Here is a 115,343-nt window from a genome sequence, read left to right as displayed (position 1 = left end):
GTGGTCTGGGCCCGGCTGGGTGGCAGCGACGGTCCCGTGCGCGGTTTTCTGGTGGAAAAGGGCATGCCCGGGTTCTCGGCCCCCCTGCACAAGAAGAAGTTCAGCCTGTGTGCTTCCATTACATCAGAGTTGGTCTTTGACCATGTGAAGCTGCCCAAGGAAAACATCCTGCCGGGTGTGAGCGGGCTCAAGGGCCCTCTCTCCTGCCTGAACCAGGCTCGCTACGGCATCGCCTGGGGAGTGATCGGCGCCGCCCAGGCCTGCTACGACGAAGCGTTGCAGTACCAGAAGGAGCGCCGTCAGTTCGGCCGCCCGCTGGCCAGTTTCCAGCTTCAGCAGGCCAAGCTGGCGGAAATGATGACCGACATCACGGCCGCCCAGGGTCTGGCCCTGCAACTGGCCCAGCTCAAGGACAGCGGCCGGATCACCGCCGCGCAGATCTCGCTGGCCAAGCGCAACAACGTCTTCATGGCCCTGCGCACCGCGCGCGCCGCACGCACCATGCTGGGTGCCAACGGCATCAGTCTGGAGTACCAGTGCGGGCGTCACATGCTGAACCTGGAAAGTGTTTACACCTACGAGGGCACCCACGACATCCACACTCTCGTGCTGGGTCAGGCCGCGACCGGCATTGCCGCCTATTCGAACTATTCGGAGTAAACGCCCCGGGCGGCGTGCGGTTTTTCGCGAGTCGGGCATTCTGCCAGGTGAATGATCTTCAAGCGGGCGCAGCATGGCTGCGCCCGCCTTGCTCTCCCGCGAGCAAGGAGCAGCGAGGGCCAGCGGGCAATTCTCCCCGGGGAATGGTAGAGTGCCGGGCTTTCGCGCAACCCGGAGATGCCGGGGCGCCCAGGAACAGCCAGGAAAGACTTCTTCTCATCATGAGCATTCGCAACATCGCCATCATCGCGCACGTCGACCATGGCAAGACCACCCTCGTGGACCAGATCCTGCGCCAGTGCAAGGTCTTTCGTGACAACCAGACCGTGCAGACCTGCATCCTCGATTCCGGCGACCTGGAACGCGAGCGTGGCATCACCATCACGGCCAAGAACATTTCCGTGATGTGGAACGGCACCCGGATCAACATCATCGACACCCCGGGTCACGCCGACTTCGGCGGCGAGGTGGAGCGCGTGCTCAAGATGGCCGACGGTGTGCTGCTGCTGGTGGACGCCTTCGAAGGCACCATGCCCCAGACCCGTTTCGTGCTGCAGAAGGCTCTGCAGCTCAAGTTGAAGCCGCTTGTGGTGATCAACAAGGTCGACCGCGATACCGCCCGCCCGCTGGAAGTGGTGGACGAAGTCTTCGAACTCTTCGTGGACCTGAACGCCACCGATGAGCAGCTCGACTTTCCCGTGCTCTTCGCCGCCGGCCGCGACGGCTGGGCCGTGAAGAACCTCAAGGACGAACGCAGCTCACTGGCTCCCCTGCTGGAAGCGATTCTGGAACACATTCCCGAGCCGGTCTTCGTGGAGGGGCCGCTCCAGATGCTGGTGACCAGTCTGGATTACAGCGAGTATGTGGGCCGCATCGGCATCGGGCGCATCTTCCGTGGACGCATCCGCGAAAAGGACCAGGTGGTGCTGGTCAAGCGCGACGGAAAACTGGTGAACACCGAAGTGCGCCAGCTCTTCATCTTCCGCGACCTGGGCCGCACCCAGACCGATGTGGTGGAGACCGGCGACATCTGTGCCGTGGTGGGCATGACCGGTGTGGACATTGGCGACACCATCGCCGACCGCAGCTGCCCCGAGCCCCTGCCGATCGTGGCCATGGACGAGCCCACGATCACCATGAACTTCATGGTCAACGACAGCCCGTTCTTCGGCCAGGAAGGCAAACTGGTCACCAGCCGCCAGGTGCGCGAGCGCCTGCTCAAGGAATGCGAGAAGGACATGGCCCTGCGTGTCGAGGACGGCGCCAGCGCCGACACCTTCAAGGTCAGCGGGCGTGGCATTCTGCACCTCTCGATCCTGATGGAAACCATGCGCCGCGAAGGCTACGAATTCATGGTCGGCCAGCCCCGCGTGATCTATCGCGAGATCGACGGTCGCAAGGCCGAGCCGGTGGAAGTGCTGCAGGTGGAAGTGCTGACCGAGCACGCCGGCAAGGTCATCGAGTACGTGGGCACGCGCCGCGGCGAGATGACCAACATGGAGCAGGGCGCGACCCACACCCGTCTGGAATTCCACATGCCCAGCCGCGGCCTGATCGGATTCCGCAACCGCATGCTGCGTGCCACCTCCGGCGAAGTGGTGATCAATCACCGCTTCCTGCAGTACGAGTTCTTCAAGGGCAGCATTCCCGAGCGTCTCACGGGCAGCATCGTTTCCATGGCCAACGGACCTGCCATTCCCTTCGCGCTGGACGCGTTGCAGGATCGCGGCAAGTTCTTCATCGAGCCCGGTGACGTGGTCTACGCCGGCCAGGTGCTGGGCGAGAACGCCAAGGAAGGCGACATGGTGGTGAACGTGCAGAAGGCCAAGAAGCTCACCAACATGCGTGCCTCGGGCACCGACCGCAGCATGCGCATCGCCCCCGCGATCAAGATGAGTCTGGAAGAGTCCATCGAGTATCTCAACGGCGATGAGTACCTGGAAGTGACCCCCAACAACATCCGCATCCGCAAGGCCTACCTGAACGAGCACGAGCGCAAGCGGGCCGCCAAGGAAGCCTGAGCCGGAGGCCCTGTGTTGCATCTCAACGGCACCCGCCATGTGGTCTGGGACTGGAACGGCACGCTGCTGGACGACGCCTGGCTGATCCGTGACTCGCTGAACGCATTGCTCGCTCAGCGAGGTCTGCCCACCCTGAGCCCGGAGGAACACGCCTCCGGGTTTGGCTTTCCCCTCAAGGCGTATTACACGAGCGTTGGTTTCGACTTCGAGCGCGAGAGTTTCGAGGGCGTGAGCCATCAGTTCAAGGAGCACTACGAGGCGCGCCGGCAGAGCGTGGCCCTGCGCGAGGGCGCCGTGGAGCTTTTGCGCGAGTTCCATGCGCGCGGCCTGCAGCAGTCCCTGCTGAGCGCCTACAACCAGACTCTGCTGCGCAACTTCGTGGCCGATCGAAAGCTGGAGCAATGGTTCCAGACCGTCACCGGCACCAGCAACCACACCGCCGAAGGCAAGATCGAGCTGGGTCGGGGCTGGCTGGCCGAGAGCGCGCTGGACCCCGCCAGCGTGCTGATGATTGGCGACACGCTGCATGATGTGGAAGTGGCGCAGGCCATGGGCGTGCGCATCGTGCTGATCGCCAGCGGTCACCAGAGCCGCGAGCGCCTGGAAGCCAGCGGCTTTCCGGTGTTTGACACCTTCGACGCCATGTTCAAGCCCGACGGGAACAACTCTTCACGGAGTTGAAGCCCGGGGCGCCCTCCCGCCCCCCCGTCTGGACTCGCAATCACATTCACCCGAATGCTGCTCCCCATGGCGGATCCGGTTCCAGAAACATTCTCCGGGGCCGAGGGCTACAATCGCCTTCACGCAAACGGGACCACAGCCCCCGACAACACAGGTACTTGCCAATGCCCCTGGTCCAGATGATGCTGGTGCTGCTGCTCTGGCTTCCCATGACGCCGTCCACGGTTCGCGCCGCGGAGGAACGCCATACCCGCGTGGAACTGGTCTGCGGCCAGAAATCCATCCAGCCCGGCGACGTGTTCACGGTTGCTCTGCGCATGTCCATGGACAAGGGCTGGCACACCTACTGGCGCAATCCGGGCGACTCGGGCCTGCCCACGGAACTGGAATGGGACCTTCCCGAGGGGTTTGTCGCGGGTGAGCTCCAATGGCCGGTGCCCGAAGAGATCGGGTCCGAGGAGAGCCTCAGCTATGGCTATGAGAACGAAGTTCTCCTGCTGTGCGACCTGCATGCACCGGATTCGCTGATTCCCGGGGACAAGGTGACCCTGAAGGCGACAGCAACCTGGCTGGAGTGTCAGGAAGCCTGCCTGCCTCAGGAAACCGGGCTCAGCCTGAGGCTGAAGGTGCGCGATGAGGCTCCGCGGTCCAACAAGCGCTGGGCGAAGGCCATTGCGGCTGCGGCGCAGACCGTGCCCCTCCCGGCGACCGGTTGGACCCTGACCGCTCAGCAGACGGAGCAGGGCTATCGCATCGAGGGCGTCGCCCGGGATGGATCACGCCTGCCCGAGCGCCTGCGTTTTCTGCCTGGCGACGGCGGCATCATTGATCATGGAGCCGCACAGACGCTGACGCTGACCCCGGGCGGATTCACCCTCGACCTGCGCCGTTCCGTGTACGCCACGGAAGCTCCCGACCGGCTGCAGGGCATTCTGGTGGCAGGCGATTCCCGCGAGGATTCGTCCGCCGCACACGGCATGTCGATTGACCTTGAGCTGACACATACACATTGAAGGAGACACCGCGATGACTTCCGTTTTCAGACCGCTCTGGTTGGCCTGCACCGTGCTGATGTTCAGCCAGCCCCTGCTGGCCGCCGACGCCCCCGTGGGCGGGTCGGCGCTGGCGGCCACCGCGGCCGTTGGAGCTGCCCCGGGTCAGCCCGCCCCCGCCTTCACCCTGATGGACATCGAGGGCAAGAGTCACAGCCTGGCCGATTACAAGGGCAAGACCGTGGTGCTGGAGTGGTACAACCCCGACTGTCCCTTCGTGAAGAAGCACTACGACAGCAAGAACATGCAGGAGCTGCAGAAGGAGATGGCTGCCAAGGACGTGCAGTGGCTGCTGATCAATTCCTCCGCCGTGGGCAAGCAGGGCAACTGTGATCCCGCACGGGCCAGGGAACTGATCAAGGAGAACGGCATCTCGGCTTCCTCCTTTCTGCTGGATCACGATGGCAAGGTGGGCCACGCCTACGGCGCCAAGACCACCCCGCACATGTTCGTGATTGACAAGGAGGGCACGCTGGTTTACAACGGCGCCATCGACGACAATCCTTCGGCGAAACCCGAAGACGCCAGAACCGCGCACAATCTGGTTCGCGCCGCGGTCAACGAGGTGCTGGCCGGCAGCGCCGTCACCAAGGCCGCCACCCAGCCCTACGGCTGTGGAGTGAAGTACGCCGACAAGAAGTAGTCGCGCAGCACGCAGACATCAAACGCCCCGCCGGGAAGTTTCCGGGCGGGGCGTTTCTGCATCTTCTGGATGTGTGACAGCCAGCGCTTGCGTTCGTGCATGGCTTCATGGATACTCCCTGCCGGCCACGTGCAAGGCTCAGGATCCTGAGCGCCACAACGATGCAGGGAACGTGAGACTCGCCTACCTTGGTGATCGATCTGGAGCCACACGCCCTTCCACCAAATGGCCCCCTGTCCCTGCACAACGCACGTACGATGACACCATTCCAGTCCGGAGCAAAAGACATGTCCTCCATCCCGCCCATTGAGTCCTTGATTGCCCAGCTTCGCGACGTTGGCATCGAACTTCCGCCAGGGCCCGTTCATGCGGATCGCTATGGCGACTCGGCCGAACTTTCCGATGAACTGCTGGCCCTCATCAAATCCGGCCGGAAACGGGCAGGAACTGGATTGCTCTGGGCCTACGAGCACGATGGGGACAAGATCGCCCGGCTCGGCGACATCGAAATCGTGATTGACCACGAGAACAGACCTGCTCTGGTCACACGCATCGTCAGTTCCGAGATCATTCCATTCAACGAAGTGACTTCCGAGTACGCCGCCATCGAGGGAGAAGGGGACGGCTCTCTGGACTACTGGCGCCGGGGACACTGGAACTTCTTTTCACGAGAATGCGAGCGCATCGGAAAGCAGCCCAGTGAGACAATGCTGGTCATCTGCTGCGTGTTCGAGGTCCTGCATGTGCTTCCCGTACCTGGAAAGGACTGAACCCGCAGACAGGAGACACAGCGGGGATGGGTCACCAGCAGCGGAGACGCATGTGATCCACGCTCAGAGTGGCTCGGCGAGGGAATTTAAAGACCAAGTGGGTATGACCGGGGGAAACAACCTGACTGGTGCTGGTGAAGCGCTCTGACTACAGCCCCAGCACCAGCCTGAGGACTCGGTCCACACGGGCCATTTCCACGTCTGACAGGCGGGTCAAGGGACCCTGCCCGATGCGTGTACGATCCACCGTGCGGGGTTGTTGCACCAGAATGACACTGGGTTTCAGCAGACGGTCACGTGCCTCGAGGCGCACGAACAGACTCAGCTCTTCTGCGGCGGAAAAGTCAACCAGTGAACTGAGTGGAAGCACGGCAAGGGTCGGACACAGGGAGTTCAGCAGTGCATCGTCCTGAATGACCAATGCGGGGCGAATCCTGCCAATCTGATTGCCGCGTGTCGGGTTGAAGTTGGCGATCCAGATCTCGCCTCTGCGGATCATTTCCACCAAGGGTCGGATGAGGAATCCGCCTCCCGGCGCATGATCTCGCTCAGCCCATCATCAATGGCATCCTCGCTCAGCGTCACGGCTTCCGCCCGGAGCTCAGGCCTGGCATATACTGCATTCGTTTCCGCGACGAGGCATGCCATCTGGCGTTGTCGCTCCCGGTTGTCCAGGTACTCCAGGATTGCCTCGCGAGCGATCTGTGAGCGATTGCATTGCTGATGGCGAGCCTCCGCGTCCAGGCGGGACTCGACGGACTCGGGCAGTCTCAGGCTGAGCAGCATGGTGGAGTGCTTTCATTCTGTCATCGAAATTGATGACGCATTGTAATCAACTCCGATGACATGCTCAAGCCAGGAGAATCCCCGTCAGATGTCCTCCGCAACCAGGCGCTCCAGCTCCTCCAGCGTGCTGGCCATCCGGGCGCGCAGCTCGGGGGGCCCCAGGATCTCGCACTCGTCGCAGTAGGGCAGCAGCAACTTCATCACCCAGTTGCCGTTGCTCTCGCCCATGGACATCCGCAGCTGGCCGTCCACCTCCTCCAGCCCCTTCCAGTTGTCCTCGCGCGCGATGCGTTCGAGAGTGCCGCCGAGGCGAATCGTCACCTCCATGTGAGCGCCCTGGAGCCAGGAATGCCCCGGAGTCATCACCTGTTCCGGATCGAAGCCATCGGGCACGCTGAAGGTCTCGTCCAGCACGGTCAGTTCGCTGATCCGGTCCAGCCGGAAGGTGCGCTGCTCGCCGCTGGCATGGTCGTGTCCGGTGAGATACCAGACTCCGTTGCGGCAGACACAGTGCCAGGGGTCCACCCGGCGGCTGCGGTGGCTGTTGCTGTTCACCGAGTAGTACTGGATCTCCAGACTGCGGTGCTCCTCGGTGGCCGAGAGCACCTGGGGCACCAGGTCCTCATCCGCGGACAGCCCCACCTGGTAGCGGATGCGTTTGCTGATCTCCTCGAGATCCCCTCCGCCACCGCCCGACAGCTCGTCTCGCAGATGGCGCAGCGCGCTTTCCATGCCGGGCAGGTAGCGCTTGAGCCCCAGCGCCTGCAGATGGTCCCAGCCGCTCAGCAGGGCCGCCATCTCGGGCTGGGAGAAACGCAGGCGGTGCTCGAACAGACCACCGGTGAAGACCTGGATCGTGTCGTGATCCAGGTAGATGTCCACCAGGTCGCCTTCGCCCCAGTTGCCGTAGGACAGCGCGGAAATCATCCGGATGTCGGCCAGCAGTTCTTTCAGTTCCAGGCCCAGTTCCTTGCAGACCAGATCCACCTTCTGGCCCTGGCGGCGGCTCAGGTAGGGGATCAGGTTCATCAGGCGACTCAGGGAATGGGTGGCGGCCATCAGTGTGATCCTCCGTCGGAGTACAGGGCGCGGGCCCGTTGCAGTTTCTCGCGCAACAGCTGACGCATGGAGGGCGGGCCCACCAGGCGGGCGCGGGCACCCCAACTGAGCAGCCACTCGAGAAACGCTCCCGGTCTGGCCACGTCCAGTTGCACGCGCAGGGAATCTTCTTCATGGAACACGGCCTGGCGGCCCAGCCGGCGTCTCACCAGACGGCTGAGGCCCTTCTCGAACACCACCTCCACAGTCTGGCCCTCGCCAAGCCCCAGCTCCCAACTGTCATCCCGGGACCACCCTTCCAGATCCACCTCGGCGCGGCGCTCGAAGGGTGTGCTGCCGGGCCGGAACTCGCTCATCCGTGACACGCGAAACTCGCGTGCGGCCTGGCGCCATTCGCACCAGGCCAGACAGTACCAGTGGCCGTGGTTGAACTTGAGTCCGTAGGGGTGGATCGTGCGCGTGCGCTCTTCTCCGTTTGCGCTGCGATAGCGCACCTCGCAGGACACACCGTCCACCACCGCCTTGCCCAGGGCTTCCAGCAGGTCGCGGTCCTCGCGCAGGGCGCTGTAGGCCAGAATGCGCACCCGCTCGCTGAGTCGGGCTCCCGGCTCCCGTTCGGCCTTCAGTTTTTCCAGCGCGCTGCGGGCCATCTCGCGGAAGGGCCAGTTGGTTTCGGCCTCGAGCTGCTGGGCCAGCCAGGCCAACGCGCGCACTTCTTCCTCACTGAGGTCCAGCGGCCGAGCGAACAATTCGCGCCGGTCCAGGCGATACACGTACTGCAGGTTGCCGGTGGCATCCTCGCCTTCGAGCACCTCCATCCGGATCAGCACGCCCATCTCTTCCAGCAGCTTGCGGTCACGCTGGAACTTCTTGCGCGCGGCGTCACCCTCGCCGTAGTCGGGGATGTCGCGAATCAGCTGATCCAGCGTGCGTCCGTAGCGGTGGTTGAGCAGGCAGGCCACCATCGAGAGCTGTCGTTCCTGGGCCTTCATCGGAGCTCCATATCAATTGAAAAGGCCGCGCGTCCGGCGCAGGTAGAAGAAAATGGCCAGCAGCTGCTTCTTGCTCATCTGGCGAAAGCGCTGCTCCTCGCCCCGATAGACGCTGGAAATGCTCTGCACCAGCTCCTTCTTCGTGGCGGGCACCCATGGGTTGACTGAAAACATGATCCCTCCTGATCCTTCTCCTTCGACATAGCCCAAAGGTGATCGGGGGGTGGGACAAAATAGAACATGTTCGACGCATGGCAGAATTCCCGCGCGGCGTGGAAACTTCCATTCACGGGGACGATAACTCAGCGGTCATGTTGTGCCATGCCCGAGATCGAGGACAAATCATGCCCGAGGAAAAACCCACACGGTTGTCAGGGGACGCCTGCCAGAAGTTCACGTCTCCACTGTCCTTCCTGGCGGCTCTTGGCATTCTGTCCGGGTTGCTGTTTCTGGGCGAAACTCTGGAAGCCATGCTGGCGACACCGGGAACCACACATGCCAGTCTGATGATCTGCCTGCTCTGTACCGGGGGGGTGGCGCTGGCCATGGCTCCCGTGCTGTGGTTCTTCGTCCATCGCCCCTTGCAAGCCCGGCAGAACCGCATCGGGCGAATGGAAAAGGAGCTCGAGCTGATTCTGCGAGGTACCGGAGTCGGTGTCTGGGACTGGAACGTGCAGACCGGAGGCCTGCGGATCAACGCCCGTTGGGCGAGCATTCTGGGTTACCGCCCGGAAGAGCTGGAACCGGTCTCGATCCAGACCTGGATGCGTCTGGCCAACCCGGAGGATCTGGACGCCTCCAATCGCCAACTGGCCGAGGTGTTCGCGGGAGAGCGGGAAGAGTACTGCCTGGAGGCCCGGATGCGCCACCGGGATGGCTCGGAAGTCTGGGTGCTGGATCAGGGTCGTGTCACCGAACGGGATTCCGGGGGCAGGGTCCTGAGAATGATGGGCACCCATCTGGACATCACCGAGCGCAAGCGCCAGGAAGCGGCCCTGCTGGAACTGAACAAGCGGTTGGCTCATGAGCAGCAGGTGTTTTCCGAGGGGCCGGTGGTTGCCTACACCATGCGCATTGCCAAGGACTGGCCCGTGAAACGGGTCAGCCCCAACGTGCTGGCCATCACGGGTTACCCGGCAGAGGACTTCATAGAAGGCAAGGTGCTGTACGAGCAACTGATCCATCCGGATGACCGGGTGCGGGTCCTCGGCGAGGTGGATTCTGCCCTCCAGAGTGGTTCCGTGATCTTTGACCATCAACCCTATCGCCTGAAGCACAGCAACGGCGAGTGGCGCTGGATCATGGCTCACTCCACCATCGTCAGGGACTTGGACGGACAAGCGACTCTCATGAAGGGCTACATCACGGATGTCACCGAGATGAAACAGAGAGAGCAGGCACGCCTGGCTCTGGAACGACAGATGCAGCAGGCCCAGCGCATGGAGAGTCTGGGCATGCTTGCCGGAGGCGTGGCTCACGATTTCAACAATCTGCTGATGACCATTCTGGGCAATGTGGAACTGGGGCGCGACGATGCCGCCCCCAGCAGCGACCTGGCCTTCGGCCTGGACGAAATCGAAACGGCGGCGCGTCAGGCGGCCGAGCTGTCCAACAAGATGCTGGCGTATACGGGAATGGGACACTACGAAATCGGCCCCGTGGACCTGAACGCGATCATTCGCGATTGCCTTCCGCTGGCCAACCACAATCCCGCGAATACAAGCATCCACGTGGTGCTGGACCCGGATCTCCCGCGCCTGAATGGCGACGGATCGCAACTGGCACAGATGGTGACGGGGTTGCTGACCAATGCCGTCGAAGCCCTGGGCCCACAAGGGGGCACTCTGCGGGTGCAGACCTCATGCGTGTACTGCACGGCCGCCGACCTTCAGGCGACCGTGGTCGGGCAATCCGGGATCCAGGAATATGAACTGGCCGAGGGAAACTGGCTGGAGCTGACGGTCAGTGACACGGGCTGTGGAATGGATGACAGTATCCGCGAGCGCATCTTCGAACCATTCTTCAGCACCAAGTTCACCGGCAGAGGCCTTGGCATGGCCGCCATTCTGGGCATCCTGCGCGGACACCGGAGCACGATCGCCGTCACCAGCACGCCCGGTCAGGGCACGACGGTTCGTGTGCTGCTTCCATTGGAAGGTGTCAGGAACATGTCACGTTCGAACCTGCCCACGGCCGTTGATCCGAGTACGAGCAGCCGCAATCCCGCGCTTCTCGTCGTGGACGACGAACAGTCCGTGCGACGGATGATCAGCCGCATGCTCGAACGTCTTGGATGCCGGGTGACTCTGGCCGCTTCCGGTCCCGAAGCGCTTCGGATTCTCGACGGCGGCTCGGTGTTCGATCTGGTGATTCTGGATCTGACCATGCCGGACATGGATGGGATCGAGCTGCTGGGGGAAATGCGCAAGCGGGATCCCGACCAGAAGCTCCTGTTGAGCAGCGGCTATGATTGCCGTGATCTGTGGCTCGAAAACGAGGGGCTGGCGGATGTGCCCTTCATTCAGAAACCATTCGGCAGCGAGGCCCTGCGTCAGATGCTGAACAACCTGCTGTCCATGGAGCACACGCTCACTGAAAAGGCTGACGCGCCTTGAGAGCCTGATCCAGCTGACGGATCTGCTCCGCCGAGAATCCGCAGGAATCGAGCCGCAGCCAGCGCCCATCCTTGAGCCGCAGACGGTGCGAGCCCAGCAAGCGACCCGGCAGGTCCTGGCTGAATCCCGCACTGGCATCCAGCAGCTCCAGAGCCAACCTGCGCTCCCTGAGCGTGCCCGGCGCATTCACCAGATAGTCCGATTCCAGCCAGAGCGCCATGCGTTGGACGCGTGCACGCAGCCCGATGGAGATCAGGACCGAATACCCGGCGAAGACCGGGATGATCCAGCGAATCCAGCCGGCGGGATCCATTCCGGGAAGCAGCCAGAGGGCGGGCAGGAGCAGAATCAGCCCACCGCCTTCGCGCCAGAGACGCGAAAAGAACAGGCGCGCGGGTGAAGGAGTCAATCGCAGGCGGGAGGAGTTCCGGGGCATGGGCTTCTCCGGGGCGGGAGAATCGATCAGAGCTGGTTGTGCTTCTGGATGCGGTTGACGATCTGCTCGCGGGAGACCAGGCCCATGGTCTGGTCGACCGGGCGACCGTCCTTGAAGTAGATCATGGTGGGAATGCTGCGCACATTGAAGCGCATCATCAGTTCGCGGTTGGCGTCCACATCCACCTTGGCGACGCGCACGTTCAGGCTGGAGTCGTCGGCGATCTTTTCAAGCACCGGAGTCAGGGCATTGCAGGGCGCACACCAGGTGGCCCAGAAATCCACGAGCACCAGCCCCTGGGATACTTCCTGATCGAAATTGTTGCGATCCAGCGACTTCAGACTCATCAGCGGCCTCCTGGCGGGAGTATGGAAAGGCATGGGCAGCCTTTCAGGGACTGCAGGTTCGCGCCATGCAGCGGACCTGACTCGGCAAATTTTCGGTTTCGCACTGCGGTATGGATTCCGGGCACGGGAAGGCCCAATTTGGTTGAGAGCCAGCAAGAGGTCAAGGACAGAACCAGCGGAAATCCTGCGTACACGAAATCCGCCGGGAGAATCGGGGAAACGCGCGAACATGTCACACCTGATGCAGGATTCCCGCGAACGTTTCGGCGACCGGGTCGAGGTCTATCGGCGCCATCGCCCCGGCTGGCCAGCCATGCTGGCCGGGCTGCTGCGGGAGCAGGGTGTCCTGCGCGAACTGTCCGTGGTGGCCGACATCGGCTCGGGCACGGGCCTTTCCTGCCGACCGTTTCTGCTTGCGGGCCACGAGGTCAGGGCCGTGGAGCCCAACGCGGGCATGCGTCACGCGGCCGAATCGCTGCTGGGATCACGCCCCAGCTTCCGCAGCCTGCCGGGCAGCGCCGAAGCGACGGGTCTGGCGGATCACAGCGTCGATCTTGTGGTGGCCGGCCAGGCCTTTCACTGGTTCGATCTCGAAGCCAGCCGAAAGGAGTTCCAGCGCATCCTCAAGCCCCCCGCGCCCGTCCTGCTGATGTGGAATCTGCGTGACACCACGAGCACTCCCTTCGACCGCGACTACGAGCTGTTCCTGGAGCACTGGGGAATCGACTATGGCGCGGTCAGGGAACACCATCCGACGGATGACGTGCTGCGGGACTTCATGGGTCGCCAACGCATCCTGCGCTATCGCCTGCCCAATCCCCAGGCCCTGAACCGCGAGGGTCTCAAGGGCCGCCTGGCTTCCGCCTCCTACCTGCCCGGTCCGGGCCATCCTCAGCACGCCTCCATGCAGGACGCGGCGGGCCAGCTCTTCGATGCCCACCAGCAGTCCGGGCTGGTCACGCTGTCCCAGCACTGCGAGCTGTTTCTGGGCTTCCTCTCCCGCTGAGGCCTGATTCTTTCCGCGAGCCCTGGAGCCGCGTCATTTCAGCAGCAGCACCTTGCCGGTCCTGCACTGCCCATTTCCACGCAGTGCCACCAGATAGAGGCCGCTGGCCATGCCAGCCGACTCCAGCACGATCTCGTGCAGGCCCGCGGCTTGCCAGCCGGAAACCAGCGACCGCACACGGCGCCCCTGCAGAGTGAAGACGGACAGTTCCACCTCGGCGGGCGCACCCAGCGTGTAGGACAGAAGCGTGCTCGGATTGAAGGGGTTGGGGCGCGCGGGATGCAGCAGGAACCCGCTGGGCCGCATCGGAGGCCCACCCGGGCGAGATTCCACGGGGACCACATACTCCAGATCGCCGGCGTGCGGGCCGCCCGTGTATCCAATGTCATTGCGCACGGTTCCCTGCCCGGGCCACAGGGCAATTCCAGGGTATTCCGGGTCCACCGCATCATTGAACACCGGAGCCGGGTTGCCACCGTCGATGCAGACGGAGGTCTCGTTCAGGACGGGGATCCCCAGTTCCGGATCGAAATCGGGATCGGCTCCCACATAGTTGTCGCCCTCCGGAAATCCCGGGGGCACCAGATTGTACAGCCAGGTCTGGGTCAGTGTGCCTTCGCATTCTGCGGGCACGTCGACCGTGTTGTCCCAGAACAGGTTGTTGTTCATGTCCAGGGTCATTTCGGTGATGCCATGAATCAGATGGCGCAACCCGCGGCTGCCGGTCACGGTCGAGTTCTCGATGCGCAGTCGCGGGGCCCACTCGAAGTGGTCCTGCGAGGGTTCCACATGTATCACGGCCTGCCGACTCAGATGGCGCTGGTTGGCGGGCAGCAGGTTGTCCACGGCCACCAGATCCTGCACCAGCAGGTTCCGGAAGTGAAAGTCGCGGTGGATCACATGAGCGGGAGAGTACTTCACCTGGACCGCAGCCCGCTCCACGGATCTGAAGACGGCATTGGTGACCCGGATGGAATCCCCGTACAGCTCGAGCCCGCAATCGTCCACATCCTCAACCCAGATGCTGTCTGCAAACAGATGCAATGCCCCGGAAAGGCTCAGACTGGATCCAAGCCCATGCGGCACCAACTCGGAGTCCACGATTCTCTCGGGATTGTGATTGGGTTGCCGGCTGTTCAGCACCACGATGTTGCGGGCCGTCAACGAGGTGCTGCCGGACGCGGAAAAGTCCCGGCCGTGGTTGCTGTACAGCAACAGATCCGGATTGTCGCCGGGGTCCAGGTCGTCGACCCGGTTGTTCTCGCAGCGGATGTTGGATACGCTGAGGACGTCACCACTGGCATTGCACATGGCGCCCTGCAGAGCCCTCCCGCCGTATCCCTGGGCAGCTGGAATGATGGCCCGGTTGTCATGGATCCAGGCCCCGTCGATGTCATAGCCACTCAGATTGAGCAGGCGGCAGGTCGAATTGGACAGGCTGTCCCCTGACACATTGCCGTACAGCTGGATGTCACTGACACGGCTGCCGAGCACGCTGGTTGCGTGAAAGAATCCGTACGAGTTCCCGGTCGCGCGACAATCGTGAATGCTCAACCCTGCGCAATCGAACTCACGCACCGAGCAGAAGGCGTTGGCCGTCCCGACCTGGGAGTTGTCGTACAACTCCACATCACGCATCATGCAGGATACGTCCGATGTGATCGACGCGAAACTGCCGGTGGTCGTGCTGCGACATCCGTGGATGAGCAAACCGTCAAGTTCGATCCGGGTGCGCGCGGAACCCACACGCAGTCCAAGCGACGTTGTCAGGCCCGACAGCTCGATGTTGCGGACAATGGCGACAGAGCTGTCCACGTCATAATGATTCGCGTACAGATTGAACAAACAGCCCGACACGCCAGGGTCAGCGGCCATCCGGATGTTGGAGAACACCTGGCCATGGGTACGGACAACCGACGAATGCAGACTCAGGAACCCATTCTCTCCGTTGAGAGCCTGCAGATCGTTGACATACACCGAGTCCATGCGAAACGCGCTCAGTTGCATCGGACCCACCGGAGAGCTTCCGCCATCGAAGCGCACTCCGTCAATGATCACTCGCGATCCCGTGCAGATGAGTTTCATTGCATATGTGACATAGGTGGGCGGCTCGTCCAGGGCCCAGTCCGTACAGACAATGTTCCTGAGGCTCAGGTTGCCGTTGAAACTTGCCGAGGTACAATTCTCACCGAAGTAAAGCACGGGCGCATCACGGAGTGCCCGATTCTCCCGGAAGACCACATCACGGATTTCCAGATCGACGGAGCTGCTGGATTGCACCGCTCCTCCTCGGAAGCAGTACGCACCGGCGCCCGTCTCCTGCCCCATCCCGTGTTGCAGAGTCATTCCGCACAGCGTGAAGGAGCTGTCCACACAGACGATGTCCAGAATGGTCCCCAGGTATTCACCGTCCAGAATGGTCTCGGCAATGTCCGCGCTGTCGCCCGTGAATGGATAGTTGGAGCAAAGGGTGAGGCTGTGGGTCGGACTGGTGAATCGACCGTAGTAGATACCTCGCGCCACCAGAATCGTGTCACCGGGGAGGGAGACATTCAAGGCCCACTGAAGGTTGTTGTAGCGCTGGGGCACGTGGATGATCCTGCCCCAGGCGGGCAGAGCCACCATCAGCAGGGCGATGAGAAGTCGGTACGGCATGGCTGAGTCTCCCGACCGGATGCTATTGGGACGAACCCACGACCTGCCGAGTATGGCGAAAGGCGCGCTTGCCCGAGCGGACATTCGTCATGCCCGGGAAAATCCTGAAGGATGTTGATGAAGCTGGGGTGGCCCTTGCCGGTGCAAGGGGGGGGGCAACAGAAAGGCCAGGCCCCCGTCGTCGGGAACTCCAATTCCGGCGGATGGACCCGGTCGCGACAGGGCGTGCTTTGGCCTGCGCTCAATCATCCACATGATTCAGCCCCTGTCTTTCAAGCCGCTCGAGGCCCTCCTTCATCGCTTGAATCCTGGCGGGCGAGTGCCCCTGCCACTCACTGAGCTCGCCCACGATGCGCAGTGGATCACGGGAACGGTATGACTTGGTCGGGTTGCCGCGGAACTTCCTGTCGGTCAGATTGGGGTCCTCTTCGATCGGGCCGGTGGGTTCCACAATGTAGATCCGGCCGGGTCCCTCACCCTTCGCCAGTTCTGCCCCCCAGATGGCGGCTTCCAGGGTCCGGGCCAGATACACATGGTTCGCTGTCCTGGCTTCACGCCCGAAGTTCGCCAGATGGCCCGGCGCGAGCAGCTCGCCCGGCTTCAGCACAGCCCGGGTGCCGTGGTACAGAAGCCACTCCGTGACTTCACCCAGGACCTTCAGCGGCTCTTCGGAACAGGAGGACATGGCTGGATGTCCCGGTGACTCATGGCCCGGAATTTCTGAGACATGCATGACCCGACCCTGGGGCATGACGGTGTAGACTCTGGCCGGCCCATCGCCCGGGGCGATCTCCGCTTCCCAGATGGCTTCGTCCAGGTTGGAGGTCAGAAAAACGTAGGCCGTAGACCCGTTCTGGCCACCACCATCGCGTGTGTCGCCGGGTTTGATCAGGTCGCCCATCTTGCGTTCAATTCGTGTGCCATGGTAGAATTGAGATACTGGCGGATGTGCTGTCATCTGTCGCATTCCAGGATTTCAGGCGGTTGGTTCAGGGTTCAACCCACGTATGAAACGGTGCGGGCCGGCGTTCTGCGTGTGTCGAGGCTCAGCCTTGCCCCTCGGCGGATCGCCAGTCGAAAATCTGTGTGAGTGTGCCGTCATCCTCCTGGCGCTGCAAGCCCTGTGTCAGGCCGGCCTTGAGCAACACTCGATGGGAGGCGGTATTCTCCGGTGCCGTGGTGGCAATCAGGTGCCGGATTCCAAACTCCCTGGCACAGAACCGGATCAGGCCAACAACAACCTCTGTGGCGATGCCGCGCCCCCAGTGCGAGCGGCGATAGGCGTACTTCACCTCCGGTTCCGGCTGCCCACCGGGGTGAACAAGTCCACAGAAGCCGATCACTCCCAGCGCCCCCTTCTCTTCCACGGCGAACATGCCGTAGCCCCGCGCTTCATAGTTGGCGCGAGTGACACCGAGCCACCGCACGCACTCGTCATGCGCAATGGGCTTGCCGTCGTCAACCCACTTCATGGCCTCCGGGTCACCATACACGGCCAGAAGTGGCTCCAGATCGGAGTCTCGCCAGCGCCGTACACGCAGGCGCTCCGTTTCGAAGACTGTGTCTGACAAGGTGCCAGCCTCCTTGGTATGGGGTCATGTCCGGCATCAGCGGCCGTGCGAGGCGCCGTCGTTGCATGCCGATGTCAGTCAGAGCAAGCCTGCACGCTGCAGCCTCGCCAGAAGCTTCGAACGAGAGAGTGTCGCCGATTGATTCCGCAACGGCTCAATGGTTGCCGTGCCCTGGTCCGCTATGCGTCCTCGTAGGCCTTCTCCAGTTCCGCGATATCCAGCTTCACCATCTTCATCATCGCGTCCATCACCGCCTGTACCTTGTCCGGGTTCCCGTCGCCGATGAGCTCCATGAAACGACTCGGCACGATCTGCCAGGTGATGCCGAACTGATCGGTGATCCAGCCACACTGCATCGGAGTTGCACCGGCGTTGACGAGCGCGTTCCAGTACCTGTCAACTTCCGCCTGGTCCGCACAGTTGACGAAAAGCGAGAACCCGGCGGAGAACTTGAAGTACGGGCCGCCGTTGTATCCCATGAAGACCTGGCCGCCGACAACGAATTCGGCGGAAGTGATTGGACCGTCCTTGCCGGTCCGGGCGACGTTCCTGATCTCTGAGTCCGGGAATGTGGTGGTGTAGAAAGCGATGGCCGATTCGAGTTGGTCGTCGAACATCAGGAAGGGTGTCACTTTGGACATCTGCGTGTCTCCTTTTTCTAGCATGCGTCCACAAGGAATCGCTACAGGGCCCCCGCGCCTGCAGTCCGCCGGGGTTCGATGATCAGGGTTCCATCGCGCACGGCAATCGATTGCAATTGATCGATCACGTCCATGGATTCGGGATCTTCGTATACATCATCCGCCAGATTCCTGGCACGCACGGCGCTCACGAAGGCATCGGGCAAGGCTTTGCCGCCGATTTCCAGCGAATCCGCGAAGACCAACAGACGCCCCGCCGCCAACCCAATGCGGAAGACCACGGATCCGTTGAGGTAGCGGCCTTCGAACATGCCGCCAAGGCTGTCCAGTGGAATACTGGCCAGTCCCTTGATGCGATCGCCATCAATGGACACGTAGACCTTGCCTGACAGTTCCTTCCAGTCGGGATGCCGATTGATCAGAATGTTGATCTCCCGTGCGGTAAGTACCAGCGGAGGAACCGCCAGATGATGGTCGAGGGCATCGCTGAACTGTGCCACTTCTTCCAGAACGGCCGCAGCCTCACTGTCCGTCACGCTCACGGTGGGCATCTGCATCGGAATCGGGAATGTGTACTCGTCACTCATCCCGGAGATGAACCCCATGATGCCCCGGTAGAAGAAGAAACCGCCGATGACCGCGAGCACCACGACGGACAGACAGCCAAGGCCCGCGACCCTCCAGCACCCTTGAAAATCCGATGACCTGGAATTCTGGCGTGACGCTCTGTCCTGCAGATCTGGCTCAGTCATTGGGCTGCGGGTCCTTTTCTGACTCTGTCACTGCAAACTGCAAGTGTCTTCCGTTGACGCATGATGATCGATGTCTCACGCGGCTCGTTCGAGGGCCAGCCGGATTCCCAGCCCCACGAACACCGCACCCGCGAGCCTTTGCATCATCGTTGCCGCATTGGACGAGCGTCTGAATCGAGCGGAGGTGCGCGCGGTCAACACGGCGATCACAAGACACCAGCCTGTGCCCGTCAGCACGAAGGTCGCTCCAAGAATCAGAAAGGAGAGCGCTCTGTGTGCACTGTCGGGTTCGATGAACTGGGGCAGGAAGGCCAGAAAGAACAGCGCCACTTTCGGATTGAGTACGTTCGTCAGAATGCCTCGGCCAAACGCCGACTGCAGAGGCATTCCCGCTTGTGTCGCGATCTCCGTGGGCCGGGAATCCCTGCGCGGGAGCAGAAGTTTCAGCCCAAGCACCACCAGGTATGCCGCACCCAGCAGTTTGACGATGCCGAAGGCCATGGCTGATGTCGCCAGCACCGCGCTCAAGCCCAGTGTCGCCGCCAGCACATGCAGGGCGCCGCCCACTCCCACGCCCAGTGCCGAGGCGACGCCCTCTCGCACGCCTCCGGCCATGCTGCGCCCGGCGATGTAGAGCGTGTCCTGCCCGGGAGTCAGATTCAGCAGGATGCCCGTGGCCACGAAGATCCAATAGTCATGGATGCCGAACATCGCCCTCCCTTTCCAGCGGAATGACGCCAGACTGCTGGCGTGAATAGTGCTGATCCAATGCTGTGAGATCAGCTCGGACCGTGCGACGCGTCAGGATTCCGGGTCGAGCCCGAAGACGCGCAGTTCCTGTTCGCAGCGGCAGGCCCTGGCGAGGCGCGCGGCCCAGACGATCGCCTCCTCACGCGTGGGCAGCTCGAGTACCGTGAAGCCCCCGTCGAGCGAAGGCGCCCAAGGGTAGCCGCCCTCGGCCACCGCGCCGTCCGCCGCCACCCGCACGGGCGCCACACCTTCGTCAATGCCGCCCGCAAAGACGTAGACGCCTGCCGCCTTCGCCTCGTCAATCACGGCGCGCGCATCGCGGCCCACCGCTTCGAACTCATCGCTGGGCACGACCATGGCCGCGCTGGGGAAGGAGATCAGGTATTTGGCCATGGTGTTGTTCCTCCAGAGGCTGGAAATCTGACTTGCTGTGTGCGGTCCGTTGTTCTGTGTACGATACTGCAGCGGCGGGCCCTGCTCTCCTCCCACCATGCCGGACGGGCGCACGCCAGGGGTCGCCGAAGCTCCTGCGGCTACTGCCTGACCAGCCACTTCACACGATCCGTGGAGAAGGCGAAGTGGAGCATCGCGGCAAGGCCGTAGCCCAGCGAGAGATTCTCATGGCCCAGAAATCGCAAAGCCATCATGGCGAATCCGAACACGGTGGTCTCGATGAACAGGCGCATCACCCCCGTGACGGGCACCGGCCCGTCCTTGCCTCTCGCGGGGTCCCCGGGAACCGTGAATGTGCCCCATACCAAGGCCACGCCCAGCGGAATGCCGACCATCAAGGCGTACCGCCACATGCCAGCCCCATATTCCCGCCCCCAGTATCCAAACACAGCAAGAGCCCCCAGTTCCAGGGCAACGCGCAGGATTCCATTCGCTGGGCTCATTGTCCAAACTCCCATTTCATTGCACACTGGTCCCGGCTCGAACACCCGAAGCACACAGATCCGTTTCCTTTCAGTTCCTTTGAACTCGGCACATGTCACGGAATGCGCGAATTCCGGACAGTTCAATACCAGAGTACTCTTCGGCGCATGCCTGGGTGTAGACGTATGACAGTGCCATGCGTGTTCTTTCAGCTGGTCAATTCTGCAATCAGGGCAGACAGAAGGTCTTTGGCGATGGCGCGGGAGTCCGCGAGCTGCGATTCCAACTCGTCCACCAGGGCCATCAGTTGCTCCACTTTGGCCACGATCCGGCGTTGTTCGGCGAGGGGTGGTATTGGAATCGGCGTCTGCTCGATCATACCGACGTTCAACGTCGGTTGCGCAAGAGTACGCGTTGTCGAAGTAAAGTAGTTCTGAACCGACTGCTCTTGGAGAACGAGCAGCAGGTAATCGCGGAGAACATCGGGGATGGGTTTGATGCGTGCGACGGCTCTCGCGATGTTCGCACCTGCCCACGAATCAGGAACGACGCCAAGCTTTCCGATGCTGCCGACGACGCAGAGCAGTATCTCGCCACCTGTGAGCCGTGTTCGGGCGTAAGGCTTTTCAATCTCTGGCGCGATGGTCTTGTTGGGCCTCAGCGGATGATTGGCAAGGCGGAGGTCTTGAGCGCGGACGAACGGGATGCCGTCTGGCACATCGATTCCCGGAACGAGGACGCCGTATGAAATCGTGTTTTCAGGATCGACGAGATTAGCGATTCGCTCAACACACCATGACGATGGCAAATCAGCGTGCACAAATAGATCGACCGAATCGTCGAGTTCCTTCCGTCGAAGGCTCTTGGTTTTGATCGTTTGCTGCCGTTCCGCCATCGCGCGATCAATCATGGCTCGTGCATCTTCGTCGTTGGGGTCTTGGGGGACGAGTTTGCCTTGGACAGCGAGAGTGAGAATGGACTTGCGGAGGTCTGCAGGGGAAATGTCGTAGGACGGGTGGAAGAGGAAGTTGAGGTTGGCCGGGGTGGGCGCGTCGGCAAAGCGGGCCAGCGATGCGCGGGCGAGCGCGGCGTGTCGTGTCTCTCGTTCCTGCTGCTGCGCCTCCAGGCGGTCACACAACGCCATCAACTCATCCACCTTGGCCACGATCCGCTTCTGCTCGGCGAGGGGTGGGAGAACCACCTCCAGCTTCTCCATCTTCTCTTTCGTCATGTGGAGCATGGAGACTCCGTGACCTGCCCGCCTGATCTCTTGAGTTTTGTTCTGGAGGAACCAATACAGATAGCCTTTGTGCAGGTCTGCCTCGCTATGCAGCTCAAGCTTCCAGATATGGTAGTGGTAGATCACCTTCGGCCCCGGCCAGATGAACGGGCCAAACGATGCCGACCACGCGAAGATCAGGTCTCCCGTGTCGCAATACTTGTCTAGTTCGAGTTCGAGGTCGGAGTAGTACCAGTGTTTTGAGGTGAAGAGATTGCCGACGCGGAGAACCGGCGTCCCCGCCTCAAGTAGCTCATCCTTTGAGTAGGCGCGGCCATTCAGCACGGTGACGAGAGCGGCAAGGGAAGTATTCTCCCATCCATCGGGAACGTAGGTTTCAATGTCTTCAGTCGCGGAGCTTGCGCCTGCGCGCGCTTTCACTCTAGCGACGCGGCCGGTTTTCAACTTCTTGGCGGCAATCCGCTCAAGCTGCTTACGCGCGGGCTCGTCTGTGCCATCTTGTGCAACCAGCTTTCCCTGAATCGCAAGCTCCAGCACCAGCTCGCGCATCTTCGCCACCGCATCGGGCGCGTCCGCGAACTGGTCGAACTTCTTGAAAAACGTTTCCTGCTTCATGGCCTGGCTTCCTCTTCGCGCACCCATTCGAGGAGCTTGGCCTGGAGCAGTTCCTTCGAGGGCAGGTAGAGCTGGTATTCCCGGGCGTGGATGTTGGCGTCTGGCGGGAGGGTGAGCTTTACAACGGCCTCGTTTTTCTCGCGGCAGAGGAGCAGGCCGATGGTGGGGTTCTCCTCCGGGAGCTTCACCTCGCGGTCGTAGTAGTTCACATACATCTGCATCTGCCCGAGGTCCTGGTGTGTGAGCTTGGCGAGCTTCAAGTCAATGACCAGGTAGCAGCGGAGGAGGCGGTTGTAGAAGACAAGGTCGAGGAAGTAATGGTCGCCCTCGAAGGTGAAGCGCTTCTGCCGCGCCTCGAAGAGGAAGCCCTTGCCCAGTTCGAGGAGGAATTTTTCGAGGTGGCTGATGATGGCGGATTCGAGGTCGGATTCGGAGTAGCGGGCCTGCTCCTCCAGACCGAGAAATTCGAGGACGAGAGGTTCCTTGAGCAGGTCTTCCGGCCCGGTGATGATCTGCCCCTCGCGGGCGAGGCGTTTGATGCCGGCTTTGTCCCGGCTGAGGGCGAGGCGTTGGTAGAGACAGGAAGCCTTCTGGCGTTTCAGCTCGGGCACGGACCAGCCTTCGTTGGTGGCCTCGATCTCGTAGAAGCTGCGTTCATCCGGGTCCTTGACCGTGAGAAGAATGACATAGTGGGTCCAGCTGAGGGTGAAAGGATTGCCGAATTGCCCAGCAGGCTGCTGGGCAATCTCGGCCGAGGCCATTCTGACAGCAGGCTTCTGTTGGATCTGCCCTGCCCCCCATTGCCCAGCAGCCTGCTGGGCAATGGGTGGCACACGATCCCGCCACTCCAGATAGAACCGCCTCATGTATTCGAGGTTCGCCTTTGAAAACCCGCGTCCGAATTCCTCCCTCAGCCGTGACGAAAGCTCTTTCAGCAATTCGGCTCCGTACGCCGCGCGTTTCTCGCCCTTCTGCTCATGCTCGACGATGCGCCGGCCTATCTCAAAATTGGTCATCACCTGAAACGTATCGATCACCGACGCCACGCCCCGGCGGGCGGACTGGACGAGGCTGCGAAGCTCGGCGATGAGCGGGGCGAGGCTGTCTGGATTGGTCTTGTCGGCGGTTTTGCGTGTGGCGGCGGCTGTCCTTTTCATCGATTGAGCGCCTCCATGAGCAGCGTCTTCAACTGCCCTCGTGTCTCGGCGATCCGGGCGAGAAGCTTTTCGTATTCGGGCAGCAGGTGATCCACATCGCCGGGACCGGTGTCGGGGCTGTGCGGGTTCTTGAGGTCCAGATTGAAGTTGCCGGCCTTGATGGTGTCAAAGGAGACGCGCCAGGCCTGCTCGTTTTCCACGCGGGATTTGAAACCCTTGCTTTCCTTGCCCCACCAGGCGCGCTCGGCCTCGAACTCCTCGATGCGGATGGGTTTGCCCTTGTTGTAGCTCTTGGCGCCGGGCGGATAGGGGTGCTCGTAGAACCAGACGTGGGTCGTGGGCGCGCCCTTGGTGAAGAAGAGGAGATTGGTGCGGATGCTGGTGTAGGGATTGAAGACGCCGTTGGGCAGGCGGACGATGGTGTGCAGGTTGCACTCGGTCAGCAGGGCTTCCTTGATCCGGGTCTTGACGCCTTCGCCGAAGAGGGTGCCATCGGGCAGCACGAGTCCGGCGCGACCGCCGGGCTTGAGCAGCTTCATGAGGAGCACGAGGAAGAGGTCGGCGGTCTCGCGCGTGCGGAATTCGGCGGGGTAGTTGGACTCGATGCCGTCCTCCTCCATGCCGCCGAAGGGCGGGTTGGTGACGATCACGTCCACGCGCTCCTTTGGTCCCCAGTCACGCAGGGGGCGGGCGAGGGTGTTGTCGTGGCGGACGTTCGAGGGAACGTCGATGCCGTGGAGCATGAGGTTGGTCATGCAGAGCACATGGGGCAGGTGCTTCTTCTCGATGCCGGAAAAGCAGTCCTGGATGGCCCGTTCATCCGCCTCGGTCTTCGCCTGTTTCCGCAGGTGCTCGATGGCGCACACAAGGAAGCCACCGGTGCCGCAGGCGGGGTCAAGCAGAGTCTCGCCGAGGCGAGGATTGACTTGCTCGACGATGAACTGTGTCACGGCTCGTGGTGTGTAGAACTCGCCGGCATTGCCCGCGGACTGAAGGTCCTTGAGGAGCTTCTCGTAGATGTCGCCGAACATGTGACGATCGTCGGAGGCGTTGAAATCGATGCCGTTGATCTTGTTGACGACCTGCCGCATCAAGGTGCCGTTCTTCATGTAGTTGTTGGCATCCTCGAAGGTCGTGCGGATCAGGGAGTGCATCCGATCGCCACCGGTGAGGGCTTTGAGTTTTGGCAGGAGCGTGTTGTTTACGAAGTCAAGCAAGGCGTCGCCAGTGATACCTTCCTCATCCTTTGCCCAGTCAGACCAGCGCAGATGCTTGGGAAGCGGCGATCTGTAGCTGTCACGCAGCAGCGCCATCTCCTGCTCGCGATCGTCAAAGATCTTCAGGAAGAACATCCAGCCAAGCTGTTCGAGACGCTGCGCGTCACCGTAGGTGCCGGCATCCTTGCGCATGATGTCCTGGATGGACTTGACCACGTTGGAAACATTGGGCATGAGCTACGCTGCTTTCTCATAAAGGGCGGTTTCAAGTTCATGGATGGCCGCATCGTAACTTTCCAGGTCACCGAAGAATCCGACGATTTCCATGGGTGTGCCATGGACGCGGAGAGGGTCCACCTTCAGGATGTCCATCGACTCGACGCTGGCGATGCCGTAGTCGGCGTACTTCTGGAGCAGGGCTTCAAGAACGGCACGCGCCTGATCCCCGTACTTCGCGAAGACGTGCTTCTTTCTGACCTGTTCGGCACGTTCCCGACGAGTGAGCGGTGGCTGATCGAAGGCGATGTGGCAGACCAGATCGAAGGGGTCGTAGTCACGGCCAACCTGTTCGGCCAGCTCCTCGATGAAGACTCCTTGCTCGACCAGCAGATCCACGATGGCCTGCTTTCTCTCCGCGGAGTTCCAGGTGCTCAGAAAATCGTCAAGTGATGCGTAGTTCCTGTGAACCGCCTTGCGCGTGTAGTCCGTCAGGGATTCGGTGATGAGCTTCCCGTACTCATCAAGGAACTGGACCCGCTCCATGACCACGCGAACATCGACGTTGTCCACGAAGTACCGGGTACGCGGTTGCCGGTCATCGTCGTCCGGGCCATCGGGAGGCAGAGGAGGATCAGTCGGCGGATCAGACGGTGGCGCGTCCGGGGGAACGGGTGGATCGCCTGGGCCTGGTTCGTGAATCTGGACAGGATCTCCATCGAAGTCGGGGTCGGAAAAGAGAACCGTGGCACGGCGGAAATCCATGATGGTGAAGAAGAACTTGTTGTAGTCCTCGTTGATGCGTGTTCCACGTCCGATGATCTGCTTGAACTCGGTCATGGAATTGATGATCCGGTCAAGCACGATCAGTTGACACGTCTGGGCATCCACGCCCGTGCTCATCAGCCGGGAAGTGCAGGCAACAACCGGATAGGTGGACTCGGGGTCGATGAAGTTGTCGAGCTGCTTCTTGCCTTCGTCATCGTCACCCGTGATGCGCATCACGTAGCGGGCATTGGCGGCGGCCAGGTCGGGATTGGCATTCACCATCGCCTGGCGCATGCGTTCCGCATGATCGATGCGCTCGCAGAAAATGATGGTCTTGGCAAAGCGATTGGTGGCGCGCAGGTATTCGGTGACCTTGGCGGCAACAACCTCAGTGCGCCTTTCGAGGATCAGGTCGCGGTCGTAATCACTGGAATTGTATTCACGGTCTTCGATGACCTGGCCGAGTCTGTCCCTCTGGCCGGATTCCGGGCGCCAGCCGTCGAGGTCTTTGTCCAGTCCGATTCGCACGACCTTGTAGGGTGCCAGAAACCCGTCGGCGATGCCCTGACGGAGCGAGTACATGAAGACCGGCTTGCCGAAGTACTCGATGTTGGAAACGTCGCGAGTCTCCTTTGGTGTGGCGGTAAGGCCGATCTGAGTGGCCGATTGAAAGTACTCAAGTACCTGGCGCCAACTGGCATCATCGGCTGCGCTGCCCCGGTGACACTCATCCACGATGACCAGATCAAAGAAATCGGGCGAGAACTGCTTGTAGACGTTCTGTACCTCTTCGTTGCCGGTCACGGCCTGATAGAGGCTGAGATAGATTTCGTAGGACTTGTCCACCGTGCGGTTGACGATTTTCGTCATCGCCTTGCCGAAGGGCTTGAAATCGTTGGTCTTGGTCTGGTCGGCGAGGATGTTGCGATCCACGAGGAAGAGAATTCGCTTCTTGACGCCGGCCTTCCACAGCCGCCAGATGATCTGGAAGGATGTATACGTCTTTCCGGTGCCCGTTGCCATGACCAGCAGAATCCGGTTCTGGCCGCGAGAGATCGCTTCGACGGTTCGGTTGATGGCAATCTGCTGGTAGTATCTGGGAGATTTGCCTGAACCGTCGTCGTAGTAATCCTGCGTGTTGACCTTTTGCTTGGGTCCATCCCAGCCTTTGGCCGCGCAGTAGCGCCGCCAGAGTTCCTCTGCCGAGGGAAACTGATCAAGCGGGAATTCTCGTGTGACGGTTCCTGACGTGACGGTACGATCGTGCTCGAGAAAGGCATCACCGTTCGAACTGTAGGCGAATGGCACATCAAGGATTTCGGCGTACTCAAGCGCCTGCTGCATGCCGGCCCCGACCGCGTGGTTGTTGTCCTTGGCTTCGACGATTGCCAAGGGGACATTGGGCTTGAAGAAGAGCAGGTAGTCGGCCTTCTTCGCTTTGCCCCGCTTGACCGTCTTGCCACGAACGATGACGCGACCTTTCGTGAAGTAGACTTCTTCGCGCACCTGGGTCATCACGTCCCATTTGTCGCCATTGGCGCCAAGTATTGCAGGCGTGATGAATTTCGTACGTATGTCTGCTTCGGTCAGAGACTTTTTGTTCATGGCAGTGGTACCTGTTTCTGGAATACGAGATTCGAACTTATTCGAGCTCAGCTACTTCTTCAACAACTCCCGCAACTCATCCTCGATGCCCACGAACGGCCGCCCCACCAGCAGATCGTGTTTCAAAAGCTGCACACGGCCGCCGCTGAGCTTCTGGTAGTTCTGGCGCGAGGCGGGGTTGCGGAATTTCATGCCGGAGAGGAAGAGGGTCTCGAAGAGCGTTTCGGCGCTCAGGCCCAGGTTGCTGGCCATCTGGCCCAGTTCGCGCTCGTGGCCCAGCAGGTACATGGCGCGCAGCTGGCACTCGGGCAGGCTGTTGTCCACGCCGGAAATCGCGCCCTCGCGGATGAAGCGTGCGCCCGTTTCGTAGACGAAGTCGGCGGGGCCGATGGGTACCTGGCTGGTCAGGATGAAGGGTTTGCCCTGTTCGCGGGCCAGCTTGAGCGCTTCCAGTGCGTTCTCGGGAAGTTGTGGGTTGGCGCAGGCGTTGCCGCCGCCGTAGCCGGCCAGGATCACGGCGCGGTTCTCGTCCACGGCGCGGCAGTACTCGTGCGCGCTGCGGAAGGGGTCGCAGTAGGCGATGCGCACCCGGTCGCAGAAGTTGAGGTCCAGTCCGTCCTCCACGCCGGGGTTTTGGTCCGTGCGCCCCGTGGCGCAGCGCCAGACTTCCCGGGCGATGGCTTCCATCAGCGGACGTGTCATCTCGGCGGAATCCACCGAGCACACGCGATGCACCGCAATGCTGTGAAAGGCGTCGGGCATGGCCATGCGCAGAAAGTCCTCGACCACGCTGTAGCCGGGAATCAGCGAATCGTCGCGACCGTGGATCGGTGCGCTGTCAATCGTGCCGCCGGTTGTGATCAGGTGCAACTCGTCCAGCACCAACGGCTCGCGCAGGCGGGCGTCGCCGGCCCGGTGCTGGATCTCGTCCCATTCCATGGTGGCGATGGGACTGCCGATGAAGGCGCTGCCGCGCCAGCGTTCCACCTTGGCCAGACTGTCCTCGAAGGCTTCGGTGCCATTGTTGAACACGGCGAACAGCGTCGGTGGCTCCAGCATGGACAGGAAACGCACGGCACCGTGCACGTTCTGGAAGCCATCGGAATGGGCGAAGGCATGCTCCATGGGCACCTGGCTGCCCGTGAGACAGACATTGCAGTCCAGGTTCTTGAGCGCATAGCGCAGAAAGGGCAGGGTCCAGGCCAGGGTGTCCGTGCCGTGGGTGATCAGGATGCCGCGTTCCATGGGTCCGTTCTCCGGGGTTTTCCATCTGGACTTGGTGCCTTGCCCCCCAGCACCCACGCAGTGTCCCGGTTCGCGCGGGGCGAATTCCTGATGACGATTGCGGTTGGCATCCGTGGGAACGCACGGTCCAATTGTACGGTTCGAATTTCTGCCAGACCACTCGGCAACAGGAAACAGCAATTCATGAAACACGAAACCCGCAACCTTGGTGGCCGCGGGTTTCGCAATGGCTGGGCGGGTGTGACGAAGAAGTGGCCGCTCTACTTGCGACCTGCGCCTTGCCGCGGGTCCTGCTTCCAGGGCAGGATGCCGAGGCCTTTGGGCGGAAGGAAGGGACTCGCGCCGTGGCCCTGTTCCCGCGGGGGCTGGTAAAGCAGGACTCCCGGACCATCCCCGAAGAGGATACCAGAGTCCTCATCGCTCTCGGAGGTGGTGGGCCCGATGCCCCAGGGATCAAGCAGCTGACCCGGACCGTTGCCCGGGCCGCCCTGCGTCTGGGCCATGCTGGCAAGACCGATTCCGGACAGCAGAACGAGGGCAAGTACACCTATGGTGCGCGTCATCGGTGGAATCTCCATGACAGGAACAGGAACCCATCGCCGGAGCGGCGACAGAACGCAATCCGAAATGCAAGCTCCGGGCCAGTTCGTCTGCAATGGGAGGAGTTTCTTGAATCCACCCAAGCCACGGCTTGTTTTTATTGAAGATCGTGCGCATTGTCGATACATGACACTGTTATCCTTGCACAGGCCAGCCTCAGGGAGCACCGTCAACCGCCAGCGAGCGTGAGGAGGGCCAGACCGATGCCTGCGTCCGGGCCGAATTGTCTGTCATGGTTTACAGCCTTGAGAGAGAATCGGACCGGAACATTCGGGGCCGCGCTCAGCCGCCGTATTCGGTTCCGGCATCCGATCGCAGCAGCTCCAGACGGTACAGGTCGTTGCGCCGGTCGCGCATGGCATGCACACTGCCATTGTTGTGCAGGGTCTTCAGCAGGTCCAGATTGATGTCCACGATCATGGTCATTTCGGTATTGGGCGTCGCCTCGGCCTTGATGCCCGTGGTGGGAAAGGAGAAGTCCGAGGGAGTGAACAGAGCGGACTGGGCGTACTGGATGTCCATGTTGTTCACCTTGGCCAGGTTTCCCACCGCGCCGGCGATGGCCACATAACATTCGCACTCGATGGCCCGGGCCATGGCGCAATGCCTCACGCGCGTGTAGCCATTCTGGGTATCGGTCAGGAAGGGCACGAAGAGAATGTTCATGCCCTGGTCGGCCAGCAGGCGCGAGTATTCGGGGAATTCCACATCGTAACACACCATGATCCCGATCTTGCCGCAGTCGGTGTCGAAGACCCGGATCCGGTTGCCCGCGTTCATCGCCCAGTTTCTGGCTTCGGCAGGTGTCACATGCAGCTTGTCGTAGCGCTCCCAGGTGCCATCGCGGCGGCAGAGGAAGCCCGAGTTGTACAGCTTGCCATCCACGAGGCAGGGCATGCTGCCCGAGATGATGTTGATGTTGTACGAAATCGCGAACTCGATGAACTTCTCGCGGATCGCGTCGGTGTAGCCCGCCAGACGACGAATGCTTTCGGTGACACGCAGATGGTTGAACTCGGCCATCAGCGGCGCATTGAAGAGCTCGGGAAAGAGCACGAAATCACTCTTGTAATCCGAGACGGCGTCCACGAACATCTCCGCCTGGGCGAAGAAATCCTCCAGCGACGACATGGCGCGCATCTGCCACTGCACGATTCCCAGCCGCACTTCCACTTTTTCCGTGTTGATCAGTTTCACCGACCGCGTGTAGTACATATTGGGCCACTCGATCAGGGTGGCGTACTCCAGCGACTCGCGGTCGCCGCTCAGGTATCCCTTGAGCAGCTTGCGCACGTGAAAATCATTGGCCAGCTGGAAACTGAGCACGGGGTCGTAGAGCTCGCGGGTCTTGACCTTCTCGATGAACTGCTTGGCACTCATGCTTGCGGCATGTTTGGCGTAGGTGGGCATCCGCCCGCCCGCGATGATCGCCCGCAGATTCAGGTTCTCGCAGAGTTCCTTGCGCGCGTCGTACAGTCGCCGGGCCAGGCGCAGCCCGCGATACTTCGAGTGGATGAAGACTTCGATTCCATAGAGCACATCCCCGTAAGGGTCATGGGTGTCGAAGCTCATCTTTCCCGTGATCTGGGCATAGGTGTGGTCATCTCCGAAGCGCGGATAGTCGATGATGAGCGAGAGGGCACAGCCGACCACCACCCCATCCACGCAGACACAGATCTGGCCTTCGGGAAAGATGGTCAGCAGGGTATCGATGGTCACGTCGTTCCAGGTGGCCAGCTCTTCCTGCTGGTAGACCTGTTCACTGGCGGCGCGCAGTTCGGCCATGTCCTCGCGGGTCAAGTGACGCACTTCCACGTGGGTGGCGTTCATGAAGGCTCCTGTCGCGGTTGGGCGATCGTGGTGTCACACGATCCGTGGCAAGCGCCCGACGCACCTTGCCTTTGGTGTTGAATGATGTCAGCGGGAGGCCGGACGTCCAACCCTGCGACGGATCGGGACCTTGGTCGGGAGATGAACTCAGTGCTCCAGTCGGCCAAGCTGGTCCAGCAGAATCTCGAGGCCCCGATCAAAATGCTCGCGCGTGGCCCCCAGCCCGATGCGCAGGTGGCCCGGTGCCTGGAAGTATCCCCCATCCACGACCACCACTCCACGCTCGGCCAGCAGGCGGTCGCAGAAGGCGCCCAGTTCGGGTTCGCCGGGGATGCGCAGAAAACAGCAGAGGCCGGCCGAGCGTTGTGAGACGGCGATGCCGCGCGCCTCGCACTGGTCCTTGAGCTGCCGGAAATTCTCCTCGATGCGTTCCAGGTGCGGCAGCAGGAGCAGGTCCAGTCGCTCGGGATTGGAAATCAACTGGCGGCCCGCGTGCTCGCTGACGAAGGGATGCACCACGTTGACCGAGTCGTTCAGATGGTCGGCGCGTCTCACGATGTCCTCGTCCCGGCAGGCCATGATGCCCAGGCGCAGGCAGCTGAGGCCCCAGCCCTTGGTCAGGCTGAGCGTGCTGATGAAAAGGGGCGAGCGCAGGAAGGAGAGCTGCCGGTGGCCATGCCCGCCGTCGCAGAACGGCATGTAGACCTCGTCCAGCAGCACACGCAGCTTGCGGTCCCGGGCGAAGTCGGCCAGCATTTCCAGTTCGCCATTGGAGAGCCGGTTGCCCCCCGGGTTGAAAAGATTGCTCAGCACCACGGCGGTCGTGCCGGGACGCCAGGCGCGTTCCAGTTCCTCCAGTCGCAGGCTGCTGTCGCCGAAGGCATCCCGCCGGAAGTGGCTCACGTGCATGCCGAAGAGTTCGGGCAGTTTCCAGAGCGGTTCGTAAACGGGTGTCTCCACCAGCACCGTGTCACCGGGTGCGGCAATGGCACGCAGGGCCAGCAGGTTGATTCCGCTGGTGCCGATGCCGGTCTGGAACATGGCCGGTGTGCCACCGATCCAGTCGGCCAGTGCCTGCTGCAGCGAGGGCAGGCCTGGATCACCGCCGCGTGCCGCTTCCAGGTACAGCGTTTCGTCGCGCAGCAGTCCCGCCCGCCGCGGATCCACGGGAGGCATGCCCGAGGAGGCCAGATCATGTGTGCCATGTTGATGACCCTTGGCCCAACGCATGTAGTGGACGGTGAGTTCGCTCATTGCGCTCCTCCGGTGTGTGTGCGCACCCAGGACATCCAGGCCGTGCCCGCCGCCTCGGGTTTGATGACGACGAATTCGGGCAATTCATAAGGATGCAGTTCGGACAGGCGCATGGCCAGCTCTTCCAGTTTCCAGCTGACGGTCTTGATCACAAGTTGAATTTCGGCCGTTTTCTGCAGGTTGCCTTCCCAGACGTACACCGACTGGGAAATCGGAATGCTGCTCACGCAGGCGGCCAGTTTTTCCTGGACCAGCGCCAGACTGATCCGCTGGGCGAAGTCTTCGTCGGGCACGGTGGTCATGACCAGTCGCAGATCCATGCGGTCCCCCTTTGGCTGTTGCGGCTGCTGAATATGCTGAATCGAAGAGTCTGGCGTCAGTCCGGCCCGATGCAAGGACCACGGACCGCTCCATGATCAGAAAAGGTCGGGACAGGCCGCTCACCCACGGTCCGGGGACGGCACCTCGCCCGGCCTTTCATGAGGAGTGTATTCACTGCTTGCTCACGCACGCAAAATGTGCCTTGTTTGTCGCAGCACAGAATCCTTTAGCATCCATCAATTTGAATCCAATCAGCGGTCTTCCCCCACCCCGCGCTGGAGTGCGTTCATGTCACGTCGCTGCGTCCTGGCCACCGTGGCCAGTCTTCAGTTCATCTGCCTGTCCGGATTCGCACAGTCCGTGGGGCACATCGTCGTGCTGGGAGATTTCGAACTGCCATCCTTGATCTCTCCTGATTCGGTGATGGCCGTGAGTGCCGGCTCGCTGGAAAGTCTGGCCCTGCTGGCCGACGGCAGCCTGGTGTCCTGGGGAGTGCCCTGGGCGCCCATGCCCGACCCGACCTCCAGTTATCGAGCGATCTCCGCTGGTTATTCGCACAATCTGGCCCTGCGCAGCGACAGCACGGTGGTGGCCTGGGGCAGCAATGTGGCGGGAGAGTCCGACAGTCCGCAGCCCAATCAGGATTTCGTGGCGATCAGTTCCTGTTTCCACCACAGTCTGGCCCTGAGGTCCGATGGCAGCGTGGCCGCCTGGGGCATGAATGTGGAAGGCCAGTGCTCGGTGCCCGAGCCGAATGCGGACTTCGTGGCCGTGGATGGCGGCGACAACTTCAGCATCGGCCTCAAGGCCGACGGCAGCCTGGTCGCCTGGGGCTCCAACACCTTCGGTCAGTGCGACATTCCCGAACCCAACAGCAACTTCACCGCTCTGTCCGCCGGCCCCGATTTCGTGGTGGCGCTCAGGGCCGACAGCAGTCTGGTCGCCTGGGGACGCAATCTCTACGGAGCCTGCACACTTCCCGCGCCCAATGAAGATTTCATCGCGGTTTCCGCGGGCTGGACCCACTGTCTTGCCCTGCGTGCCGACAGCAGCCTGGCGGCCTGGGGCGGAAACTTCAGCGGCCAGTGCGAGCTGCAGGGAGCCAATCAGTCCTTCCTGAAACTGTCGGCCGGATACGGACACAGTCTGGCGATCCAGCGCAGCCTGCACACCAGTGCTCTTCTCGAGCCGGACAGCCTGTTCTTCGCCCCATCCCTCGTGCATGGCTCGCGCAGCGCATCGTTCACCCTGACCAACACGGGCGATCTGCTGCTGGCCGACACACTGCGCATTCCGGATGCTGTGTTCCAATTGCAGGGCTCGCCGGAGTTCAGCCTGACCAGCGGCGAGAGTCGCACCTTCGAACTGATGTTCCAGTCCGACCAGGCCGGCTACTTTTCCTCCCAGCTGGAGCTGGGCTCCGTGGTGGGCAGCCTGCCCTGCCGGGCCAGTGCCCATGAGGTGCTGATGCAGGTCGGGCCGGAGTCGGAGTGCGGCACCATTGACAACCCGGGCAACGAACCCGACGCCACCAGCGGATTTCTGGTGGACTGGAACGACGGGCTGATCGGGCTGGATGTGGTGCCTCCCCCGGCGCAGGACCTGCAGGCGGAGATCTGGATCATGGGCCAGATCGCCTGGACCGGTTCCACCTCCAGTCTGCAGGATGCCGCAGCCGCGCTGGACACCCTGGAGATCTGGCTGGAAAACGACATGGAAATGCACATCGAAGTGCGCAACGGAGACCAGGTCTGGAACGAGAACGGGGCGCTGTGTGACTGGACCCTGGAGCTCACCGGCCAGCAGACCCCCTTGCGTCCCGGGAGCCTGAGCCTGGACGCGCCCGTGCCCAACCCCTTCAATCCCAGCACCACCCTGGCGTATACCTTGCCCGTGGACGGATTCGTGAGTCTGGATCTCTTCAACATCCAGGGCGCCCTGGTGCGCGAACTGGTGGCCCAGACACAGCCGGCCGGACGTCATTCGGTGATCGTGGACGGCAGCGCACTGGCCTCGGGGCTCTATCTTGCCCGCCTGCAGACAGCCCAGGGAGTGCGCAGCACGCGCCTGCTGCTGCTGAAATAGGCCAGCGGGAGCAGGAGCTGCCCCGTTGGTCACTCTTCAAGCCGATTGGCCAGCGCGATCCATGTGCGCCCAGAAAATCGACGCTGGCGCAGGACGGTGCTCAGCCTTGAACCGCCTCAAAATCCCGCCACGGTTTCCCCGCCCGTTGCATCTGCGCCCCCGGATGGCTACTCTCATTCCTTCCGGTACACACAGGCCAGCCACGACCTCAGACCGGAGTCCCCATGTCACAATCCGCATTGCTTGCCCTGGAAGACGGCAGTCTGTTCCACGGCATTTCCGTCGGTGCGCCCGTCCGTCGCTGCGGCGAAGCCGTGTTCAACACGGCGATGACGGGCTACGAGGAAATCCTCTCGGACCCCTCCTATTCGGGCCAGCTGGTCTGCCTGACGGCGGCCCACATCGGCAACACGGGCATGACCCTGGCGGACCTGGAAAGCGCCGGCAGCCACTGCGCCGGGCTGATCATCCGCAATCTCAGCCTGCACTCCTCCAGCTGGCGCTCGCGGCTGGAACTGCCCACCTGGCTGGAACAGGCAGGCCTGCCCGCGATCGCGGGAGTGGACACGCGCCGCCTGACCCGCCTGCTCAGCAGCCACGGCAGCCAGCGCGCCTGTCTGGTGTGCGACGGCAATATGGACCCGGCCCGGGCCGTGGACGAAGCGCGCCGCAGTCCGTCGATGGAAGGCTTGAACCTGGCTTCCGCCGCGGGCACACCTCTGGCCCTGCAATGGAGCACGGGCAGCGGGAGTCCGCAAGGGACTGCCAGCACGCCCGATGGCGGTGGACTGCGCGTGGTGGTGCTGGATCTGGGCGCCAAGCAGCAGATGCTGCGCCGACTGGTGGATCGCGGCTGTTCGCTGGTGGTGGTGCCGCCGTCCACGCCCGCCGACACCATTCTGGCCCTTGAGCCCGATGGGGTGCTGCTGTCCAACGGACCGGGCGATCCCGCCGCCTGTCATCAGGAAATCGCCACCGTGCGCCAGTTGCTGGACCTGCGGCTTCCGCTCTTCGGCATCTGCCTGGGCCATCAGCTGCTGGCGCTGGCCGCCGGTGCACGCACCCGCAAACTGGCCTTCGGCCACCACGGGGCCAACCATCCCGTGCGCGACGAGGCCACTGGCGAGGTCTGGATCACCAGTCAGAACCACGGGTTCTGTGTGGACGAGGAAGGGCTGCCGGACACACTGCAGGTGACCCAGCGCAGTCTCTTTGACGGCAGCATCCAGGGAATTCGCTGCACATCGCAACCAGCCTTCGGCTTTCAGGGCCACCCCGAAGCCTGCCCGGGCCCCCGTGATGCCGACAGACTCTTCGACCGGTTCGTGGTCGCCATGAGTGAATTCCGCCGTGCGCGCCATGGCCAGAGCACCGCGCAAGGGAGGGCCTGAGCCATGCCCGCACGCAAGGACATTTCCTCGATCCTGCTGATCGGCGCCGGTCCCATCGTGATCGGCCAGGCCTGCGAGTTCGACTACAGCGGCACCCAGGCCGTGCGCGCCCTGAAGGAAGAAGGCTACCGCGTGATCCTGGCCAATTCCAATCCGGCCACGATCATGACCGACCCGGAGCTGGCGGACGCGACCTACATCGAACCGCTGACCTGGCGCCGCCTGGCCGAGATCATCGAACGCGAGAAACCGGATGCCCTGCTGCCCACCATGGGTGGCCAGACGGCCCTGAATCTGACTCTGGAACTGGAGGCGCACGGCGTTCTGGCCATGCACGGAGTGGAACTGATCGGGGCCAGCGCACGGGCGATCCGCACCGCCGAAGACCGCGAACTGTTTCGCGACGCGATGGACCGCATAGGGCTGGCCAGCCCCGTGTCACGCATGGCCCGCACCATGGCCGAGGCGGAGAGCGCACGCCAGCACTTCGGCCTGCCCTGCGTGATCCGTCCTTCCTTCACCCTGGGCGGCAGCGGGGGCGGCATCGCGCGCAGTCCCGAGGAATTCCGCGAGATCTGCGCCCGCGGCCTGCAGGCATCGCCCACCAGCGAACTGCTGATCGAGGAAAGCCTGCTGGGCTGGAAGGAGTTCGAGCTGGAGGTGGTACGCGACCGGGCCGACAACGCGATCATCGTGTGCGCCATCGAAAACCTGGACCCCATGGGCGTGCACACGGGCGACTCGATCACGGTGGCTCCTCCGATGACCCTGACCGACAGGGAGTACCAGGGCCTGCGCGACGCCTCGATCGCCGTGCTGCGCGAGATCGGCGTGGACACCGGCGGCAGCAACGTGCAGTTCGCGGTGAACCCGCGCGATGGCCGCGCGGTGGTGATTGAAATGAATCCGCGTGTCTCGCGCAGCAGCGCGCTGGCCTCGAAGGCCACGGGATTTCCCATTGCCCGGGTGGCGGCCAAACTGGCCATCGGTTACACACTGGATGAGTTGAAGAACGAGCTGACCGGCGGGCGCACCCCGGCCTCCTTCGAGCCCAGCCTGGACTATGTGGTCGTCAAGGCACCGCGTTTCGCCTTCGAGAAGTTTCCCGCCGCACGCGCCTCGCTGGGTACCCAGATGAGTTCGGTGGGTGAGGCGATGGCCCTGGGCGGCAGTTTTGCCGAAGCGCTGCAGAAAGCTCTGCGCAGCCTGGAAAGCGGGCTGGAAGGGCTGGACGAACGCCCCTGTCCGACTCCCGACAGCGCCGGCCACTGGCCGCGCCCCCTGCTGGAGTCCTGCATCACGGTGGTCGGCCCGGAACGGCTGCTCTTCGTGGCCCAGGCCCTGCGCGAGGGCTGGTCGGTCATGGAACTGCACGCCCTGTGCGCCATTGACCCCTGGTTCCTGCGGGAGCTTGAGGCGCTGGTGACACACGAAACGGAGCTGCTTGCATTCCCCCGGGAGACACGTCTGAAGGAGCTTGAGGCGCGGCTGCCACTGCTGAAACGACTGGGATTCTCCGATGCCCGGCTGGCCCGTCTTTGTGAGTGCGCCGAACAGGACGTCCGGGCCCTGCGCCACGCCGCGGGACTGCACCCCGTGTACAAGCGCGTGGATTCCTGCGCGGCCGAGTTCGAGGCGGACACCGCCTACCTGTACAGCACCTGGGGCGAGGAGTGCGAGGCCCGCCCGGACAGTCGTCCCCGGATGATGATTCTGGGCAGCGGCCCCAACCGGATCGGCCAGGGCATCGAGTTCGACTATTGCTGCGTGCACGCCGCGCTCGCGCTGCGCGAGGCGGGCTTCCAGACCATCATGGTCAACTGCAATCCGGAAACCGTCTCGACAGACACCGATACCAGCGATCGCCTGTACTTCGAACCGCTCTGCCTGGAAGAAGTGCTCGAGATCGTGCGCGTCGAACGCCCCAGCGGAGTCGTGATCCAGTACGGCGGACAGACCCCGCTCAAGCTGGCCCGAGCCCTCGAGGAGGCCGGGGTTCCAATCCTGGGCACTCCGCCCGCGGTGATCGATCTCTGCGAGGATCGCCAGCGTTTCCACGAGCTGGTCACCCGGCTGGGCATCCTGCAACCCGCGGGTGATACGGCGCGCAACGCCGAGCAGGCCCTGGCGCTGGGCGAGCAACTGGGGTATCCCCTGATGGTACGGCCTTCCTATGTGCTCGGTGGCCGTTCGATGGAGGTGGTGCACGACCCGGACGAGCTGGGCCGCTGGCTCAAGCGGGTGAAGATCGAGAGCGGTCAGGGACCCGTGCTGCTCGACCGCTATCTCGAGAATTCGATCGAGCTGGATGTGGACCTGGTCTGCGACGGCCAGCGCGTGCTGGTGGCGGGCATCATGCAGCACATCGAGGAGGCGGGCATCCACTCGGGCGACAGCGCCTGCAGTTTTCCACCCCACAGCCTGGAATCGTCGCGCCTGCGAGAAGTATCACAACTGGTGACCCGCCTGGCTCTCGAGCTGGGCGTGGTGGGTCTGATGAATGCCCAGCTGGCCCTGCATCCCGAGGGTCTGTTCCTGCTGGAAGTCAATCCGCGGGCCTCGCGCACGGTGCCTTTCATCGCCAAGGCCCGGGGGTTTGCCCTGGCCAAGGTGGGAGCGCTGGTGATGAGCGGAATGAGTCTGTCCGACGCCGCTCCCGACGGTCTCAAGGATCCCGGTTTCGTCAGCGTGAAACAGCCCGTGTTTCCCTTCGGCCGTTTCCCGGGCAGTGATCCATTGCTGGGGCCCGAAATGAAGTCCACGGGAGAAGTGATGGGAATGGGACGCAGTTTCCCGGAGGCCTTCGCCTTTTCCCAGCTGGCCGCGGGCACGCGCTTTCCCATGGAAGGACGGGTCTTCATCAGCGTGCGCGACGAGGACAAGCCCCGCGCCGCGCGGCTGGGCGCCCGTCTGCATGCTCTGGGCCTGGACCTGCTGGCCACGGGCGGCACCGCCGCGGCACTGCATGCGGGCGGCATTCCCTGTCTGCGTGTGCCAAAGGTCAACGAGGCGCGGCTGGAAGGCGCGGCCCACATCGTGGATCACATCGCCGGGGGCGGGGTGGACTTTCTGATCAATACCACGGGGTCGGGTGCGGCCATTGCCGACAGTTTCGTGATTCGCGAGGCTGCGTTGCGAGCACAACTGGGCTACACCACCACCCTGGCTGCGGCCGAGGCGTTCGCCTCGGCCCTGGAGAATCGCCAGCGCCCCGCGCCACTCAGTCTGCAGGAGCTGCTGGCACACGGCTACGCCTGAAGGGTCAGGCCAGCCCGTTGCCTTCAGGGTTCAGCACCGAATGAATGCACTCGAGAACCTGCTGGGGCCGCAGGGGTTTCTGCAGAAAGCCGGAACTTCCCTGGCCGTCCAGACGCAGGGTGACTTCGCTCTCGTCATAGCCGCTCATCATCAGAATGGGCAGCGCGGGTTTCTGTTCGCGGATCAGGCGAAAGACCTCTTCGCCCCCCATGCCCGGCATGGTCAGGTCCAGCAGCACCAGATCCCAGGACTCGGCCCGTTCCCGGAACAGCGCCAGACCCGATTCTCCATCGGCGGCCGCCACGACCTTGTAACCCGCCTGATGCAGCGTGTTGCAGAGGACTTCCCGCACCACCGGCTCATCGTCCACGATCAGCAGACGCTTCGCCCGTGCAATGCTCACTACGCTGAGCACATCGTCACTCTGCGGGGTGACGGGCAGATCCGAGCACGGAAAGAGGACACGGAAGCTGCTGCCCTTTCCCGGTGTGCTGGTCACGAAGATTCCGCCCTTGTGTCCCCGCACGATGCCGGCCACGGCGGCCAAGCCCAGACCACGGCCCGTGAACTTGGTGGTGAAGAAGGGGTCGAAGATCCGTTCCAGGGTCAGACTGTCCATGCCCGACCCCGTGTCCGTGACTTCCATCGAGATGAAGGTGCCGGGGGTGGTGCGGTCGTGCAGCTGGAGACTGTTCAGGTAGGTCTGATCCGCTTCGATCAAGCCCGTGCGCAGTTCGATGCGGCCTCCCCCTCGGGCATCGCCTCGGCCGCGTTGAGAACCAGATTCATCACCACCTGGCCGACCTGTGAGGGATCGCCCTCGATGGCTGGCAATCCGGACTTCAGCTTGTTCGCGATCTGGATGGACGAATCGATGTTCGAATGCAGCAACTGGAGCATCTCCTCGATCACTCCATTCAGGTCAATGGACTTGATCTCAAAGCGTCCACGGCCCGAGTAGGCCAGCATCTGGCGACAGAGGTCGGCCGCCCGCAGCGCCGTGCGCTGGATGTCGATCAGGTTGGCACAGGCGGGCGAGGTTTCCGGCAGCGAGAGCAGCGCCAGATCCGAATTGCCGATCACACCGGTCAACAGGTTGTTGAAGTCGTGGGCTACGCCCCCTGCCAGCACTCCCAGGCTTTCCATCTTCTGGGCCTGCTGCAGTTTTTCCTGCAGCCGCGCGGTCTCCCGTTCCATGGCCTTGCGCTCGCTGATATCCACGATCACGGCCAGGACTTCGGGGCCTTCGGTACCCGGTACGGGATTCAGGCCTACCTCCACCGGAAACTCGCTGCCGTCCTTGCGGGCGGCGTACAGATCCCGCCCGGAGCCCATGGGTCGGGTACTGGGCGACCGGAGAAAAGCCTGGCGCAGCGACTGATGCCCCTGGCGCAGCCGTGACGGCAGCAGCTCCTCGACGTGCTTGCCAAGCAGCTCGTCGCGGGAATAGCCAAAACATTCCTCGACCGCACGGTTCACCAGCAGGATCCGGCCCTGTCCGTCCACCAGCACCATGCCGCTGGGAGAAAACTCCACCAGGCTGCTGAAAAGGCTCTCGTGCGATGTGGTCACTTCCGTCATTTCCAACTGAAGGGTGAAGAAGCGGGTCCGCCCCATCTCGACGCCTGAGAGCCGGGCCCGGGTTTTCAGGGCCTCCGGGAGCGCCCCCAGCGGCACCGACTGACGCAGCTCCAGTTCGAACGCACCCTGATGGCCGTTGGTCGCGCCCGCGCACCGGGCTTTCAGCCGGGCCGCGGCTCCGGCATCCAGCAGATCATCAAGGCTGGGCACGATCACCGACGTCTGCCCGGGCAAGCGATGAAAGGCAGGATTGGCATGGAGCACGGTGCCCTGGCCGTCCAGCAGAAGTGTGGCCTGTTCCAGTCCGTTCAGCAGACTGCGCGCGGCGCTCAGAGCGGTGTTGTATTCCATTGGAGGGTCCACCATTGAACGAGTCCTGCCGTAGCCCCCGGCGCTCGTGGGCCATAACCCCGGACATGCCGTGGAATTCCAGTGCATGCGATGGGCGGACAGATCAGCACGGGATGCTGAGTCCGGTCATACGCGGGATTTGATGAAAGCTGCGTCTGCCGATCTATCGTCAGGTGGCGAAGTTAATTCCTGTCGCTCAGTCCCGAAGAAGACATCCTCACCTCAGGAAAATGAAGTTTGTCGGGCCTGTCACTCCCGCCAGTTTCAAGCGGGAGGGCAATTGCGTTGCCTGCCCCGCCAGCCTTTTCTACTTTCCGCCCCTGTTGTGCGCACAAGACTTGGGACCGTTCCCGTTGTGGCAACTCCGTGCGCTGCCGAGCCTGGTGGAAGACCCCCATGAAATTCACAGACCTGCTGAGCGACGCCCAGATCGTCGTGGCCGATGCTCCGGCTGAAAAAACGGCCGCCATCCGCCTGCTGATCGAGACCCTGCACGAGCGGGGAGTTCTCGAGCGGCCCGCGGATGCCTTGTCCATGGTGCTGGAGCGGGAAGCGGAATATCCCACCGGAATCGGCTGTGGCGTCGCCATTCCCCACGGAAACACCTGGCCCGTGGATGAACCGATCGTGGCCATCGGTCTGTTCCGCCCCGGGCTGGATTTCGGCGCACCGGACGGACAGGCCGCATCGGTTCTGGTGCTGCTGCTCACCGCAACCGGCATGACGTCCATGCACCTCAAGCTGCTGGCCCGCATCAGTCGGCTGGCCAAACACGGTCTTGCGGAACGGCTGGAGTCCCTGGCCACGGCAGAGGAAATCCTGCACGCCGTGGAAAACTGCGAACACGACTTCCTGGATATCTGAGGCCTCGATGAAGCTGCTGGTGGTCATCCTGAACAAGGAAGAACTGCTGGATGACCTGATCCAGGCCTTCCTGGAAGTGGATGTACGGGGTGCCACCGTGCTTGACAGCGTGGGCATGGGCCGCATCCTCAGCCATGACATCCCGATCTTTGCCGGCCTCAAGGGCCTGCTCTCGGGCAACCGCCCCCACAACAAGACTCTGCTGACCGTGGTGGAAGATGCCCAGGTGGCGTCCGTGGTCCAGGTTTTCGAAGAAGTGGTGGGCCCCGTCTCACAGCCGGGTCATGGACTGGTGATCGCGCTGCCCGTGGTCGAGATCTACGGCATGGGCCTGCGAGGTCCCGTCTGAGGTCCCGATTGCCCGCTCGCTCCGCGTCACCTTTCCGGAACAGTCATGCATGACACATCCCGCAGCCAGCTCAAGTCCCTGCTGGAGCTGCACCACTCCCGCACACGCCGTGAACTCGCTCTGGTTCTGGTACCGGGCTTCAAGTGTCTGGACGAACTGCTGCTCTCGCGCTGGCCCCTGCGCGAGGTGTATCTCACCGATTCCGCTGCCGAGCGCTTGCCCGCTCCTGTCCTCCGCCGTCTCCAGCGTGACGACCTGCTCTGGCGCATCCATGAATCCGATGCGGTGAAACTGGCCGCGCAGCCCGCACCCGAAGGCATCATCGCACTGGCGGAGTGCCCGGCGGAGCTGGAATCCCGTGACGCGCTCATGGCGGCGCAAGGTCCCCAGCTGCTGCTGGATGGCCTGGCCGATCCCGGGAATCTGGGCAGTGTGATCCGCACGGCCGCCTGGTTCGGCATTCGCCGGGTCGGACTGGTGGGAGCCTGCGCCGATGTGGGCAACACCAAGGTGCTGCGTGCGTCGATGGGTGCCGTCTTCCGCCTGTCACACGCGGTACGGCTGGACGAAGGGGATCTGGCGGACCTCGCCGGATCACACCGGTTGATCGGCCTGGATGGAGCCGCCAGCACGAGTCTGGACCAGTTTCACTTCCAGCCCGGTGACGTGCTCGTGATGGGCAGCGAGAGCCACGGACTCGGTGATTCCCGTCCTCATCTGGGACTGAGCCTGGCCATTCCGGGAGCCGGTTCGGTGGAGAGCCTCAACGTGGGCCACGCCTTTGCCGTGGCCGCCTGGGAACAATTCCGCCAGGGTTCGCGTGACTGAGCGCGAGCGCAGTGTGGCCCTGCTGGTTCCCGTGGCCGCCATCCTGTTCATTCCCGGTTCGGGCGGGCAGGGTGTCAACACGCGCCTGATCTCGATCTTCGTGGAACTGCTGGTGGGGCTGCCCTGCCTGCTGGTCCTGTCGGCCAACCTGCGCCCCGCCGTGATCCCCTTGCGCAGCCGTGTGTCATGGTTCTGGGCCATGCCCCTGCTGATCTCGCTGGCACTGGCCTTCCAGTTGCTGTACGCCATCCTTGGCTTGCTGATCCCCGTGCCGGAGGCCTACAACACACTGCTCTGGCAGTCCTGGCAGTCGGGGTCTCCAACGGAATCGGCGCTGCTGTTCCTGTCCGTGTTGCTGGTTGCTCCCCTGATGGAAGAGACCTTCTTCCGCGGATTTGTCCCCTGGCTCTGGATCAGCCGTTTTGGTCGGCGCGGCTCGTTGATCGTGCCCGCTCTGTTTTTCGCCCTGATGCACCTGAACCCCTGGCATGTCGCCGAGCTCTTCCTGCTGGCTCTGGCACTGGGTCTGCTGCGTGACCGGCTGGACAGTCTGGTGCCGGCCATGGCACTGCATGCCCTCAACAACCTGCTCTCACTGATCCTGCTTCAATCCCGGGCCAGTGGATTGCAGACCTTCATCAATCCGGGGCCGGGGCAGCTGCCCTGGCTGGCCTTCCTCTGTGCCACACCCGGTGTGGTCTGGCTTTTCTTGCTGGTGCGTACACCGGCCCACCGTTCCTGAGCACACATTGAATCAGGCCACGACCTCCTCCGTGAAAGAAGGCGCGGCCAGCCTGCGCGCATGTGCGGCAACATCCGCGGGCCACGGTGACACGCTTTCGCGAAAACCCGTTTCATTGCCAGCGAACAGCGCGCGACTGGCCTCCTCGAAACCGGGCTCGTCACCGGCCATGGCCTGCATGAATCGATAGCAGGATTCCCGGGCCAGCCGCACCCGGTTGCTTCCCCCCTGATCGCGGCGTGCGGCCTCCACCAGTTTGCGCAAGGCCACACTGGCCCCGCCGGGCTGGGCGGCCAGCCACTCCCAATGACGGGGCAGCAGCGTGATCTCCCGGGCCACCACACCCAATTTCGGGCGTCCCGGTCGGCGCGTTGTTTCCGGGTTGTCCGATTGTCCCGTCGCTTCCGATGTGCCGGAGCCGCTTGTGATCCGGTCCCGCACATTCTGCACGCTGCCGCGCAGATCAAGATCAATGACCCGGCTGGTCTGGCCATCAAACACCAGCACCTGAGCCAAGTCATCCTGGTCCAGTCTGTGCCGGACGGCTGCCGCCACATCCACCAGCTCGCCCTCGGCCAGCCTGACCTTGCCTTCGAACGCAATGCACGTTGTGAGCCCGTGTTCTGCCTGCATGCCACCTCCATCTGGTTTTCCACAATTTACCCGGATAAAACAAAACTGCAATATCACCCGGATAAAATAGGTGCTGGCCTGGCGGCTGGCGGGGGGCCAGCAACGCCGGCTGGCCTAGCAGCTGGCGGGAGGCCAGCATCCTAAGCTGGTTTGGCAGCAGGCGGGAGGCCAGCATCCTCGGCTGGTGCGGCAGCTGGCGGGAGGCCAGCAGCCTCGGCTGGCCTGGCAGCTGGCTGGAGGCCAGCAAACTCGGCTGGCCCGGCAGCTGGCGTGGTGGGTGCTGCGGCGGCAGCCGTCAGCCAGAGAGTGATCTCTGCCGCTTCTGTTGAATCCCGTTGATGATCAAGCTGATGCCGGGCAGCCACTGATCGCCGTCACCTGGTACAGCGCTTGAAAACTGGGTGCATGACAGAGCTCGAGGTCCCCAGCATCATCCGGGAACATACCGCGCACATGGTGAGACGGAGATCAATCCGTTGAGTCTTCGCGGAAATCAGGGGAGGATGGACCCATGGAAAGGGAATGGCGATGGCGGGCCACGACATCGTAGCAGGAATCGGCCAGGCCAACGGGAAGAATGCGTCCCAGAGACAGCCAGCGCCAGGGCAGCGGCAACTCGTGCAGCAGGCGGAAGACCGCTGCGGATTTTCGCCAGATCCGCTGGCCGTCGCTGAGCACAAGACTGTCACAGTCGCAGGAGAGCCGGGCGGCGACGCCAAGATCGGGCCGGTCGAACTGACCAGCGTCCCGGTCATGCCAGCGGATCCGGCCTCTGGCCACTCGTGCGTCGACCAACCTGCGGCATGCGCGACACAACGGGCATTGGGGGTCGTAGAACACATCCAGCCCAGACCCTGCATCCTTGGCGTTGGTGAAAGCACCAGACTTTGCCGACACCATCTCCCCCTTGCTGCCACCTGAACCGGATGCGGACAAGTTCCTGCCGGGAACGCCCCCCGCAAGGCAGAACTCTCAACTTTCGGCCCCGTATATTGTACGGCATTGTTGGCCGGCCCTCCATGCCGATATCCACCAGAACACCCAATCTCCCTGCAAGGAATCTTTCATGGCCCAGCCTCTTCGCGTCCGGATCGGCTTCCTCCATCGCCGCAAGGAGCTGCGGCTGGACCTGCCCCCGGGAACGGAACTGCGCACCGCCGCGGGTGAGATCGAATCCATCGAAGGCGCAGTGCGCATCGAACTCCTGAACGGCACTCCGGCCCGCGCACTGCACCTGCTGAAACTGGTGGAAAGTCCCCGGCGCAGCTGGCTGGAATCCCTGAACAAGCAGCTGGCCAAGGACGGCCTCGGCTGTCGCCTGCTGGACTTTGCCCCCGGCTTCTCGGCGGGCCCTTTCCGGGTGCAGCCCACCTGGCTGCTTGCGGCGGAAGTCGATGCCGCCGACGGCGCGAAGAGTCGCGCCAGAGTGTCACGCATCATCGACGGACAGCCCACCACCGACGCACCGCGTGCGGGCGACCTGCTGCATCTGGGCGAGGATGCCTGGTTGCGCTGCGTGCAACGGCCGGCCAGCGCGCGCGTGCTGGTCGAGTCGGAAGGCGAGTCGATCGGCGAACTGGATCCCCACGGCCTGTGTTTCATCCTGCCCCCGGGCCAGCACGCCGCCGTGCACCAGGTGGAAGTGGGCATCGATTTCCACTGGCAGCACCGGCGCACGCTGAATTATCCCGACACGCTGCGGGTCTTCGTGGATCACGATGGCCTGCTGGGTCTGGCCAACGACCTGCCACTGGAAGCCTACCTGCGCAGCGTGAACAGCAGCGAAATGACCGCTGACTGCCCACTGGAACTGCTGAAGGCCCAGACCATCGCCGCGCGCAGTACCTGGCTGGCGACGCGCGGACGCCATCATCACGGCGAAGCCTTTGACATCTGCGCGGATGACCATTGCCAGTGCTATCGCGGTGTGGAAACCATCGCGGACAGCTCACGCCTGGCCACCGACAGCACCGCCGGCATGTTCCTGTGTCACGACGGCCTGGTCTGCGACGCCCGCTACAGCAAGAGCTGCGGCGGCATCGTGGAAGCCTACGAGAACGTCTGGGAGAACACACCCGTTCCCTACATGCGCGCGCTCTGCGACGACGCGGACGAAGCCGATCCCCCGCAGCGCAGCGAGAGCGAGTGGCGCGACTGGATTCTGGCCGAGGAAGAGGTCTGGTGCAACACCGAACGCTGGCAGGTGCCGGCCATGCTGGGCTACAGCGACGGCTATTATCGCTGGACGGTGGAAATGAGCCGCGACCAGGCCGCCGACCTGCTGCGACGACGCGCCGGGCTTGAGTTCGGCGAACTGCACGACCTGCGCCCGGGCCCCCGTGGCCGCTCGGGCCGCCTGCTCTCGATGGACGTGCACACCGATCGCGGCATCTTCTCCATCGGCAAGGAATTGAAGATCCGTCGCGCACTCAGCGAGAGCCATCTCTACAGTGCGGCGATCTGGTTCGAATGGAAGGGCGACACACTTGTGATCCACGGCAAGGGCTGGGGACACGGGGTGGGCATGTGCCAACTGGGCGCGGCCCGAATGGCACTGGCCGGCCACTCCTGCGAGAGCATTCTGTCACACTACTATCCGGGCAGCGCGCTGCTCCGGCTGCAAGTCTGAACCCTGGCGCAACCCAACCCCCAATTCGGATGGACCATGATTTACGACAACATTCTGGACACGATCGGCAACACACCACTGGTACGTCTCAACCGCTTCTCGGCCGAGGTGCCACCGACCATCCTGGGCAAGGTGGAGCGCTTCAACCCTGCGGGCAGCGTCAAGGAGCGCGTGTCCTGGGCCATCATCGAGGACATGGAGCAGCGCGGCGAGATCAAGCCCGGCGGGATCGTGGTGGAAGCCACCAGCGGCAACATGGGGGTGGGAGTGGCCATGGTCTGCGCGGCGCGCGGTTATGGCTGCATCATCGTGATGCCCAGCAAGATGTCCATGGAGCGTGAGCGCATCATCCGCGCCTTCGGCGGCAAGGTGGTTCGCACGCGTTCCGATGTGCCCTGGGATCACCCCGAGAGTTTTCTCAACACCGCCCGCCGCATCACCAAGGAAACTCCGGGTGCGGTGATGCTGAACCAGTTCTACAACCAGGTGAATCCGCAGATCCATTATCGCACGACCGCGCAGGAAATCTGGAACGCCACCGAGGGAAAGATCGACGCCTTCGTGGCTGGCATGGGTACCGGTGGCACGATCACGGGTGTGGGCAAGTTCCTCAAGGAGAAGAACCCCAACATCCAGATCATCGGCGCCGACCCGGTGGGCAGCAGCCTGAAGCATCTGTTTGACACGGGCGAGATGCGCGAGGGCGAATTCTACCATGTGGAGGGTATCGGCGAGGACTTCATGCCCGAGACCCTGCGCTTCGACCATGTGGACAGGATGTTCTACGTGGCCGACAACGACAGTTTCCGCATGGCCCGCAAACTGGCGCGCAGCGAAGGCATCTTCGCGGGAGGCAGCACGGGCACCATCCTCTGCGCCACCATGGAGTACGCACGCACCATGGGCAAGGACCAGACCATCGTGGCCATGCTCTGCGACAACGGCGAGCGCTACCTGAGCAAGTTCTACAACGAAGACTGGTGCAAGGAAATGGGCTTCGACACGGACTAGGTCCTCAGTCCACCAGCGCCTGTCAGATGATATCAGGCTCCGCGGAGGTTCGCACTGTCGACTCGCCGCGGAGCCTTTTTCATGTCACGCGTGATGCATGCCGGTCACCAGATCAGGCCGAATGTGAGCGCTATGGATCTGCCCCCGCTGTTCGAGTGATAACTGTCCGTGGCGTCGCCGCCATAGCGTGGGGAGAGCAGGGTCCAGGCGCTGCTGTGCCGCAGTTCCAGCCCCAGTACCCCGTGATCCAGAAATCTGAGCTGCACGCCCGTTCCCAGAGTCGGACCCATGGCCGAACCTTCGAACACAATGAGCGACAGATCGTCAGCCCAGAATGAGCAATTGGAACTGATCAGCACGACACCCGCGCTCACCCACGGAGTCCAGACCGGAGTGGACAACCAGAAATCCTTGCGCAATCCCAGCGAGAGCTCGAACGCACTGGCCGTCGTGTCCATTGGATACTGCCAATCAATCGATCCCGGCAGTGGCAGATCCAGATCGCGGTTTCTGGTCGTGACGATGCGCAGTGCCAGGTTCAGCGAACCTCTGCCGGGAGCAAAAGCAAGCTCAAGCCCGCTGGTGGTCTGGTTTGCCCCGCTGCCCCAGCCGGTTCCCGCGATGTGCTTGCTGCCATTGAGCACCACCAGCTGAGCCCAGTGCCGGCGCAATGGCCTATCCAGCTCGCGGTTTCTGGTCGTGACGACACGCAGTGCCAGGTTCAGCGGCCCTCTGCCGGGAGCAAGATCCAGCTCCTGTCCGCCGAGGGTCTGTCTGGCTCCGCTGCCCCAGCCGGTTCCCGCGATGTGCTTGCTGCCATTGAGCACGAGCACCTGACCCCAGGGCCTGCGCAGTGTGTGCTCCGGATTGGATTGGGGATCCACTGGCTCTGCCCGGCAGGTTCCCGCAAGCAGCAGCACCAGGGTCAACGATCGGATTGAGGACACCTCAGGACCTCCGGGGATGTTCTGCGCCGGGGAAAAGCGGACAGGTCGTGATACACGGGTTGCCCGACGGAATGATGTTGGTCAGTCGAACAGTCGGTGACGGATCAGGAACGAGAGCGAACTGCCACCGCAGTCGGCCCTGTAATCCAACGGCTCGCCGTTCCAGGTTTCGCCGGTCAGATGGCAGTGCGCGGAACTGAAGCGCAGGTCAAGCCCCAGCACCCAACCGGTGCAGAGTGGCAGATCCACGCCCGCCGAATACAGGGGCCCCACTCCGGTGCCAGCGACCGGAAGCGGATGCGCAGATCCCACATCGAACTTCCTCTCGGCAATGATCAGAACCACCCCCAACCCCAGCCAGGGCTCCAGGGGCTGTCTCTTCAGCTGAAAGACATGACGCAGTCCCAGGGAGATTTCGTGCGATTGCCCTTCCATCAGGCCGTCGTGTTCGGTCCATTCACCAGTCCAGTTGTCCAGCGGAGACCCATCGGCATGCGTGTATGCATATTCCTGATCCAGCCAGATGGGCAGGTGCCCCAGGCGCAGATCGGCCTGCAGGGACAGTCGGCGTTGTGGCGAGACACGCTTCCATTCGACACCCGAAAAGAACTTCTGCCCGATCCCGACTCCCAGATGTGCACGTGGGAAATCGGTGCCGGAAAGAGTCGCCGCCATCGCCTGGTAAGGGGTCAGGGACAGGAGGACAAGGACACAGGACCGATACAGCAAGACTACCTCAACGGGCTGCCGGGAAGCACACAGGGCAACAGATCAAGTTTGCCATTCCAAACTGTGCCCGCGAACGACGCACAGGGCGAAAGAATACCGAAATACTTCCGCCAATACGACACAGAAAGGGCCAGCTGCCGCTCAGGGCCAGCGAACGATGTCCGTATAGGGCCCACTGGTCTCAAGAGTCAGGGTCAGGGGAGATGCCGAGCGATTGCGCCAGAACCAGCCATGATTCCCGTCGAAAGCGGCGACGAGCTCACCGGCCTCGGAGGAGGAACGGCCCTTGCCATAGCCGTGATACTTGATGCCCGCAGCCTTGGAATCCGCGTGCGTATCGAAGTTCGCCTCGGCTCCATCCGTGCTCCAGCGATAGCGAACCGCATTGCCCTGGGTCAGAGTCACCTTGATCTCGGCGCCCTCATCGGGGGCCAGCACAAGCGAGAGCGTGTCGCTGCGCTGGGAGATGACTGCCGACGTGTTTACTGCCGGGTTTTCCTCGTGTTGTGCTGATCCTGTCACTTCTTCGCGAGCAACGGCAGCCGGCCCAGCACCGCTAATTTCTTCGGCCTTGGCTTCCAGAGCGAGTGAGCGCTTGATCTGACCCATGCGCGTCAGGCCGATCACCCGACCGATGCCGGTTGGGTCGACTCCGTATTCTGCCGGGAGGACGACCGTCACGAGCAGGACCGCCGCAATGACCGCGGCCAGCACTGTGGAACGAATCAACTGACGCGAAGTCGGAAGGTCGTCAGGAGAAGGGGACTGGGAATTGAACACGATGCACTCCGGGCTTCATTCGTCTACAGAAGGAACCAACCACTCATCTGGTACCCTACCAGCAGAAATCCGCCGGTCATGAGCACCACATTGGCGGTGAAGGCATGTGCCAGAAAGCTGTCGTGACGCCGCCACCAGCTCATGGCGATGAGAATCAGACCCAGACCACCCAGCTGGCCAAGCTCGACGCCCACATTGAAGGCCACGAGATTCGTGAACAGCCCATCGGGGGAAAGTCTGTACTCCAGAATCTTGGTTGCCAGGCCAAAGCCGTGGAACAGGCCGAAGACCAGGGTGGCCACCCGCGTATCAGGTTGCACGCCGAACCAGCGACGGAATGCCCCCAGGTTGTCCAGCGCCTTGTAGACCACCGAGAATCCGATGATCGCATCAATCAAGTAGGCGCTCACCGAGATTTCAAGGAAGGCACCCAGCAGCAAGGTCGTCGTGTGACCGACCGCGAACAGGCTGACATACAGTCCGATGTCCTTGAAGCGGTAGAGGAAGAAGATCACCCCGAAGAGGAATGCCAGGTGGTCGTAACCCGTGATCATGTGTTTGGCACCCAGGTAGATGAATGGTATCGGCAGCGCACCACTGATCTCCTGGATGTAGCCTTTGTCACCGGCTGTGACACCATGGGCCCCGGCTTCCGGCACCATCGCCAGCAGCAGTGCGACAAATGGCAGCAATGCAGCCCAGCCCGGGCATTTCGCAAGGCTCTGCAGCCGGGAACGAAATCTCATGACGCAAACTCCTGTTGACCTGTGCTCAGGGAATCCCGGAAGGCACCCCCCGGGCACGAGACTGAATCCTTCGAGCCCCATATGGTTTCACCGGGCACTGAATGAAAGGGGCGCATGGTCATGCGCCCCTTTCATTCAGCCGGTTCGTTCACGGGACTGATTGCTACCAGCGATACCCCAGCAGCAGGCTGATGCTGAGTCCGCCGGCCTTGGCATCCATGCTTACCGGATCACCCCAGACATCATCGCCCTCAAGGGTCACATTGCCACCGCTGACGCGAAGATCCACTCCCGTGTACAAAGAACGGCTCAGGGACGCCAGCATGCCACCATTGAGTGCGAAGCCCATGGTGGACCCTTCGATGGAGTAGGTGCCGTCCGCGCCCATATCCACCTCCCAATAACCTTTGACCAGGCAGAGACCTGCTCCCAGATACGGCACCAGCCTGGCATCAGACTGGCCGAACCACCAGCGTGCGCCAACCGTGAGTTCGGATGTCTCGGCATAGCCGTCCCAGACATCGCCGTACTCGTCCTCCACGTCACCGGATTTTGATGATCGCAGATAGCCGATGTCCAGGCTGACCGGCAGCCCGGAAAGGCCCCAGTTGAAATCCATGCCCAGAAGGACCTGGCTCTCGAGCGGCTCCCAATCGTCCTTGCTGAGGGACTTCTGCCCCAGCCGGACGGACAGATGACGGCGCGCAGCGCTTCCCGAACCCGAAGTCGGCATTTCATGGCTCACGGGCTCCATCACGGGACTGCGATCCAGGGGCACACCGGCTTCCGGGCTGCCGCTGGTCTCACCCTCCAGATCCGGGGCGGGCACCCGCGGGAAGACCGGCCCTCCACCAGCCGCACCCGCGCCCTGCAGGCGCAGCCTTTCGGCCTCGATGGCCTGGCTCATCTGCTCGTCGTCCAGCTTGACCGAGACCTTGTAGTACACGGTACGACCGTCCACGCGCTGCTCGAGCACTTTCTTCTGCTTGACCACGGCCGCGGCGATGGTCTTCACCAGATCGTCCTTCATCTGGTAGTTCTGCGCCGTGCTGATCGAGGAGACGAAGAGCGCGCACTGTTCGATGGCGGCACGCAGGGCCATCTGCTCGCAGAACTGCTTGGCCTGGATGATGCTCTCGTTGTCCCCGTGGGTGTACTCGTACTCGCCCGTGCTCTCGCACATTTCCGCCAGGGCTGGACGCAGGGCCAGCAGCAGCAGGACCAGGATCCGGACCAGGTTTGCCGGTAGTCTATTCATGGTTTCCTCGAGTTGTCTGATCTGACCGTTTTGCGCGCCCATCCGCCAACGGGCTCAGGGCACGGGGGCGGTTTTCGGTGTGCCAAAGTCAGGAAAATCAACCAGAGATGGGTGTGGGCTGGCGCACGCCTGGTCGGCAAAGCGTCCGCCAGCGGACACCCGCTGTCCGCCAGAGAACGTCGGGCAAGGTTTCTGACGCCGCAAGTTGTTCATTTTCAACAGCATGAAATCTGGCATGGTCCTCGCAATGGCGTCAGTCGTCATACAACCAGGAGAACAGATGTCGTCCATGGACCGCGAAATCCCCCTTGAACAGCGCCAGCGCACGCACCGGGGTCGCCTGCTGCGCGTGGGGCTGGGCGGATTGCTCGCGATCCTCCTTGTGCTTGGTCTGCGCCAGCTGGCAACACCCACGGTGGCGCTGGCCGATCTGCGGATTTCCACGGTCCAGCGAGCCCGCATCGAGGCCACTCTCTCGGCCAGTGGACTGGTCAAGGCGGAGTTCGAAGAGCTGTTGGCCAGCCCCAGCGATTCCCGGATTCTGAAGGTGCATGCCCATCCCGGCGCACTGCTGGCCGCCGGTGATACACTGATGCAGCTGGATACCCGCGAGATCCGCCTGGAGCTGGACCGCCTGGCCGACCAGATCGCCCTGACACAGGCCCAGTTGCGCCAGCAGTCCAGCGAGCAGGAACGCGTGCAGGGCGATCTGCGCAGCGAGCGCGGCATTCTGGAGGAAAAGATCCGCTATCTGGAGGCCCGCCGTCAGCAGGAAGAGGAACTCTACAAGCGCCAACTGACCACCGTGTGGAGTCTGCGTCAGGCCGAGCGCGACGAGAACATCGCCCGCCTGGAACTGCAGGGGCTGGACGAACGGATTCGCCATCTCAAGGAGGGCGCCCTGGCCGGCAACGAGACTCTCGAGATCCAGATCCGCCTGTACCGACAGGACCAGCAGCGCGCGCAGGAAGCCCTGAGCTCGGCCTGTCTGGTGGCCCCGCGCGAGTGCGTGCTGAGCTGGGCCGTGGAACAGGAGGGGCAGGCGGTCAGCAAGGGAACTCCCCTGGCACGCCTGGCCAACCGGGACTCATGGAAGGTGGAGGCCAGCCTCTCCGACGTGCACGCCGCACGCCTGCAGGTGGGTCAGGAATGCCGGATCGGCCTCAATGAGCGCCAACTGGTGGGTCACGTGGACCGTGTGCACCCCCAGATCGAGAACGGCCAGGTGCTCTTCGATGTGCGCCTGGACGACCCGCGCGATCCCGAACTGCACAGCAATCTGCGTGTGGACGTGGATGTGATCCGCGAAAGCCACGACAATGCCCTGATCGTGCGTCGCGGCCCCGGCACCGATGGTGCGGGCACCCGACCGAAACTCTTCGTGGTCAACGGAGACCACCTCGAACGCCGCGACGTGATCTGCGGCCTGAGCAATCGCGACGAAGTGGAAGTCCTGCAGGGAGTGCAGGAAGGCGAGCGCGTGGTGATCTCAGGCATGAACGACTGGCTGCATCTTGAAACATTGACTCTGAAATAGGAGGCACACATGCTCTGCCTTGAAGACATTGAAAAAGTATACCGCACCGACCGGATCGAAACCCAGGCTCTCAGCCGGATCAGCCTGGACGTGCGGGCGGGTGAATTCCTCTCGATCATGGGTCCCTCCGGGTCGGGCAAGAGCACTCTGCTGAACATCATGGGTCTGCTGGATCTTCCCAGCAGCGGGCGGGTGCTGCTGGAGGGCAAGGATGTGTCACGCCAGCGCGACCGCGAGCTGGCCCGGCTGCGCAATCGCACCATCGGCTTCATTTTCCAGTCCTTTCACCTGGTCTCCGATCTGAGCGTGCTGGACAACGTGGAAATCCCCCTGCTCTACCGCTCCATGAACGGTCGCGAACGACGCGCGTCCGCCCAGGCCGCGCTGGAACGCGTGGGTCTGGCGGCACGCATGTCACACACTCCGGGCCAGCTTTCCGGTGGGCAGCAGCAGCGGGTGGCCATCGCCCGGGCCATCGTGGGACAGCCGGCCCTGCTGCTGGCCGACGAACCCACGGGCAACCTGGACAGCGTGATGGGCCGCGAGATCATGGAGATCCTGCTGGAACTGAACCGCGCGGGCACCACCATCATCATGGTGACCCACGACCAGCAGATGGCCGACCTGACCCAGCGCTGCGTGCGCCTCCACGATGGCCGCCAGGTGCACCAGGAGGCACTGGCATGCTGAAGAACACGCTGAAGACGGCGCTGGCCGTGCTGCGGCGCAAGCCCTTCTTCACCGGGGTGAGCCTTTTTGCGATCTGCTTCACGCTGACCGTGCTGATGACGGCGACCACCCTGCTGGAGAACATGTCGCGCCCGGGGCTTCCCATCGCCCGGCAGGAGACGCTGGCGACTCTGGAGTACGCCCAGATGTGGGGGCCCGAGAACGACTGGACCGGCAACCCGGGCTACCGACTGCTGGATACGGTGCTGCGCGACCTGCCCGGTGTGGAACTTGCAAGCATTCACTCCGACGCCAGCCCCCGGCTGTACTGGCACGAGGGCGAGAAGCACGCGCTGGATCTCAAGTTCACCGATGCCGCATTCTGGCGTGTGTTCTCCTTCACCATCCTGGAAGGCCGACTGTACGACGAGGCCGAGGTGCAGGCGGCCGAACCACTGGCCGTGATCACGCGCAGCACGCGGGATCTTCTGTACCCGCAGGGCGCACTGGACCAGAGCCTGCGCATCGGCGATCGCGACTTTCGCGTGATCGGGGTTGTGGAGGATGTGCCGATCTACAACAAGCACCCCCGCAGTGATGTCTGGGTGCCGCTGGGAAACCAGGCCAGCGCGGCCTGGCGGGACAACTGGATGGGCAGCATGCTGGCCGCCGTGCGACTGACCGATTCGCGGGTGCTGCCGCAGGTGCGTGCCGAACTGGCACGACGCTGTGCGGAGATCGACCCCGACGACGGCCCCGGCTACGACCACATCTCGGCCAGTCTGGACTCCTCGCCCATGGACGCCCTGGCCCGGGAACTGCTGGCTCCCGGAACCCGCGGTGATACCAACAGCTACCTGGGACGCCTGGCCGCGCTCATCATCGGGGCCGCGCTGTTGTTCATGTCGCTGCCCGCACTGAACCTGGTCAATCTGAACCTCAGCCGCATGCTCGAGCGAGCCTCGGAGATCGGCGTGCGCCGCGCCTTCGGGGCCACGGCGGGCAGCCTGATCCTGCAACTGCTGATTGAAAATCTGCTCATCGTGAGCGCGGGTGGAGTGCTGGCCCTGGGCTGTACCCAGTTGATTCTCGATGGCATCGCCCGCAGCGGGCTGCTGCAGAACGCCAGCTTTCACCTGAACCTGCGGGTCTTCGGCCTGGCGCTGGTGCTGGTGGTGGTCTTCAGCGTGCTCTCGGGCATTCTGCCGGCCTGGCGCACGGCCCGCCTGCATCCCGTACACGCCCTGAAAGGAAACCAGCGATGATCGCCCATATCCTGCGCATGATCTGGAATCGCAAGCGCGCCAACCTGCTGTTGCTGGTCGAGATGCTGCTCTCGGCCCTGGTGCTGTTCCTGGTGCTCAGCCAGCTGCTCTTCGCCCTGCAGAAGTATCTCACACCTCTGGGCTTCAACCGTGAGAACGTGCTGGCACTGAACGTGCGTCCGTCGGCGGACGACGCCACGCTGAATACGCGAACCATGCAGGAGATCCAGCGTGAGCTGCAGACCTGGCCCGAGATTCAGGCCATTTGCGCGATGACACCCATTCCCTATGTCAACAGCACCTGGCGCACCAGTTACGAACAGGCTCCGGCGGGATTCAGAAGCAACATCCACCTGGTGCACACGGGGATCCAGGACGCTCTGGGAGCCGAACTGAGCGAAGGAAGCTGGCCCAGCGAGGCGGACCTGGGTGGCGCGCGAACTCCCCTGGTGGTGACGCGGCAGTTCGTCACGGAGTACTGGCCCGATGAAGCGGACGACCTGCTCACGGGCCGAACCAGCGCCATCGGTCGCGACATTGGAGACGATGAGAAGCGCTACCGGATCGTGGGAGTCCTGCCCTGGCTGCGCCCCAAGGGCGAACTGATGCAGCCGGTGCCGCTGATGCTGCGCTTCGAGACGTCGGATGGAAGCTCCGAGAACTTCATCGACGGCATGCTGATTCGCGTCGGCCCGGGTCAGATGACCGGAGCAACGGAAGAACGCATCACACAACTGATCCAGAGGCTGGCTCCCGGCTGGAGCATCAGCCTGAACTCGCTGGACCACTTGCGCCGCTCGACCCTGCGCGAGAAGGCGCTGCCCCTGCTGATCGCGGGTCTTGTCGTGGCCTTTCTGCTGTTGATGGTGGGTCTGGGGCTGATCGGAGTCCTGTGGCAGAGTGTCACACGCAGGCGGGCCGAACTCGGGCTGCGCCGCGCTCTGGGCGCCACGCGCGAACAGATCGGCCTGCAGCTGCTGGGTGAAATTGCCATACTCAGCCTGCTGGCCATGGCGGGGGCCTGGCTGATCATTCTCCAGCTTCCCTTCCTGGGCTTCACCAAGGACATCGGCTGGGGCATCTTCATGGCGGCCCTGGGTCTTTCAACGGCCATGGTGCTGTTGCTGGCCCTGCTGGCGGGAGCCTATCCGGGCTGGCTGAGCACACGCATCGCGCCTTCGGAGGCCCTGCACCATGAGTAGTGACAACGGATCACACACCGCGAATCCCGCGGGTCAAAGGAAACGCTCGCCATGAACGCACGCATCCTGATCGTGGATGACGATGCCGCCGTCTGTTCCTCCCTGGGGCTGCTGCTCAAGCAGTCCGGCTACCGTGTGAGCACGGCGGCCACACCCGGCGAGGCGCTGGAGGCGATCGCGAGCCAGCCTCCCGACTGCGTGATCCAGGACATGAACTTCTCCCGGCGCACCGATGGCGAGGAAGGCATTGCTCTGCTGGCACGCACCCTCGAGCGGCAACCCGGATTGCCGGTGATCCTGATCACGGCCTGGGCCAGCGTCTCCATGGCCGTGCAGGGCATCAAGGCCGGAGCCGCCGATTTCATCACCAAACCCTGGAGCCACGAGCAGGTGCGCCAGAGCGTGGCCACGGCCCTGGGGCTCAAGGACTGGCGCAATCCAGCAAGCAGCACACGCAGCCCCAGCCGCGCCCAGCTGGACGCTGCGGGGGATTTCTCGATGGTGGTGGGCGAAGACCCCGCCCTGCTGGCGCTGCTGGACATCGTGGCACGCACGGCGCACACCGAGGCCTCGGTGCTGATCACGGGCGAAAGCGGCAGTGGCAAGGAAGTGATCGCCGACGCCATCCGGCGCAACAGCGCACGCCGCGACGGTCCGATGGTGAAAGTGAACCTGGGCGGACTGTCCGGCCCACTTTTCGACAGCGAGCTTTTCGGTCATGTGCGCGGAGCCTTCACCGATGCGCGCAGCGAACGCGAGGGCCGCTTCGAGCGCGCCCAGGGCGGCACGATCTTTCTGGATGAGATCGGCGACCTGGACGCCGCCTGCCAGGTCAAGCTGCTGCGTGTGCTGCAGGACCGCAGTTACGAGAAGCTGGGCTCCAGCACGCCCCTGCCGCTGGATGTGCGCGTGATCAGCGCCACCAACCGCGACCTGGGCCGCGAGATCGCCGAGGGCCGTTTTCGCGAGGACCTGTTCTTCCGCCTGAACCTGATTCCCCTGCGCCTGCCGCCCCTGCGCGAGCGCCCCGCGGACATCGAAGCCCTGGCCCGCCACTTCCTCCAGGAACTGGCCGGACGTTACCCGCGTGTGGATACGGTGCTGGACCCCAGCGCCCAGGGCTGGTTGCGTACACGCCTCTGGCCGGGAAACGTGCGCCAGTTGCGCCAGACCATCGAGCGCGCGGTGCTGCTGGCCGATGGCACACGCATCACGGGCGAGGCCCTGTCACGCGCCGAATCCCTGATGCCCGGCGGTCACCAGGACTCCGCACCGGGCAGCGAGGCACGCACACTGGAAGACATGGAACAGCGCATGATCCGCGAGGCCATCCGGCGTCACGCGGGCAACCTGAGCCAGGTGGCCCAGGAGCTGGGCATCACGCGCAGCTCGCTCTATCGCAGGCTGGAGAAGTACGGATTGAAGCCTTGAAGTTGCAGCACCGCTTCCTGTTGCTGCTGGTGCTGCTGCACCTGTCGGTGGGAATTCTGTGTGCCACTCTGCTCTGGCAGGATCACCGCCCCTTCATCTTCCTGCTGGAAGCGCTTCTGGGGCTGTCGCTCTGGCTGTTCATGCGCCTGGTGCGCGCCAACACCCTGCCGCTTGAAATCATCGCCGACGGCAGCCACTTCATTCGTGAGAGCGATTTCACCCATACCTTCGTGCCCTCGGGCTCGGTGGAAGTCAATCGCCTGGTCGAGCTGTACAACACGCTGATCGTGCGCCTGCGTGACGAGCGCCATCGCCAGCAGGAACAGCACTTCTTCCTCGAAAAGGTGCTTGAGGTGAGCCCGGCGGGCATCGTGACCTTCACCCCGGACCACCGTGCCGACTACGCCAACCCGGCCGCGCGCCTGATGTTGGACGGTGACCGTGGTACAACCAGACTGACACGAAACACCCCGATTCCTCCCCTGCCCGCCGAGCTGGAGCGCGCCTGGCGCGAACTGAATGAAGGGGCCAGCAGCATCGTCTCCCTGCCCGGGCGCAAGCGCGTGCGCCTGAGCCGCAGCAGTTTTCTGGACCAGGGCTTTCCCCGCGCCGTGATGATCCTTGAAGAACTGACCAAGGAGCTCATGGCCACCGAGCGCGCGGCCTGGGAAAAGCTGATTCGCACCCTGTCGCACGAAATCAACAACAGCCTGGGCGCCAGCCAGTCGCTGTTGAGGTCCTGCCTGGAATATGCCCGCCACCTGCCCGAGGAAGAGCGTCAGGAGTTCCAGCAGGCACTGACCGTGGTCATGGAGCGGGGACGCCATCTGAGCCAGTTCATGAACAGCTACGCCGATGTGGTGCGGCTGCCGGCGCCCGTGCCGCGCCTCTGCGATGTGATGCGCGTGTTGCAGGATCTGGTATCGCTGCAGGAACCGGAACTCGGTTCGCGCGGGATCCGCCTGGAAACCCGGCTGGATGTGTCACACTGGCAGGCCCTGCTGGACCGGCCCCAACTGGAGCAGGCGCTGATCAACATCCTGCGCAACGCGGCCGATGCTCTCGCCCAGCGCCACGACACCCCGGGCATCATCCGGATCTCCGCCAGCGAAGAGCAGCGCCAGCTGCAGCTCGAGATTGCCGACAATGGCCCTGGCCTCAGTCCGGGTGCCCTCGAGAACCTCTTCACACCCTTCTTCACCACTCGCCCCAACGGCCAGGGCATTGGCCTGACTCTGGTGCGCGATATCCTGGGCAACCACGGCCTGCGCTTCACCCTCGAGAATTCCTCCGAAGGTGGCGCCGTGTTCAGACTGTGGATTCCCGCGGCCTGAATTCAGCCGCGGTCGGCCATTCCCGCCGCAGCACGAACCAGCCCAGCGTATCCAGCAACTCGCCCTGCTCCGTGCGCCAGGCCTCGCGGTGGCGGGCTTCCAGGGTGAAGCCGCAGCGCTCGAAGACCCGGCACATGGCCGTGTTGTCATGCCGGGTGTAGCCGCCGAACCTAGAGGCGGTTGGCCAGTGGTCGAAGACATGCTGGGTGGCCCAGCGCAGAGAGGCTGATCCCAGCCCGCGGCCCCTGGCGTCCGCGCGGATGCGCAGATCGAAGAGCGGTGTCGGATCGGCCAGATCAAAAAGGCGCAGAAAGCCGAAGGGTCGGGCGTCCTCTTCCGCAAGCCAGAAACTGCGCGTCTCTTCATTGTGAAAGTGACCCGCGGCGGCCTGGGCCAGCACATCGTCCCGGGCCAGGGCCACTCGACGATGAAAGGGCCAGCGCTTACGGCTGAGCCAGCTGGCCAGCGTGTCCAAGTCATCCGTGATGGGGCTTACGATCAGTTTGTTCATCTGAATCTCGGTCTTGGGATGCCAGGGCTTGTCAACACATTCGAAATCTCTCGGCAATGAATGCGAATGGATGAACCCGCTGAACATCACAACCAGCTTGTCAAAGCGTGAGAAGATACGCCTGTAGCTTTGCAGGCTGCGGAGGAGACTTTTCATCTCAATGCACTTTCTGTACAAGACTTTGTCGTACACCCAGAACTCGATTCGACAAGGGTGGCACGGCCGGAGCGAGACCAAGTTCCCAAAGCAATCGGCACGACTCATGGCCATCAAATACACAACCCATCAGAAGTTTTGAGGATTCAATTGGGGGGGCAGAATTGAACCCATCAGAGCCTGGCCAGTCGGAGCATCGTGTACTCGTCCTGGAGACAGAATGAAACTCACGGCGGATCGTGAGTTCGCGTTGAGCATGTGGATTATGGTTGTCCGTCCACCTCGCGATTTTCTGATGGACTGTGGGCCGTTCTTCAGTGCGCAGGTTTCAGCTGGATGGACCTTGATGATCGTGCTGTCCAAGGAGAAGGCCTCGAAGTCGATTCTGATCAGCAGGCCCTCCTGCAGCGCCTGGAACACACCCCGCAGTACCCCTGCTTACGCCCAGCGATTGAGCCGGGCGTAGATCATGTGCCGCTTTCAGAAGCAGGACGGCAACCCGCGCCACTTGCAGCCGTTCTCGGCAGCATACAGGACTGCATTGAGCACCTTAAGGTTTCCAACTGCAGCATTCCCGCGTTGCACGGAAGTGGATTCGCGATGCTCATGTACCGTGATTGGGTGATACTTGTATCCAATGCTGTACAATCTCGATTTCGATCGAACAGGCCTTGTCCCGTTTACATTTCAAACACTCAAGCCTCCATGTAGGCGATTCTAAAGACAGTAGGACAGTAGTACATTGCGGGACGCGTGTCGGGGAGTGGTGCAAGAATTCCAAGTTTCTCAAGCTTGACGATATCTGCTTTTGCCGTCGGATATGTAATGCTGAACCTATGTGATACCTCTGGTATGGTAAGAAAGGGAGAAACAAACAGCGAGTCAACGATCTGATATGCACGCGCCCCGGATTGCTGACAGAGTCTGTGGAACTTCTCACGTTCAAGGCCAAGCAAATCACATCGCCTGATCGAGTCCTTTGATTGTTCAATCGTCCCGCGCAAACAGAACTCAATCCAGTTCCGCCAGTTTCCTTCTGTGCTTACCTCAAAAAGCGAGTCAATGTACTCGTCCTTGAATTTTTCAAAGTACGCACTCATGTATAACCATGGCCTTTGAAGGCCGCACAGCTTGTGGATCATCAGCGCCAATAAAACACGGCCTACACGACCATTGCCATCCTTGAATGGATGAATCGTTTCGAACTGGTAGTGTATTACAAAGCAAACAACCAGCGGGTCCAAGCGATAACCATCTGCATTCATGTACTCTTCCAGCGAAGATAGGCATGCACTCATCTCGGTTGGTGGTGGGGGCATGAATCTGCGGTCCGATCCGATCTGTACTTGAGTGGGTCGGAACTCACCAGGTGATCTCTCGCGTCCGCGTACACCGGACAATAGTGTTCTGTGCATATCCCGAATCAAACGCAGGCAGAATGGCAGGTCTTCAAGTAGCCGCATTCCTTCCCGAAGCGCCTTCCCGTAGTTGGAGACTTCAAGCCATGAGTTTGCCGGGTCGGTTTCCGATCTAGGCTCTCTGGGACTCATCTCAAACAAAAAGAGCTCCTGCGGAGTCGCATATGTGCCCTCCAGACTCGAGGATCGCATTGCCTCACGATCTTGCAGTGGCTTCAGCAACAGTTCGGGATCCGGGAGTGTTCTGCCAATCCCGTCCAATCGTCCTAACTCCATCTTGGCTTCTGACAAAAGCGGCCAAAGATCATGGGGGAGTTCCCACCCCGTTGGTAGATCTTCTGGCACAAATGCCCAGTCGCTTTCTCCATTCGTAAGCTGTACCGGCACCAATCGGCCAGTTTTCGAATGTGTAAATCTTGAAATATTCAATAGTTATGCCCATTCTTTAACCATGTCACGCAAGTTAAAATTTTGGTCGACAAATTTTAACACAGCGATGCTGATTAAAATCCATCATCGAGGTGTGTTGTAACCAACGCCGAAGTCCGGTCCATTGATTCTAGGAGGTCTCCGGCCTAATCTGGCAAAGCAAAGGAGAGTCTGATGAGAATGCCCCGCTTCAGCGAAACGCAGATCGTTGCCATTCTGAACGAGGCCGAGGCAGGTCGTGCAACCACGGATGCTTGCCAGGGACATGGCATCCGTCCGGCGACCTTCTACAGCTGAAACTCCCAGTTCGATGGCATGTGCGCTTCGGATGTCAAACGCCTGAAGGATCTGGATGCCTTGCGCAAGCACTCACTGGACCAGATTCGCTGCCTCGAACTGGATGCACGTTGCGAACGAGTTCGCATGGGAGGTTCGTACACGGATTGCGCGGTGCTTTCCGCGCTGGGCGAGACTGCCAGAGGCCACCGCCAGTGGAAGGGCCAGTGTCCAATACTCAGCCAGTCGCCAGAACCATCCAGCCCTCCGTGGTAGGGCTGACGATCGGCTGGTTCAACACGATCTCGGTTTTGCAATGCTTGTCCTGGGCCGGGATGCGCCGCCTGTCCATGACGTCACACCGATGCCAGAATCCGCCGCGCTCAGTCCCAGATTGCAGACGGCCCGCGGGGATCGATCTCCATGCCGCCACCGCAGCAAGGACAGGGATGGGACTCGGGCCATGGCTCAAGATCCGTTCCCCGGCACCCGGGGCAGCACTGCAGACGGGCATCCCTTTTCGGGTCACCACAAGGTCCCGTGGCACCGCGGAAACCGATCACCACATTCACAGGCAACCGGCAACTCTTGCAGACCTATGTCTCGACCACGGTCTCCATGCCCATGTCCCTGCCTCCGGACACACGGGACGCGGTCAGGCCGCAGTCCGGGCAGCGGAAGGTGAGCCACGCGCCCATTCGTGCCTACTCCTCCATCACCGAGCGGGAACTCATCTCCAGCGGCAGGCCGGGATCCAGCAGGGTGCTCAGACTGTCCAGGGGAATCGCCACGGCCTGCTCGCCGGCCGCCCAGGGGCCCACCCGGTAGGGGTCGAAGGTGATCAGCATCAGCCCGGGCAGCAGGTTCCAGGCATGAAAGTCGTCTGCTGTCAGCGGCCGGTCATCGAAGAACATCTCGCCCAGGCGCTCCCGCAGCACGCGTGTGCAGTAGTCGCCGATGGCGGTGTCCCAGCTGGTACCGGGACGAAACAACTGCTCCAGCTCCAGGTCTCTGGCCTGGGGCCGCAACCAGGTCAGGCTGCGGTTGGCGATCATGCCGTGTGCCGCGCCATCCCAGTAGAAATAGCTGAACAGCTTGACGCTCAGCCAGGTGCTGTCGGCCATGGTGGCCGACCAGCCCATGTCCAGCGCGCTGCCCACCCCGATGGACGGCTCGTGCGCGGGCGGCAGCAGCGAGCGGAAGTCCTGCAACTGCGCGTGGGCCAGTGCCTCCACGGCCAGCGCGAACAGCGAGTCGCGCGGCTCGGGCGTGCGCAGCTCGGGCCAGCTGGCTTCGATGCGAAACTCCGGGTGCCGTCCGACCTCCACCAGGGTGTGATCCACGAGCAGCGAATCCTGGTTGGTCCAGACCGGCAGCAGTTCATCGGGATCGGGGTCCGCCTGGGCGGACACTCCCGCCACCAGCAGAGCCAGAACCGGAAGCAGCGTGCGGAAAGAGCTGACGAGCGTCGAATTCAGCATCGGGATTCCTTTCGTGTCACAGTCATCTGGACGGCCCGGGAAGCGGACGCATCTGCTCTTCCAGGCTGCGCGTGCGTTCGTTGATCACCTCGCCCGTGTGGCGGGTCGTAGCGGGCTCCACCAGCAGCAGCAGGCATTCCTCCTCGGCCACCGGCCGATGACGCACTCCGCGCGGCACCGTGAACATCTCGCCTTCTTCCAGCACCACGTCACCCGAGTCCAGCTGGATCACCAGACGACCACGCAGCACAAGAAACAGTTCGTCCTCACCTTCGTGCGTATGCCAGACGATCTCGCCCTGCACGCGCGCCACCTTCACCAGGCTGTCATTCACCCGGGCCAGCACGCGCGGCGACCAGAGCTCATCCAGGCTGGCGGCCAGTTCGAGGGGCGAAAGCACCGGGTTCATCGGGACTCCTGACCTGTTGTTGCCGAACTCCACGAGTGGGACAGTCCAGCCCGATTCCTTGCATGTGACACCGCACGGAATCGCCCGCACGGGTGCTTGTTCAAGTGCCGTGTTCAGCCCAGGCGGAAGGCGGAAATCCAGGCGTCCATGAAAGTGCCGTGAAAGATCCGCTGACCCGGGGCCTCTTCCGCGGCTCCTGCCACCACCAGCAGAGGCAGCAAATGCTCTTCGCGAGGATGGGCGTCACGGGCGGCCGGGGCCTGTTGCCAGTTCAGCAGTGCCTGCGTGCGCCGCGGCGGACTGCCGCAGACCGCTTCCTGCAGCCAGTCGTCAAACAGCCGGGACGATGCCTGGCCCCGGCCACGCATCAGATTGGGCAGATGGTGGTAACTCATGCCGCTGCCCAGAATCAGAACGCCCTCGTCGCGCAGTGGTGCCAGCGCCCGCCCCAGAGCCAGATGCCGCGCCGGGTCCAGACCGCTCAGCAGGGACAATTGAATCACGGGAATCGTGGGTTGCGGATACATCAGCTTGAGCGGCACGAAGGTTCCGTGATCGTATCCCCGATCCGGGTCCTGAGAGCTGGGCAGCCCGGCGGAGTCCAGCAGCTCGCGCACTTGCGCGGCCAGTTGTGGATCCCCCTTGGCGGGCCAGCTGAGCGTGTAGGCCTCGGGTGGAAAACCAAAATAGTCGTAATACAGGGGTGGAGCGCTGCCGCTCATCAGGGTGGGTCGCGTTTCCTCCCAATGGGCCGAGACCACCAGGATGCCCCGGGGAGTCGCTCCCAGGGCCGTGGGCAGCACACGCAGGAAGCTCGCCAGAGGGTCCACCTCCGCGGGGCGGAAGACCGGCATGCGAACGAAGGGCCAGGGCCCTCCTCCATGGGGAATGAATGCCACGGGCAATCGATGCGAAGCCAGTTGGCCCTCCAGTCCTGCGTTTCAGGCCGGCATGCGGCCCCGGTTTCTCCAGCGATGTGCGGACAGGTACAAGGTGGGCAGAACGATCAGGGTGAGCAAGGTGGAAGTGACCAGTCCGCCCATCACCACCACGGCCAAGGGCTTCTGGATGTCGGCCCCCGATCCGGCGGCATAGAGCATGGGCAGGTGGCCGATGAAACTGGAGAGCGCCGTCATCAACAAGGGGCGAAAGCGCAGATCGCAGCCGATGCGGATGGTGTTCTCCACGGTCTCGCCGCGCTCGCGCAATTGGCGGAAGAAGGCCACCAGCACGACTCCGTTCTGCACGGCCACTCCCAGCAGCACGATGAAGGCCACGGCCGCCGAGACGGAGAGCGGCATCTGGAACAGTACCACCGCGATCACGCCTCCCACCAGCGCGAAGGGCAGGTTGAGCAGCACCAGCAACGAACTGCCGACCGAGCCCAGGGCCAGATAAAGCAGCACCAGGATCAGCAGCAGAGCCACCGGCACCACCAGCGACAACTGGCGCATGGCGCGCTGCTGGTTCTCGAACTGGCCGCCGTACTCCAGGTGATACCCACTGGGCAAGGCCGCGATCAGGGGTTGCATGCCCTGCTGAACCTCGGCGACGAAAGAGCCCAGATCCCGCCCGCGCACGTTGGTTTCGGCCACGACCCGGCGCATGCCGTTCTCCCGGCTGATCTGCATGGGGGTTTCCACGCGCTCGAAGGTGGCCAGCTGGGCCAGCGGAACCCGCTCGCCACCGGGGGCCGCCACCAGCAGGTTCTCCAGCTCGGCCTGGCTGCTGCGGCTGGCTTCGGGATAACGCACCACCACCGCGGTGCGGCGCTGCTGCTCGATCAGGGTGGTGGCCTGACGGCCGGCCACGGCCAGTTCGATGGTGGAATTGATCTCGGCAATCCGGATGCCATGACGGGCGGCCGCGGCGCGATCGATGCGCACGTCCAGTTGTTCCATGCCTGAAATCTGCTCCACCTTCACGTCGCTGGCGCCTTCGATGCTCGAGAGCACGGCGGCCGCCTGGTCGGCGAATTCCTTCAGCAGTTCCAGATCGGGCCCGAAGACCTTGACCGCCAGATCGCTCTTCACGCCCGAGATCAGCTCGTTCACCCGCAGGGCGATCGGCTGGGAGAACGAGTAACGCATCCCGGGAATTCCGGCCAGATCACGCTGCATCACTTCCACCAACTCAGCCTTGCTGCGGCCCATGCTCCATTCGCGATGCGGTTTGAGCATGATGATCACATCGGTCTGCTCGGGGCCCATCGGGTCTTCGGATATCTCGGCGCGACCATTCTTGCTGATCACGGACTCCACTTCGGGGTAGACCGCCAGGCGCTTCTCGATCAGAGTGGACACCTTGACGGCCCCTTCCAGCGAGGCATTGGGCAGCCGCACGATGTTGATCGCGATCGCGCCTTCATCCAGCGGCGGCATGAACTCGGTGCCGATCCGGGGCAACAGGCCCAGGGCGAGCACCAGGGTGGCCAGCGAGAGTGCCATTGTGGTGCGCGGCCGGGCCAGCGCACGCTCCAGCAGGCGCAGGTAGCCCGCGTGCAGGGCCTTCATGAAACCGAACTCACGCTCAGGACCGCGTTTCAACAGCAGCTCGGAGAGCGCTGGAATGATGGTGAAGGCCACGCCCAGCGACACCAGCAAGGCGATCAGCATGGTGGACGCCAGCGGCGCGAACATCTTGCCTTCGATGCCCTGCAGCGTATACAGAGGCACCAGGATAATGGCCACGATCAGCACCGAGAAGGTCACGGGGCTGGCCACTTCCCTCACGGCGCGCACCACGACCTCCCTCCGGGGCATGTCCGGCAGCGCGTGGGCCAGATGGCGTCTCACGTTTTCCACCACCACGATCGAGGCATCCACGACCATGCCCACCGAGAAGGCCAGTCCGCCCAGGCTCATCAGGTTGCTGCTGAGACCCGTCCAGCCCATCACGATGAAACTGGCCAGGAAGGTCAGCGGCAGCGACAGCACCACGATCAGTGCCGAGCGCAGGTCCCGCAGAAAGAGGAACAGCACCAGGATCACGAAGACCGCGCCCTCGAGCAGGGCATTCTGCACCGTGCGGATGCAGGCCTCGATCAGGGTGGTGCGATCGTAGAACACATTCAGCTGCGTGCCTTCGGGAAGGGTCTGCTGGATCCGGCCAATCGCCTGCTTGACCCGGCCCACCACTTCCTTGGCATTCTCGCCCTTGAGCATGATGATCATGCCCGCCACCGCCTCGCCGTGTCCGTCGCGGGTGACCGCGCCCTGACGGGTTTCGGCCCCGATCACGACCTCGGCGATGTCGCCCACCCGCAGCGGGGTTCCGTCGCTGGCGCGCAGCACCACGTTCTCCACATCACCGGGGCCTTCCAGCAGACCCACGCCGCGCAGATGGACTTGCTCCCAGCCCTGCACGACCACCCCACCGCCCGCGTTGGCGTTGTTGGCCTCGAGAGCCTCGGCCACGTCTTCCAGAGTCAGCCCGTATTTCAGCAGCAGATCGGGCGAGACCAGCACCTGCACCTGGCGCACCAGGCCGCCAAAACTGTTGACCTCGTTCACCCCGGGAATCGGCTTGAGCAGCGGCGCCACCAGCCAGTCCTGGATCGTGCGCAATTCCATCGGATCGGCCGCGTCACTGTCCAGCGTGTACTGAAAGATCTCGCCCAGCCCGGTACTGATGGGCCCCAGCTCGGGCTCGACACCCGGGGGCAACTGCTCGCGGACCACGGAGAGGCGCTCGAAAACCTGCTGGCGTGTCCAGTAGGTGTCGGTGCCGTCTTCGAAAATCACCACCACCTGGGACAGCCCGGCCTTGGACAGCGAGCGCACCTGGATCACATGGGGCAGGCCGCGCATCACCTGTTCAACCGGATAGCTGATCCGGTCTTCCACGTCGGTAGCCGCCAGTCCGGGAGCCTGGCTCAGGATCATCACCTGGGTATTGGTCACATCGGGAAAGGCATCGATGGGGAGATTGCGCCAGGCAATCACGCCCGCCACCAGCATCACACAGGCGCACAGCACAACCAGCAGGCGGTTGTGCAGCAGCCATGAAAAGAATCGCATGAAAACCCCCTAGTCGGCGCAGCCCGCGCCCATTTTCGAGCGCAGCACGTCGGATTTGAGCAGGAACGCGCCCTCGGCCACCACGGCATCCAGGCCGGTGGGCACCTCCAGCAGCTCCACGCGGTCTCCCCAGGCACGCCCCGTGGTGACGGGACGGCGCACGAAGTGGTCCTTGTCGTGTGGCACGAAGACGAAGGCCCGGCCCTCATCCTCGCAGATCGCCACCTGCGGCAGGGTGGCCACCGAGCTGCTGCCGGGCAGACCGACCTTGACGCTCGCGAACATGCCGGCCATCAGGCGGCCATCCGGGTTGTCCACGGCCACCCGCAGCTTGGCCGTGCGCGTGACCGGGTCCATCGAGGGACTGACGAAGTCCACCGTGCCGGGAAACTCCATCCCGGGCCAGGCCTTCACCGAAACCCGCGCACTCTTCGTCTTTTCGCGGTCGGGTCCCAGAAACGCGGAGATGTCGCGCTCGTACAGATCACACCAGACCCAGAGCACACGGTTGTCACCCACGGTCGCCAGGGCTTCCTCGGGGTGAGTCGTCTCGCCCGGCACCGCGTGCATCGTCAGCACCGTGCCGTCTGCGGGAGCCCGCAATACCACACGCCCCTGCTGGCCGCTGCCATCGGGTGTGCGCGAGTCTTCGGGATTCAGCCCCATCCAGCTCAGGCGGCTGAGCGCCGTGTCCACCCGAATCCGGGCAGACTCAAGAGTCTGCTGCGCCCGCAGGTACTCCTTTTCCGAGCTGATCTTCTGGCTGTGCATTTCCTGCATCCGCTCGTGGTCGCGGGTCGCCAGGGCAAGCTCGGCTTCCGCTTCCAGCCAGGCTTCGCGGGCCTCACCGGCTTCGGCACTCTCAAGCTCGAGCAGAATCTGGCCCTTGCTCACTCGATCACCGAGGGAGACGTGAACCTTGCGGATCACACCGGGAACCGTCGAGGCGAGGTGGCTGACCCGTTCTTCATCAAAGACGATTTCACCGGTCAGGCGGGTCGGCAGCTCGACGGCCCGGGATTCCACCGTCGCCATCTTCAGCAGTCCCTGCTCGAACAATTCTTCGGGGGCGCGCACCACGCCCACTTCATAGCGGCATTCGTCGCACTGCCAGGTCTTGATGGCGTGCTCGCACTCCGCGGCGAAAAGCTCTTCCAGCGGCCGGTCCAGGTCGGAGCCTTCCTCCGCACCATGGTCGTGGCCCGCATGGTCGTCGTGGGCGTCGTGTCCTTCATCGGAGGAGATCCCGGCGTCGGCATGAGCCGCGTGATCGTGGCCCGCGTGGTCATCATGTCCAACGCCCTCTGCGACATCGGTGTCATGTGCCGCGTGATCGTGAGCGGTCTCCACTCCGGACACATCGTCTGCTGAACGGTCACCGCAGGCTGCACAGAGCAAGCCCAGCGCCAACAGACCAGGGACAAGAATTCGTTTATACATCAGTGGCTCTCCTTCTCGAGAAGCAGCTGCAGACGCAGCCGGTCAAGGTGTGCCTGGTGGAAGACCCGAATGGCTTCACGCTTCGTTTCCGCCAGGGTACGCTGGGCGTCGATCAGTTCCAGCAAGCCGGTTTCTCCCAGTTGCCAGGTGTGCTCCATCACCAGCGCCGCTTCTTCGGCCCGGGGCAGGATCTGCTTCCGCCAGGATTCGGCCTGTGCCTGTGAGGAGTGGAAGTTGGAACGGGCGGTATCCAGCTCGTCGTCCAGTCGGCGCCGTTCCGCCTGCAATTCGGCGCGCGCTCTTTGCAGGCCCGCCTTGCTTCGCGCAATGCCTGCCCGGTTGAGGGTGAACAGGGGAATCTCGAGCCCCACTCCGATGCCGCGAGCCAGTCGATCATCCGCACGCTCAAGCGAGCCTTCGAGCTGCAGTCGCGGCAGGATGCCCAGCCATTCCAGCTTCCGGGTGGCTTCCTGTTCCGCGACATCCGCCTGCGCGGATCGCAGGCGCGGATTGTCACTCAGCGGATCACCGGAATCCTGGAGCGCGTCGGCCGGCTCGATCCGGAATGGATCCGAACTCGCCCACAGCAGGCCGGATGCGGGAGTCAGCCAGCGGGCCAGACGCGTGCGACTCAGCTCAAGTTGGGCCGCTGAGCCGTCCGCTTCCAGACGGGCCTTGAGCGCTTCGATTTCCACCTGGGAGGCTTCCACCGGTCGGGCATCTCCCAGACGCACACGGGTGCGCGCGACCTGCAGCAGGTCTTCAAGATGCTGAGCCAGTTCGCTGCTGGTCCGGGACATTTCCTGATCGCGCACCAGGCTCCAGTAGCTCTCGCCCAGAGCGAAGGTCAGCTCACGCCCCAGACCGGCCTGTTCATGCTGGCGGCGAGCATGCAGCGCCTCCGCCTGATCCCGCCGTGCGGAGTGAGTCCAGAGCCAGTCGAGGGAAAGGGCCAGTCCCAATTCGGTTTCCGGTCGCTCGGGTCCGCCATCCCGGGGGTCCGCGCTGAAACGGCGCACCTCGGCGGAGAGGTCGGGCAGGCCCGCAGCCTCGGCCCGGGCGAAACGTGCTTCCCGGACGGCCGCTTCCGCAGCCAGCAGCGAGGGATGGGTTGAGGCAAGGCCTGCGAGCTGATCCCAGGCCAGCGCGAGGGTGTCCATGGAACTCAACACGGTGTCAGCTCGTCCGGCAGTCTCGGACGCGGGCAAGGATTCAGCGGCCCGGGCGGCAGCGCAGAGCAGCAGCCAGAGGGCCAGCCGGGTGGGTCCTGTCATCAGGAATCTCCGGTTCTGGTCTTGAGGGATGGAAAGAGTCGGACAGAGGGGGAGAGACTCTCAGCTGCGCAGGATGGGATTCCGTCGTTGCAGGTCGAGAGGGGCGGTGGCGACAGGTTCGGCACTGCGCAATGGGGACGCGAGCGCGCTCAGTGAGTTGAAGCGAAGGTCAAGGTTTCCGCTTTGGAAAGGCAGGGGAGCCAGAATCTGGCCTCGCCCCGAGGGATGCAGCGGGGTGGAGCCATCCAGTTCGAAGCGAATGTCCTGACAGGGGCCTTCCACCGACTGAAGGCAGGCCAGATCCGAGCTTTCATGCACGTGGGCAGTGTGGGACCCGTGCAGACCGGCCGCGGTGCCGCATTCCCCTTCCAGGCACAGGTGCAGGAATGGAAAGCAGAGTTGCAGCACCAGCAACAGAGGCAGCACGGTGCGCACGATCGGGTTGACGGAATCGCTCATGAGACGCCAATTAGTCAGTTCGAACAATGGGAACCAAGTATCATTTGCTTCAGAGCACGTGGCAACCTGCGACCGGCGGAGATAGTCGGGGGAATTCACCGCCGCGCATTGCCAGATTGCCAGCCGCCATCGCAACCGGGAGACGCCTCATGACATCGACCCTCCGGTCCATCCTGCTGGTGCTCTGCTGCGTCCTGCAGGCAGGGGCCCAGCAGAGCCTGCGGGTTCTCTTCATCGGAAACAGCCATACCTATTACAATGATCTGCCCGGCATGGTCGCCGATCTGGCCGACGCGGGTGGCCACTTCCTTCAGCATGGCCAGAGCACTCCCGGCGGTTTCGCATGGAGCCAACACGTGGAGCACGCCAACACCCTGGAGGCCATCGCCGACCCGGAGGGCTGGGACTGGGTGGTGCTGCAGGAACAGAGCCAGATGCCCGTGATACCCTGGTACCGCGAGAACAGCAGCCGCCCCGCGGCCGCGACCCTGGACTCGCTGATCGGGGCCGCCGGTGCCCAGACCCTGTTCTACATGACCTGGGGCTGGAGGCTGGGCGGGCAGCAGTGCATCGGCGACGAGTGCAGCACGCCCTTCGCCGACTATGATGAGATGCAGGACAGCGTGAGCGCGGCCTACTTCAGTTTCGGCCAGCAGTTCCAAGCCACCGTGGCCCCCGCAGGTCTGGCCTGGCAACTGGCGCACGCCGAGCGCCCGCTGCTGGGGCTTTGGGCGGCCGACAACTATCATCCCGCAGTGTCCGGAACCTTCCTCGCGGCCTGCACCATCGTGGCCACGCTCTTTGACGAGAACGTGAGCGACTGGCCCTGGGCTGCCGGTCTGGACCCGGAGCTGGCCAGCTTCCTGCGCCAGCAGGCCGACCTGGCCGTGGCACAGGCCCAGCAGACCGCCTTGAATCCGCGACCGTCGAGTTTCAGCGTGGTCTCGGTGACTCCGAACCCTTTCAACCCTGCGACCCGTTTCCACTGGGTCAACGGGAACGGGGCAGCCGTCCGTCTGGTACTGTACAATCTGCGCGGCCAACGGGTGCGTACACTGGTGGACCACTGGCTGCCGGCCGGCGAACAGCAGCTGGTCTGGGACGGTACCGATGACCGCGGACACGCGTTGCCCAGCGGCATCTTTCTGTACGACATGCAAGCACGGGGTGAGCGCGCTTCCGGTCGAGTCACGCTGCTGCGTTGACCGGAACACCGCGCCCTGCCTGAGTCAACAATGGAGGATCAGATGTTTTCGGAATCCCAGGACATGCGCCTGACCCGGCTGGCACACGGCGGTGGTTGCGGCTGCAAGTTGGCGCCCGGCGTGCTGGAGAGTCTGCTGGCCGATACGGTCAAGGGACTGGTCCCGCCCGATTTGCTGGTGGGCAACGAATCGCGGGATGACGCGGCCGTGTACAAGCTGAGCGACGAGCACGCCATCGTGGCCACCACGGATTTCTTCATGCCCATCGTGGACAATCCCTTCCACTTCGGCGCGATCGCGGCGACCAATGCCCTGTCGGATGTGTACGCCATGGGAGGCAAGCCGCTCTTCGCACTGGCCCTGGTGGCCATGCCCATCGACAAGCTGGCCCCGGAAGTCATCCGTGAGATTCTGGCCGGGGGCGAGAGCGTCTGCCGGGCGGCGGGCATTCCCATCGCGGGAGGCCACAGCATTGACAGCGTGGAACCGATCTACGGGCTGGTGGCCATTGGCTCGATCCACCCCGGCCGTGTCAAGCGCAATGACGCCGCCCGCGCCGGCGATGTGCTGATTCTGGGCAAGGCGCTGGGCGTGGGCATCCACAGCGCCGCCCTGCGCGAAAACAAGCTGGAGCCTGCGGTCTACGACATCATGATCGCCAGCACCACCCAGCTCAACACCCCGGGCACACCCCTGGGGCTGATGGACGACGTGCACGCCATCACGGACGTCACGGGTTTCGGTCTGCTGGGCCACCTGCTGGAACTCTGCCGCGGTTCCGGCCTGCACGCTCGTCTGGACTGGAACTCGATTCCTCTGCTGCCCCACGTTCTCGAATTGGCGGAAGCGGGTTTCGTGACCGGCGCCAGCAAGCGCAACTGGAAGAGTTATGGTGCCGACGTGGATCTGGGCGCACACAGTGAGATCCACAAATGGCTGCTGACCGACCCCCAGACCAGCGGCGGCCTGCTGGTGAGCTGCGCACCGGACGCGGCGGACGAGGTGCTGTCCATCTTCCGCAAGGAAGGCTTCGCCTCGGCGGCCGTGATCGGTCGGCTGGAGGCGGGAAAGGCGGGGGTTGTCGTCCAGTGAGGAGATTCCCGGATCCGTGGACAGAAGCGGACACGAATGAAGCGCGAAGGGCCTGACATGACCAGAAACCGTGCGCGCAGCCTGAACATTTTGATTGCCCTGGCTTTCGCATTGGCGATGATCGCGGTGTCACTCCTTGTGGAAGACCGCAAGACTTCGAATACCATCGTGATGCTGTTGATCGCGCTGTGGTGGGTGCCTTTCATGGTACTGACCCGGCGCGGTCGGGCCAGCTGAGTTGAGCTCCGGAATGGCCCGAAGTATGATGCTCTCATTTCCGGTATACCGAGAATTCAGATTGTCTGGAAGGATTCATCGATGAGCAAGGCCTGGATTCTCTGTTGCGCCGTCGTGGGAGTTGGACTTCTTTCCGCCTGCGATGATGGGAACAACTCGAACGGGGAAATCGTGCTGCAGGACACACTGCTGACCGGGCATATGGACTGGGCACGTTCTTCCCTGCCATTCGAGAACGCCACCCAACGTGGACGCTTCCATTGGTTCACACTGAGTGATCCGATTCTGTTTTCGGAGTTGGACCCCGTCGCGTTTGATGCCGGTGCCGAAGAGACAGAGTACCGCGTACTTCAGTGCCTGTACGATCCATGGGCCGTCATCGACTCGGTTGGTGTGGTTCAGATTGACCCTGACAGCTACGGCTCCATGACCACGCGCAACGGGGTCACCAACTTCCTCACCAACTTCGCGACACAGGTCGAGTTCTTGATGCTGGTGGATACCCTGGCAAGCCAGGGCGCACTGGTTCTGGACATGGGCCAGTTCAGCGAGGATGTCATTCCCAATGGCTTCTTGGATACAGAAGACTTCAATTATGACGGCATGCTGACAACCTTTGAAGATGTCGGCTTGGATCAGATGTCAGGCCGTGATCTGGATTGGCCGATACCCGTTGAAGTGGCGAACTGGACCGGAACTGAAGAACAGATGATCGTGCAGCTTGGCGATATCTATGATTTCGAGGACGTCGATGGCGATTTCAGCCGTGGCGTGAATGATCCGTGGTCATTCGACGACTATCTTCGGGCTCCTGATGATGGAGGCTGGAGCATCCGCGATACAAATCCACATGGAACAGAGGGCAACTCGAGGGACTCCGATCAAATCATACCAGACACAGAAGATCTGAATGGCAACAATACTGTGGATCTTGATGAAGGGTATTACCGCTACACGATGCCGTTGAACCCGATTGCACTGCCCGCTGGTTCGCAGTACACCTGGGCCATCACCGCTATCCCGAATTCCCCTTGGTACAGAGTACGGGTGAATCTGCTGGACAGTCACCGTGAGGTCCATGGGATCCCGGATTCATTTCGCCCCGTGCGCATGCGCATCAGCCTGACGGGGTTCTCGGGACCGGTCGCCTTGCGCTTCACGGGGTTTCGATTCACGGCACCATGAAGACTCAACTTTGTCTTCTGGCAAAGCGAAGAACACGACCCTTCCATTGATGACGTGTGATTGAATCTTCCGCGCCCCCTTGACTCTTCCGATTCCAGACTCGTTATTTCGACGCATGTCGAACAATCGAACTCTCACCACCGAGGAGCTGGCCTCCTGTTTTCGCGCGCTGGGCAATCCTCACCGGCTGCGGATCTTCCGCGAGCATCTGGACTGCTGCCCGCCCGGCACCCATTGCGAAGTCCATGACAATGCCCCCGCCTGTGTGGGCGACATCATGGAGGAGCTGGATCTGGCGCCCTCCACGGTCAGCCATCACCTCAAGGAACTGCGCCAGACCGGCCTGATCCGCATGGAACGCCGCGGCCGCCACATGGATTGCTGGGTCGATCCCGAGGTGCTCGCCAGCCTGGCCGACTTCTTCTCCCAGACCCTCCGCAGCGGGCTCGAACGGGCGACCGGTGGCGGAGCATGCTGTGCCCCGGGCGCCGACTGTTGCGATCCCGCGACTCATATCGATGTGACAACACAAGCAAAAGGATAGATCCATGAGCACCATGAAATTCGACCAGATCCGCCAGGGCGTGCGCAAGAGCTACGCCAGCGTGGCCAACGCCAATGCCGAGGGCTGCTGCGGACCCAACACCTGCTGTGGCGACAGTGGCCTGCAACTGACCGCCGAACTGTCCACCCTGATGGGTTACAGCCAGGCCGACCTGGACCTGCTGCCAGAGGGCGCCAACATGGGCCTGGGCTGTGGCAACCCCCAGGCCATCGCCGAGCTGAAGTCAGGCGAAACCGTGCTCGATCTGGGAGCCGGCGGCGGTGTGGACTGTTTCCTGGCCGCATTGAAGGTGGGCAAGGAGGGCTTCGTGATCGGTGTGGACATGACCCCCGACATGGTCAGCAAGGCCCGCGCCAATGCCGAGAAGGGCGACTTTCCCCAGGTGGACTTCCGTCTGGGCGAGATCGAGAACCTGCCCGTGGGCGATGGGCTGGTGGATGTGATCCTCTCGAACTGCGTGATCAACCTGAGTCCGGACAAGGCCCGGGTCTTCCGCGAAGCCTTTCGTGTGCTCAAGCCCGGCGGGCGGCTGGCGATCAGCGATGTGGTGGCCACCGCGCCCATACCCGACGAGATCCGCAACGACACGCAGCTCTACAGCGCCTGTGTCTCGGGCGCCGAGCACATGGCCGTGCTGGGCGAGCTGATGGAGGCCGCGGGCTTCGAGCGGGTGCGCATCGTGCCGAAGGATTCCAGCCGCGAACTGGTGAAGAAGTGGGCGCCCGGAATGGGTCTGGATGATCTGGTCACCAGTGCGTCCATTCAGGCGGTCAAGCCGGGCGGTGAACCGTGCTGCGGTCCGGACTGCTGCGACTGAGCCGTGCCTGGCTCACGAATCAAGGGATACTCACGGGGAATCCGGCGTGCCTGCTGGATTCCCCGGATTGCTCTCGGCCAGAATCCGATCCAGCTCCGTATGATGAATTGCCCGGGCACCGAATGCCGAAGGGCGGGATTCTCCTTGATACACGATGACACGCTGTGGATTTGACTGACCGGTTGCCCGCATGAAGGCCGCCATTCCCTTGACGGAATCCTGGTGCAAGGTGCGTGACGATTTGATCTCCAGCAGCAAGGGTCCGGCCACATTTTCAAGCACCAGATCCACTTCGTTTCCCGTACTGTCCCGATAGAAGAAAAGGTTGCTTCGCAATCCGCGATTGTAACGATGCTTGAGAGCCTCGCTGACACACAGATTTTCGAAGAGATTGCCCTTGAGTGGGTGGTTGTTCAATTGAGATGCGTGTTCGATCCCAAGCAGAAAACTGGCAAGCCCGACATCGTGAAAGTAGAGTTTGGGTGTCTTCACCAGTCGCTTCCCAAGATTGGCGTGCCAGGGTTGCAGCAGGAAGACGATGCAGGCATCTTCCAGCAGACTGATCCAGTTGCGCAGTGTGGAAGTGGCTGTGCCCAGTTCGTTGGCCATGGAATGCAGGTTCAGCAGCTGTCCGACTCGTCCGGCACACAGTGCGAGAAAGCTCTGGAATGTGGACATCAGACGGATCTCGCCCTGCTGGCGCAAGTCCCGTTCGAGATAGGTCTGGATGTAGGCGGAATGTGCGTGATACGGTGGTTGGTGTTCCAGCTGAATCCGAGGGTAGAATCCTGAAAACAACAGTTCCTCGACCGACATTCCTGAGTTGGCGATGTCCAGTTCCGCCATGCTGAGCGGCAGCAGGCGCAACATCGCGGTGCGGCCTGCCAGCGATTGTGAGACTCCCGAACGAAGGCTGGTCTGCTCACTGCCCGTGATGACGAATTGTCCGTTTCCGGGCCTGGCGTCCACACGAGCCTGGATGTGGCTCAGCAGTTCCGGAAGTCGCTGGATTTCGTCCAGCAGCATGCCCTGCGGATGGGCATCCAGAAAGGCGATCGGGTCCGCGGCCATCAAGGCCCTGATCTGGGGCTCTTCCAGATTCAGATAGGCCAGCTCAGGGAAGAGATGCCTGACCAGGGTGGTCTTTCCGGATTGCCGGGGTCCCGTCAGGGTCAGCACCGGAAAGGAGTTGAACAGACTCCGTGCCGTTGCTTCAAGTTGGCGTGGATGATACATGAACCCACCTTGCAGATTGTCGTTTGCGCCGACAATCTGCAAACACCGCCCTTGCGAATCAAGGATTGAGCGGGGGCCAATCGCCCGGAGTGCTCACTGTGCGGGTTGGCATCATCCCCCGTGCGAGCAGACGGAAACTGCTGAAGAATGGAGATGGGCCCTAGGGCGCGGCGCTCTCCGGTGGTCGGCGCAGGAGCGCTTCCGTCTCGCCGAAATCAAAGGGCTGTTCCCGGGAGAAGTCGGGCAGGTGCTGGTCCTGGCTCTCCAGCTCCTGAATGTAGGCGTTCTCGAAGCCCAGCTCGAGGGCGTGATCCAGCACGTCTTCGTACTCCAGCCCGGACAGCGGCCGGTCGATGCCGGGAATCCCGATCGCCTTGTACTGGGGCGAGTACTGGGCCATCAGGCTGAGCTGCACCTGGGGGAAGAATTCCGCCAGGAAGTCGAGGCAACGGCGCGTGTTCTGCACGCAACCGGGCAGCACCAGGTGGCGCACCAGCAGGCCGCGCTCGGCGATGCCGTCAGCGTCCAGTTGCAGCTGGCCGACCTGGTCCTGCATCTCGCGCAGCACCCCGGGCACCACCTCCGCATAGTCGCCGGCGGCTGAATACTCGTGGGCCAGTTCCAGGTCCAGATATTTCAGGTCCGGCAGGTAGATCTGCACCAGCCCGCGGATGCGCCGCAGCGCCTCGACCGAATCGTAGCCATTGGAATTGTAGACGATCGGCACGCTCAGCCCCAGCTCACGGGCGGCCACGATGGCATCGGCCAGACCATGAAGCTGGTGCGAGGGGGACACCAGGTTGATGTTGTGTGCCCCCAGCCGTTCCAGCTCGAGCATGCGCAGGGCCAGCTCGCGCGGGCTCAGCCCCGCGTCCCCGTGGCGGCTGAATTGCTGGCTGATCTGGTGATTCTGACAGAAGACGCAACGCAGGTTGCAGCCCGTGAGAAACACGGTGCCCGACCCACGGCTGCCGGTGATCGGCGGCTCTTCGCCGAAGTGCAGCCCACTGTGTGACACCCGGATCCGGGCCCCGATGCGGCAGAAGCCCAGCTGCCCAGCCAGACGGTCGACCCGGCAGCGGCGCGGGCAGCACTGGCAGTCGGCGTAGAGAAGGGTGTGTCCGTCGTTGCCTGGATCACGGTTCGCGGCCGCCATCGGGCCTCCATACACAGAAACGCATGAAGGCGGAATCCGGCGACGGCCATCCGCACCTTGACGCCGCCCGGAACCGGATGTCGTTCCGATCCTCGGGGCGCTGAAGGCGGGCCGACGATAACAAGGGCGAGCATCTGGAGCAATGGGAAAATCAACAGATCTCCATGGCGGGTTGCCGACTCCAGCAATCTTGAAGTGCGGATCTCATCGAGAGAGCCTGAAGACATCTGGCTGGGATGGCCCGCGCCAAGAAGTCTCCCGCACCACGAAGCGACCGCCGCGGAGGTGAAGGATGCGGTGCGCCATCATGCATCGATGGAACGCGTGGTACTTCGCACCACCATGCAGGAGGCGGTGAAGCCCCCGCGGTGGGGGAGTCGGTGCCCGAGACCCCGGGGCGTTGCCCCGGGCTGGGTTTGGGCGCGCCGTTGGCGCTGAGGTTGCCGGCAGGCGTTAGCGCTTGGGGTTGCCAGCAAACATTGGTGTGTGTTGTGCCGACCATGCGTTGGTTGAGACGCACGTTTCGTGGTGGACGCTGTGAATGTCTCCCATTGTACGGTCTTGCTGAGTGGGAAGTAGCGAATGAGAGAAAGGGCCGATCGCTTGATCGGCCCTTTATATCACGTCGTGAGTGCCGCGGTTACTTGTTCTGGTAGCTCAGCGCCTTGGGCAGCAGCTTGCGGATGTGCTCGATGCGGGTGGCGTCCGAGGGGTGCGTGCTGAGGAACTCGGGGGGCGCGGCGCCGCCGGCGGCGGCGGACATGCGCTCCCAGAAGGGGATGGCGGCGTGGGGGTCGTATCCGGCCATGGTCATGAAGATCAGGCCCAGCTCGTCGGCTTCGCTCTCCTGATTGCGGCTGTTGGGCAGCATGTAGCCCACGGTGCTGCTGATGCCGTAGACACCCTGCCACAGGCCCCGGGTCTCGGCGGGCTTCTGCTCAAGCGCCTTGTCCAGGGCCACGCCGCCCAATTGCTGAATCATGCCCTGACTCATGCGCTCGTTGCCGTGTCCGGCGATGGCGTGGGCGATTTCGTGACCCATCACCACGGCCAGTCCGTTCTCGTCCTGGGTCACGGGCAGGATTCCCGTGTACACCACGACGCGGCCGCCGGGCATGCACCAGGCATTCAATTGCGGGTCTTCGACCAGATTGAAGGTCCAGTCGTAATTGCTCAGCTCACCGGCCATGCCCTTGCTGGTGAAGTAGCGCTCCACGGCAGCCTGCACACGCTCGCCCACTCGCCGGACCATGTCGGTCTGGATCGCGTTGGTGCTCAGCTGTGCTCCACTGAGGAAGTTGCCGTACTCGGTGGCACTCATGGAATTCATGGTGGAGATGGGAATCAGGTTCAGCTGTTTGCGGCCCGTGATGGGCACGGTACTGCAGGCGCTCACGGTCAGCAGCAGCAACAGGGACGCCAGGCGCCCGATCAGTCGGGAGGGGGCCATGTGTAGTTCTCCGGTCAAGGATGGATGGTTGAACCTGGGGCCCGTGTGGGGGCCGGTGCGCGCCGAATATAGAGAAATCCGGCACCGGTGCGGGCTGGCCATTCGCTCGGGGAGTCCGTCACGGGCAACGGTCAGAAGCAGATCCGATTGCGCCCTTCGTCCTTGGCGCGATAGAGGCACTTGTCGGCCTGGGCGATCATTTCCTCGGCGCTGGTCCAGGTGCTGTTCTCGTCGTGGCCGGCCAGCCCCATGCTGATGGTGACATGCAGGGGCTCGCGCGGGCGCCAGGGGAACTCGTGCTTTTCCACGGCGCGACGGATCTTCTCGGCGGCGATGCGTGCCGAGTAGAGGTTGGTTTCGGGCAGGATCACCACCATCTCTTCCCCGCCGTAGCGGGCCGCCATGTCGGAACCGCGGATCAGCGCGCGCAACAGCTCGCCCATCTGGCGCAGTACCGTGTCGCCCATCTGGTGGCCGTAATTGTCGTTGACCGCTTTGAAGTGGTCGATGTCGATCAGAATGAAGGCCATCGTGCGCCGGTAGCGCCGGCTGCGCTCGAATTCGCGCTGGACGAACTCGTCGAAGTAGCGTCGGTTGTACAACCCGGTGAGCGCGTCGTGATTGGCCATCTGCTGCAGGATCTCGTTGGCCGCACGCAGTTTCAGCGCCAGTTCCTCGGCTTCCTGCTTGGCTTCCTGCAGTTCGCGATTCATGCGCTCGTAGGTCTGGTTGAGGTCCGCCAGTTCCTGATTGGCTTCATCGAGCAATTCGGTATAACTGGGCAGATTGCGGATCTCGAAGCCGTACTGCTGGGCGACTTCCAGCACCTCATCCTTGATGCCGCGGAAGAATTCGTCCACCGCGTCGGGCTGCATCTGGATCAGGGTTCCCGAATCACGCCGGAAATCGGTGAGCGCCATGCCCACCCGCGGTGAATAGAAGATGCGCCCCGCCAGACGCGCCAGATGCACCAGCTGGCAGAGCTGGCGCATCTCAGGTTCTTCACGGTCCACGTCGCGCAACTGGTGGTGATACAGTACCGGACGGGTGAGCACCTCGGGCAGCCCCCAGCGGCGCAGCACCGCCTCGCCCATCACCTCGTGACTGAAATCCAGCTGGCTGCTTTCTGTGATCAAAATGTCTTCACCATGGCGGATGTCCTTGGACAGGATCTCGCCGTAGGCGTCTCCATGGATGCGCAACTGCACCAGCATGCCCACATCCATCAGCAGGCAGGCCATGAAGACTTCTTCGGGAGCGCCGTAATTCAACATGCGCGCCAGCTTGCGACCCGCGACCGCACTGAACAGCGAGCGTTCCCAGAGCCTCTTGAGGTCGGCGATGGTGCCCGTGTTCTCCACCATCATCTCGATCACGTTCGTGGAGAGCACGATCGACTTGATGGTGTCGTGACCCAGCAAAACAACCGCCTGGCTCACGGTGGAAATGCGATGGTTGAACCCGTAATACGCGGAGTTGACCACCTTGAGGATGCGCAGGGTGAGGGCCGTGTCGTTCTGCACGAACTCGGCGATCTGGCGGGCGGTGGAGTCGTCGTCGTTGATCAGGCCGAGCACACGGGAGACTACCGGCGAAAGGGCCGGTAGGTCTTCAATCCTGTCCAGCAGCAGCTGGGGATCCGTCGCTCGTATCTCGTTCATTGCACCAGATCTGAATTGTGCTTCGTCCGAAGGTCTTCTTCTTCCACAGACTCAGCGGGGCCAGGTCCAGGTCCAGACCGGTGGGATGTTCCAGCAGCAGCAGGCCCCCCGGTTGCAGCAACTCACTGTGCCGAAGCTGTTCGGCCAGGGTCTGAAGCAGTCCGCTTTCGTAGGGTGGATCGACAAAAATCAGCTCCACCTTTATGCGGCCGGCGGCCTCCTTTGTGTACTGGAGAACATTTCGTCGCAGCACCAGAGCTTCGCCAGAAGTGACACCGAGCGTCTCCAGATTGCGGTGGATCGCCCGCAGAGCCATGGGCGCCTGCTCGACGAAGGTCACGTGCCGTGCGCCAAGGCTGAGTGCGTGCAGCCCAAGACTCCCACTGCCGGCGAACAGGTCCAGCACGGTGATTCCGGGAAAGCGGTCGCGCAGCACGTTGCAGACCCAGTCCCGCATGCGGCCCGTGGTGGGACGCACGTCCAGCCCGGCAGGTACCGCCAGGTTGCGCCCCTTGAAGCGGCCGAAGAGCACTTTCATCATGGTGAGGTTCTCAGGGTTGCACCGCCACATTCCAGCCGCCCGCGGGACGGCGGCTCAGCATGACACGGTCCACGGGGGCGGACAGGGAGTCCCCCAGGTTCGCGAGCGAGGCCAGCCGGAAGTGGCGAGGTGTCTGGGCGTCTGGAAGGTCGAGGGCCGTCGCGAAGCTGTACCAACGGGCTTCGCCGCCCGCCTGGGTTGGGCGCAGTACCAGGGGAGTCAACAGTTCGGCCAGGTCCACGGTGCCGTTGAGCAGAATGCCATCGCTGTGAACCGAGAGAAATGCGGGCAGGCGTGATTCACCGGCCGCCAGCCGGTCAAGCAGCAGATTCCAGCGTTCACGGTTTCCCGTTGGTTCGGGACTGCCCGAGGGCCTGGCGGGAGACGTGGCCACCTGCACAACGGGCGTTTCAGCGGCCGGTCGACTCTCGCTTGACGGAACCTGACTGGCTGCTGAGGTCAGCGCATCCGTCGTCTCGCCTGCACGGGGTTCGCCCACTTTCAGACTGTCGGCCGGAACGGGCATGCCCTCTTCCTGTCCCGAGGCTCGCATGGGTTCGTCACCAACCGGATCCTGGCCCAGCCACCACCCCAGCCCCAACGCGCCTCCGCAGAGCACGAGCACCACCGGCAGCAACCAGGCCAGCAGGGGAACGGGTTTCCAGCTTTCCCTGGAGTGAGCCTGCTGCAGTTGGCGGGCACGGACAGGGTCAAAGGTCCAGCGCTGACCCTTCAGGTCCAGTACTTCGAAACTGACCGGCGTATACCCCATGGCGCTGAAACTGCGCCCGAGAAACTCCTCGACGGGTTTGCGCACCGCAACCAGCCGGACGCGTGAACCGACGGGATTCTGGTAGTCCAGCAGATAGTTGTGTGCGGATTCGGGAGCATTGCGCTCCAGTTCCCACTCCAGGTGGCTGAGTGGGTTCTCCATGTCCTCGAGGCCGTCGCAGGGGAGGTCCAGCAGCACACTTCCCCAGTCGAGGGGAATCTCGATGCGCACGGGTCCGGAGCGCTCCACCGTGTTCGGCAGACGTTCGCCAAGTTTTTCGGCGAAGAGTTCGGCCAGATCCGACTTGTGCAGCAGCTCGGGTCGCAGCACGAATGGCAGATCGATGGAAATGTCTCCATCGGGTGTGTGGATCAGGAGGCGTTGGCTGTCGACGGTCAGCAGCAGTGGACTTGAGGCCATGGTCTGCACCTTTTCGGGGTCCGGAGTCTCCAGACGGCCATGGCGGCCCGACGGGCATTACTCCCAGGAGCTCGTGCCGTTGTAGATCGAGCCGTGATTCTCGGGCGGATCCACCTCGAAAATCTTCTTCCAGCCGGAGAGATAACTCTCATTCCCGACGATGGGACTGTAGATCGCGACACCCACCGTATCGATGCGCACCGGCTCGAGGCGTGTGTCAAGAACCAGTCGGGGCAGCAGCTCCTGCACGGCGGGGCTGGCCAGCAAGGTCTTGAACTGGGCTCCCTGGCTGCCATCGGAGGTTTCGGGGAACAGGGTCCGCTCGGCCATGGCTGGGTTGTCGAAGTAGTCACTGGAATCGGCGCGTGCCACCTGAGTCTTCTCGGAGGTCAGCGAGAATTTCTGACGGGGCTTCAGAGTGTTCAGACGATTGAGAATCTCGCTGACCACGATCTGGTTCTTGGCGTCTTCGGGGACCTGATAGGTCTCGTTGCCTTCGGCCTTGGCCGAATCGGTGAGACTCTGGAAGCGCAGGGCCACTTCATTGGACACGAGAGTCTTCACGGCGGACAGGAACCCTTCCTGCTGGTTTCGAGCATTCACGGGCTGCCCCTCCTGGCCGTCCAGCTCGAAGAGCAGTTCACCCTTGTAGGTGTACTTGGCCACATGCTTGAACTCGAAAGGCTTGCCGGTGGTGGGGCAGGTGAAGATGTCGTCGAAGTTCATGCTGAAGCTGAAGTCGGTGGCCTTGATGAAGCTCGAATCGCCCCGCGTCATGCCGCCCACGGCGCGATCGAAGCGCGCGGGAGCCGAGGCCCACAGGCTGAAATCGCGAGCCCCCGCGCCCCGGCGCTTCACGATGATGGGCTGCTCGCAGTACAGATGGAGCGTGTCCGTGCCCAGTGCGCTGTACTGGGGTTTCATCGTGGCCCAGATCATGGTGTGCTTCAGGGTACGCCCGTCCTCGAGGGTCCGGCTGAGATTCTCGCTCAGCGCGAAGGACTGGATGCGCATGGTGTCTTCCGCGGAGACAAGCAGGCTGTCGCGGGGGTTGTCCGGATCAAGCTGCTTGTCATCGTACGAGAAGGTGACCGGGGGCATGTGCAGAATGCAGGTGTCCAGACTGGCCTTCATGTCATCGTAGGTCTTGGGAAACCGCCGATTGAAGTAGAGGTACTGCAGGGCCGCCGTGTTGAGGTTTTCCATCCGAAGACGGGCTTCTTTCAGATCCGCGGCTTGTTTCTTCCACTGCCTGGAGGGCAGGTCCACGGAGATGTACAGCACCCCGATCAGCAGCACGATCAGGATCTTCAGAAAAATGCTGCCACCGCCCACGTTCTTGCCGGACATGCCTTACTCCTGTGTTCTGGAAACCTTGGCAACAGAAATGGAATCCGCCGGGGACGCATCCAGCACCAGACGGCTGCGCATGCGGTTCAAGGTGGCCGGACCGATGCCTTTCACCTGCAACAGGTCCTCAAGGGATGAGAATCGACCCAGTCGCTGACGCAACTCGAGAATGGCCGCCGCACGGGAAGGACCAATTCCGGGCAGGCTTTGCAGCTCAGCCGCGCCATCCCGGTTAAGGACCACCGGACCCGGTTCCGCTGGCGTGGCGGCCACTGACCCGGCGCCGGGAAGCGTTGCCGTCAGACGGATGAACTCCCGGTCCAGGCTGTCAAGCCGGAAGTCGGGACGGGGCAGGAAACGCTCGCCGACTTCCGCCAGCAGATAGCCGCAGAAGATCAGGGCGCAGACCGCCAGTACCAATCGTCGTTCCCGGGAAGTCAGATCAAGGCGCAAAACTACCAAACCCGTGCCTTAGGCAAAAGTCAGCGTCCGGCCCGTGTGCGACACGCACAGGGAGTCTGTCGCCGGACTGCTGGGCGCTGCTGGAGCCGCGGCGCCAAAAGCGACACGGGGAACCGGCCCCGGTCACCCGAATAAATGCTGCTTCAACTTCTGGAAAAAGCCCTCTTCGGTGGTTCTGGGATTGATGTCCGCCTGAGTGGCCAATTTTTCGAACAGTTTTTTGCTTTCGGAGCCCAGAGAGGTCGGAGTGTGGACAACCACCTTCACCAGTTGGTCCCCGCGACGACTGCCCCGACTGGAGCGGATGCCCTTGCCACGCAGACGCAGCAGAGCCTCGGACTGGGTACCGGCGGGCACGGTCAGACGGGCTTCCCCGCCGAGCACGGGCACGGTCACTTCACCACCCAGCGCGGCCAGCGGCATCGAGACCTGCAGGTAATACAGGATGTCTTCGCCGTGGCGCTCGAAGTAGCGGTGTTCCTCTTCCTCGAAGACCACGATCACATCGCCCTGTGCGCCACCGCGGGGGCCATGGTTTCCCTGCCCTCGCAGGCGCATGAAGTTCCCCTGGCTCACGCCCGGAGGAATGTTCAGCTTGATGGTGGTGTCACCCTTTTCCAGCCCCGTGCCATTGCAGGTGGTGCAGGGTGAACTGATCATCGTGCCCTCGCCGCTGCAGTTCCGGCACACGCCCACATTTTCGACCATGCCGAAAATGCTGCGGCTGACCTGACGAATGCGCCCCGCACCCTTGCAGTAGGGACAGGTGATCGGTTGGCTGCCACTGGCCGCACCACTTCCTGAACAGGTGGCGCACGGTTTCTGGATCTTGAGCTTCAGGGTCTTCTCGACCCCCTCGGCCACTTCTTCCAGACTGAGCTTGAGCGTGATCTGGATGTCCCGACCCGAGGGCTTGCCCCCACCGCGCTGGCCACCACCACCGAAGATGTCGCCCAGATCCCCGAAGCCAGACATGAAGGTGCGCAGGGCATCGGAGAGGTCGAAGTCAAAGTGGTTGGCGCCACCACCGAAATTGGCGTCGGTGCCCGCGTGTCCGAATTGGTCGTAACGCCCCCGTTTCTGCTCGTCGGAGAGCACGGAGTAGGCTTCGGAGACTTCCTTGAATCGCTCTTCGGCGCCGGCTTCCTTGTTCTTGTCCGGGTGATACTTGAGCGCCAGCTTGCGGTAGGCCTTCTTGATCTCGGACGTGTCCGCATCACGGGCGATACCGAGCACTTCATAATAATCGCGCTTGCTCATCCGTCAGTTTTCCTCGTTGCCGGCGGAGCTGTCCGCCGGGGGGTCCGCGGATTCCAGCTTGTTCACCACGACCTGGGCGTGGCGGATCACGCGGTCTCCCATCCGGTAGCCGCGCAGGTGTTCCATGATGATTTCATCGTCGGCCTTGTCGGGCACGCAGACGGTGGTCAGCGCGTCGTGCAGTTCGGGATCGAAGGTCTGTCCCACGGAATCGAAGGCATTCAGTCCATACTGTTCCAGACCGCGCACCAACTTGCCGGACACCAGACGCAGGCCATCCAGCAGGCTCTCCAGTCCGAGAGACTCGACCGGCTGATTCAGCATGCGTTCCAGATCGTCCCTGACGGGCAGCAGACTCAGCAGCACATCTTCCTGGGCTTCGCGGTGCCAGCGTCCCCGTTCGCCCTGGCTGCGACGGCGGAAATTGTCGAACTCGGCCAGGCAGCGCAGGTGGCGGTCGTTCAGCTCGGCCACCGTGCGCCGCAGTTCTTCCAGTTCTGTCTGCATGGCGGCTCCTGATTCGGGAGCCGGGTCTTCAGGGCTCGCATTGTCCGTGGCGTCCGGTCCGCTGTCCTGGCCGATTTCATTCTCGGGCAGCAGCTCCTCGCGAAACTCTTCGCTTTCGGGGGTGTCCTGGGTCGACGCGCTCTCGGGCATGGTCGATCTCCTCTCTCTGGGGCAAGTCGGAATGACCGCGTGTCCGGCACTGCAAGCCGGACCGATGTGTCGTCAACGATCCTCGCCGAAACCTTTGCTGATCAGGCCTGCGGTATAGCGGACCAGGCCTTCGAGTCGTGCGTACTGCATGCGGCGGGGGCCGATGACCCCCAGCACGCCGGGCAGACTTCCCACATGGAAATTCGCCGTCACCAGACCGTAGGCCGTGGCCTGGTCCAGTTCATTTTCCCGCCCGATGGTGATCGAGAATGGGTCATCCAGATGCGGATTCACCAGGTGCATGATCATGTCGTGGTCTTCGATGATCTCGATCACGTTGCGGTAACTGTCCTCGCGGAACTCGGGCGCGTCCAGCAGATTTCCCGCGCCCTGCAGGAAAATGGCGTCACGCGGCACCGTGCTGAACAGGCGTTGGGTACTCTGGATGAAGAGCCGCGCGATGTCGCGCCCCATGCCCGGAATGTCGGCCAGGCGGTCATGGATGGTGTCCTTGATCTCGCGGAAGGTCAGTCCCGCGAGCCGGCTCTGGATGAAGCGCGATACCTGGGGCAGGTCTTCGGCCTTGAGTGTGCTCTCCATTTCGAGAGTGACCGTGCGCGCCAGCCCGGCCGCCACCGAGACCACCACCAACAGGCGATGACGCGAGAGGGGCACCAGATCCAGGCGCTCCAGCTTGCCGTCCTCGAAGGAGGGTGCCAGCACCACGCCCAGATTGTTGCTGATGACCGAGAGCATGTGCGCGGTGCGCTCCATGATCGCCTTGATGTCCGGCATCAGCTCCTGGACATTGGCGGCAATCATCTGGCGCTCGGCCGAGCCCAGGCTTTCCTGCTTCATCAGGTAGTTGACATAGATCCGATAGCCCAGATCGGTGGGAACACGCCCCGCGCTGGTATGAGGATGGGCCAGCAGCCCGCGTTCCTCGAGATCGGCCATCACGTTGCGGATGGTGGCCGGACTGAGGTCCATGTCGGGAATCTTGCTCAGTGTTCGCGAGCCGACGGGCTTGGCGGTCACGATGAAGGTGTGGATGACCTCGCGCAGCACGGCGGCTTCGCGGGCATCCAGCCCCAGGGGCAGGGATTCCAAGGATCTTGTTTTCACCAGGACAGTCTCCCGGATGGTCGTGCGTCTGTCCGGCCTTCTGGCGGCCGGAGCGGGGAATTATAGAGTATGACCAAGCATAGCGCAAGGTTTCGCCCGTCCTGCTTCAAGCGGACCGTTGACTCGCCATCGGTCCAATGCTATAATCACCGGCTCTGCGAATTGAACGAATCCAATCGAGGGGGTGAGGCATGAAGCGCACCTTTCAGCCAAGTAATCGCAAACGGCGCAACAAGCACGGTTTCCGTGCCCGCATGGCCACACCCAGCGGACGCAACGTACTTGCCGCCCGTCGTCGGAAAGGCCGCAAGCGCCTGACCGTCAGCGATCCCAAGCTCTAAGCCGGCCCAGTGCGGGTTTCCCGCTTCCCGGGGGAATACCCGCACCGGACCTGCCTCCCCGGCCCCTCTGCCGGGGACGCATGCCGGCCGGGAGGGACGCATCCATGCTCCCCTGTGAACCATGACCAGCCAGCACTCGGTGGATCCCCAATCGGGGCCATCCACTGCCAGCACGAGCGACCCGTCCACCACTGCGAACCACAGCAAGGCCGCCCAGCGCGCCACCCTGCCGCGGTCCCGGATGCTCAAGAGTTCCGCGCGCATCACGGAACTCTTCGCCAAGGGATTGCGCGTGCACGGTGCGTTGCTGAGCGTGTACCATCTGCCGGGTTCGTCGCTGGTGGCTTTCGTCATTCCCCGGCGTTACGGTCGGGCCGTGGATCGCAACCTGGCCAAACGTCGCCTGCGGGACATCTTTCGCCTGCATCGCGAGTGGTTTCCGGAGCAGCGGGACTGGGTCATCTACATCCGGCCGAAGGTGGGTCTGGCCGATCACGCCAGTTTCCTGAAGGACCTGGAACAGATCACCCGGCGCATCCGGCGTCATCTGCAAGCGGCAAAGACTCCGCAACCTGCTCCACCAGCCCAATGAAATGGCTGGCCGTGGGCGTCATTCGCACCTACCAGCGATTCGTGTCGCCTCTGCTGGCACCCCGCTGCCGCTACTACCCAAGCTGTTCCCAGTATGCGGTGGAAGCCTTTGGCAAGTACTCTTTCTTCAAGGCCCTGGCCAAGAGTTGCTGGCGCCTGCTGAGATGCAATCCCTGGTCCGACGGCGGCGTCGACCACCCCTGAATTCCGACCGGCCCGGGGCCTTTCGGACTCACAACGGAGAACCTCACTCGGATGGACAAACGCACCATTCTGGCATTCGTGTTGATCAGCGCGGTCATCCTCTACATGAATACGTCCCACTACCGCAAGATGGCCGGTCTGCCGGAGCCGGGACAGAAGCGGACCGAGCAGGTGGTGGAGGCCGATGCGAGCTCGATGCCCGCGACGCCCGCCGAGGAAAACGGGATCCTGCCCGGGGATACCTTGCGGACCATGGCGGCCACGCCTGTGGCCGCTCCCGAAGAGGCCGCGCTGAATACAGCTCCGGTGACCCATCTGCCCTTCGAGGGAACTCCCCAACCCGAGCGGACCCTGACCGTTGACACCGACCTGTACACGGCCCGCTTCTCGACACGCGGCGCCCAGTTGCGCAGTTTCGAACTCAAGGGTCTCAAGTCGTATTACGGCACCTCCGTCAGTCTGATCGACGGGTTCCAGTCCAACCTGAATCCGGCATTCAATCTGGATGGACTGAACATCAACGGGGCCGAGATCGACTTCATGCCCGTGCCGGACACCGATCTGGTGCTCACCGGAGACGAGACCGCCCAGTTGGCCTTCCGCTTCACGGACGACGAAGGTCGGGTGATGGAGAAGGTGTTCACCTTCAATGGCTCGACCTATGGCATCGAGATGGGCCTGCACGTGGGCGGCCTGAAGGAGCGCCTGCGCAATGCCGCGTATACGCTGGGCTGGGAAATTCCCCTCCAGGTCACCGAGCTGGACACCCTGCAGGACGCCACCTACTCCGAAGCGGTGGTGATGGTCGGCAGCGAAGTACAGAACTTCTCGCTGGGCATGAAGAAGGAAAGCCTGGGCGAGTCCTTCAAGGGCAACCTGGGCTGGATCACGGTTCGCAACAAGTACTTCGCTGCGTCGGTGGTTCCGCAGGGACGGTCGGCCACGGCCGTGGATGTCTTCGCCCAGCGCCTGAACCCGGGCGCTGCGAAGCATGTCCCAGGTTACTCCTGGACCATGGAAATGCCCCTGCAGAACAGCGAGGAGATCAACGACCGCTTCCTGCTCTTCCTGGGTCCGCTCACCGTACCCGCGATGGATCCGGTGGACCCGTCGCTGGAAAAGGCGATCATGACCCGCACCAGCCTGGGCGTGATGGGTTTCATGTGGCCCGTGATCCGTCCCTTCGCCGCGCTGGTGAAGTGGGTCTTCCTCTTTCTGCACGGATTCATTGAGAACTACGGCATCATCATCATCATCTTCAGCGTGCTGGTGAAACTGGCCGTGTTCCCCTTGACTCACAAGAGCTACAAGAGCATGAAGGAAATGCAGCGCATCAAGCCCTTGCTGGACGAGGTCAAGGCCAAGCACAAGAGCAACCCCAAGAAGATGCAGGAAGAGACCATGAAGCTCTACCAGGAGCACAAGGTCAATCCCTTCGGCTCCTGCCTGCCGATGCTGCTGCAGATGCCCCTGTTCTTCGCGCTGTTCTTCGTGTTCCGCAGCGAGTTCGAACTGCGCGGCGCCAGTTTCTTCGGCTGGATCAATGACCTTTCGGCACCCGATGTGATCTTCCGGTTGCCCTTCACCCTGCCGCTCTACGGCTCCGGTGTGGGTCTGCTGCCGATTCTGATGGCCATCTCCTCGTACTTCATGTCGAAGATGACCGCCACGGGCAACGACCCCACGCAGAAGATGATGCTGTACTTCATGCCCGTCTTCATGCTGATGCTGTTCAACAACTTCCCCAGCGGCCTGACCCTGTACTACACGCTGTTCAACGTGCTCTCGGCACTGCAGCAGCACTTCAGCAAAGGCATGTTCGACAACGGAGCTCCCATCGTGGTCCCTGCCAGCCCGACGATGCCCATGAAGAAGAAACGCTGAGACCGGGACATCCTCGACCCCTCAAGGCCCGGACGTGTTCCGGGCCTTTTTTGCTCCATCCGCGTCGACCGCCGCGGCCGACGCGGGGACCGTTGGGGCGTGGGTCGGGATGATCAGCACGGCGACGGTTGAAGGGACCGTTCCTTCGACCGTCAACACGATCACCGCCGTGACCGACATCTCGTCCACCGTTTCGTCCACCACCGCGTCACCCGAGACCTCGGTTGATCGGTTACTGGGGAGATCAGCGAAAAGTGAGTCGTTTCAATTGGCATGCATGCCGCCTTTCCTTCGGAGCGATGTCAAGAAGAATGGAGTGGTGATACGCTCATTGGGACTCCTGTCGCCCCGAAAGCGTCACCGAACTTTCAAGGCGGGCGGCGATCCAGAATGCGGGCACGTCATCACTGTAGCTTCGCCTGCGTTGCGAAGCGCCGTGTCTTGTGAGTATTCATCCATGCAAGGGCTTGGCTGCCTGTCTTCAGCGGGGGCGATCGCAGACAAGGGTTTTCTCACAACGCAAGGGGAGGTCTGGGCGGGCCTGCCATTCTTCGCTTGCATCCTTGGGAGCACGGTTCTAACCTGCTGGCAATTGGACTATCCGAAGGGAAACTCGCATGAATCGCCTGCTGATCGTGGTCATTGGCGCCTTGTCTCTGTTCTGGACCGAGACGGGTGAGGCACAGCAATCCGAGAACTGCACGCTGGTGGGCAGTCATGAGACTCTCGGGCAGGCGATCGCAGTCTCGGGCTCGTTGGTCCTCATGGGAGCCATGGACCTGGAAATCGTCGATTTCTCGTCGCCCACCCGCCCCGTATCGCTGAGCAGTCTGCAGGCACCCGGAGCGATCATGGCGATAGCGGTGGAGGGAGAACTGGCCTATCTGGCCTGTGGGTTTGCCGGCCTCTGCATCGTGGACCTGCACGACCCCGCCAACCCGGTGATCGTGGGCAGTCTGGGATCCGGGACCAACACCAACGATGTGGTGGTGAGCAACGGCAGGGCCTATCTGGCGGACGGCTGGACCGGCATCCGCATCGTGGATGTCACACACCCCGAGGCACCGGCCGTTCTGGGTGGTTTGGATACTCCGGGCAGCGCGGCCGGCGTGGCCGTTCATGGAAACGTGCTCTGGGTCGCCGACAGTTTCGAAGGCATTCGGGCGATTGATGTGAGCGACCCCAGCGAACCGCAGGAAGTCGGCTTCGATGCGTCCCAGAATGCCGTTTACGCCATTGTCGCGGACGACAGCGGAGTCTTCGCGGCCGATCATTACGGAGGCCTGAGAATTCTGGATGGCAGCGACCCCGCCCAGCCACAGGAACTGGGCTGGTACATCACTCCCGGCAATCCCTGGGATCTGGCGCTGGGCGACAATCTGGTCTACATGGCCGACGACCAGCAGGGCGTTCGCATCATCGACATCAGCGACCCGACCTCACCCGTCCTGGCTGGGTACTATTCCTCGGGTTACGCCGTGGAAGTTGCCTTCGCCAATGGCCGTGTCCATGTCGCCGATCTGGAGGACGGCATTCTGGTGCTCGAGTACCATCAGACCACCGGCTTGATTCCCGGGGAGACCCGCCTGCCCTCGGACTTCGGGCTTAGGGCGAACACGCCCAACCCGTTCAATCCCGCCACGCTGATCCATTTCTCCCTCGAGGACGCACAGCATGCATCACTGCGCATCTTCGACCTGCGGGGTCGGCTGGTGAGCAGTTTGCTGGACGGCCCGCAGGCCCCGGGCGCACACAGTCTGCGCTTTGATGCTTCCGCCCTGCCCAGTGGCACATATCTCTGCCTGCTGGAAACCCCATCGGGCCATTCATCGCTGCGGATGACCCTGCTCAAGTGAAGATCCCACCCGGGTCCACGGCACGACGGAACCGCGGCCCGGCTGACTGCCGGGTCGCAACGGCCGCTGCATCACAGGATGCACTCTGTCATGGCAGCTCGATTTCGACGGTGGTGATCTCGTGGCCGCGCAGAAGCAGGCTCAGGCAGCGGGGGTCGGTCATTTCAAGCTCGACCATGCGCTCCTCCAGCAGGTTCAGGCGCCAGGCGACGCTGGCGGTCACGCCCAGACGCAACTGGGCCGGGCGCGGATCGTCGGACTGATTGTAGACGCGGATCACCAGCGAATCACGCTCCTCGTGGCGCTTGACGGCGCTGATCACGATTTCCGGACCTTCCAGCTCCAGCAGGCCTTGTCCTCCCGCGACACTGCCCTCGGCCACACCCTGACGCAGCATCAGCGGAGCACGCCAGCCCAGCGAGGTACGCTTGAGTTTCGCCTTGCGCCAGTCGCCAACCAGAGGCTGCACGGCGTAACGCAGCGTGTGCTCTCCCGGGCACTGGGCATCCGGTGTGTGCAGGGTCGGGCCCGCATTGCAGTGGTTGCGGGTGGGAAAGTCGTCGCGTGACAGCCAACCCACGGCGCGCAGCAGGGTCAGGGCCATGGTCGTGCCGTGTTCCTCCTGCAGGGCGGCCATCTCCGGTAGACCCTGATTGAAGACCACCAGCCCCTGCCCGCCCTGCTGCAGCAGGCTGAAGTCCTGCTGGGGCACCGTGCCCGTGGGCGGCTGGGCCCAGTCCTTGCCTTCCGGCGGGGTCACCGGGCGGTCGTTGACCACGAACTGCCCATCGGAGAGGATGCGGGTACAGTCCAGGTCCGAGGGGAAGAGTGCGCGCAGTCGGTGGTCTTCAACCCGGTTGTCAAAGCGTGTCTCAACCTGCACCAGGGGGCTGTCGGCGTCCAGGCGCAGCAGTACCCGCACCGGGCAGGCCAGGGTTTCGGTGCAGCGTGCCTGGCGGTCTTCACCGAGCGCACGCGGCAGTTCCAGTTCGAAACGCGCCTCAAGCACACCCGCCAGGCCACCATCCTGAAGCAGGCTCACATGGCCTGCGACTCCGGCGCTGGTGATCCGGGTGCTGGTGGCGGCCGGGCTGTAGTCGTACTCGTCGCCGGCGTCTTCGATGTCTTCCAGCAGATTCTGACCAGGGTAACGCCGGCCATTGCGCAGATCTTCCAGCAGGAAGGTGCCGTCCGCGGCCAGCTGGACCCGTACCAATCCGTTGCTGAGGGTGTTGCCATCGGCCACGACCGGATTCCGGGGTGCGGGGGCCACGGCCAGTGAGGGCTCGGCCTTTTCCTTGAGGAAGTAACGGCGATGTCCCAGCCCCGGCACATCGTCGGCGAGGAAGCGGATCACGGCGAACTGATCGGCGCCATCCTCGGGCGCGTCGGTGCGACGGATGCGGTCACCCATCCTGTCCAGGTAGGTATCACGCTGAAGCAGTTGTGAGTCAAGATCCAGCTGGGCACGATAGTCAATGGCCCAGAAACGCTCGAGCCAGTGGCGCTCCACCAGCTCGAAGGGCACGCTGACGCCGTCCTCGTCCACCAGATCCATGGTCTCGATATGCGGCTGGCCGGGCAGCAGGATCACCAGCCGGCTCACAACCTGGCTGCGCCGCCAGGGCAGGCTGTTGAACACGGCCAGCGCCGTATCCGTGTCCTGGGCCTTCTCCGGGGCGAAGAAAGGCAACAGGTCACGCAGCGAGCGATGCAGCTGCTGCTCGGCACTTTCGACCACTTCGGAAAAGCGTGCCACCATTTCGGTGTGTACCGTGTCGATGCTGCAACCGCAGATGGAATCGTGCGGATGGTTCTCCATCAGGCGGCTCCAGGCCCAGCGCAGCATGCCCGTGGGATACTCCACCCCGTGCAGGAAGTGCGCCGCCGCGGCCAGCGGTTCCAGCCGGCTTTCCAGCAGGGTCTGGGCGCGCTCGTTCCACTGCTTGAGATACAGACGCGCGCTCCACACGCCGGAGAGGATGAAGTTGTAGCGTCCGCCCAGCAGTTCGCCACGGAAGACCTTGCGCTGCACGTCGGCCTTGCGCAGGCCGTCCAGATAGCGCCGGTGGCTGCCGTGCTGGAAGTTGATCTCGGGAAAGGCCTCGCGCAGGGCCGTGATGATCTGGTGAAAGTCCTTCTGGGCCGGAAAGTGGTCGCAGCCGTTGTTGATCAGCAGCACGGGCGAATTGCTGCGCGCCGTCAACTTTTCCAGCAGCTTGCCAACACGCTCGACGGCCTTGTCGGTGTGCACGTTGCGCCGGGTGTGGGCTTCCCAGATCTCGTCGTAGCCCAGGCCACCCGCGTTGCAATAGCCATCCACCTGGCAGCAGGCCAGCACTTCGCTGCCATCGGGAGCCCGCCAGAGATAATCGCTGCCAAGCTCTTCCAGTTCGTCGCCGTTGCCGCGGGTGTAGATGAAGTTGTCGATGCCCACCCCGCGAAGCAGCTGGGGAATCTGGGCCAGATGGCCGAAGGAGTCGGGCATGTAGCCCACCTTCACCTCGCCGCCCAGCTCGCGGCAGAGCTGGTGCCCCGCCAGCAGGTTGCGCACGGTGGCTTCGCCGCTGACCAGAAACTCGTCGGGCAGGATGTACCACGGCCCCAGCGAGAGCCAGCCTTCCTTGACCAGCCGCCGGATGCGCGCGCGGTCCTCCGGGTAGAACTGCAGGTGGTCGCGCAGCAGCAGGGCCTGCCCGTCCAGCACGAAATGCTTGAACTCGGGGTCGTGCTCCAGCCGGTCCAGCAGCGCATGCACCATGCGGGCCAGATCCACCCTGAAGCGCCCATAACTCAGATACCACTCGCGGTCCCAATGGGTGTGGGAGACGATCCAGGCGGTCACGCGCTCGCTGCCATCGCTCATGATGGAGGCGCTCCTTGTTCTGTGTGACGGACACTACCGTCGTCGCCGGAATCCCGGTTCAATGTCTTGAGTCGTGCAATCATGTCGCGCAGGTCCCGGGCGCCGCCCATGGTGAACCAGATCAGTACGGCCACCGAAACCGCCAGATAGAGCCAGGTGTAACCGCGCCAGAAGCTCATCCAGGAGGAATCGCTGACCTCGTGGGTCAGATTCCAGACCGTGCCCACCCCGAAGATCAGCCCCCAGAGCAGGGTCCAGGCATAGGTAAGCATGATCAGAAAGCGGTCGCGCTTCGAGAACTCCACCCCCATGCCGAAGAGCTTCGAAAGGCGGGTGGCCAGCGGATTGACCACTTCCTTTTCACCGGGAATCTCCCAGCGCCCGCGGTGCAGCAGCTTGTCCAGGTCGCAGGGCTCGCCCCGGCCCAGCAGCGACACACCGATGTAGAGCGCCGAGGAACAGAGCATGGCCAGCATCCAGAACTGCTGGCCGTTGAGGAAGAAGTCCGGGTTGAGCTGACGGATCACGATGCCGCCCACGGCGATGCCGCTGCCGGTGAGCATGGCGCTCCAGGCGCCCGCCGCCGTGCCGCGTTTCCAGTAGAGCCCACCGATGATCACCGCGCCCGAACCGCCAGCGAAGATGGCCCCGGTGATGGCGAAGAACATCGCGATGTACTCGTTGGGCTTGAACCAGAGGCTGAAGAAGTAGATGAAGATCGCCACACCCAGAATCGAGAGCCGCAGCAACCACAGATGCTGGCGGGTGCCCATGGGAACGGGGTTCTTGCGCAGCGGCAGAATCACGTCCTGCACCAGAATGCTGCCCCAGGAGTGCAGGTAGGTGTCCAGCGTGGTCAGGCAGGCGCCCAGCATCAGGGCGGCAAAGGCTCCCAGCAGGCCCACCGGCAGCAGGTTCACCAGCACAAGCGGCACGGTCAGCTGGCTGCGCTCGGCGCCCTCGCTGACCGTGGCCAGCACGGCGTTCACGCTGTCCTGAATGCCCGTATAGGCGCCATGATGCATGACCGTGTACGCCACGATGGGAATCAGCAGCAGCGCGGTCACCTGCCCCATGCCGCGCCAAGTGCCCAGCACCCCGCCCATCTTGGCCTCGTGCGCACTGCGCGCGCTCGAGTTGTAGCCCTGGGTACCCTGCCAGGACATGGCGCCGTAGATCACGCCAAAGACTCCGATCAGGAAGTACCAGAGGTTGAAGTCGTCCATGTGGCCGGTCTTGAAGGGATTGATCTTCGAGGCGTCCACCGGGGCCATCGCCATCGCTTCGGAGATGTGGCTCCAGTCGACCTTCAGCAGCACGAAGAGCAGCAGGGCCACGAAGACCGTGTTGATGAACACGCCCTGGATGAAGTCGCTGATCACGATGGCCACCTGCCCGCCCGTGAAGACGAAATACAGCGCCACGATCAGCAGCAGGGCCATCACCACGGCGTAGGTGCTGAAGTTCAGCCCCAGCAGCTCGAAATGCAGGGGCAGGCCGCAGTAGTGAATGAAGAAGCGCGCGCCAACGGCGGGGAAAATGCCGAAGTTGATCAGCCCGGCCATGAAGGCGATGAAACCGGCGAACACGCGGAAGTTGCGGCTGTAGCGCATCTCGAAGAACTGCGAGAGCGTGAGCGCGCGTGTTTCACGGAAGCGGTAGTTGACCCAGCCGGACACCGTGAGCACGAGCATCACCACGCCCATGGTGAAGCCCCACCAGGTCTGGGTGAAGCCCGCGACGTAGTTCATCTCCATCTGGTTCACCACCGTGATCGCCCCCAGCCCCGCGATGCCCGAGCTGAGCGCGATGATGTAGCGTCCCGCCGTGCGCCCGGCCGCCAGAAAGTCGGCCACGCTCTTCATGTGCAGGCGGCTGAGCTGCACACTGCCCACCATCAGCAGGAACACGGCCAGCACGATCAGCCAGTCAATCAGATGAAGGTTCATTCCTCCTCCCGCAGCGGAGGCCGCTGCAGGCGACCGGTTTCGTCAATCGAGAGCTCGCCATCACCGCCCACGGGCTGCAGCACCACCTGCCAGCGGCGCTCGCCCAGAGACAGCTCGGGCGGCCACTGGAATCCGGCAGGCCTCTCAAGTCCGCCCAGCAAGCGCTCGGGATCGGTGATCCAGCGTCCCTGGGACTCTCGCGCCTCCATCTGGCGGTAATACAGTTCCCAGAGCCAGGCCACGGCGCGTTCGCCCGGGCTGTCGGCCACCGGTTTGAGCCGGGCTTCGGGCGCTTCGAGAAAGTGCAGGTAGCCCCAGCGTTCGGGGTAGTGCATGGCGACAAGGCCCTGGGCCGACCAGACCCAGTTGTCTTCGGGCAGGGGATTTCCCTCGTGATCAAGGCGTTTCCGGTACTGGCCGTCCACCACGTCCAGGTGCCACTGCACGCGCGAGAAGTTCAGCCGCCAGACATCGCCTTCCGTGGGTGGCACCTGGCGGTTGGCCCGTTCGGCCAGCACGCTCCAGGGCAGCGCCAGCTCCACGCTCCAGCCCGTGTCCGTGTCACTGGGATCATTGAGCGTGCCATTCAGGGAGACGGCGCTCTGCAGCCCGGCAATGTCCCAGGCGTTGACGGCGGAGTTGCCGTCGCGGTAGGGCCAGAGCAGCAGCAGGTCCCAGACCGTGCCCAGGGCGTTGATCTCCAGCTCGTAATAGGAGTGGGCGTCGCCGTCCGGGTCCAGGAAGAGTTCGAAATCATTGTCGTGGTAGATCACCGCGTCGCGCTGCTCGAGGGTGCCCCAGAGGTCCGACTCCTCCAGCTCGGCGGCCACGAAGAGGAACTCCTCGTCCCAGAGCAGGCGGGCCCGGGTCCGCTGGCGAGGAGCGGGAGCCAGCTCGTTGCTGCGGATCTCGACGAAGTCCTCGCTCCAGGGCGCCTGGTCCCAGAGCGGCGACTCCAGTCGTCCGTCGATCACGGGCGCCTGACTAGTATAGTGACAAGGGTATTCGCGCGGGGAGAACTCGATGGCGGGAACGGGGAATCCGGCAAACAGAGGCGCGACCGAGCCGCTGAGCAGCAGCAGGGTCAGGCAGAGTCCCGCAGGGGGAGGTTCATATCTCACGGAGCAGCTCCTCCGGTTCCTTCGTCAGAAGCCGAAGGGCGTTGAACAGGATGAATCGCCCGTGAATATCGCACGATGCGAGGGCTTTTGGGCAGTCCCTCACCTTTGGATCCGAAGTGGCCCGCTCAGCGCGGCGGTCCTGCCGGTGGCGCGGCCGCACCCCGGGACCAGTCGACCCGACGGGTGGTGACCATGACCAGCCCCAGCACCAGAAACAGCCCGATGGAGCCGACCAGCAGGGCCGAGTCCTCGTTGCCCAGCACCACATACAGGTAGGCATATAGCAGGGCCACGCCCGCGGTCAGCAATCCGGCGCGTCCGGGACTGCGCAACATGACCAGCGCATACCCGCCGACCATTCCCAGGATGGACAGGCTGGCCAGCAGGTAAGACAGAGGGAACCCCAGGTGCTCCGACAACGCCAGCTCCAGCAAGTAGAACAGACACAGTGCCGCACCCAGCAGCAGGTACTGGATGCCGTGCACGCGGATCCGTCCCAGGACTTCCATCAGCCAGATCGAGGCGAAGGTCAGCAGAATGAACAGGTCCGAATACTTCACGCTGCGCCCGGCCATGCGGTACTGGTCCACCGGATTGACCAACTGTACTCCAAAGCGCGACTGCTCCAGCTGCGTGGCGCTGACCTCGTTGTTCTGCCAGGCCTGGGGATAGTTGCGCCCCAGCCAGGAAATGGTCCAGTCGGCCGTGAAGCCTTCGGGTCCCTCGCTGTGTGACGTGGGCAGCCAGTTGCCCTGGAAACCGGGATCGGGGTGGTTGGACTCCAGCGTCACACGCGTGGTCTTGCCGGAAGGAGTGAGCCAGGCACTCTGGCTGCCGTTGAGCAGCAGTGGCACACGGAAGGAAATGCTCTCCTGCTCCGGGTTCACCGCTGCCAGGGCATGCACGCCACCCGCTGCGGCCTTGAAATCTCCCGTGCCGGGCAGCAGAGGCAGGGACTGGCCGTTCCAGATCACGCGCGACTCTTCCTGGATCGCACGCACATCGGCAATGCCCACCGCCAACTGGGCATGTTCCCAGTCGATGGATGCGGGTTCAGCCCCCAGCAGCGAGAAATCGGGCCGGGCGAACTCCCCCTCCAGCAGCAGGTCCAGCGTGTAGACCGGTACGGAGAAGATGCCCCGATTGCGTTCGCGGGAGTCGATGCGCCCTGTCACCCGCAGGCTCTCGGGCAGAAACACGGCCCGGGAGGTTGCCGTGCGGACGACCTGCCTGCCGTCGGTGAGAGTTTCGGTCCAGTTGCGCGTGAAGGGAATCACCAGCGCGGGGCCGTCGATGGCCTGCGTCTGGCCCCACTTCGAGGACACCTCGGCCACCGCCTCATCGCGGCGCTGCTGGCGTTCGTGCACCAGGCTTTCGACCATGCCCGCCGGAATCTTGAGCAGCAGCACCCAGAAGCACAGCACCAGAAGGCGCAGCATCTGCGAGCCGCGAATCCCGGCCAGCAGCCTGTCGAGGAATTCCTGCATGATGGTCTCTCCCGTGAGCTGGAGTTGCGGAGTCGAAGGGTGGAGCCAGGCCGCGGTGGGTGTGTGCTCCGGCGGGTCGGTTCCCGTTTACGGCCTCAGGAGTGCCAAAGTTCCGGTTCGGTCAAACATTGCACCGCTATTGAAGATCTCTCAGTTCGGCCCAGCCGAATGGCGCAGCATGGCAAGCTCCTGGTCCAGCTTGCGCAATTCCTGCTGAGCCTGGACTGGTGTCGTCAAGCCCGCTCCCCAACCCAGCACGAAGCGGAAGCCATGGAAGCCTCCCAGATCGGCGTTGAAATTGGTTTCCCAGTAATTGCTCATCAGCCAGGCGTGCAATTCGGTTGGCGGAGTGGGTGCCGCAGGGTCATGCAGACGCCGCTCGCCGTACTCCAGCGGTCCGGTCTGCAGCAAGGGCGAGTCGGGCATGCTCAGCGCCAGACCAGCCTCTGTGCCACACAGCGCGAAGCCACCTTGCAGGCAGAACCAGTCCTGAAGTGTGCCGGGCAGCTGGTCGATCCCGGGTCGCAGCATGCCGCCCGCCTTGTCAACCCAGAGCACGGAGTGGCCTCCCGGACAGGCAAAGGGCAGGGCCAGGTACAGATTCTCGGGTTCCCAGTTGCTCTGCTTGTGCAGGCGCAGCTCGATGTCCAGCCGCGGCCAGGCTTGCCAGAGCCGCAACTGCAGTCGCACCGTGCCACAGCCGGCGCAGGCATATTCGAGCTCGATCTGGTGATACAGCGGCCCACGCTCCTCGTCCAGAAACCGCTGCAGGGTTGCCGAAGAACGAATCACATCGGGATTCTTGCGGTTCAGGCCCATGCGCGAGCGCACCCCGCAGATCGATTCCCCGTCCGCGGGTGGACTCAGTTCATGGATCAGAGTGAAGGGCGCCCAGCGACGCTCTGGGTCCAGCAGGCTGGCGCCCGTGGCGTCCTCGAAGGCCACGATGCCCTCTCCCGTCTGCCACGAGAGACGCCCGTGAGGGCTGGTGAGCGTTCCGGAGTTCCGTGAATCCGGCGTCGCGGGCTTGGCTTCCGGCGTCCCCAGTGCGGGGCTCGAACCCTGGGGCAGCAACTCAAGGTCTCTGCGCTCGCCCGGGGCCAGACTCAGGGCCACCGTCCAGCGCGCAGCCCCGGGGATGAATTCCCGCTGACAGTCCAGCTCCTTGCCCGTGATCCGGTCGATGACCCGGGCTCCGCGGTCCAGATGACGCTCGTGATACTCGTAGTGTCCCACATCCAGGTTGGCCGGGCCATCGAAATCCAACGTGGAGCTGTTGAGTGCGGTCCAGACCAGAGGCCGTCCCGCGGCCAGGGGCGCATCGCCCAGTCTTTCGCGGACGAGGGCGAGCCGGTCTTCGACCCATTCCAGTGCCCGGGCCGCGCAAGCGGCCTTGATGCCCGCGATGCCCTCCACCAGCGGGTGCCAGGGCTGGCTCATGGCGTCGCTGTGGCTGCAGGTGTGCTCGGCGTACAGGGCCAGCAGCTCGTCCAGTTCGTGCGTGTCACAGGCAGGCGCGTCCGGCAGCTGCGCTTCCAGCTCCCGCAGGCGCACGCGCTGGCGCTGGGCCTGGCGGAAGAGGCGGGTGGCCGCGGGGGCCGCCACCACTCCGTCGCTCCACCAGTCGGGCCAGTCGCCTTCGAAGACCGGAATGGGGTCAGCCGAGGCCCGCAGTTCCTTGAAGAACTCTCCCAGGGTGACCAGGCGCACGGGATACTGTTCTCCGTGGCGCTGGTTCCAATCCGCGAGGCGCTGGATCACGCCTTCGCCGGGCGGGCCGTTGTCGGTGCGCAGCCCCGAGATCATCAGGGGCAGAAAATCCCGGGTGTAGCCGTCGTCACGCAGGCGCTGCACCAGACGGGGAATCCGCCGCTCCGCCAGTAGTTCCGTGCGGTGGAACACGGTATACGCGTCGCACTCGTCCTTGATCAGATAGGAAGCGCCCGCGTCGGGCATCAGACCCAGCTCGTTGCCGAAGTGGTAGTGCTCGCCGTTCCAGACCAGCAGGTCGCGCCCATCGGGCTGTCGCCAGCGGAAGGCCATGTGCCGCTTCAGGGGAAACATGCCGTGGTGGGTGTGGATGCAGGTGAAAAGATTCTGGATGCCGTGATCCAGCAGGGCCGTGGCCAGACCACGGCCGTGCCCGTTGATGTCGGCGGTCATCGCCGAGTCCAGCGGCAGGTCGTGCGCATCGGCGAAGGTTCGGGCGCGCCCGGTGACGCTGCGCAAAAGGGGCAGATCGGCCAGTTCGCTGAAGTTCAGGTAGCTGCCCGAGAGCCCGATCACACCCTCGCGGATGGCATGCAGCAGCCGCTCGCGACCCGCGGAGTCCTCAAGCCTCCAGTACTGCTCGATGGCCCAGAAGGTCTCGCTGGTCCAGCGGAAGCCGGCGTCCGGGTGGCGCTGGTGAATCTCGAGCGCCTGACGCAGAAAGCGCGCATGCGCATGGGCGATGGTCGGCTGCAGCGCCGTGTACCCCACATCCGTGTGGGAGTGCTGGATCAGCAACAGGGTGAAAGGTGGCGTGTGAGTCATGAGACCTCGTGTGGCGAAGGACTCCGCTACATGGGACAGTTCCTGTCAGTCCGGGCCGGGACTGTCGAAACCTCCAGGAATGGTGATGAACTCAAGATAGTCCTGAGGATGGATCACACGATACCCAGCTCCCGGATAAGCGTCTTGCCAGGCCCGGGGTGCGCGCTCGTGGCCGGGTTTGCCCCATTTGAATTCCCAACCGGAAAGCTGCCCGCCCTCTTCTTCCACCAGGTCGATTTCCTGACGATCGTGGGTTCGCCAGAACCAACGATTCGCGAACCGGCGCTCGTATTCAAGCCGTTTCATCCGTTCCAGCATCAGGTAGTTTTCCCAGAGGGCTCCCACATCGTCTCGCAGGGGAGGAGGATTGAAATTGCGGATCAGCGCGTTGCGCACACCATTGTCCACGAAGTACCAGCGTGAGGTCTTGCTGATTTCCTTGCGCAGGTTCCTGCTGAATCCTCCCAGGCGCATCACGACAAAACACTGCTCCAGCAGGTCCAGATAGCGTTCCACCGTATTGCGCCCCAGGCCCAGCTGACGGCCCAGTTCTTCAAGGGAAACCTGCCGGCCGATCTGCATCGCCAGAAGCTGCAGGAGTCGTGCCAGCTTGTCGGCACGCCGCAGACCATCGTACTGGAGAATGTCCTTGAAGAGGTAGGCGTTGACCAGCTCCAGCAGCAGTTCTCGCTGTTGCTGTTCGCTGGGCGCGGTCACGATCTCGGGGTATCCACCGTATACAAGGCGGGTCCCCAGAAGATTGCTTGTCTGGATACTGCTTTCCATCGGTGCCAGTTCACACTGTGCCAAGGGATAAAGGGTCAGTCGTTGACTGCGGCCGGTCAGCGGCTCCCCCGTGCGACGGCCCAGATCGAAACTTGAGGACCCCGTCGCCAGAACGGCCAGGTTGGGTTGTGTATCCACCAGCAGTTTGAGGATGGCACCCACATCCGGCACCGTCTGTGCTTCGTCCAGAACCAGCAGGGTCGCGTCCCCGACCAGTGCCTGCAGATTCTTTTCACTGCGGGATGCCAGGGCCTGCTGAACGGACAGATCATCCCCGTTCAGCGAAAGGCTGGAACCTGGCCAGCTTGCCTGAAGATGTCGGCTCAACGTTGTCTTGCCGGTCCGGCGAGCACCCATCAGGAGCAGCACCTTGCCCGGCAGCAACCTGTCCCGGGCGGCTGCAAGCAGATGTCTCGGAATCTCCATGAAGCCTCCGGTCGTACATGCACGAATTGCTTTCACGAACGGAAGCAAATGTATTGATTTGCTTCCACACGTGGAAGCAAATAGATCGAATTGCTTCCGCGCAAAAGACGCCCAGGGTCCTGGATTCTGGAGATCCTGCTGCCAGCAGAATCAAACTTCTGCCATAAGTTCAATGAATTGAAATGCTTGGAAAACGGTTCGCAAGAGACGCGGTCAAATGGACTCGCTCAGGGAGTATCGGATAGGTTCCTCGCCGCCAAGCCCAGCTCGGCCAGGCCCAGCAGGGCAGCATGGGCGCCCTTGAACGCGCTGGTGCGCAGCTCGACCCGGCCGCGCAGCACGGGCAGCATGCGGGCTTCCATGGTGGCACGGGCAGGGCCCAGCAACAGCTCGCCCGCGGCGGCCAGCCCGCCACTGATCACGAAGGCCGCGGGATCGAGGATCGCGGCCAGCTCGGCCAGCGCCACTCCCAGGGTTTCCCCCGTGATGCGATAGGCGTCCAGCGCGAAGATCTCGCCCGCGTTGGCGTCGTCCTGGAGGGAGCGCGCGCTGAAGGGCTCGACACAGCCCAGTTCCAGCGCGGTCTGGTGCAGCCCGCTGGCCGAGACATAGCGCTCCAGGCAGCCCTGGCGTCCACAGCCGCAGAGGCGCCCGCCGGGGTGCACGATCAGGTGCCCGATTTCCCCGGCGAAGCCGCGCGCGCCCAGCACCAGCTTGCCGTCGCAGATCAGGCCCCCGCCCAGCCCCGTGCCCAGGGTCAGCTGCACGAAGTCGCTCAGTCCGTGACCCGCGCCGTGGGTCGCCTCGCCCCACGCCGCCGCGCTGGCGTCGTTGTGGATCACGGCCAGGCATCCGGGGCAGACCTCACCCACCAGAGCACGCAGGTCCACATCTCCCCAGGGCAGGTTGGGCGGACTCTGGATCCAGCCGCTGCGGGCATCGGCATTGGGTGCGCCGATCGAGATGATCTCCGGTCGTGGCACCCCACAGGAGGCGGCCCAGGCCAGGCAGCGCTCCAGCAGCACACGCGGGCCATCTTCCGCGCCGGTGGGCAGGCTGTGTCCGTGACGCAGGATGCAGCCGGAGTCGAGCAGTCCCATGGCGGTGTTGGTGCCGCCGATGTCCAGCGCGAGAATTCTCGGGTTCGTCATGAATCCACCACAGTAAAGAGTCGGTCAATGTCGATCATGCAATCGGCCCGCAGGCCTCCACCAGCTCGCCCACCGTGCAGCGGGCATGCCCGACGCAGGTGTCGGCGGCTCCGTAATACACGCTGATTTCGGCATCGGGCGGCGCGCAGCCGTCGGTATCCTGGTGAGACACGGTCCAACCCGATGGAAAGACCACATTGGGCACCTGGCCCACCAGTTCCCAGGGCTCGCGCGGCTCGAGAATGTTCTCGCGGCAGCGGGCCAGCACCCGGGTGGGATTCTCGCGGTCCAGCAGCGCCACCCCGGCCTGATAGATGCCGGCGGCCCCGAAATGGGTGGCCACACCGTGGTACATCAGCAGCCAGCCCTCGCGCACTTTCAGCGGGGGCGGTCCGGCCCCGATGCGCTCGTCCCAGTAATGGGGCCGGCCACTGAAGAGCACGCCCTCTTCGCGCCATTCACGCAGGTCCGTGGAGCTCAGGGCGCGAATGCTCTCGCCGCTGGCCGGTTCGCCGGGAGTCTGGGCGCGATTGGGACGATCCAGCAGCCAGATCCGTCCGCCGATGCGCTCGGGAAAGAGCACGCCGTTGCGGGTATCCTCGTCGCCGGTCAGCCCCACCAGCTCCAGCTCTTGCAGGTCGTGACCGCGGGCGATCGCCAGGCGACCTCCCCGATCGGTGTCCAGCGCCAGCACGACCAGCAGCTCGCCTTCGAGCCGCGTGATGCGCGGGTCATAGATATGGAAGACCTGCCCCGGAATCCGCTCCAGTCCACGCAGGCGCACAGGGTCGGGAGAGATGTCGAATGCTTGGCCGGGCCGCGCGTTTGCCCGCAACAGCGCCGTCTCGCGCCCGCGGCTCTGCACGCGCAGCAGCAGCACGGTGGAGCCGTCGTCCAGCCGGATCGCTCCGGGATTGAACACCGAACTGGCATCCTGCAGAAAAGAGGGCAGCCCCGGCGGCAGCTGGGCAGGACTCAACAGGGGGCCATGCCCGGAACGGCGCAACTGGGTGAGCATGAACACTCCTCGCTGATGGCCGGACAGTCCGTCGATGGGTGAGTTGCGGACGCCGGGTGCGCGCAAGGTATCAAAGCTCTTGACGGGCTGTGGTGGGTCAACGGGAGGCGATGGTTGATTCTCCTGCGGTGTCTGAGTAAACTGCAGCCGCTTTGCGGGCCGTGCCCGTTGCCAAAGGAGTCCAACACCGTGCCGATCCGCTCGATTCTGCGCATCCTGTTCCATTGTCTGCTGCTGGTGTGCTTCGGCCTGCAGCTGGGCAACACGGGGCTGCCGCGAGTCTCGATTCACCACGGTACTCAGGCCGGGATGCCGCACTGCAACTGTGGCTGCGCCTGCAGCCAGCACCCCGATGCAGCCGATTCCTGCCTCAACCCGCGCAATCTTCACGAGATCAGCTGCGGATGCCAGAAGGCGCACACACGCGAGTTCGAGAGTCCCGCGCCAAGCTATTCCGCCATGCTGCTGCCCGCTGCCGGGCCCGCCCTGGCTGCCCCGCGGAGCACACGGTTCGAGTTTCCATCCAGCGCCAATCATCTTTCACGCGCGTTGCCCGCGCAGCCCTCACCGCCCTCCTGATCCCCCTTTCCACACCATGGTTCTGACTTGACCGGTTTCCTGCGTCAGCGCGGATCGTCGGATGGCTCTCCGCGTTCGTGACGCCATTTCCACGCCGGTTGGATCGAAACGATTCGCACATGGCACCGCGATGGATGCGGCAGGTTCGCGCCTGACGCCCGCGCGGCTGCCTGCACTCCCCTTCTCTCTGGAAAGGAACACCTCCCATGTACCCTCTGATTCTGCGTCTGTTGCCACTTCTTTCTCTGGGCATGCTCTTTCAGGCCTGCGATTCCGACGACGATCCCGCAGCCAGCAGCAATCCTCTGGACGAACTGACCATGGTGGCCGACACCACACTGGGCAGCGACACATTCGCCTGCTACACGACGGACGCCCTGGGCACCGGTGACAACGAGTTGACGATCCGCATCCTGCACGAGGGCCAGCCGTTGACGGGTGCCAGTCTGACCCTGATACCCATGATGCACATGAGCGAGATGCAGCACAGCTGTCCGGTGGGGGCCATGGAAGAACTGGCCGACCATCCGGGTCTCTACCGGGGCCGTGTGATGTTCATCATGGCCTCGGGACCCATGGGCACCTGGGATCTGGGCCTGCAGCTGGACCCCGCGACCGGCGACCCCGTGGAATTCGCGTTCCCCGCGGTGACCGTGCACAGCACGCCCTGGCAGAAAAGCTTCACCCATGTGGCCAACGGCGATACGGTCGGCTACTTCATTTCGCTGGACGGACTGGAGCACCCCATCGTGGGGCAGAACCCGGTGACCCTCTGGGTGGCGAAGCGCGCGAGCATGATGTCCTTTCCTCCCGTGGAGAATCTGACGACCACGCTGACCACGCTGATGCCCTCGATGGGTCACGGGAGCAATGGAAATGTGGCCCCCGTGCATCTGGCCGCAGGTCGCTATGACGGTGTCGTCGGACTGAACATGACCGGTGACTGGCAGCTCACATTCACATTCGAAGACAGTCAGCTGGGCCAGATTGGCAACGCCGTGTTCACTTTCGAATTCTGAGGCGACGGACGATGAAACTCCCACTGCATGGGTGGGCTCCGGTGCTGGCGGCGTGGCTTCTGGCCGCGCCGCCCAGCCCAGGCTCCCCAGTTGTTCGCGGCCAGATCCTGGACGCTCGCGATGCCCGTCCGATCACTGGCGCACACCTGATCTGGCCCGGCAATCAACCCGCGGGCAGCACCGGAGACGATGGGCGATTCGTGCTGGAGATTCCTCCAGGCACCGACCATCTGCTCGTGACCCATATTGCCTATGCGAGCCGGAGTCTGCCCTTGCCCGCGATGGGTGACACGATGCGGATCCGGCTGGAGCCCCGGTTGCTCAGCCTGGAGACTCTGGTTGTGATGGGCCCGGCGCCAGGTGCCGAGGAATCCCGCTTCCAGCAGGAACGACAGCGGGCATTCACCACGGAGCAGGCCCTGGAGCAGGTGGAAGGCATCAGTCTGATCCGCCGTGGGGCGTTTGCCCCGGACCCCGTGATCCGCGGGCTGAGTGCGTCACGCCTGCAGTTGCGCGTGGACGGCATGGTGGTGCACGGGGCCTGCACCGACCGGATGGACCCGGTGACCAGCTATCTGGATCTGGAAGCGGTGGACCGGGCAATCGTGCGACAGGGCGGTTTCGACAGCCGACTGGGCAGCAGCATGGGTGGCAGCATCGAGCTGCATCATCTGCCGGCGCACTTCAGTCCCGAACCCCTGTTGCGTCACCATCTCAGCCTGGGGGCCGCCGATGCGCTGAACCGGGCGGGCAGCTCCCTGGCCATGGAGCTGAGCCGTCCGCGCAGTGCGCTTCGCATCCACTCCTCCTTTGAGGAAGCGGGAAACTATCTCAGCCCCGAGGGCGAGGAGCCCCACAGCGGTCATCGCAGGGTGGATGCCTACGCCAGTCTGCGCCTGCGTCCGTCCACACGAAGCGAACTGGATCTGCTGCTGCAGGGTGACGACGGCTGGGACATCGGATATGCCGCCCTGCCCATGGATGTGGGGCACGCCAGATACCGTGCGGCGGTCCTCAGCGGCAGGCATGCTCTGCCGAATGCCCTTCCGGCGACACTGGAATGGAAGCTGTATCACAACCGAGTGGATCACTGGATGGACGACAGCGGCCGGGACGAGCTACTCATGGGCATGCACATGGACATGCCGGGCCATACCCGCAGCAGCGGAGCCAGTCTGCAGGCAATGGGCGCGGCGGGCGGAGCGAGGCAGTTGACTCTGAGGCTGGAAGTACTGAACACGCACGCCCATGCGGACATGCTGATGCGCCCCGCGAATGCGACCCCGATGTTCCTGCTCACCTGGCCGGACGTGCGCAATCAAAGTGTGGCACTGTGGGCGGAACTGCTGCAGGTGCGCGGAACGCTGCGTGCCAGCATCAATGGCCGGCTGGAACTGGCCCGGATGGAGGCCCTGAACAGCCAGGGTGTGCGCCAGCTGCAGCTCAGCCAGCCCGGAGCACCTTCGAGGCGCAGCGACTGTCCCGCCAGTCTGGGGCTGGTTCTGGACTGGGAAGTGCAGCCAACCCTGGAAACGGGTCTGAGCCTGGGCTGGAGTCAGCGGGCGCCCAGCACGACAGAAGCCTTCGGCTACTACCTGTATGTCGCGTCCGATGGCTACCTCCACTCGGGCGACCCATTGCTCAAGCCAGAACAGAGCGTGCAACTGGAATGGCGTACCGCGTGGAAACCCGGGCCACTGGACATCCGGCTCACTGCCTGGCGCAGCGAAATGCTGAACTGGATCACAGGACTGCCCGATCCCGGGGAAGTGCCCGTGCCCTTCGCCCGTGGCTGGAAGCGCAGTGCCAACAGTGGTCGTGCCCACCTGCAGGGTGTCGATCTGCATCTGCGACGCGAGTTGCTTGCTCACTGGAATCTTCAGGGCAGCGGAACTCTGCAGCGTGGCTGGCGTGATGAGGATGGCGACCCCCTGCCCGACATGACTCCGTTGAGTGGCCGGATCTCGCTGAATCATGAGCGGACACGCTGGAGCTGGCTGCTGGAGTTGCGGGGTGCGGGCGCGCGCGACCACCCCAGCCGATTGGGGCAGGAAGACCCACGCCCCGGATTCGCGGTCCTGCAAAGCCGCGTTGATCTGAAGGCCAGTTCCCGACTGCATCTGTCACTTGCGGTGGACAATCTTCTCGATCGCCGCTATCAGGAAGCCACGGACTGGGGCAGCGCCCTGCGCCCGGGTCGCACGCTGCATATCCGGCTGGAATACAGCGGCAGCAGCACACTCTGATCCGCCGCAAGGTCTCCTTCTGCCCCTTCGTCGGACCACTTCGGCACGCCGACAAGCCATACGTGGCTTCCGGCTGGCAACAGACATTGTGCAACACCTTGTTCGTGCGAGACGCGGAAACATGACATGGTTTCCTGAACCGTCCGTCCACACACAGGAGTCGCACATGCCTTTCAGCCTCAAGGAAGCCCTTCGGCTTCTGTTTTCAGTATGTCTGATCGCCAATGCCCGGGCCCAGACCGTCGAGACCGTCGTTCCCGGGTCCCAGCCCTTCAACGATGGCCTGGCGCTGGATGCCCAGGGCAATGTCTACGCATCCTGGTACTACGGGACGGTGGTCACGAAGATCACTCCGGACGGGGTGGTGAGCGAATTCGCCGACAGCCTGGACTGGCCCAACGGCATCAGCTTCGACCATGAAGGCTACCTTCTGGTGCCCAACGCCCACGGAAACACCGTGATGCGCGTGAGCCCCGAAGGCAACAACAGCCTGCTGGTGGAGAGCATCAGCGGCCCCAGCGGCGTGCTTGAGCTGGATGACGGCAGCCTGCTGATCGCCCAGTACTCGCAGCACAAGATCAGCAAGCGCCTGCCCGACGGCACCCTGATCGACTGGATGGTCGGCCCGCCCGCCAGCAGCCCGGTGGGGCTGCAGAAGGACGCCGAGGGCAATGTCTACATCGGCAACTTCGACAACGGCACCATCATCAAGGTGCTGCCCGATGGCAATGTCAGCACCATCGCCGACATCCCGGGCTGGCTGGGCTTCATCGCGCTGGGCGGGGACTACATCTACGCGACGGCTTTCCAGCGCCAGAAGATCTACCGGGTGGCGCTGGACGGCAGCGGAGCCGAGGTCTGGGCCGGGTCGGGCACTCAGGGACAGGCCGATGGCCCCATCGAGACGGCCACTTTCAGCAGCCCCAACGGCATCGTGGCCAGCGCCACGGGCGACACACTGTACATCTCGGACTACGCCCCGCGCAGCCTGCGGCGGATCACGGGCGTCAACAGCCAGACCTGGCTGCCCGCCCCCGAGGCGAACCCCCGCGGCATGCTGCTGCAGCCGAGTTTCCCCAACCCCTTCAACCCCAGCACCGTGATCCCCTTCCGTCTGGAGCGCGACGGACGCGTCTCGCTCTCGGTCTACAACCTGCTGGGCCAGCCCGTGCGCCGCCTGGTGGACGGCCCGCTGCCGGCGGGCGAGCACCAGGTCACCTTCGATGCGGCGGGGCTTGCGGGGGGTGTGTACATGGTAGGACTGGAACAGGCGGGCGAAAGGCAGACACGCTCGGTGGTGCTTTTGCCCTGAGGTCTACATTGAACCAGCCGATCCAAGCCGTGTTGCTGCCCGGGCTAGCGTCCTGTCCCGGGTCAGCAGTTGACACCCCGTCAGCTGCGCCGAGGCCAGAAGGCTCACATCCACCCAGCCAAGGCCCAGACCGAACAGCTTTGCAGTTTCAAGAAAATGGAGCGTTTCGTCGGTCTCCGTCGTGCGCGCTTGAGGGAGTGTCTTCAGCAAGCCAAGCAGTTCCTGCCGATTGCGCAGGTTGCCACAAGCGAGCTCACCCAGGACCAGTGGATGACCCAATACCAGCCCTGAATTGAGCAGTTCCACCAACTGCTCGTCGCCCTGGCGGAGATGGTCGATCCAGATGGATGTATCCACCAGAATCACGCGGGGCTTCCGGAGCGCCTGCGTGAAGGAGCCAACGCGTCCGGTTCGGATCCTCCAAGGGCCGCCAGGCGGCGTGCACTTTCAAGGGAGATCAAGGCTTCCAGCCCCAGACGCACCAGGGACGTTTTCTCGCGGATGCCCGTCAGCCTGGAGGCCTGTTCCAGAAGCTGGCTGTCGATGTTCAGGGTCGTTCTCATATGCATGTATATGCCTTTCCAATGCATACAGCTCAAGTGATTTCTGACTGCGCCTGATTTCTCACGACCCAATCCGGAAATGCAGTATCAGGCCGACATTGTATTGGCTGGACAGATGCTTGTTCTGGTCGTCACGATGCCAGCGCAGCCGCGACGATTTCAGGATGCTTGGCCGCGACCTTCAACAAAGCCATTGCGGGTCCATCGGGTATTCTTCGTCCTTGCTCCCAGTTGCGCAGGGTGCCCACACTGACACCGATCATCTGGGCAAACTCAGGTTGGGATTTGCCCAATCGAGCACGAATCGACTTGATGTCCACCGGCTTGAATGTGTGCACGCGCGATGGCCGAGCTTCCCCGCGACGGATCTCGCCTGCTTGCTGGACACTCAGGACCAGTTCTTCGAAATCACCCTTCTTCATTCAAGTCCCTCCCGAATCAGGATTCGGAGAATGCCCAGCTGCGACGCACTCAGCTCTTCCTGTTCGTTCTTGGCGTAGATCAGAAGCAGATAGACTGTTTGCTGGTCTTTGGCCCAGTAGTAGATCACGCGAACTCCACCCCGCTTGCCACGGCCGGATCCAGACCACCGGAATTTGCGGAGTCCACCGGAATCCTGAATCAACTTGCCCCGCTCGGGCGCAAGCAGCAATGCAATCTGAAGTGCCCGATAGTCATCTTCATCATTGCTTTCAAGCGGCGAGTGAAAACCGGGGTTTCTACGAACCGCATGGCGAATGGTAAGTCATTGGCGCAGGATGTCCAATCGCAGAGTCACGTTGAAGAATTCCATTCCCGGTCGGGCCCTCTCCATCGGAAGTGGCCACAGACGTATCACAGTCTTCAAACTGGCCGCTAGAGTATGGAATCGCTTGCCATGTACACAATGCCAGGCTGATGAAGGACTTGATCTTCATTGGTGGGATGTCAGGAATACTTGACGTCTTGGTATACTGCGCCCAATGTGGCACTCCTCGGATGAGCAATCAGGTTGCGGGGCGAGTATCGGCGAGTGATGAATGTTCTGATTGTGCTGTCGGATTGGAGTTGAGGATCTTGCCGACCACGCCACGACTGCTTGCTTGAAAAACTGGACACCCACTTCTGGAAGAATTGAGCAATGATGAATAGCGCCTTGACGTCATGACATCAGAGCGTCAACCTCGGCCAGGAGGATTCAATCCAGGAGCATCCCGACAAAGCGCTCTAGGATCTGATGGCCCATGGCAAGCTACAGGTTTGTCTTCCGCCAGTCCGTCGCCAAGGATCATAGAGCGTTTCCCAAGCGAGATGTCGCACGGATCCTCGAACGCATCGCCCCCCTGACGGAGAGCCCGCGAGGACCGGGGTGTGAGCGACCGTCGGGACAGGATCGCTGGCGTATTCGCCAGGGCCAATACCGAATCATCCACAGATCAGAAGCTGTTGGTGATCGTCGTCAGAGTGGGCAACAGGAAGAATGTGTATCGCAGTCGTTGACGCGAGCAGGTTCGGAACTCGCGATGGACGGAGCATCGTCCCGGATCACGAAGTCTTGCGGCTCTTCAGGAATCGGGCGATCTGGTCCTGCGATGCCCCCAGAGCCAGTACGGTGCGGATCAGCAGGTCCATGGATACGCCGGGATCACCGGCCTCCATCTTGGCGATGCGGCTTTGGCTGGACTGGATCTGCCTGGCGAGAGCCAACTGCGTCAAGCCGCCTGCCTGCCTCAACTCCCGCACCTTGCTGCCCAGAGATAATTTCATCGCGATGAATGCGGAGTCGGCGGGTTCCAGACCCAGGAAGTCCGCTGCGTTGCCGGTCTTCCATCCTGCGGCTTCAAGTCGCTTTTTCTTTCGCGTGTCCATCAGTCACCCCTGCTGATTCTGTCGTACTCCGCGAGTCGCTTGCGCGCCAGAGCAAGTTGTGCTCTTGGTGTCACTTGGGACTTTTTGGCAAAGATTCGAACAAGAATGACCGCATCCTCGTCAAGTCGGTATATCATTCGCCAGGTCTTGTTCTCATCGACGATCCGAAGCTCTTGACAGTGCCTTCCGATCGAAGGCATCGGCCTGGACTGAGGCAGCCCAAGCAGTTGCCCGGATTGCAGCAATCTGAGCAGATAGCCCGCTTCGATCCTCGCAGCTTTGGTGAACGGCGGCGATTTCAGCTCGCCATCCAGCCAGATCAGTGGTTTCTCCGGTCGACTCAAGGGCTGATGATATGTCTATCTCGACATACTCGCAAGTGCTTTCCTTCCGCAGTCATTCTTCATGATTGGTGCAGTCAACTCGCCTGAGTGATCACCCAGGGCTTGATGCTGGACTGGAGCGTGTCGGCAAGCTTTTCCTGCGCCAGTTCAAGA

General features: G+C 63.0%; 106 protein-coding genes and 2 pseudogenes (1 of these 108 running past the window's edge). 40 read left to right on the top strand and 68 right to left on the bottom strand.

The features are described from left to right. From H6678_14195 to H6678_14170, 6 genes are all read left to right on the top strand, one after another. On the top strand, positions 1–660 hold the 3' portion of the coding sequence (locus H6678_14195; protein MCB9474946.1) for an acyl-CoA dehydrogenase family protein. The gene continues 525 nt to the left of window position 1, outside the view; the window shows 660 of its 1,185 coding nt (coding positions 526–1,185); the start codon falls outside the window, past its left edge; the stop codon is at positions 658–660. 218 nt (positions 661–878) lie between these two features. Further along, positions 879–2,681, top strand: coding sequence for a translational GTPase TypA (gene typA, locus H6678_14190; protein ID MCB9474945.1), 1,803 nt, complete (start codon positions 879–881; stop codon positions 2,679–2,681). A gap of 12 nt (positions 2,682–2,693) precedes the next feature. Further along, on the top strand, positions 2,694–3,362 hold the full coding sequence (locus tag H6678_14185) for an HAD family hydrolase (protein MCB9474944.1): 669 nt from the start codon (positions 2,694–2,696) through the stop codon (positions 3,360–3,362). Between the two features lie 164 nt (positions 3,363–3,526). After that, entirely contained in the window at positions 3,527–4,375 is an 849-nt protein-coding gene (locus H6678_14180; protein MCB9474943.1) for a hypothetical protein, read from the top strand. Positions 4,376–4,433: 58 nt separating this feature from the next. Continuing rightward, on the top strand, positions 4,434–5,057 hold the full coding sequence (locus H6678_14175) for a thioredoxin family protein (GenBank protein ID MCB9474942.1): 624 nt from the start codon (positions 4,434–4,436) through the stop codon (positions 5,055–5,057). 287 nt (positions 5,058–5,344) lie between these two features. Further along, positions 5,345–5,827 (top strand): ASCH domain-containing protein, encoded by a 483-nt coding sequence (locus H6678_14170; protein MCB9474941.1) that lies wholly within the window; start codon positions 5,345–5,347, stop codon positions 5,825–5,827. A gap of 148 nt (positions 5,828–5,975) precedes the next feature. On the opposite strand, the gene H6678_14165 is transcribed toward H6678_14170, so the two are convergent. The 5 genes from H6678_14165 to H6678_14145 all read right to left on the bottom strand — a co-directional run bounded on the left by H6678_14165 (position 5,976) and on the right by H6678_14145 (position 8,838). After that, positions 5,976–6,326, bottom strand: a complete 351-nt coding sequence (locus H6678_14165; GenBank protein MCB9474940.1) for a type II toxin-antitoxin system PemK/MazF family toxin — start codon at positions 6,324–6,326, stop codon at positions 5,976–5,978. Beyond that, on the bottom strand, positions 6,323–6,613 hold the full coding sequence (locus H6678_14160; protein MCB9474939.1) for a ribbon-helix-helix protein, CopG family: 291 nt from the start codon (positions 6,611–6,613) through the stop codon (positions 6,323–6,325). The genes H6678_14165 and H6678_14160 overlap by 4 nt, the downstream gene beginning before the upstream one ends. A gap of 84 nt (positions 6,614–6,697) precedes the next feature. Further along, complete coding sequence (locus H6678_14155) at positions 6,698–7,672, bottom strand: WYL domain-containing protein (protein MCB9474938.1); 975 nt, start codon at positions 7,670–7,672, stop codon at positions 6,698–6,700. Beyond that, positions 7,672–8,664, bottom strand: coding sequence for a WYL domain-containing protein (locus H6678_14150; protein ID MCB9474937.1), 993 nt, complete (start codon positions 8,662–8,664; stop codon positions 7,672–7,674). The genes H6678_14155 and H6678_14150 overlap by 1 nt, the downstream gene beginning before the upstream one ends. A gap of 12 nt (positions 8,665–8,676) precedes the next feature. Further along, positions 8,677–8,838 carry a hypothetical protein gene (locus H6678_14145; GenBank protein ID MCB9474936.1) on the bottom strand — a complete coding sequence of 54 codons (162 nt, stop codon included), beginning with the start codon at positions 8,836–8,838 and terminating at the stop codon, positions 8,677–8,679. Positions 8,839–9,008: 170 nt separating this feature from the next. On the opposite strand from H6678_14145, the gene H6678_14140 reads away from it, so the two are divergent. Next, positions 9,009–11,279, top strand: coding sequence for a PAS domain-containing protein (locus H6678_14140; protein MCB9474935.1), 2,271 nt, complete (start codon positions 9,009–9,011; stop codon positions 11,277–11,279). Here the strand turns inward: H6678_14140 and H6678_14135 are convergent. After that, positions 11,254–11,715 carry a hypothetical protein gene (locus H6678_14135; GenBank protein ID MCB9474934.1) on the bottom strand — a complete coding sequence of 154 codons (462 nt, stop codon included), beginning with the start codon at positions 11,713–11,715 and terminating at the stop codon, positions 11,254–11,256. The genes H6678_14140 and H6678_14135 overlap by 26 nt on opposite strands. 26 nt (positions 11,716–11,741) lie before the next feature. Then, entirely contained in the window at positions 11,742–12,293 is a 552-nt protein-coding gene (gene trxA, locus H6678_14130; protein ID MCB9474933.1) for a thioredoxin, read from the bottom strand. 10 nt (positions 12,294–12,303) lie between these two features. Between trxA and H6678_14125 the strand changes: the two genes are divergently transcribed. Next, positions 12,304–13,068, top strand: coding sequence for a class I SAM-dependent methyltransferase (locus H6678_14125; protein ID MCB9474932.1), 765 nt, complete (start codon positions 12,304–12,306; stop codon positions 13,066–13,068). Between the two features lie 33 nt (positions 13,069–13,101). Here the strand turns inward: H6678_14125 and H6678_14120 are convergent, their stop codons facing one another. The 8 genes from H6678_14120 to H6678_14085 all read right to left on the bottom strand — a co-directional run bounded on the left by H6678_14120 (position 13,102) and on the right by H6678_14085 (position 20,279). Then, complete coding sequence (locus H6678_14120; protein ID MCB9474931.1) at positions 13,102–15,723, bottom strand: T9SS type A sorting domain-containing protein; 2,622 nt, start codon at positions 15,721–15,723, stop codon at positions 13,102–13,104. Positions 15,724–15,964: 241 nt separating this feature from the next. Further along, positions 15,965–16,681: an NAD(+)--rifampin ADP-ribosyltransferase gene (gene arr / locus H6678_14115; protein MCB9474930.1), complete on the bottom strand. Its 717-nt coding sequence runs from the start codon at positions 16,679–16,681 to the stop codon at positions 15,965–15,967. Between the two features lie 88 nt (positions 16,682–16,769). After that, positions 16,770–17,294, bottom strand: coding sequence for a GNAT family N-acetyltransferase (locus H6678_14110; GenBank protein MCB9474929.1), 525 nt, complete (start codon positions 17,292–17,294; stop codon positions 16,770–16,772). Positions 17,295–17,473: 179 nt separating this feature from the next. Beyond that, positions 17,474–17,935 (bottom strand): VOC family protein, encoded by a 462-nt coding sequence (locus tag H6678_14105; GenBank protein ID MCB9474928.1) that lies wholly within the window; start codon positions 17,933–17,935, stop codon positions 17,474–17,476. Between the two features lie 41 nt (positions 17,936–17,976). Next, positions 17,977–18,687: a hypothetical protein gene (locus H6678_14100; GenBank protein ID MCB9474927.1), complete on the bottom strand. Its 711-nt coding sequence runs from the start codon at positions 18,685–18,687 to the stop codon at positions 17,977–17,979. A 75-nt stretch (positions 18,688–18,762) separates the two neighbouring features. Beyond that, the gene (locus tag H6678_14095) at positions 18,763–19,398 is read right to left on the bottom strand and encodes a LysE family translocator (protein MCB9474926.1); all 636 of its coding nucleotides are present in this window, start codon (positions 19,396–19,398) and stop codon (positions 18,763–18,765) included. A 90-nt stretch (positions 19,399–19,488) separates the two neighbouring features. Further along, entirely contained in the window at positions 19,489–19,830 is a 342-nt protein-coding gene (locus tag H6678_14090) for a transcription initiation protein (protein ID MCB9474925.1), read from the bottom strand. Positions 19,831–19,970: 140 nt separating this feature from the next. After that, a complete protein-coding gene (locus H6678_14085) occupies positions 19,971–20,279 on the bottom strand; it encodes a YrdB family protein (protein MCB9474924.1) in 309 nt (102 codons plus the stop codon). Here H6678_14085 and H6678_14080 point away from each other — a divergent pair. Beyond that, positions 20,183–20,416 carry a hypothetical protein gene (locus H6678_14080; GenBank protein MCB9474923.1) on the top strand — a complete coding sequence of 78 codons (234 nt, stop codon included), beginning with the start codon at positions 20,183–20,185 and terminating at the stop codon, positions 20,414–20,416. The genes H6678_14085 and H6678_14080 overlap by 97 nt on opposite strands. A gap of 105 nt (positions 20,417–20,521) precedes the next feature. Here the strand turns inward: H6678_14080 and H6678_14075 are convergent, their stop codons facing one another. The 9 genes from H6678_14075 to H6678_14035 all read right to left on the bottom strand — a co-directional run bounded on the left by H6678_14075 (position 20,522) and on the right by H6678_14035 (position 32,380). Next, on the bottom strand, positions 20,522–22,168 hold the full coding sequence (locus H6678_14075) for a restriction endonuclease subunit S (GenBank protein MCB9474922.1): 1,647 nt from the start codon (positions 22,166–22,168) through the stop codon (positions 20,522–20,524). Further along, the gene (locus H6678_14070; protein ID MCB9474921.1) at positions 22,165–23,325 is read right to left on the bottom strand and encodes a DUF1016 domain-containing protein; all 1,161 of its coding nucleotides are present in this window, start codon (positions 23,323–23,325) and stop codon (positions 22,165–22,167) included. Before H6678_14070 ends, H6678_14075 begins: the two co-directional genes overlap by 4 nt. Beyond that, on the bottom strand, positions 23,322–24,776 hold the full coding sequence (locus H6678_14065) for an SAM-dependent DNA methyltransferase (GenBank protein ID MCB9474920.1): 1,455 nt from the start codon (positions 24,774–24,776) through the stop codon (positions 23,322–23,324). Before H6678_14065 ends, H6678_14070 begins: the two co-directional genes overlap by 4 nt. A 3-nt stretch (positions 24,777–24,779) precedes the next feature. Beyond that, positions 24,780–27,131, bottom strand: coding sequence for a DEAD/DEAH box helicase family protein (locus H6678_14060; GenBank protein ID MCB9474919.1), 2,352 nt, complete (start codon positions 27,129–27,131; stop codon positions 24,780–24,782). A gap of 51 nt (positions 27,132–27,182) precedes the next feature. After that, positions 27,183–28,376 (bottom strand): asparaginase, encoded by a 1,194-nt coding sequence (locus H6678_14055; GenBank protein ID MCB9474918.1) that lies wholly within the window; start codon positions 28,374–28,376, stop codon positions 27,183–27,185. Positions 28,377–28,636: 260 nt separating this feature from the next. After that, the gene (locus tag H6678_14050) at positions 28,637–28,939 is read right to left on the bottom strand and encodes a hypothetical protein (protein MCB9474917.1); all 303 of its coding nucleotides are present in this window, start codon (positions 28,937–28,939) and stop codon (positions 28,637–28,639) included. Positions 28,940–29,258: 319 nt separating this feature from the next. Continuing rightward, positions 29,259–30,806 carry a bifunctional GNAT family N-acetyltransferase/carbon-nitrogen hydrolase family protein gene (locus tag H6678_14045; protein ID MCB9474916.1) on the bottom strand — a complete coding sequence of 516 codons (1,548 nt, stop codon included), beginning with the start codon at positions 30,804–30,806 and terminating at the stop codon, positions 29,259–29,261. 147 nt (positions 30,807–30,953) lie between these two features. After that, positions 30,954–32,060 (bottom strand): pyridoxal phosphate-dependent aminotransferase, encoded by a 1,107-nt coding sequence (locus H6678_14040; GenBank protein ID MCB9474915.1) that lies wholly within the window; start codon positions 32,058–32,060, stop codon positions 30,954–30,956. Beyond that, positions 32,057–32,380: a divalent-cation tolerance protein CutA gene (locus H6678_14035; protein ID MCB9474914.1), complete on the bottom strand. Its 324-nt coding sequence runs from the start codon at positions 32,378–32,380 to the stop codon at positions 32,057–32,059. Before H6678_14035 ends, H6678_14040 begins: the two co-directional genes overlap by 4 nt. Positions 32,381–32,669: 289 nt before the next feature. Here H6678_14035 and H6678_14030 point away from each other — a divergent pair, with 289 nt between their 5' ends. The 3 genes from H6678_14030 (at position 32,670) to carB (ending at position 39,115) form a co-directional block, all read left to right on the top strand. Then, positions 32,670–34,466: a T9SS type A sorting domain-containing protein gene (locus H6678_14030; GenBank protein MCB9474913.1), complete on the top strand. Its 1,797-nt coding sequence runs from the start codon at positions 32,670–32,672 to the stop codon at positions 34,464–34,466. A gap of 224 nt (positions 34,467–34,690) precedes the next feature. Next, entirely contained in the window at positions 34,691–35,857 is a 1,167-nt protein-coding gene (gene carA / locus H6678_14025; protein ID MCB9474912.1) for a glutamine-hydrolyzing carbamoyl-phosphate synthase small subunit, read from the top strand. Between the two features lie 3 nt (positions 35,858–35,860). Further along, on the top strand, positions 35,861–39,115 hold the full coding sequence (gene carB / locus H6678_14020; protein MCB9474911.1) for a carbamoyl-phosphate synthase large subunit: 3,255 nt from the start codon (positions 35,861–35,863) through the stop codon (positions 39,113–39,115). Between the two features lie 4 nt (positions 39,116–39,119). On the opposite strand, the gene H6678_14015 is transcribed toward carB, so the two are convergent. After that, positions 39,120–39,836 (bottom strand): response regulator, encoded by a 717-nt coding sequence (locus H6678_14015; GenBank protein ID MCB9474910.1) that lies wholly within the window; start codon positions 39,834–39,836, stop codon positions 39,120–39,122. Next, complete coding sequence (locus H6678_14010) at positions 39,833–41,047, bottom strand: PAS domain S-box protein (protein ID MCB9474909.1); 1,215 nt, start codon at positions 41,045–41,047, stop codon at positions 39,833–39,835. Before H6678_14010 ends, H6678_14015 begins: the two co-directional genes overlap by 4 nt. Before the next feature lie 396 nt (positions 41,048–41,443). On the opposite strand from H6678_14010, the gene H6678_14005 reads away from it, so the two are divergent. From H6678_14005 to H6678_13990, 4 genes are read left to right on the top strand one after another with little or no spacing between them, the layout of a single operon-like run. Further along, a complete protein-coding gene (locus H6678_14005; GenBank protein ID MCB9474908.1) occupies positions 41,444–41,911 on the top strand; it encodes a PTS sugar transporter subunit IIA in 468 nt (155 codons plus the stop codon). Positions 41,912–41,918: 7 nt separating this feature from the next. Beyond that, positions 41,919–42,260 (top strand): hypothetical protein, encoded by a 342-nt coding sequence (locus H6678_14000; GenBank protein ID MCB9474907.1) that lies wholly within the window; start codon positions 41,919–41,921, stop codon positions 42,258–42,260. A 45-nt stretch (positions 42,261–42,305) separates the two neighbouring features. Continuing rightward, positions 42,306–43,088 carry an RNA methyltransferase gene (locus H6678_13995; GenBank protein ID MCB9474906.1) on the top strand — a complete coding sequence of 261 codons (783 nt, stop codon included), beginning with the start codon at positions 42,306–42,308 and terminating at the stop codon, positions 43,086–43,088. Next, complete coding sequence (locus tag H6678_13990; GenBank protein ID MCB9474905.1) at positions 43,081–43,830, top strand: CPBP family intramembrane metalloprotease; 750 nt, start codon at positions 43,081–43,083, stop codon at positions 43,828–43,830. Before H6678_13995 ends, H6678_13990 begins: the two co-directional genes overlap by 8 nt. Positions 43,831–43,842: 12 nt before the next feature. Here the strand turns inward: H6678_13990 and H6678_13985 are convergent, their stop codons facing one another. Together H6678_13985 and H6678_13980 are read right to left on the bottom strand one after the other, a co-directional pair. After that, positions 43,843–44,463, bottom strand: a complete 621-nt coding sequence (locus H6678_13985; GenBank protein ID MCB9474904.1) for a DUF2239 family protein — start codon at positions 44,461–44,463, stop codon at positions 43,843–43,845. Positions 44,464–44,931: 468 nt separating this feature from the next. Continuing rightward, positions 44,932–45,360 carry a DUF393 domain-containing protein gene (locus H6678_13980; GenBank protein MCB9474903.1) on the bottom strand — a complete coding sequence of 143 codons (429 nt, stop codon included), beginning with the start codon at positions 45,358–45,360 and terminating at the stop codon, positions 44,932–44,934. A gap of 169 nt (positions 45,361–45,529) precedes the next feature. On the opposite strand from H6678_13980, the gene H6678_13975 reads away from it, so the two are divergent. Both H6678_13975 and H6678_13970 read left to right on the top strand, forming a co-directional pair. Continuing rightward, on the top strand, positions 45,530–47,092 hold the full coding sequence (locus H6678_13975; protein MCB9474902.1) for a SpoIID/LytB domain-containing protein: 1,563 nt from the start codon (positions 45,530–45,532) through the stop codon (positions 47,090–47,092). A gap of 36 nt (positions 47,093–47,128) precedes the next feature. Then, the gene (locus H6678_13970; GenBank protein MCB9474901.1) at positions 47,129–48,103 is read left to right on the top strand and encodes a cysteine synthase family protein; all 975 of its coding nucleotides are present in this window, start codon (positions 47,129–47,131) and stop codon (positions 48,101–48,103) included. A 104-nt stretch (positions 48,104–48,207) separates the two neighbouring features. On the opposite strand, the gene H6678_13965 is transcribed toward H6678_13970, so the two are convergent. The 5 genes from H6678_13965 to H6678_13945 form a co-directional block, all read right to left on the bottom strand. Then, the gene (locus H6678_13965) at positions 48,208–49,050 is read right to left on the bottom strand and encodes a hypothetical protein (GenBank protein ID MCB9474900.1); all 843 of its coding nucleotides are present in this window, start codon (positions 49,048–49,050) and stop codon (positions 48,208–48,210) included. A gap of 81 nt (positions 49,051–49,131) precedes the next feature. Beyond that, the gene (locus H6678_13960) at positions 49,132–49,779 is read right to left on the bottom strand and encodes a hypothetical protein (GenBank protein MCB9474899.1); all 648 of its coding nucleotides are present in this window, start codon (positions 49,777–49,779) and stop codon (positions 49,132–49,134) included. Between the two features lie 141 nt (positions 49,780–49,920). After that, positions 49,921–50,559, bottom strand: coding sequence for a preprotein translocase subunit SecE (locus H6678_13955; GenBank protein MCB9474898.1), 639 nt, complete (start codon positions 50,557–50,559; stop codon positions 49,921–49,923). Positions 50,560–50,582: 23 nt separating this feature from the next. Then, positions 50,583–51,305 (bottom strand): HupE/UreJ family protein, encoded by a 723-nt coding sequence (locus H6678_13950; protein ID MCB9474897.1) that lies wholly within the window; start codon positions 51,303–51,305, stop codon positions 50,583–50,585. A gap of 163 nt (positions 51,306–51,468) precedes the next feature. Further along, on the bottom strand, positions 51,469–52,563 hold the full coding sequence (locus H6678_13945; protein MCB9474896.1) for a hypothetical protein: 1,095 nt from the start codon (positions 52,561–52,563) through the stop codon (positions 51,469–51,471). Between the two features lie 280 nt (positions 52,564–52,843). Between H6678_13945 and H6678_13940 the strand changes: the two genes are divergently transcribed. The 6 genes from H6678_13940 to H6678_13915 are packed head-to-tail and all read left to right on the top strand — an operon-like array spanning position 52,844 to position 60,001. Further along, entirely contained in the window at positions 52,844–54,100 is a 1,257-nt protein-coding gene (locus tag H6678_13940; protein ID MCB9474895.1) for an HlyD family efflux transporter periplasmic adaptor subunit, read from the top strand. 9 nt (positions 54,101–54,109) lie between these two features. Further along, the gene (locus H6678_13935) at positions 54,110–54,790 is read left to right on the top strand and encodes an ABC transporter ATP-binding protein (protein ID MCB9474894.1); all 681 of its coding nucleotides are present in this window, start codon (positions 54,110–54,112) and stop codon (positions 54,788–54,790) included. Next, complete coding sequence (locus H6678_13930; protein ID MCB9474893.1) at positions 54,784–56,034, top strand: ABC transporter permease; 1,251 nt, start codon at positions 54,784–54,786, stop codon at positions 56,032–56,034. The genes H6678_13935 and H6678_13930 overlap by 7 nt, the downstream gene beginning before the upstream one ends. After that, positions 56,031–57,236: an FtsX-like permease family protein gene (locus H6678_13925; GenBank protein ID MCB9474892.1), complete on the top strand. Its 1,206-nt coding sequence runs from the start codon at positions 56,031–56,033 to the stop codon at positions 57,234–57,236. Before H6678_13930 ends, H6678_13925 begins: the two co-directional genes overlap by 4 nt. 51 nt (positions 57,237–57,287) lie before the next feature. After that, positions 57,288–58,667: a sigma-54-dependent Fis family transcriptional regulator gene (locus tag H6678_13920; protein ID MCB9474891.1), complete on the top strand. Its 1,380-nt coding sequence runs from the start codon at positions 57,288–57,290 to the stop codon at positions 58,665–58,667. Then, positions 58,664–60,001, top strand: coding sequence for an ATP-binding protein (locus tag H6678_13915; protein ID MCB9474890.1), 1,338 nt, complete (start codon positions 58,664–58,666; stop codon positions 59,999–60,001). The genes H6678_13920 and H6678_13915 overlap by 4 nt, the downstream gene beginning before the upstream one ends. Here H6678_13915 and H6678_13910 read toward each other — a convergent pair. From H6678_13910 to H6678_13900, 3 genes and pseudogenes are all read right to left on the bottom strand, one after another. Beyond that, positions 59,976–60,512: a GNAT family N-acetyltransferase gene (locus H6678_13910; GenBank protein MCB9474889.1), complete on the bottom strand. Its 537-nt coding sequence runs from the start codon at positions 60,510–60,512 to the stop codon at positions 59,976–59,978. The genes H6678_13915 and H6678_13910 overlap by 26 nt on opposite strands. 66 nt (positions 60,513–60,578) lie before the next feature. After that, positions 60,579–61,286: pseudogene (locus H6678_13905) on the bottom strand (IS5 family transposase). Positions 61,287–61,363: 77 nt separating this feature from the next. Continuing rightward, on the bottom strand, positions 61,364–62,515 hold the full coding sequence (locus H6678_13900) for a Fic family protein (protein MCB9474888.1): 1,152 nt from the start codon (positions 62,513–62,515) through the stop codon (positions 61,364–61,366). 174 nt (positions 62,516–62,689) lie between these two features. On the opposite strand from H6678_13900, the gene H6678_13895 reads away from it, so the two are divergent. Further along, on the top strand, positions 62,690–62,812 hold the full coding sequence (locus H6678_13895) for a transposase (GenBank protein MCB9474887.1): 123 nt from the start codon (positions 62,690–62,692) through the stop codon (positions 62,810–62,812). A 683-nt stretch (positions 62,813–63,495) separates the two neighbouring features. On the opposite strand, the gene H6678_13890 is transcribed toward H6678_13895, so the two are convergent. From H6678_13890 to H6678_13860, 7 genes are all read right to left on the bottom strand, one after another. Next, positions 63,496–64,272: a DUF3298 domain-containing protein gene (locus H6678_13890; GenBank protein MCB9474886.1), complete on the bottom strand. Its 777-nt coding sequence runs from the start codon at positions 64,270–64,272 to the stop codon at positions 63,496–63,498. A gap of 22 nt (positions 64,273–64,294) precedes the next feature. Further along, positions 64,295–64,681, bottom strand: a complete 387-nt coding sequence (locus H6678_13885; GenBank protein MCB9474885.1) for a cupin domain-containing protein — start codon at positions 64,679–64,681, stop codon at positions 64,295–64,297. Between the two features lie 113 nt (positions 64,682–64,794). Then, positions 64,795–65,535 (bottom strand): dioxygenase, encoded by a 741-nt coding sequence (locus H6678_13880; protein ID MCB9474884.1) that lies wholly within the window; start codon positions 65,533–65,535, stop codon positions 64,795–64,797. A gap of 87 nt (positions 65,536–65,622) precedes the next feature. Next, on the bottom strand, positions 65,623–68,700 hold the full coding sequence (locus H6678_13875) for an efflux RND transporter permease subunit (protein ID MCB9474883.1): 3,078 nt from the start codon (positions 68,698–68,700) through the stop codon (positions 65,623–65,625). A gap of 9 nt (positions 68,701–68,709) precedes the next feature. Beyond that, positions 68,710–70,140 carry an efflux RND transporter periplasmic adaptor subunit gene (locus tag H6678_13870; GenBank protein ID MCB9474882.1) on the bottom strand — a complete coding sequence of 477 codons (1,431 nt, stop codon included), beginning with the start codon at positions 70,138–70,140 and terminating at the stop codon, positions 68,710–68,712. Continuing rightward, complete coding sequence (locus H6678_13865; GenBank protein MCB9474881.1) at positions 70,140–71,414, bottom strand: TolC family protein; 1,275 nt, start codon at positions 71,412–71,414, stop codon at positions 70,140–70,142. Before H6678_13865 ends, H6678_13870 begins: the two co-directional genes overlap by 1 nt. Positions 71,415–71,474: 60 nt before the next feature. Continuing rightward, complete coding sequence (locus tag H6678_13860) at positions 71,475–71,873, bottom strand: hypothetical protein (GenBank protein MCB9474880.1); 399 nt, start codon at positions 71,871–71,873, stop codon at positions 71,475–71,477. 149 nt (positions 71,874–72,022) lie between these two features. On the opposite strand from H6678_13860, the gene H6678_13855 reads away from it, so the two are divergent. The 6 genes from H6678_13855 (at position 72,023) to H6678_13830 (ending at position 76,974) form a co-directional block, all read left to right on the top strand. Next, positions 72,023–73,078 (top strand): hypothetical protein, encoded by a 1,056-nt coding sequence (locus H6678_13855; protein ID MCB9474879.1) that lies wholly within the window; start codon positions 72,023–72,025, stop codon positions 73,076–73,078. 42 nt (positions 73,079–73,120) lie between these two features. Beyond that, positions 73,121–74,170: a selenide, water dikinase SelD gene (selD, locus tag H6678_13850; protein ID MCB9474878.1), complete on the top strand. Its 1,050-nt coding sequence runs from the start codon at positions 73,121–73,123 to the stop codon at positions 74,168–74,170. Between the two features lie 57 nt (positions 74,171–74,227). Continuing rightward, the gene (locus H6678_13845) at positions 74,228–74,407 is read left to right on the top strand and encodes a hypothetical protein (GenBank protein ID MCB9474877.1); all 180 of its coding nucleotides are present in this window, start codon (positions 74,228–74,230) and stop codon (positions 74,405–74,407) included. A gap of 81 nt (positions 74,408–74,488) precedes the next feature. Then, a complete protein-coding gene (locus H6678_13840) occupies positions 74,489–75,592 on the top strand; it encodes a hypothetical protein (GenBank protein MCB9474876.1) in 1,104 nt (367 codons plus the stop codon). Between the two features lie 115 nt (positions 75,593–75,707). Further along, positions 75,708–76,136 carry a helix-turn-helix transcriptional regulator gene (locus H6678_13835; GenBank protein ID MCB9474875.1) on the top strand — a complete coding sequence of 143 codons (429 nt, stop codon included), beginning with the start codon at positions 75,708–75,710 and terminating at the stop codon, positions 76,134–76,136. Positions 76,137–76,140: 4 nt separating this feature from the next. Beyond that, positions 76,141–76,974: an arsenite methyltransferase gene (locus H6678_13830; protein ID MCB9474874.1), complete on the top strand. Its 834-nt coding sequence runs from the start codon at positions 76,141–76,143 to the stop codon at positions 76,972–76,974. Between the two features lie 30 nt (positions 76,975–77,004). Here H6678_13830 and H6678_13825 read toward each other — a convergent pair whose 3' ends face one another. The 11 genes from H6678_13825 to hrcA all read right to left on the bottom strand — a co-directional run bounded on the left by H6678_13825 (position 77,005) and on the right by hrcA (position 89,064). Then, positions 77,005–78,210, bottom strand: a complete 1,206-nt coding sequence (locus H6678_13825) for an ATP-binding protein (GenBank protein MCB9474873.1) — start codon at positions 78,208–78,210, stop codon at positions 77,005–77,007. Positions 78,211–78,370: 160 nt separating this feature from the next. Further along, positions 78,371–79,366 (bottom strand): radical SAM protein, encoded by a 996-nt coding sequence (locus H6678_13820; protein MCB9474872.1) that lies wholly within the window; start codon positions 79,364–79,366, stop codon positions 78,371–78,373. Positions 79,367–80,006: 640 nt separating this feature from the next. Continuing rightward, a complete protein-coding gene (locus H6678_13815; protein ID MCB9474871.1) occupies positions 80,007–80,816 on the bottom strand; it encodes a M48 family metallopeptidase in 810 nt (269 codons plus the stop codon). Between the two features lie 131 nt (positions 80,817–80,947). Then, a complete protein-coding gene (locus tag H6678_13810) occupies positions 80,948–82,477 on the bottom strand; it encodes a diguanylate cyclase (protein MCB9474870.1) in 1,530 nt (509 codons plus the stop codon). Beyond that, a complete protein-coding gene (rsmD, locus tag H6678_13805) occupies positions 82,428–83,018 on the bottom strand; it encodes a 16S rRNA (guanine(966)-N(2))-methyltransferase RsmD (protein MCB9474869.1) in 591 nt (196 codons plus the stop codon). Before rsmD ends, H6678_13810 begins: the two co-directional genes overlap by 50 nt. A gap of 10 nt (positions 83,019–83,028) precedes the next feature. Further along, positions 83,029–84,210 carry a hypothetical protein gene (locus H6678_13800; protein MCB9474868.1) on the bottom strand — a complete coding sequence of 394 codons (1,182 nt, stop codon included), beginning with the start codon at positions 84,208–84,210 and terminating at the stop codon, positions 83,029–83,031. A 57-nt stretch (positions 84,211–84,267) separates the two neighbouring features. Then, positions 84,268–85,560, bottom strand: coding sequence for a hypothetical protein (locus H6678_13795; GenBank protein ID MCB9474867.1), 1,293 nt, complete (start codon positions 85,558–85,560; stop codon positions 84,268–84,270). Between the two features lie 3 nt (positions 85,561–85,563). After that, a complete protein-coding gene (locus H6678_13790; GenBank protein MCB9474866.1) occupies positions 85,564–86,022 on the bottom strand; it encodes a ComEA family DNA-binding protein in 459 nt (152 codons plus the stop codon). Positions 86,023–86,145: 123 nt separating this feature from the next. Beyond that, a complete protein-coding gene (gene dnaJ, locus H6678_13785; protein ID MCB9474865.1) occupies positions 86,146–87,282 on the bottom strand; it encodes a molecular chaperone DnaJ in 1,137 nt (378 codons plus the stop codon). Positions 87,283–87,285: 3 nt separating this feature from the next. Continuing rightward, entirely contained in the window at positions 87,286–87,939 is a 654-nt protein-coding gene (locus H6678_13780; protein ID MCB9474864.1) for a nucleotide exchange factor GrpE, read from the bottom strand. Between the two features lie 72 nt (positions 87,940–88,011). Then, positions 88,012–89,064, bottom strand: a complete 1,053-nt coding sequence (gene hrcA, locus H6678_13775; protein ID MCB9474863.1) for a heat-inducible transcription repressor HrcA — start codon at positions 89,062–89,064, stop codon at positions 88,012–88,014. A gap of 191 nt (positions 89,065–89,255) precedes the next feature. Between hrcA and rpmH the strand changes: the two genes are divergently transcribed. The 5 genes from rpmH (at position 89,256) to H6678_13750 (ending at position 93,940) form a co-directional block, all read left to right on the top strand. Continuing rightward, positions 89,256–89,405 (top strand): 50S ribosomal protein L34, encoded by a 150-nt coding sequence (rpmH, locus tag H6678_13770; protein ID MCB9474862.1) that lies wholly within the window; start codon positions 89,256–89,258, stop codon positions 89,403–89,405. A gap of 121 nt (positions 89,406–89,526) precedes the next feature. After that, positions 89,527–89,997, top strand: coding sequence for a ribonuclease P protein component (gene rnpA, locus H6678_13765; protein ID MCB9474861.1), 471 nt, complete (start codon positions 89,527–89,529; stop codon positions 89,995–89,997). Next, the gene (yidD, locus tag H6678_13760; protein ID MCB9474860.1) at positions 89,994–90,200 is read left to right on the top strand and encodes a membrane protein insertion efficiency factor YidD; all 207 of its coding nucleotides are present in this window, start codon (positions 89,994–89,996) and stop codon (positions 90,198–90,200) included. The genes rnpA and yidD overlap by 4 nt, the downstream gene beginning before the upstream one ends. A 51-nt stretch (positions 90,201–90,251) precedes the next feature. After that, positions 90,252–92,084 carry a membrane protein insertase YidC gene (yidC, locus tag H6678_13755; protein ID MCB9474859.1) on the top strand — a complete coding sequence of 611 codons (1,833 nt, stop codon included), beginning with the start codon at positions 90,252–90,254 and terminating at the stop codon, positions 92,082–92,084. A gap of 617 nt (positions 92,085–92,701) precedes the next feature. Continuing rightward, positions 92,702–93,940 (top strand): T9SS type A sorting domain-containing protein, encoded by a 1,239-nt coding sequence (locus H6678_13750; GenBank protein MCB9474858.1) that lies wholly within the window; start codon positions 92,702–92,704, stop codon positions 93,938–93,940. 88 nt (positions 93,941–94,028) lie between these two features. Here the strand turns inward: H6678_13750 and H6678_13745 are convergent, their stop codons facing one another. From H6678_13745 to H6678_13710, 8 genes are all read right to left on the bottom strand, one after another. Continuing rightward, positions 94,029–96,806 carry a hypothetical protein gene (locus tag H6678_13745; protein ID MCB9474857.1) on the bottom strand — a complete coding sequence of 926 codons (2,778 nt, stop codon included), beginning with the start codon at positions 96,804–96,806 and terminating at the stop codon, positions 94,029–94,031. Next, positions 96,803–98,755: a sodium:solute symporter gene (locus H6678_13740; GenBank protein ID MCB9474856.1), complete on the bottom strand. Its 1,953-nt coding sequence runs from the start codon at positions 98,753–98,755 to the stop codon at positions 96,803–96,805. The genes H6678_13745 and H6678_13740 overlap by 4 nt, the downstream gene beginning before the upstream one ends. Next, positions 98,752–99,876 (bottom strand): carbohydrate-binding family 9-like protein, encoded by a 1,125-nt coding sequence (locus tag H6678_13735; GenBank protein MCB9474855.1) that lies wholly within the window; start codon positions 99,874–99,876, stop codon positions 98,752–98,754. Before H6678_13735 ends, H6678_13740 begins: the two co-directional genes overlap by 4 nt. A 125-nt stretch (positions 99,877–100,001) precedes the next feature. Then, entirely contained in the window at positions 100,002–101,363 is a 1,362-nt protein-coding gene (creD, locus tag H6678_13730) for a cell envelope integrity protein CreD (protein ID MCB9474854.1), read from the bottom strand. Positions 101,364–101,513: 150 nt separating this feature from the next. Then, positions 101,514–103,898, bottom strand: coding sequence for a glycoside hydrolase (locus tag H6678_13725; GenBank protein MCB9474853.1), 2,385 nt, complete (start codon positions 103,896–103,898; stop codon positions 101,514–101,516). Positions 103,899–103,943: 45 nt separating this feature from the next. After that, positions 103,944–105,110, bottom strand: a complete 1,167-nt coding sequence (locus tag H6678_13720; protein ID MCB9474852.1) for an ATP-binding protein — start codon at positions 105,108–105,110, stop codon at positions 103,944–103,946. 227 nt (positions 105,111–105,337) lie between these two features. Then, the gene (locus H6678_13715; protein MCB9474851.1) at positions 105,338–106,261 is read right to left on the bottom strand and encodes an ROK family protein; all 924 of its coding nucleotides are present in this window, start codon (positions 106,259–106,261) and stop codon (positions 105,338–105,340) included. A 34-nt stretch (positions 106,262–106,295) separates the two neighbouring features. After that, a complete protein-coding gene (locus H6678_13710; GenBank protein MCB9474850.1) occupies positions 106,296–107,279 on the bottom strand; it encodes a glycoside hydrolase family 130 protein in 984 nt (327 codons plus the stop codon). A gap of 189 nt (positions 107,280–107,468) precedes the next feature. Between H6678_13710 and H6678_13705 the strand changes: the two genes are divergently transcribed. The 4 genes from H6678_13705 (at position 107,469) to H6678_13690 (ending at position 112,435) form a co-directional block, all read left to right on the top strand. Beyond that, positions 107,469–107,858, top strand: coding sequence for a hypothetical protein (locus H6678_13705; GenBank protein ID MCB9474849.1), 390 nt, complete (start codon positions 107,469–107,471; stop codon positions 107,856–107,858). A 206-nt stretch (positions 107,859–108,064) separates the two neighbouring features. Then, entirely contained in the window at positions 108,065–108,877 is an 813-nt protein-coding gene (locus tag H6678_13700) for a hypothetical protein (protein ID MCB9474848.1), read from the top strand. An 11-nt stretch (positions 108,878–108,888) separates the two neighbouring features. Continuing rightward, a complete protein-coding gene (locus H6678_13695; protein MCB9474847.1) occupies positions 108,889–111,123 on the top strand; it encodes a TonB-dependent receptor in 2,235 nt (744 codons plus the stop codon). A 166-nt stretch (positions 111,124–111,289) separates the two neighbouring features. Beyond that, the gene (locus H6678_13690) at positions 111,290–112,435 is read left to right on the top strand and encodes a T9SS type A sorting domain-containing protein (GenBank protein ID MCB9474846.1); all 1,146 of its coding nucleotides are present in this window, start codon (positions 111,290–111,292) and stop codon (positions 112,433–112,435) included. A gap of 3 nt (positions 112,436–112,438) precedes the next feature. On the opposite strand, the gene H6678_13685 is transcribed toward H6678_13690, so the two are convergent. The 6 genes and pseudogenes from H6678_13685 to H6678_13660 all read right to left on the bottom strand — a co-directional run bounded on the left by H6678_13685 (position 112,439) and on the right by H6678_13660 (position 115,190). Next, positions 112,439–112,801: a PIN domain-containing protein gene (locus H6678_13685; GenBank protein ID MCB9474845.1), complete on the bottom strand. Its 363-nt coding sequence runs from the start codon at positions 112,799–112,801 to the stop codon at positions 112,439–112,441. After that, positions 112,798–112,998 (bottom strand): type II toxin-antitoxin system VapB family antitoxin, encoded by a 201-nt coding sequence (locus H6678_13680; protein MCB9474844.1) that lies wholly within the window; start codon positions 112,996–112,998, stop codon positions 112,798–112,800. The genes H6678_13685 and H6678_13680 overlap by 4 nt, the downstream gene beginning before the upstream one ends. A 131-nt stretch (positions 112,999–113,129) precedes the next feature. After that, positions 113,130–113,420 (bottom strand): helix-turn-helix domain-containing protein, encoded by a 291-nt coding sequence (locus H6678_13675; protein MCB9474843.1) that lies wholly within the window; start codon positions 113,418–113,420, stop codon positions 113,130–113,132. Then, positions 113,417–113,730 (bottom strand): annotated as a pseudogene (locus H6678_13670) (type II toxin-antitoxin system RelE/ParE family toxin). Before H6678_13670 ends, H6678_13675 begins: the two are co-directional and overlap by 4 nt. A gap of 792 nt (positions 113,731–114,522) precedes the next feature. Continuing rightward, on the bottom strand, positions 114,523–114,846 hold the full coding sequence (locus H6678_13665) for a helix-turn-helix domain-containing protein (GenBank protein MCB9474842.1): 324 nt from the start codon (positions 114,844–114,846) through the stop codon (positions 114,523–114,525). Beyond that, the gene (locus H6678_13660; protein MCB9474841.1) at positions 114,846–115,190 is read right to left on the bottom strand and encodes a type II toxin-antitoxin system RelE/ParE family toxin; all 345 of its coding nucleotides are present in this window, start codon (positions 115,188–115,190) and stop codon (positions 114,846–114,848) included. Before H6678_13660 ends, H6678_13665 begins: the two co-directional genes overlap by 1 nt. Positions 115,191–115,343 lie beyond the last annotated feature (153 nt).

This window comes from Candidatus Delongbacteria bacterium (assembly GCA_020634015.1).
Taxonomy (GTDB): Bacteria; CAIWAD01; CAIWAD01; order CAIWAD01; family CAIWAD01; genus JACKCN01.
The sequence above is the reverse complement of the archived record's forward strand: the minus strand, read 5'-3'. Positions and strand labels throughout refer to the sequence as shown.

Coding starts and splice junctions, on each gene's coding strand:
- H6678_13700 (MCB9474848.1), top strand. CDS start 108,065: ATGTACCCTCTGATTCTGCGTCTGTTGCCACTTCTTTCTCTGGGCATG.
- H6678_13985 (MCB9474904.1), bottom strand. CDS start 44,463: ATGCAGGCAGAACACGGGCTCACAACGTGCATTGCGTTCGAAGGCAAG.
- trxA (MCB9474933.1), bottom strand. CDS start 12,293: ATGTTCGCGCGTTTCCCCGATTCTCCCGGCGGATTTCGTGTACGCAGG.
- H6678_13725 (MCB9474853.1), bottom strand. CDS start 103,898: ATGACTCACACGCCACCTTTCACCCTGTTGCTGATCCAGCACTCCCAC.
- H6678_13995 (MCB9474906.1), top strand. CDS start 42,306: ATGCATGACACATCCCGCAGCCAGCTCAAGTCCCTGCTGGAGCTGCAC.
- H6678_14165 (MCB9474940.1), bottom strand. CDS start 6,326: ATGATCCGCAGAGGCGAGATCTGGATCGCCAACTTCAACCCGACACGC.
- H6678_13890 (MCB9474886.1), bottom strand. CDS start 64,272: ATGCTGAATTCGACGCTCGTCAGCTCTTTCCGCACGCTGCTTCCGGTT.
- H6678_13935 (MCB9474894.1), top strand. CDS start 54,110: ATGCTCTGCCTTGAAGACATTGAAAAAGTATACCGCACCGACCGGATC.
- yidC (MCB9474859.1), top strand. CDS start 90,252: ATGGACAAACGCACCATTCTGGCATTCGTGTTGATCAGCGCGGTCATC.
- H6678_13835 (MCB9474875.1), top strand. CDS start 75,708: ATGTCGAACAATCGAACTCTCACCACCGAGGAGCTGGCCTCCTGTTTT.
- carA (MCB9474912.1), top strand. CDS start 34,691: ATGTCACAATCCGCATTGCTTGCCCTGGAAGACGGCAGTCTGTTCCAC.
- rsmD (MCB9474869.1), bottom strand. CDS start 83,018: ATGATGAAAGTGCTCTTCGGCCGCTTCAAGGGGCGCAACCTGGCGGTA.
- H6678_13855 (MCB9474879.1), top strand. CDS start 72,023: ATGACATCGACCCTCCGGTCCATCCTGCTGGTGCTCTGCTGCGTCCTG.
- H6678_14095 (MCB9474926.1), bottom strand. CDS start 19,398: ATGTTCGGCATCCATGACTATTGGATCTTCGTGGCCACGGGCATCCTG.
- H6678_13740 (MCB9474856.1), bottom strand. CDS start 98,755: ATGAACCTTCATCTGATTGACTGGCTGATCGTGCTGGCCGTGTTCCTG.
- H6678_13885 (MCB9474885.1), bottom strand. CDS start 64,681: ATGAACCCGGTGCTTTCGCCCCTCGAACTGGCCGCCAGCCTGGATGAG.
- creD (MCB9474854.1), bottom strand. CDS start 101,363: ATGCAGGAATTCCTCGACAGGCTGCTGGCCGGGATTCGCGGCTCGCAG.
- H6678_13800 (MCB9474868.1), bottom strand. CDS start 84,210: ATGGCCTCAAGTCCACTGCTGCTGACCGTCGACAGCCAACGCCTCCTG.
- H6678_14030 (MCB9474913.1), top strand. CDS start 32,670: ATGTCACGTCGCTGCGTCCTGGCCACCGTGGCCAGTCTTCAGTTCATC.
- H6678_14045 (MCB9474916.1), bottom strand. CDS start 30,806: ATGAACGCCACCCACGTGGAAGTGCGTCACTTGACCCGCGAGGACATG.
- H6678_14125 (MCB9474932.1), top strand. CDS start 12,304: ATGCAGGATTCCCGCGAACGTTTCGGCGACCGGGTCGAGGTCTATCGG.
- H6678_13860 (MCB9474880.1), bottom strand. CDS start 71,873: ATGAGCGATTCCGTCAACCCGATCGTGCGCACCGTGCTGCCTCTGTTG.
- H6678_14120 (MCB9474931.1), bottom strand. CDS start 15,723: ATGCCGTACCGACTTCTCATCGCCCTGCTGATGGTGGCTCTGCCCGCC.
- H6678_13930 (MCB9474893.1), top strand. CDS start 54,784: ATGCTGAAGAACACGCTGAAGACGGCGCTGGCCGTGCTGCGGCGCAAG.
- H6678_13715 (MCB9474851.1), bottom strand. CDS start 106,261: ATGACGAACCCGAGAATTCTCGCGCTGGACATCGGCGGCACCAACACC.
- H6678_13840 (MCB9474876.1), top strand. CDS start 74,489: ATGAGCAAGGCCTGGATTCTCTGTTGCGCCGTCGTGGGAGTTGGACTT.
- H6678_13880 (MCB9474884.1), bottom strand. CDS start 65,535: ATGCCGGTCTTCCGCCCCGCGGAGGTGGACCCTCTGGCGAGCTTCCTG.
- H6678_13920 (MCB9474891.1), top strand. CDS start 57,288: ATGAACGCACGCATCCTGATCGTGGATGACGATGCCGCCGTCTGTTCC.
- H6678_13720 (MCB9474852.1), bottom strand. CDS start 105,110: ATGGAGATTCCGAGACATCTGCTTGCAGCCGCCCGGGACAGGTTGCTG.
- H6678_14140 (MCB9474935.1), top strand. CDS start 9,009: ATGCCCGAGGAAAAACCCACACGGTTGTCAGGGGACGCCTGCCAGAAG.
- selD (MCB9474878.1), top strand. CDS start 73,121: ATGTTTTCGGAATCCCAGGACATGCGCCTGACCCGGCTGGCACACGGC.
- H6678_13690 (MCB9474846.1), top strand. CDS start 111,290: ATGCCTTTCAGCCTCAAGGAAGCCCTTCGGCTTCTGTTTTCAGTATGT.
- H6678_14090 (MCB9474925.1), bottom strand. CDS start 19,830: ATGGCCAAATACCTGATCTCCTTCCCCAGCGCGGCCATGGTCGTGCCC.
- H6678_13810 (MCB9474870.1), bottom strand. CDS start 82,477: ATGAACGAGATACGAGCGACGGATCCCCAGCTGCTGCTGGACAGGATT.
- H6678_13675 (MCB9474843.1), bottom strand. CDS start 113,420: ATGAAGAAGGGTGATTTCGAAGAACTGGTCCTGAGTGTCCAGCAAGCA.
- H6678_13925 (MCB9474892.1), top strand. CDS start 56,031: ATGATCGCCCATATCCTGCGCATGATCTGGAATCGCAAGCGCGCCAAC.
- H6678_14150 (MCB9474937.1), bottom strand. CDS start 8,664: ATGAAGGCCCAGGAACGACAGCTCTCGATGGTGGCCTGCCTGCTCAAC.
- H6678_13945 (MCB9474896.1), bottom strand. CDS start 52,563: ATGAATAGACTACCGGCAAACCTGGTCCGGATCCTGGTCCTGCTGCTG.
- H6678_14170 (MCB9474941.1), top strand. CDS start 5,345: ATGTCCTCCATCCCGCCCATTGAGTCCTTGATTGCCCAGCTTCGCGAC.
- H6678_13970 (MCB9474901.1), top strand. CDS start 47,129: ATGATTTACGACAACATTCTGGACACGATCGGCAACACACCACTGGTA.
- H6678_14000 (MCB9474907.1), top strand. CDS start 41,919: ATGAAGCTGCTGGTGGTCATCCTGAACAAGGAAGAACTGCTGGATGAC.
- H6678_14050 (MCB9474917.1), bottom strand. CDS start 28,939: ATGACGCGCACCATAGGTGTACTTGCCCTCGTTCTGCTGTCCGGAATC.
- H6678_13680 (MCB9474844.1), bottom strand. CDS start 112,998: ATGAGAACGACCCTGAACATCGACAGCCAGCTTCTGGAACAGGCCTCC.
- H6678_13975 (MCB9474902.1), top strand. CDS start 45,530: ATGGCCCAGCCTCTTCGCGTCCGGATCGGCTTCCTCCATCGCCGCAAG.
- H6678_14100 (MCB9474927.1), bottom strand. CDS start 18,687: ATGACTGAGCCAGATCTGCAGGACAGAGCGTCACGCCAGAATTCCAGG.
- dnaJ (MCB9474865.1), bottom strand. CDS start 87,282: ATGAGCAAGCGCGATTATTATGAAGTGCTCGGTATCGCCCGTGATGCG.
- H6678_14055 (MCB9474918.1), bottom strand. CDS start 28,376: ATGGAACGCGGCATCCTGATCACCCACGGCACGGACACCCTGGCCTGG.
- H6678_13820 (MCB9474872.1), bottom strand. CDS start 79,366: ATGGCGGCCGCGAACCGTGATCCAGGCAACGACGGACACACCCTTCTC.
- rpmH (MCB9474862.1), top strand. CDS start 89,256: ATGAAGCGCACCTTTCAGCCAAGTAATCGCAAACGGCGCAACAAGCAC.
- H6678_13710 (MCB9474850.1), bottom strand. CDS start 107,279: ATGCTCACCCAGTTGCGCCGTTCCGGGCATGGCCCCCTGTTGAGTCCT.
- H6678_14160 (MCB9474939.1), bottom strand. CDS start 6,613: ATGCTGCTCAGCCTGAGACTGCCCGAGTCCGTCGAGTCCCGCCTGGAC.
- H6678_13910 (MCB9474889.1), bottom strand. CDS start 60,512: ATGAACAAACTGATCGTAAGCCCCATCACGGATGACTTGGACACGCTG.
- H6678_13865 (MCB9474881.1), bottom strand. CDS start 71,414: ATGACAGGACCCACCCGGCTGGCCCTCTGGCTGCTGCTCTGCGCTGCC.
- H6678_14060 (MCB9474919.1), bottom strand. CDS start 27,131: ATGAACAAAAAGTCTCTGACCGAAGCAGACATACGTACGAAATTCATC.
- arr (MCB9474930.1), bottom strand. CDS start 16,681: ATGACAGCACATCCGCCAGTATCTCAATTCTACCATGGCACACGAATT.
- H6678_13830 (MCB9474874.1), top strand. CDS start 76,141: ATGAGCACCATGAAATTCGACCAGATCCGCCAGGGCGTGCGCAAGAGC.
- H6678_13895 (MCB9474887.1), top strand. CDS start 62,690: ATGAGAATGCCCCGCTTCAGCGAAACGCAGATCGTTGCCATTCTGAAC.
- H6678_14075 (MCB9474922.1), bottom strand. CDS start 22,168: ATGAAGCAGGAAACGTTTTTCAAGAAGTTCGACCAGTTCGCGGACGCG.
- H6678_13795 (MCB9474867.1), bottom strand. CDS start 85,560: ATGTCCGGCAAGAACGTGGGCGGTGGCAGCATTTTTCTGAAGATCCTG.
- H6678_14145 (MCB9474936.1), bottom strand. CDS start 8,838: ATGTTTTCAGTCAACCCATGGGTGCCCGCCACGAAGAAGGAGCTGGTG.
- H6678_14155 (MCB9474938.1), bottom strand. CDS start 7,672: ATGGCCGCCACCCATTCCCTGAGTCGCCTGATGAACCTGATCCCCTAC.
- H6678_14065 (MCB9474920.1), bottom strand. CDS start 24,776: ATGCCCAATGTTTCCAACGTGGTCAAGTCCATCCAGGACATCATGCGC.
- H6678_14135 (MCB9474934.1), bottom strand. CDS start 11,715: ATGCCCCGGAACTCCTCCCGCCTGCGATTGACTCCTTCACCCGCGCGC.
- H6678_14040 (MCB9474915.1), bottom strand. CDS start 32,060: ATGAGCGAACTCACCGTCCACTACATGCGTTGGGCCAAGGGTCATCAA.
- H6678_14175 (MCB9474942.1), top strand. CDS start 4,434: ATGTTCAGCCAGCCCCTGCTGGCCGCCGACGCCCCCGTGGGCGGGTCG.
- H6678_13875 (MCB9474883.1), bottom strand. CDS start 68,700: ATGCGATTCTTTTCATGGCTGCTGCACAACCGCCTGCTGGTTGTGCTG.
- H6678_14010 (MCB9474909.1), bottom strand. CDS start 41,047: ATGGAATACAACACCGCTCTGAGCGCCGCGCGCAGTCTGCTGAACGGA.
- H6678_13780 (MCB9474864.1), bottom strand. CDS start 87,939: ATGCCCGAGAGCGCGTCGACCCAGGACACCCCCGAAAGCGAAGAGTTT.
- H6678_14035 (MCB9474914.1), bottom strand. CDS start 32,380: ATGGATCTGCGACTGGTCATGACCACCGTGCCCGACGAAGACTTCGCC.
- H6678_14105 (MCB9474928.1), bottom strand. CDS start 17,935: ATGTCCAAAGTGACACCCTTCCTGATGTTCGACGACCAACTCGAATCG.
- H6678_13750 (MCB9474858.1), top strand. CDS start 92,702: ATGAATCGCCTGCTGATCGTGGTCATTGGCGCCTTGTCTCTGTTCTGG.
- H6678_13745 (MCB9474857.1), bottom strand. CDS start 96,806: ATGAGCGATGGCAGCGAGCGCGTGACCGCCTGGATCGTCTCCCACACC.
- rnpA (MCB9474861.1), top strand. CDS start 89,527: ATGACCAGCCAGCACTCGGTGGATCCCCAATCGGGGCCATCCACTGCC.
- H6678_13825 (MCB9474873.1), bottom strand. CDS start 78,210: ATGTATCATCCACGCCAACTTGAAGCAACGGCACGGAGTCTGTTCAAC.
- carB (MCB9474911.1), top strand. CDS start 35,861: ATGCCCGCACGCAAGGACATTTCCTCGATCCTGCTGATCGGCGCCGGT.
- H6678_13695 (MCB9474847.1), top strand. CDS start 108,889: ATGAAACTCCCACTGCATGGGTGGGCTCCGGTGCTGGCGGCGTGGCTT.
- H6678_14180 (MCB9474943.1), top strand. CDS start 3,527: ATGCCCCTGGTCCAGATGATGCTGGTGCTGCTGCTCTGGCTTCCCATG.
- H6678_13845 (MCB9474877.1), top strand. CDS start 74,228: ATGACCAGAAACCGTGCGCGCAGCCTGAACATTTTGATTGCCCTGGCT.
- H6678_14080 (MCB9474923.1), top strand. CDS start 20,183: ATGTGCCCCATACCAAGGCCACGCCCAGCGGAATGCCGACCATCAAGG.
- H6678_13950 (MCB9474897.1), bottom strand. CDS start 51,305: ATGAGATTTCGTTCCCGGCTGCAGAGCCTTGCGAAATGCCCGGGCTGG.
- H6678_13665 (MCB9474842.1), bottom strand. CDS start 114,846: ATGGACACGCGAAAGAAAAAGCGACTTGAAGCCGCAGGATGGAAGACC.
- H6678_13940 (MCB9474895.1), top strand. CDS start 52,844: ATGTCGTCCATGGACCGCGAAATCCCCCTTGAACAGCGCCAGCGCACG.
- H6678_13815 (MCB9474871.1), bottom strand. CDS start 80,816: ATGGCCCCCTCCCGACTGATCGGGCGCCTGGCGTCCCTGTTGCTGCTG.
- H6678_14070 (MCB9474921.1), bottom strand. CDS start 23,325: ATGAAAAGGACAGCCGCCGCCACACGCAAAACCGCCGACAAGACCAAT.
- H6678_13870 (MCB9474882.1), bottom strand. CDS start 70,140: ATGTATAAACGAATTCTTGTCCCTGGTCTGTTGGCGCTGGGCTTGCTC.
- H6678_14005 (MCB9474908.1), top strand. CDS start 41,444: ATGAAATTCACAGACCTGCTGAGCGACGCCCAGATCGTCGTGGCCGAT.
- yidD (MCB9474860.1), top strand. CDS start 89,994: ATGAAATGGCTGGCCGTGGGCGTCATTCGCACCTACCAGCGATTCGTG.